This window comes from Hyphomicrobium sp. MC8b (genome assembly GCF_905067615.1).
In the GTDB taxonomy this organism is placed as follows: domain Bacteria; phylum Pseudomonadota; class Alphaproteobacteria; order Rhizobiales; family Hyphomicrobiaceae; genus Hyphomicrobium_B.
This window is the reverse complement of sequence record NZ_LR898465.1, coordinates 625,632-737,806: the sequence shown is the minus strand read 5'-3', so window position 1 is coordinate 737,806 and position 112,175 is coordinate 625,632. Positions and strand designations below refer to the sequence as shown.

Below are 112,175 nucleotides of genomic sequence, written 5' to 3'. Positions count from 1 at the left end.
TAAGCGCGATGGCGCTAATGTTCCACAGCGCCGGCAATAACCATCCGCGGTCCGCTAGGACATTTGATCTTCTTGATCTCGACATTGCTGGCAAGATCGAGAACTGAAATGGTGTTTGAAAACCAGTTCGCCACATAGGCTTTTCTCCCATTGTGCAGCACGGCCACGCCTTCCGGATAGCGCCCGACCTTGATCTCGGCGCGCGATGCATACGTTTGCGCATTGAAGATCGAGACGGTTCCGCCGTGTTGGTTGGAAACGAGGATTTCTGAATTGTCGTCGGTGATGGTCACGCCATAAGGCATAGCGCTTGTCGCGGGCGTCGAGACGATCTTCAGAGTTTTCGTATCGATGATCGACAGCGTCGCGGCTTGGACGTTGGCGACCGCCAGTTGTTTTTCGTCCGGACTTATTGCCAATGCGAACGGCGCACGGCCGACGGGAATTTCCGCCAGAATTTTGAAATTCTTTGTGTCGATAACTGCGACATTGTTCGATTCACGATCGGCAACGAAAAGCCGTCTGCCATCTCCCGTTGCAACAAGATGAGCCGGCGAGCGCCCCACGGTAAACATCGCTTCGGCCGCGCCGGTCGTCTCATCGACGATAGAAATGCGATTGGCGCTCCAGTCGCCTACAAAAAGGCGGCCCGCATTGTCGGACGCAATGCCGAATGGCTGGCCGCCGACCTTTAGGGTCGCCAAGACAACGCGCCGGTCAAGATCGATGACGGCAATCTCGCCGCTGTCGGGAAGCGTTGCGAAGGCTTTGCGTGATTTCGCATCGATCGTGAAGGCTGCCGGCTTCCCGGTAATGGCGACCTTCGCCGCAATTTCGTCGGAGGACGTGTCGATGACAGAAAGAATGCCGTCGTCTTGACTGAGAACGTAGACGCTTTGCGGTGAGGCCATCGCCACTGCGCCTTTCAGCGCAATGGCGATGGTGCTCAAAAGGGCAGCGACGGGAAGACGTGCCCTCATTTACCTTCAACTTTCGCCTTGAGGCCTGCGAGGCCGGCTTTAATGTATTCGGTCGATCCCTTGACTGCCGCTTCGTCATTCTGATCGTCCGCCGGCTCGTTGCCGGTATCGAAGCGATAGAGACGCGAGATCCACTCGACCTCGCTACCTCCGTCGGCAGCGGGCTGCACGATAATCGCATCGGAATACGAACTGACCGGGAGAGCCTTGAGGTCTTCGTTTTGCAGGCGGTAGTCGATCTCCATCGCCTTGTCGTCGATAGCATCAAGGCTGTCGATGAGCGTTCCGCCAGACTTTAGCGTCAGCGTTCTGGTCGTGTCGTCGCCGCTCCCTTCGACCTTGATATTCGTGACCCACGGATGCCACGTCCCGATGGACGCAAAGTCTTTCACGACTTTCCAGACGTCAGCGGGTGGGGCGGAAATCGTAATTTTCTCGTCCACTTTTTGTGGCGTCGGGCCATGCGCCCACGCAGCACTCGAGAACGAAAGAACAGCAGCGATAACGAGAAGTGGACGTAACTTAATTGCCATAAACCAAGGCTCCTTTGGGATGGGACGTAAAGCCGAACTTCAAGAGGTGGCGGAGATTGGGGAAACGCACCGTCTCGAACAGTGAAAATGCGTAGAGTGCGAGCAGCAGCAGAAGCGCCGCGAGCGCGGGGACGTGGGACATATTCGTATCCACCGGCACGAGCCGAGGTTCCGTTGCTGAGAGAAGACGCGGCGCCAGCGAATTGACGTGCTGAAGCTCGGCGTATTGCAGGCCCGTACGCCGCGCGAGGTCTTCCAGATGCCCCGTTTTTACCGACGACAATTGTTCGTCGCCGGTCGCGGACATGGCACCAAACGGAGCGTTGCGCGGATTGTATCCTTCGCGCGTCTCGGCATCTGGCGGCGGCGCCCCGATTCGATTGTCCTGCGGAACGTCAGTTTCGCTGTAGACGCCGGCTTGCCGTCCCTCGTCATCGAATTTTGGGATCGGCGTTTTTTCCGTTCCTCCGACGCCGACGATCAAGCCCTTTACAGCACCCGGCTTGCCATCGAAATCCGGAACGCCCGTGAAGGGCAGAGGCGGCGCTTCATGTCCGTCAGTCAGAAATAGAAGATCCGATTTCAAGCTCTGAGCGATGTCGATACCCGAATAGAGGCCCAGGGCGATATAGCTGTCGCCCGCCCACGCCATGCGCCAATCGAGATCCGAGATTGCCCCTTCGAGTGCATCGTAGTTGGCGCAGATCTCGGCCGGATCGAAGAGGAGATACGAAATGCGCTCCGTAAAGACGCCGAGACCGAGACGTGAGTCGCAGGGAAGATCCTGCATCAGATTGACGAGCGCAGTCTTGGCGGATTCCAGACGATCCTGCGATCCGCGCGGGTTTCCCATGTCGCGCGTGTTCATGCTACCGGTGATATCTATGATTGCCAAAACGTCGGCGATGCGCTGGTTGCGCACGAGATGGAAGCCGATCATCGCGGCAATAGTCAGTGCCAGCGCGCCGGTGAGCAAAGCTGTTCGGCGATCGAATTCAATCCCGAAGAAAGTCATGGCAACCCCTTCGGAATGCCGGGCAGATCCGTCCATAATTTTTTTGGTGCGTCAGGCGATTCTTTATCGGGATTATCCGCTTGCGGCAGGTCACGCACGATCCGCATGGCAACGTCGATGTTATAGCGCGCATCCCAGTTTGCCGGATCGAGTTTGAGGGCGAGGCGATATTCGGATTTCGCCAAATTGACGAGCGCAGCCGCTCCATCGAGATCCCCCTTGCGAACGGCCTCGGCCGCGAGCAGCGTTCTGGAATTGGCGATATTGTAAAGCGCAGCCGCATGAATGGCCCGGGGAACCCTTTCGACCGACGAACTCAAGGTTGCTTGCGCATCATCGATTTGATCGCGTCGCAAAGATTCATTTATGCGCGCCAGAATCTCCTGCGCCGTCGCGGTTCGAACGTTGATCGCAGCATCACTCCGTGCCAGGAGTTGGCGGATCGTGCTGTTAGCGCGTTCGGCTCGGAAGAAGTCATCGGCGGCGTATCCAAACCAAACCGCGCACAACAGCGTGAGAAACCAAAGAATTTTTCTGCGCTGATCCGATAAAAGCGTGATGAAGCGGTCAACGAGCATGCGCGCCTCCGGGCATGGCGTGGAGCGAGCGGGCGCAGAGCTTCGCAGCAAGAAGAAGAGCTAAAGCCAGCGCCGCATACCCGTATGCCCATCGCGACAGGTCGTATTGCGGGATGCGCTCGGTGTAGACGATTGGCGTCTGCTCAAGCTTGCCGATATCTTTGATGGCGGCTTTGACCGCATCAGCGTTCTCCGCTTCATAAGCACGGTAGGGAATGCGCAAACTCTGAAAGAACTTGTTGAGGTGACGTTCGGGGAGCGCCTGCGGCGTATCCTCTGCATCGGACGGAGGAGTGGCGAACATGCTGTTCGAACCTTCGGTGCGCAGATAGAGGAAATAGAGATGGACGGGGCGCCGGGCGAAATCCGTTCGCAACGCCTCCTGCACGCGCCGCCCCACGACCGCGACGCCGTCCGAGACCAGAACGATAGCGCGCGAACCAGGCAGAACATCTTCGTCGATCATGCTGAGCGCCATGCCGAGGCCGCGGCCGACATCCGTGAACGCGAGACCCGGCCGGTCGATCGCATCGATTGCATTGAGAACGACGCCTTTGTGATCGGTAATCGGCACTACATGTAGCGGCGCAGTTGAAAATTCGGCGATACCGAACCGGTCATGTTTGCGTTCCACGACGAAATCCTTGAGCAGCCGCTTGGCCGCCGCCGATTTCGATTCTTCTGCTCCGCTGGGCTGACGACCTGCGAAGGTATCATTCATGCTGGCGGAACGGTCTATCAACAGCACGATGTGCGCGCCCTGTCCAAAGCGCTCGATCTTGCGTTCACGCAGCGCAATTCCCGACAGTCCGAGAACGATGCCACCAATGGCGAGCACTCCCGCAAATCGCAGTGCCCAAGTCAGAACTTGCGAAAGCCGGTCAATCGGGAGGTCCGCAAGCGAAGGGTAGCCCTCCTGCTTCTGTGTCCCGAGAAAGAGCGGGATAAGCATCAGCGGCAGCAAATATAAGCCGAGCGGGTTCGTAAAAATCATGCCGCCGCTCTTTCTTCGCGTGCAAGATCGCCGGCCAGCCTCTTCACGCTTTCTAATGGGAAGCGATCCTCGGCGGTGCGTCGATCGTCGCCGAAGAAATAAAGGCGCGAACTTTCGAAAAAAGCTTTGAGCCGCGGTGCCAGCCCTTCAAAGCGCGGATGTTCTCGCGTGAACGCTGAAGCGTCTTCGGCAAATAATCGATGACCGGCCGCTTCGTCGAAAGCGCGATGCAGAATGAGAAGTGCCTCACGATAGGAAGCGTCGCCCACCCCATAGGGCAGGAGGTCCCGGATCTGGCGGTCGGCTTGCGTAAACGGACGGCCGGCGCGTTTCTTGAACGGCCAGATGGCATAATGCCAAAGCAGCAGTAGCCCACAGCCGAGAAGCGCGAGACCCGAAAACGCAAGCATTTTTTCTTTGGAGGCGACTGGAATCTCGTGTGCCTGCACGTTAGGACGCAGGACGTCCGAAAGTTCTTTCGTCTTTTCGGGCATGAGATCGTTCAAAACGAGATTGCGAAGCGGCGAGAGGGTCAGGCGCAGAGCAGGAACCGACGCGGAATATTTCTTCGCAGCTTCTTCCGAGTCATTCGGGGCAGTTTCATCCGGCGCAACACTCGTCGGATTTTTGAACTTCAGCGGGAAGGCCGGGATGTCGAGTTCAGTTGCCTCGATCGCGGAATAGAAAATCTGATACTTCAGCTTGATATCGTAGATCCGCCGCCCGTCAGCTTCGCGCTCTGTGTGGTCGATGGAAACCAAGTCGAGCCAGTACGTCAGGGAACCGGGCCGTGGAAGTGCCGCCGTAAAGAGTTCGGTGTTACCGCTGGTGACGACTTGAACGTCGCGTTCGAGCATATCTCCGATAAAATAACCGAACGTTCGCGGCTCATAGATGTTGACGGCGTCTATGGCCGCCACCGCCGGGCGAATGCCGATCAGAATGAATACGATCATCCAAAAGATGCGCATCAGGCGACCCCGTAGAGAAGATAGGCGGTAAGGCGCATCCAATCGATCAAATCGCGAATGGTGAACATCTCGCGAGCGTTCGCGTCGAGGACGCGCGTGATGCGATCGCGCCGCTCGTTTCGCAGCGTCAACCATTTCGCTTTCAATGATGGACGCATGGCGACAAGACGATGCCGTCCGGTTTCAAGGTCGCGAAGATTGAGCAGACCCCAACGCGGCAAGTCCTCAATCTCAAGACTGTCGCGCAACTCGATTGGCACGACGTCGTGGAAGGCGAGCGCCTCGGCTGCAGCCCGCGCCCCCTCTTCAGGCCACAAAAAATCGGAAACAATGAAGACAAGCTTGCGCGATCCGGCAATTGCCGCACCGGCTTCGGCGATCCCTTCAATTCCTTGGTGCTCGGCTTTTGCGTGGCGAAGCCGGTCAATGGCGTCCAGGTGCGCCGCGCGTGACAGCGTCTTCCAGAGCAAGAGGTCTTGGCGCAACACGCTGTCAAACGGCAGCAATGCAAAGGTATCGCCGGTACGTTCGGTGCAAATCGCAAGCGCTTCGGCAATATCTGCCGCAAGGGACATCTTGTTGCAGTGGCCTTCGAAGGCCATCGAAGCTGAAACATCGACGAGAACGACGACATCAATCGCGCTCGGCTGTTCGGCGCGACGGACAAGAAGACGTTCGAAAGGGTCGCTCAACGAGGCGCGAACGGCGATGCGCCTCGGATCAGGAAACGCGGTCAGCGGAACGACATCGCGGAACAGGCCGCTGCTTCCCGACAGATAGCTCTTGTTCGCGCCGACGCGGACGCCGCTCGTACGCCAGGGTATGGCATAAGCGAGATCGCGCGCGGCGTCGTTCATGGCGTCGGTACCTTGGCGAACACGCCTCTGATAAGCGACCGAATGATGTCATCGCGTCGAAGTTCATAGACCGGCGCAAGGAAGATGCGGTGCGCCATGCACTCAGAGAAAATCTCGCGAATATCCTCCGGCACGACCATGTCTCTGCCGGAGAGCCACGCCTGCACGCGCGCCGCTCGGATTAGATAACTCATGCCGCGCGGGCTGGCTCCGCCCGCCACGAGACGCGTGATGTCGACGTTTGTAATATCAATGCCGGCCTTCGCGGGTTCGCGCACGGCGGTCCAGAGATCGAGAACGTAGCTCTCCAGCGCCGGGCTTACGATGATGCTGTTCTGAATGACCTTGGAAAGCGCATTCAGACGCCGGTAGCCGATCACGCCTTCCCTGAGTGATGAAATAAGCGCGTCGACATCATGGAACTTCGTCTCAAAGAGCAAGTCTCGGCGCGCCGTATTGTCTGTCGGGGTAGCAATGCCAACTTCCATCAGAAAGCGATCGCGTGCCGCGGCAGGCAGCTCAAAGGTTTCCTCACGCTCGATGCGATTGCGATCAGCAAAGACGAGCAGATTGGGAAAATAGTGTTCCTTGTTGAAGGCCGTGATACTGCGCTCGGCCATCAATCGCAGCAGCAGCGAATGCACCTGAGGGCGCGCCCGGTTGATTTCGTTGAAAAAGAAAACCGAGAGATCGCTGCCATGGCGAAGAACGGGACCCGGATCGACGCGTGGCTTACCCTCTTCGTTAAGAAACGTATGATAGATCATGTCAGAAGGCATTAGATCGATCGTGCCTTCGATACGCTCGTAAGCACCACCGAGCGCTCGAGCCACTGCGCGCAGGAGCGTTGTCTTGCCGACGCCGACGTCGCCCTCCAGAAGAACATGCCCGCGCGCGAATACGGCAATTGTCAGGAGACGGATTGCCCGTTCTTGGCCGACGACAGCTTTCGCGATTTCCTGCTCGAAGTCGCGAGCATCGCAGCGCCAGCTTTCGAGGTTAATTGGTTCGGACATATCGGCAGTAGGCTGCCGATCAAGCGTTGGGCGATTCATTATTCTTGTTCCCAAGCGTGGCGTGCTCAGCCGGCCGAACGACTGGACGTCAGATTTAAGTTCGGACGAAAAGGGGGGTGCTGTTTTGGGCAGCACCCCAGATACCTCGGAGAGGAAATTTTTTCGTCCTGCAAGCGTCGCAAGATCCGAGGATTATTTATCCGCCTCGACTATTGGATTTTCGAGACGTCGTAGACCCACTTGCCGGTCTTCTTGAAGTTCTCAGCGCGCTTCGCATTCCGCTCTTCCATGGCAGCCATGGATTCGCTCTGCTTCGCGAGCTGCTTCGGGTCGTGCTTCGGATCGAACTTCGTACCCTTGATCTTTTCGGGGAAGCCGGGCTTCGGCTCCCAGCAGTTGCCCGGAGCGCGGCAGTGCGTGCCATCGTAGGCCATGGCCGCGGGTGCCATCGCGCCAGCGAGGCCGGCAAATGCAATTCCGGCAACGAGCGTGAGTGAAAGGTTCTTCATAGGCATTCCTCCATTTTTCTACTCGTCTTCGGACGGTCTGATCCGTCCTTGTTGTTCCGTACCAGCCAAGCCCTGTGAGGCAGCCCTAATCAGGACATGAGCTAGTTGCCGGAAATCTTGCATTGCTGCTTCGCAGCGGCAGCGCGTCCCGTTTTTTCCCATTCGTCGATATTGAAGACTTTGAAGTTCTTCTTCTGCTCGTCCGTCAGCCACTGGGCGTCTTTGACGTCGTCCTTCTGGATGTGGCGGATCCAAGCGATGAGCTTCAACATGTCGTCGAGCTCGATGTCTTGGCCGTGCGGACCCATCATGCCGTTGGCACCGCCGAAGATGGTCTCAAACAGACCCTTGTCAGTCTCGTTCTTCGGATAGGTCCAGTAGGAATCGTTGAGACCCGGACCGACCTTGCCTTCGCCGATATGCCCGTGGCAGCCCGAGCAGGACTCGAGAAAAACCTCTTCGCCTTTGGGTAGGCAGCCTGGAACTTCGACGTAGGCATCCACACCGGTTTCCAGGAACTTCTTGACCGCAGGGGTATCACGGCCTTCCTTCGGTGCCGTGCCATCGACGTCCAGGGTTTCACCAGTAATGGTATTCTGAAAAACCTGTTGGGCATTGGCCATCTGCGCACCCGCGATCAACGACCATACGACAGCGCCGGCTGCCAGAATTCCAAATCTCATCTGCAATTTCTCTTCCACTCTTCTTCGATTGCCGATCTGCGGGACATCTGTCTTCAGGTCGGCGGTTGAGGCGCTTCGAAGGGAATTCCTTCGTCTTTCAGAACCGCATCGATTTTCTTCTGTATGCCCGGAAGGGCGGTGTTTATCGCGGCCATCAGATCTTTCTCGTCTTTGCGGACGGCGAATGACTGGTCGAAATGAAACGGAACGCGCTGGCCATCGTCGCGAACATTATTATCGGGAATGACAGTCAACTTGAGCGCGTCATTCGCCTTGACGTAACGCGCGACTTCCGGCGCGAAACCGATGGCGAGCTCGGATTTTCCCGAAGCCACTTCGCCGACCATCCGATCTGGCGGAACGCGCGTGTAGGAGTTGCGCTTATCCTTGAAGTTGGTCAGCGACGACACGTAGTTGATATTGTCGTTATAAAGATCGAGCTTGGTAATCATCGTTTCGGCGGGCGTGCCTTGCACGAAGCCAATCGGATTTGCCTTGACGATATCGGGACTATCAAAGCTGTCGATCTTCAGCGGCGAGTCCTTGCGCTGAATGAAAACATAGGCCGCTCGATAATAGGGCTTCGACGTCAGAACGCGGGGATCGTTGGTATCCGTTCCGATAATGACATCGCAAAGATTTTTATCGAGCTGATCGCGCACCGCGTAGATGGCGTCTTTTTGAGACCAGACAAATTCAGCTTTTCGCCCCAAGCTATCCGCAAGAATTTTGGCGATCTTATTTTCGAAGCCGGACTCGTCATCCGCCGAATACGGCAGTTCTTTCGCGGCCGCGCAGACACGCAGGACATTTTTGTCCTCCGCCGAAGCAGGCTTTGCATCATCCGACATCGACGGATTGAAAGCTGCGAGTGCGAATAGCGAAACACTGATGGCAGCCGCGACTTGCCAAAGATGCGAAACAAATGTCCGCGAATGAGCGGTCTCTAATTCGGGAGCCATGATTTGAACAAGGCCTTTCAAATCGGTCTGGCGGTTGCTCGCGCCTCGCGCGGGATCAAGCGCTGTTGCCGGAAATTCGAATGCATTGCTCGCGAGGCAGATAGCCGTCGTTGTGAAGCGAATAATCGACTATCGCCGCGCGGCTCGGGTCCTTTTCGGACACGAGAGATATCCAGTGGGCTATGGCGTCGGTGAAGATCGCCGATGCCATAGCCCAAGGCTGATTATCAGCCCTTCTCGTATTCGCCGACGTTGACGTCGTCGTAGGGGTTCTTGCCGTCAAGCGAGAACACTTCGACGCTGCCGCCCATCTGCGTGTAGTTCTGGAGTTGCTTGAAGGCGCCAACCGCACCGAGACCAGCGGTCGGATCCTGGAGGTCGAACACCAGACCGACGCCCGGCCAACCACCAACGCCCGACATGATAGCAATGTACTGGATGCCATTGTGCTCGTACGTCATCGGGTAACCGATCACGCCCGACGGCAACTTGTGCTTCCAGAGCAGCTCACCGGTGTCCGAGTTGCGTGCTTTGATGAAGCCATCAAGCGTACCGTAAAACACCAGGTTGCCAGCGGTTGCGAGCGTGCCGCCCCAAACCGAGAAGCGCTCCATGTGCTCCCACTTGTACTTGCCGGTGATTGCGTTGTAGGCCTTGATTTGACCGAGGCCCAGGAAGTTCTGGCGATCACCCTTCGGACCTGGGTACATCCACAACGTTGCACCAACGAAGAACTGACCTGCGCGGTAGGGAAGCATGAAGGGCTCCCAGTCCATGCAGATGTGGTTGATACCCATGAAGAACAGCTGCTTCTTGGGATCATAAGAGTCGTGACCCTGGTTGTGGTAACCCATGGCCGAGGGGCAGATGTCCGTGCCCTTGTGGTTCATGTAGGTACCGTATTCAGGATCGCGAACCGGAAGGCCGGTCTTCAGGTCGACCGTCTTGAAGACGTTGACCGTATCGTCGAGCTTGTTCGCCGAGATGAGGTCGCCGTTTGAACGATCAAGCGTGTAGACGATGCCGTTACGATCGGGATGCGTCAGAAGCTTGCGCTCCTTGCCGTCTTTGTCTTTCTGCTCAGAGAGCATCATGACGTTGACGCCAGCGAAGTCCCACTCGTCGTGAGGCGTCTTCTGGTAGCCGAACTTCAACTCACCGGTGTCGGCATCGCGGGCCATGATCGTCATGGTCCACTTGTTATCGCCCGGACGCATCGTTTCGTTCCACGGAGCGGGGTTGCCCGAGCCGTAGTAAATCAGGTTGAGCGATGGATCGTAGGCATACCAACCCCAGTTGGTGCCGCCGCCGATTTTCCAAGCGTCACCTTCCCAAGTCGCAAGGCCAAGGCCCTTTTGACCGTAGTGCGGGTTCGCCTTATTGAAGTCATCGCCGATACCGATATCGGCGTCCGGACCGGTCGCGTACTTGCGCCAGACTTGTTCGCCGGTTTTGACGTTATAGGCGGTTGTGTAGCCGCGAACGCCGAGTTCGGCGCCCGAAGAACCGACGATTGCCAGATCCTTCACGACGTACGGAGCCTGGGTTTCGGTCTGGCCGACTTTGATATCGGCGTTTTCGACTTTCCAGTATTCTTCGCCCGTCTTGGCGTTAAGCGCGACGAGGTGACCGTCGAGCTGGGTCTTTATGATCAACGCCGGTACCTTCCCGTCGCCCGGCCAATAAGCCAGACCGCGGTTCACGAGATCGCAGCACGCCACGGAACGAGCGGCTGGGTTCTGCTTCGGGCTATGCTGCCAAAGGATGTGGCCCGGATCGTTGAGATCAAGAGCAAAAGTCTTGTTGGGGAATGAGGTATGAACGTACATCACACCATCGACGACGAGCGGAGCGCCTTCATGGCCGTGCAGCTCACCGGTCGAGAACGACCAAGCATGCTTCAACTGCTTGACGTTGCCGACGTTGATTTGGTCGTCTTCGCTGTAGTTATTCGAGTCGTAATTCCGACCCGGCATCACCCAGTTGTCTTTGCTCTTCGACAGTTCAACTAGCTTGTCATTCGCGTAAGCGCTGGTTGCGACGCCGAGCTGCATAGCGGCGGCTATCGCCATGCAGGACGCCGACATCAGCATTGAGGTGCCAACGACTTTTTTCATGCCCATTTAACCTCGCGTTTCCTAAACCCAGCTTTTTCTTATTCGGCCGAGGCGACTTCCCTTGTGAAACGAAGGGGTACTTTTGCCGTCCCGACCCTCTGAGGCACGAGCGGAATACGGGCAAAAGTCTCACCCGAGGCCACTCTTAGATGCGTGCTGCGCGTTCGGATCGCTGGTCGTCCGATGGTTGCGCGATCAGCACGGGCCGGACCGTAACGATGTAGCCTTGCGAGGTCTTCAGATTGATCGGCAAATTGGGCCGGGAAGTTTTGGCAAAGAAGACTGCAGACGTTGTCCTGGTAGTCTCTGCGCGCGTCTGTCATAGCTGGCGATGAGAGAATGAAAACCACCTGTAAAAGCGCAAATAATCGTGATGACCCATCGCCTTTCCATCTTTGCACTGGCCCTCGTGATTGCCGCCGGCTTAAACGGATGCAGTGACGAACAACCGACACAGCACCAAGCAGAACACCGTTCCGGGCTGACGAAGGTCGGCACGAAGAGCTGGTTGACGGAACAGGACGACGTGAGGCCGGAGATCTGGTTGATTGAGCATGAGTCGAAGAGTGACGGGAAAGTTGCCGCCTCAAAATCGGGAGAAGTTCGCCGTGCTCTGATCGAGGCGTCCGAAAAGTTTAACGACTCGCCACGCATGGTCGCGAACCGCGCTGTCCAGCTCGAAGATATGCTGAAAGGTGCGGGCGGCGATGAAACCGCCATCAGCTTGATTACTATGTTGAACAACGCAATCGCCGCCAATCGGATCGAGAGTTTCGGCGCGGCGGGACAGCAGTATTACAATTTGCGCAAAGCCGGATTCACCGGCGAGCAGGCGCTCGATGCGCTTTCGAAACGTTATGGTTCCCGCAGTTGACGTAATGCAAACGACATCGCGTTTATCCGGTTTCGCTGCCCGCTTGCGAAAGGCGGCATGGTTTAGTCGCTCCATCCGGCAGCAAGTTCTGCTCGCGATTTCCGCGATGCTTTTTCTTGCGACCGTACTGATGGGAGCAACCGCCGTCCTCAATGGCCGCCAATCCGTGAACGTCGAAATCGAAGCGTCGATGGATACGGCGGAAGGCTATCTGCGCGAGCTTGTTCGGCGGATCAACGCCGAAAATCATCTCTCCGACCTCGATAATCTCGTTGCCCACGAAATTCAGCATCTGCGTCATGCCCGCGTTTACGTTGAAGATCCGGGCAAGCCGATGCGCGTCCTGCGATCACCGGAAACGGTGTCCGATATCGATGACGCCAATGATCGCACGCCCGACTGGTTCGAGGCACTGATGATGCCTAAAGGCGGCAACGATCACACACGCGTCATCAGCATAGAGCCGAATGGTCGATCGCTCATTTTGAAGGGTGATCCAGATGACGAGATCGCGGAGAAATGGGAGCAGCTCTCAGCCTTCGCCACCGTTGCGCTTATTGCAATCGTCTTCGCTGTGTTGGCTTTCTACGTCGTTCTCGGCCGTATTCTTAATCCGCTGACGGACCTTGCCAAGGGACTGGTAGCGCTTGAAGCGGGTGAGCGATCGCGCCGCCTTGATATTCCGAAAGTGAGTGAGGTCGCCGACATTGCCGTAAAGTTTAATTCGCTAGCCGCCTCTCTTGATCAGGCGCGCGAAGAAAACGGCGAGCTTTACCGCCAGATACAATCTGTTCAGGAAGACGAACGCCGTGAAATCGCGCGCGAACTCCACGATGAGGCCGGCCCCTGTCTCTTCGGAATTACCGCGAACGCCGAATCGATCAGCCGTCTCACCGAGGCACTTGGCGAAAACAGTGCCGAGCCCATTCGAAAAAGAACGGATGAGATCCTGTCGATTTCCTCGCGTCTCAAGGCGATGAATCGCGCGCTTTTGAAGCGCCTTCATCCTGTCTCCGTCGGCAAAGTGCCTCTCTCTGCGCTCATTCAAGATCTCGTCTATGATTTCGAACGGCGCCATCCCAACGTTCGCATCGGCCTTTCGGTCACCCCGCTCATCAGGCCCTACGGTGAGCGCATCGACCTCACCGTCTATCGCTCAACACAAGAGGCGCTGACGAATGCCATTCGGCATGGTCAGGCGACGCACATTGTCGTCCAACTTCGCGAAGAGGCCAGCCAAGGCGCCGGCAGCGATCATGATGCAATCGCCCTGCGCATCAGCGACGATGGCGTTGGCCTGAAGCCCGACGTGCAAGCAGGCTTCGGATTATCCGCGATGAGAGAGCGCGTTCTGGCAGCGGGGGGCAGCCTTGTCATCGCCGGTCACGAACCCCACGGCACCACGATTTCAATCAAAATCCCGTTGCGGCCCCGAGATCTTCACGGTGGTTCCGTCAACGCATTTTCCCAGGCGACCGCATGACCAAAATTCTCGTGATCGACGACCATCCCATCGTGCTGCAGGGCTGCCGCCGCGTTCTTGAAGATGCCGGCATCGATGACATCATGCTCGCGTCAAATCTCATTGAGGGATTTCGCGCCTATCGCCACGATAAACCCGATCTCATCATCATCGACCTTGCAATCAAGAAAGGTGTGCTCGGAGGGCTATCGTTTATCCGCCGCCTTCGCATCCACGACAAGCACACGCCGATACTCGTGCTGACGATGCACGAAGACCCCATGATCGCCAGCCAATCGCTGCGACTCGGTGCTAATGGCTACATCCTAAAAGATACATCGTCCGTAGATATCGTGAAGGCACTGCAGGCCGTGCGCCAGGGCAAGGCGTTTCTGAGTCATGCCATTGCCTCCGCGATTGCTGTGATGGAAACAAAAGGTCGGACCAACCCCCTCAACGGCATGACGTTGCGCGAATTGCAAACGTTGGAGTTGATTGCCCAAGGCAAGCAATATGCTGCTATCGCCGACGAATTGCACGTCAGCTACAAAACAATTGCAAATACATGCTCCCAAATCAAAACGAAGCTTGGCGTAAAATCGCTCCCCGAGCTGATGCGCATTGCCATCGATCACCTGCCTGAAATGTCGGGGCAGAGAATAAACGATCGTTCTGCGCCGCCAATGCGCCTCGGGAAGGTTTGGTAGCTCGAATTGCAGTGACTTGGCATGTGTTCCTGGGCCATCCGTTCGACTGTAAAAATACAAGAACTTCGGAAACGGCTCGGGTAGGATTCTCATGAGATTTTTTGTTATCGGATTATTGGCCTTCATCGCCGGTCCGGCTTTCGCCGATCAGTCGTGCAAGGACCAAGTCGATGCGGCGTTCGCAAAGCTACGAGAGGCAAAAGCATTCCGTCTTGAAACCACGATTACGAATGCTGACGGTTCGTTGAAGATGAAAGCCGATTACATTCTTCCCGATCGGATGCACCAAATCGTCGAGGTCTCGAACCAGCCGATGCCTATGGAGATGATCGTGATCGGCAAGCGCGCCTGGTCCAATCAGCAAGGCGTCTGGGCGGAGTTGCCTCAATCGTTCGCGGATACCGTCGCCAATCAGATCAAGGAAACGGTCGCGCAACCTCCGAAAGTCGGCACCGACTATAAGTGCGCCGGCAACAAGGATTTCGAAGGCAAAACCTACGCAGTCTACCAAGGCACTCTTGCGATGCCGCTCACAGCCGACGCGAAGGACAAGGGACCGCGCGTCTCTGCCGTGTCGGTGCCGAACCAGCAAAGCGTTTACATCGATAAGACCACAGGCTTGCCGGCACGCAACATCGTTACGCCGGTCACCGATCCAACCAAGCGGCTATTCGACGGAACGTTCACAGTCATGCCCAATCTGACGATCGAGCCGCCGGCAGTAACCGCCAACTGAAGCGTGGCAGACCCCGGTCACCGAGTGGCGGTTGATGCCATCGCCTATAACAGGTGGCCGACGACAAGATCGCGATGCGCGAGGCGCGCCAGACCTTCTACCGTCAGATCATAGACCGACCGTGGATGTGTCGTTCGCGCAATCAGAATGACGCTCAACTGCAATCGGTTCTCACGCAGCGACAGCCGGAAACCCGGCTACGCAAATCGGAAGCGACAGAAATGGGTTTTTCTCGTCTTCGAATTTCAGTTTTTTTCTCGTGCCTAATGGCTGCCAGTTCCGCAGCGGTAGCCACTCAGCTGCCTGTTCGAAAAGCCGGGCACTGGCAGCTGACGACGGTTGCGGCGACGGTTGGTATGAAAACATTCGACGCGTGCATCACAAGAAATGATCCGATTGTGACCGGGATAGGTAAAAAGAATTGCACGGCGTCCGGCGTTAGAGTTCTTGGCGATGAGCGATACGTTGACGTGGTTTGTACGACCGGCGCGGGCAAAGAAACGACCAGCACAGTACTTACTGGCAATTTTTCAACGTGGTACCGCGCCATGTCCAAGATCACGTTCGATCCGCCGCAAGACGGCGTTGCTCACATGGGTGTGACGATCGACGGGAAATATCTTGGACCGGATTGTCCGTCGAATATGTCCACTGGGAACGTGAGATAGACTCAATTACTTGGCTTGCCGCAATGTCCGCGGTCTACTTCGAACAGATCTTTGCAAGAAACCTCAGCAAACAACTATGCTCCCGCAGACGTGGCGAATTTGTCCGCTGAGGTGTATCTCCATTTTCATTCCATCAAATTCTGCCGTCAGATCGCGCGCATAAGACCGGTCTGCGGATGGCAGTTGATATACTCGTAGTATTGGTTCGCACCATCGAATACCGACACTTCGTGATAGAGCGTCAAATTTTTGAATTTCTTTGCCAGCCGGTTGAACGTGACGAAGATCTGAAGGTGCGTTTGGTGCGTTGCGCCCCATGTTTCAAGTGCCGAAACCGATCGCCAGAGGCTGTATCCAAATCCTCTCTCGGTTTTGTTCCCATTCTCATCCATATGATGGAGATAGCGGTTGCAATAGCAGCCGACCTCGAGTCCGTCGTCACGCAGATAGTTCATGCCTGCGTGAAGGACCGGTTCGATTTCCTCGTACCACGTGCGACGTTCTTCGCCCTCGGTCGTGCTCCAGTCTTCGCCGGAACGAATGAGCGTAAGATTATCATGCCCATTGATAATCACTCGTCCACCCAACGCCGGAGATCCAGAGTTAAGCGAGAGTTCGCCCTCCGGGTCCATCGTACTGGTCTGCGACAACGGCAGCCGATCGCGCATCGAGCCCCAATAACCGTGCTCGATGATCGGTTCGCTCATCTTGCCGAAAAGCACGCTAACGCCCTCGAACGGACCGTGCTCATGCGTGAAGATGGTTTCAAATTGCTCCATGCGTGGACGCAGGATTTCACGGAAGTAGCCAACGCCTTCAGTGAGGCGCTTATCTGACGCCCACCAATTTGCGATAGCGGGACTTTCATTCCATTTATGAAACGTATCAGAATCGAGCCAGTAGCCGACGGCAATGGCGTTGAAATACCCTTGGGCGTCGATGAAACGGACCAAGTCGTATCGTGCCGGCCCGTTCTGCTCTTTAAACGAGGCGACGATGTTCTGAAGCGCTGCGAGCGCCTGCTCTTTCTTCTCCTCCCCCTCGACCTGCACGCCGAAATACGACATCACGATACTTTCTATCGAGGGATCCGGGCGCGAGGAAAACGCCGGCACCGGCGGAACCCATTTATCGCTCACTTGGCGCGTGCGGGTTCGCGGACAGCGCAGATGGCTGGGTATCGATGAATCCAAAGTCATAGCAGCTTCCTCCCGACTTTCACTAGGCTGCAGAGCAGCATCAATCGTTGCACCTCCTAAGAGGGCTTTTGCGATCGACGGGAAAAGAGGTAGCTCGAAGTTTTCGGGCGAACTAGAGCACGGTGCCCTCAGGCTTCCGGGCAATATACCCGCTTAGTGCGTGATCACGCTGTCCGCAGGAATAAGCCCCGCGGCGAGTGCTAGCCACACGAGATGCGCATCGTTCTCCGCGCCAATCTTGGATTTCACGGCGTAGTGAATGTTGCGCACCGTCTTCAAACTAAGATTGAGCAGCGATGAAATCGACTCACTGCTGAGGCCGGTTGCAACGAGGCGCAGCACCTCTGTTTCGCGCGGAGAAAGGGCATCGATTGCCCTGTCGCCGCTCAGGCGATCGGCAGCAATCGCGCGCGAAATGTCTTCGCTCATGGCGCGGCCGCCTTCAGCAATGACTTCGACTGCTTTGATGAGTTCAGCAGGCGCGCTGCTTTTGGTAATATAGCCGCGAGCACCCGCCTCAAACGCTTTGAGCGCAAAAGCACTTCCTGCGTGCATGCTGAAAATTAGGATTTTGGCGTCCTTGTCCAACTCTCGGATCCGGCGCAATGCCTCCACACCGCTGACCCCTACCAGCGACAGATCCATGATGACGACAGAAGGCCTATGAGCTTTGTAGGCAACATAGGCCTGGTTGGCATCTTCGGCCTCCGCACACACGATAAACCGAGGTCGCAACTCGAGAAGACGGCGGTATCCTTCCCTCACGATCGGATGGTCATCGACGAGCAGTATCGAAATCGGTTTCATGTAGCCGCGCCTTCACTGTCCAATGGCACGCGCGCCGATATCAAGATGCCTTTTGGCGCATCGGCGATCTGAAGAGAACCGCCGAGTCCTGCCAATCTCTCACGTATGCCAAGGATCCCGTGACCGGCAGTCGTCGATAGATGCCGGCTGTCACCGCCGCCGTCATCCTCGACACTCAACGTGACATGCGGCTCGCCAAAGCCGTGATGATCGAGACGAACCCTTACTTCCGTTGGTCGGCCGTGTTTGCTGGCATTTGTCAGGCATTCCTGAACAATGCGATAGAGATCTACAGCGACACGTTTCTGAAGGCCGGCCAACCGCCCCGTCATCTGCAGCCGAAAAATCGTGCCCGTCTTCGATTGTGCGTTGAAGTCGGTAATCAGCTGGCGAAGACTTGCTTCCAAACCCAGTTCCTCAATGCTTTGCGAACGCAATCGGATGAGTGTCGTGCGAAGCGTTCCCATCAGGCGTTCTTGCGTGGCTGCAATGGCCCTTGCGTCACGTGCGATATTTGGCCTATCAGGCGCACTGGCCTCGATGACAGTTGCGAGTGCCCTCGTGGCAGCCAGCGCTTGGCCAAATTCGTCATGGAGATCGCGCGCGAGCGACCTCCGTTCCTCTTCTTGAACTTGGAACAACCGCGCTGTGAGCGCCATGCGCTCTTGGTTTGTTTGCTTCAGTGTTGCAGCGAGACGGTTGACGGCATTCGCAATATGATTGAATTCGGTGCTTTTGAATTTTCCGAGACGTTGCCCGAGATGCCCTTCTTCGATCTCTTGCAACGCCCCGATGATCGACCGCGCGGGAAGCAGGGCATGACCGATCATAGCTGCTGCGAGGATCGCGATGCCACCAGCCAGCATGATGGCGATGTCGACGACCGTTGAAATTTCTTTCCACGCACGGCGAAGCGCAGCTTCCTGATCGGCGGCGGTCACGATAGGCCCCGCACTTTCATTGTGGATTGAAAGCGGTCGTACAACGGGCGGATACACGCCCAGGGTCGCAAGGTAGAGGCGTGCGAACCACGCTGGAGCGGGCGGCCCTAAGGCTTCAACCTGACTACATAGTTTGCGGGCGTCGCCACCGGGCAAAGCAAACGTTACGCATACGCCCGGCGAGATTATGCTCTGGGTCTCGACTGTGTCCCAATCCGGAAGAGGAACGAGAGATCCTCGCGAAATGCCGTTATGCCAGACCATATGCTGCCAATAGAGGGCCTGCAGACGTTGATCGACACGCGTTGCCGTTGCGGTCACGTCCCCTTCGATCGAACGATGCGCGTCCCACACGAGGCACGCAATCGCGACCGAAAGACAAAGCAGCACAGCCGCCATGAGCCGGATGATGAGGAGCGTAAGAAGACGCATGGTTTCTTCCCGTTTTTTGGCAACGTGCACCATCTGCATGTAAAAATGAAGAGAGCAGCCGCTCGGCGGGCATATTGCCCGGTTTGACGCAAGAGAAAGCCAGTAAGGACCGGGAAGGCCAGCGCCCTTTAAACTTATGGGCGGATATAGGCAGGAACGGCGATCCTGTTTGTGGTGCTCGTCTAATGGCGCGCGGATAGTCTTGCTGCAGCCAATTTCTTTTTAGCCGTTCCAAACGTCATTTGCCGCATCGGTCATTATTCTGCCCGAGCACATCCTCAGCTCCTCCTGTTTGGTCAAATTCCTAAGCCCCTCCTGAAGCTTAGGTTTCCGCCGGAGGAAATGCGCCGAGTCGAGCGAGCAACTCGGGCACTCAGATGATTGAATTGGCTTCTGGTGTGACTATCGACGACGTGCTCAATAAAAACCGATGGTTCGGATACTTCTGTAAGTCGCGATTTTTGTAATGCGACGACATTACGGATGCGGACAAGCGCTGCCCGCACACGCAGCGCATCCGCCGGATGAAAACTATCGTGACGACCTTGCCGCCCTCACGATAGCTTTTCGCCCATCGGCAATTTTCTGAGCCGTTTGCCAGTTGCGGCAAAGATGGCGTTGGCGAGCGCCGGTGCGAATGGCGGCACGCCCGGTTCCCCGACGCCACCCGCATGCGTGGTTTCTGGTGTTTCGATAATGTGGACGGAGACTTTCTCCGGATAATTACTCATCCTGGTCACGTTATAATCGAAATAGTTCGACTGCTCGACAGCGCCCTTTTTGAAGGTAATGCCGCTGTAGAGCGCATTCGACATGCCCATGACGGCCGCCCCCTCCATCTGAGAGCGGATGCGCTCGGGATTGACATGGAAGCCGCAATCGATGGCCGAGGTGACCTGCGGTACGTGAATGGTCCCGTCGTCATCGATCTTCACGTGCACGACGCTTGCGACGTAACTTGCGAAAGCGCGATGCGCAGCGATACCAAGCCCTTCCCGCGGCGGCAGCGATTGCCCCCACCCGGCTTTCTCGGCAGCGACGCGAATGACGTTCTTCAGACGGGCCGTGTTGATCGGAAATTCCTCGTACGGCTCGCCGTAGTTCCAGAAGTCAGCCGGGAAGCCGGACGTCTTCGGATCTATGGTCCTGTCGGGGCCGATCAGCTCGAGCAGGAAATCCTTCGGATCACGGCCGAGCTTGTGCGCGACCTCGCACGCGGCCGACTGCACTGCGAACGCCCGCTGAATGTTGGAGACCGAGCGATACCAGCCGATGCGGGCATGTGCCATCGCCTGACCGTTCTCGCACCGGATGTTCGGGACGTCGAACGGCACATCAACAAAGCCCATGCCGTACTCGATGGGGAATTGGTAGCCATCGTCGGCCTTGAACGTGGAGACGATCGATGGCGCAACGGTGCGGTGGCGCCAGCCTATAACTTTACCCTTATCATCGACCGCGGCTTCGATGCGCTCGACAGACGTCGTGTGATAAAATGAATGCTGTATGTCGTCCTCGCGCGTCCACTGCAGCAGCACGGGTGCGCCGCCCAGCTTCTGCGAGACGAGAGCCGCCTCGAGCATGAAGTCCCACTTCGATTTGCGGCCGAAGCCTCCGCCGAGCAACGAGACATGTACGGTCACATTCTCGATCGGCATCTTCAGCGCCTCGGCGATATCCTTGCGGGCGCCGTAAGGACTTTGGACAGGCGCCCAGATCTCGGCCTTGCCATCGACGATGCGTGCGATCGCGACGAGCGGCTCCATCGGAGCCTGTACCATGTGCTGGCCGTGATATTCTGCGGTGATGACATCCTTCGCGTTTGCAAAGGCGGTATCCGGATCGCCCTGATTGCGCAGAACCTTGCCGGGCTTTGCAGCCGTTGCCGACATTTCGGCGGTATAAGCGGCCGTATCGTAGGAGACGTTCGGTCCGTTCTCCCACTCAATCGTCAGCGCTTCACGCCCCTGGATCGCCGCATAGGTCGTATCAGCGACGACGGCAATACCGCCGAGCTGACCGAACTTTCTCGGAACGGTAAAGACACCTTCGATCTCATGCACGGAATGGACGCCGGGCACCTTCAGCGCTGCGGACGCGTCGTAGGATTTCACCTTGCCGCCGACCACCGCGGGCCTGGCGACGACCGCGAACTTCATGCCGGGCAGACGCGTATCGGCGCCATAACCGGCCTTGCCCGTCGTGATATCGTGAAGATCAACGATTTGGACTTCACCCTTACCCATCAGGGTGAATTCGTCGGGCGACTTGTAGAGGATCGTCTCCGGCGCGGGCACCGGGAGTGCCAGCGCTGCTTCAGCGAGTTCGCCGAACGTCAGGACCTTGCCTGTCTCCTTGCCGTCTTTGTCGAGCAGAGCGACCTCATGATTGCGCGCACGACAAAGAGAGACGTCAGCACCCCATTTTGCGGCTGCGGCGGCTTCCAGCATCTGACGCATCGCCGCACCGCATTGGCGCATCGGCTGGATGAAGTGGCGCATGCTGCGCGATCCATCCGTATCCTGGTTGCCGTATCTTGGCTCGTCGCCGGGCGCCTGCACGAGATGCACGCGAGACCAGTCCGCACACATTTCATCGGCGACAACCATCGGCAAGCTCGTCCTGATGCCGGTTCCCATCTCGCTTCTGTGTGTGACGATCGTCACGTCGCCGGTCGCGGCGATGGCGATGAAGACATGCGGATCCGAAACGACGCCGCTCGGCATGTTGAGCCCGCCAGTCGGATAGGGCTTCAAGGCCTCGCGCGCCTCTGCCGGCGCAAAGCGCACGGCCATGACGAAAGTCGAAGCGCCAAGAATTCCGCCGAGCACACCGCGGCGACTGACGTTCGAAATCTCGGCATCGGATTTCTTCTCGATAGCAGTATCCGCTTCAGTTTTGAGATAATGCAGCATGATCAAACGCCTCCCGCGGCCAGACGAACGGCTTCATGAATGCGCTGATAGCAGCCGCACCGGCAGATGTTTCCGGACATCGCTTCGACGATTTCGGCGTCGGATGGCGCGCGATTCTTGGCGAGCAGCGAAACTGCCTGCATGATCTGGCCCGCTTGGCAGAAACCGCATTGGGGAACGTTGACCTTCCTCCAAGCCTTCTGCACTTCGTGATTGCCGTCGGGGCTCAGCCCCTCGATCGTGGTGATCGACTTGCCAGCGGCGTCACCAAGGGTTGTCTGGCACGAACGGGCAGCAACACCATCGATGTGAACCGTACACGCGCCGCAGACGCCCGCGCCGCACCCGAATTTCGTTCCGGTGAGATTCAGGATATCGCGCACGTACCAGAGCAATGGCATGTTGGGATCGCCGCTGAATTCATGGAGCTCGCCATTTACTGTAACGGATGACATATCAAGCTCTCCTTTATGTCGTCGGTTCGAAATTCATGACGCGAACTTTGCTCTGCTGCGCCGGCTGGCATTCCTAGAGCGCAAGAAGCTTGAAAGGCCAAAGGTAAGTCCCGGCCATAACGAGCAGGCCGACGAGCATCGCCAGCGCCAGCGAATGGAAAAACACAAAGCGCAGGATCGATCCTTCATGGCCGTACCATTTGGTTGCGGTCGAGGCGACGACGATCGACTGCGCATCGATCATCTTGCCCATGACGCCGCCAGCGCTATTGGCGGACGCCATCAGGATTGGATTGATGCCCAGCTGCTGGGCCGTAATTTTCTGCAGGCCACCGAACAGCACATTCGATGACGTGTCCGATCCCGTGAGCGCAACGCCAAGCCAACCGATCAGCGTGCCAAAGAACGGATACGCCCATCCTGTTTGCGCGAGTGCCAGACCGAGAGTGGCGTCGCTGCCGGAATACCGCGTGACAAATCCGATGGCCATCATGCACGAGATCGTCATCAGCGAATAACGAACCACGTAAATGGTCTTCGCGTACATTCGCATGAGATCAAGAACGCCGTAGCCCAAAAAAAGGCCGGAAACGATTGCGGACAGCAGGATACCCGTCCCGGTCGCCGACAGAAGGTTGACGTTAAAAACAGCGGCTTCGACCTTCGGCGTGGGAACAACGGGCGGCATCTTCTGCACGAGATCGTGCAGCCCCGCGACGGGAATTTTCTCGATCCAAATCCCATCAAGACCGGCCCGGACCTGCGGCGTTCCCCAGAGGAACACGAAGACCGCGAGGATGATCCAAGGCGTCCAAGCGCGCCATAATGCGTCTGAGGAATGCTGCGTCGAGTGTGCCGCCGGCGATGGTTCCGAAGAGCCAGAGTCCGACACCTCGGTCATCACCACCTTGGGGCGCCAAACTTTCAGAAACAAGGTCAGACCCGCCATGGATGCGAGCGACGCAACGATGTTGACCAGCCAAGGTCCGTGAAAATTCGAGACGAGATACTGCGGAACTGCAAAGCAAACGCCCGCGACCAGTATAGGCGGCCAAACTTCGATCATTTTGCGGAAGCCGACGAAAGCCCAGACCACCCAGAACGGCACAATGATCGCGAATGGCGCGAGCAGCCTCCCGACTGTGGCACTCAGACTATAAAGGTCGAGGCCGGTGACGGCCGACAACGCCACGAGAGGCGTTCCGAGCGCACCGAATGCAACCGGTGCCGTGTTGGCGATCAGCGATAGCCCTGAAGCGGGCAGCGGCGGAAAGCCTAGACCGATCAGCATCGCAGACGTCACGGCGACCGGTGTTCCGAAGCCCGCCGCGCCTTCAAAAAAAGCGCCGAATGAAAAGGCAACGAAGAGAAGCTGCAATCGCTTGTCGTTGCTGATGGCGCCGATGGATTTCTGCAGGACATCAAACTCGCCTTTCTCGCTCGCAAGCCGGTAGAGAAAGATTACATTGAGAATGATCCAGCCAATCGGCAGAAATCCGAACGCAGCGCCATAAAGTGCTGCCGTTCCAGCCATCTGCGTCGGCATGCCGTAAGCAAATATCGCGACGAGCAAGGCAGCCGTCAGGCCGAGGATCGCCGCGATATGTGCTCGAACCTCGAAAATCCCGATGCTCGCAAGGAGCACAAACACCGGGATTACAGCTACAGCCGCCGAAAACAGCAGACTGCCAAACGGGTCATAAACTTGTGACCACATGCGACCCGTTCCCCCGGTAACGGCTGCTTTGACATCGCCGCCTTTTTGGTAAAATTTTTATACCACAACTTGGAAGCGGTCAAATCTGATTGCCATATAGCTGCACGGAAACGACCTATGGCATTGCTCATTGCGCAGTCTTAAAAGAGTGACACAATAATTCTCCGGGGCGGCCATTTCATGCTTACTGTGCGCACACCGAAAATTGCCGACGCCATTGCGTCTCAGATCGAGAAACTCATTCTCGAGGGGGCATTGCGTCCAGGCGAGAAGCTCATCGCCGAGCGAGAACTCGCACAGAAACTCGACGTATCGCGGCCTTCACTGAGAGAGGGCATCGACAAGCTCGTACACCGTGGACTGCTGAAATCTTCCAAGAATGGAACTTACGTGGCGCAATTTCTGTCGCCCATCATGGCGCCACTGGCGAACCTATACCGCGACAACGCGCACGCCTTTGCCGACTATTTCGAATTTCGTCAGTGCGTCGAGGCCCGGGCTGCGCGCGACGCAGCGCTTAGAGCAACCGACGTGGAGCGAGTGGCAATCCGTTCGTGTCTCAGCAATATGCGAAAAGCGCACAAACTCCAGGATCCTGAGCAAGAGGCAGAGGCCGACGTCACATTGCACATGCTCGTCTATGAAGCCGGGCATAACTTCGTAATGCTCCACGTGATGCGCGCGTTGAGCGAGCTTCTTCGCAACAACATCTTTTTCAACCGCAAGAACCTCTATCTGAAGGCTGGCGTGCGAGAAAAATTGCTCGCACAGCACATCGAAATCGGCAAAGCCGTGATCGCAGGCGATCCGGAACGGGCTGAAACCGCCGCGACTGATCACATTCGCTTCGTATTTGATACCGTCGCTGAGATTCAGCGTGCCAATGCCCGGCTTAATACCTCGCTGCTGCGGGCCAAACGCAGCGACCTTCTCGCAAACTGACGTGCGCGCACAGTATCGCTGCGCCGCCTACCGTTCCGCTGCGGCCTGACGCCAGCGCATGACGAACTCATCGAGCTCGTTCATGGCGAGGTCCGACACAACGATGTAATCGAAGTCCTGTCCACGCCAGCGGATGACCGAATAGCCGTCTTTCGTTGTGACGAGCGACGGTTCGGATGTTGCTTTTTGTCCAACCTTCGGAATCGCGACGACACTGATAATATGTGCGCGGCGATGATAGACCAGAACCGGCACAGGCTTACCGTCGATGACCTCGACACGACCGCCTGCCAGCGGAAAGCCGTCGCTCGACAGGTCGATGACCTGAGGCGACAGCGCAAGCTTGCTGTCAAACCAAGGTTTCACGGTGTGCCGATCGCTTGATGCAACATCGAACGGCGTCGCAGCAAGAAGCGAACGTTGATGATCGGCGACGATCGCGGCTATCTCGCTCGCCTCTGGATTAGGCCGCAAAATGCCGTACATGCCCATGCCGGTAACGGCGGCAGCGAACACAGCCGCCGCTGCCATGTGTCGCCAGTCATTCGATCGTCGGGCAGGCGCTGACAACGGCACGACAGTTTCTTTAGGAAATTGAGTTTCAGGACCTTCGGCAAGCATAACAATACGCTTCCGAAAAGCATCTGAGGCGACTTCGCTTTTCAAATGAGAGGAAAGCACGGCCCGTAACTGGGTGAGCCGGTCATACTCAGCACGAAGGGCGGGATCATTCGCAAGCTGACGCTCAACATTCAAAACGGAAGCCGCATCCAGCTCATTATCTAGATAAGCGTTGAGCAGAAGCAGCGACTCTTCGCGCGATGACCATGAATAAGGCTTGCTCACGCTGCACCCGCCTTTCCCTTGCCGACCATCGCCATACGCTGAATGAGGAGATTGCGCGCGCGCGCAAGCCGAGACATCACGGTTCCAATCGGGATCGACAAGACTTGCGATATTTCTTGATAGCTGAGGCCTTCAATTTCCCTCAGCACCAGCACCTCGCGATAGGACAGGGGGAGCGCCGCTATCGCGAGGTGCAAATATTCCGCATCCATTTTCCCAATGAGAATAGCTTCAGGAGACGCATGCGGTTCAATCATCTCGAGCACCGCCTGTTCGAATAATCCGTCATCGTCAGTTGCAACCACGGTCTTTGATCGATTCTTCGAGATCCAAGTGAATGCAGTATTGCGAACGATGGCGAGAAGCCAGGCGCGCCCATCTGTAGTCCTCACTGTCGCGATCGCCCTGAAAGCCCGGATGCAAGCGTCCTGGACGACATCTTCCGCATCGGCCGCATTGCCCGTGAGCCAGCGCGCCAACGACAAAGCATCGTCGATATACGGAAGAACCGCCTCGTTAAACCGCTGCCGGTCGTCCATTGATCTTCGCTCCAAGCGCGCGTAGCGGGACTTTACGCCCGATGAAATTATTTCGCTCGCTCTTTCAAATATTCTATGACGTCCGCTCGATCTTGGGCGGCATCGAGGTGAAAATACATCTTCGCTCCGGGAACGAGCTTCTGCGGGTCCGCGAGCCATTTGTCGAGGGTATCTTCGGTCCAAACTATACCGGAAGTCTTGAGCGCAACCGAATAACTATAATCGGGAACTGCTCCCGCCTTTCTCCCGAATACACCGCGATGCTTGGGGCCGACATCGTTGGTGTCGAGCGAATGACAATCCTGGCAGCTTTGGTAGATCTCTTCACCGTGTACCGCACTCGGCGCGGCCCTGGCGCTTGGAACAATGATGAATATCCCGACCGCGACAGCGGGAAGCAATTTTGCGGTGCGAAGCATTTTGAAATCCGCCTCAATCCGCCAACGACGTATCTATGATGGCAAGTGGCGACTTGTTCTTTTTGAACGAGACACTCGTCAGCCCGAGCATGCCAAGCAGCTTGCCGGCTGGAACGACCATCGGCCCGGGTGACGGTGCTTCTCCGGGAGCAGGTTGTGGAAACGCTGTCGAGCGCGCCGTGTGAAACGTCACGTTGCCTTCGACTTTCTGCATCAGCTGATGAATGTGCCCGTTGAGAATGGTGACCGAGCCAAAACGCTTTAAGTAACCAAGCGCAACAGCAGCATCGTCCGTGCCCCATCCCCAATTCGGATAGACCGACCACAGCGGAATGTGCGCGAAAACAACGATCGGCGTTGAAGACGACAGTGCTCGAAGATCGTCCTCCAGCCATTTGAGCTGTTCATCGCCAAGAAATCCCAAGCCAAACTTCTTGAGATTGACCACGTTGTTCAGACCGATGAAGTGCACGCCGTGTTGGTCGAAGCTATACCAACCGCCGCCCTTTACACCTTTACCGTACCGTTCGAGATAGGCCTTCTCAGTCGCTTGGTCCGTGATGTCATGCTCGCCGGGGACATAATGAACATTCAGGCGCGTCGAGCCTATAATCTCATTCGCATCGTCAAACTCTACGGGCTTCGCGCTGTGAGTAATGTCCCCGGTGTGAAGCAAAAAGGCCGGCTTCTCGGGGAGCGCGTCGATCCGACCGATCGCCTCTTTCAGTGTTTCAATCGCATGCGGATTGGCAGGCTTGTTGAAGCCGACATGGCTGTCGGAGATTTGCAAGAAAGTGAAACCGCTTTTTGCCGCTTCGGCAGCTTCAACGTCATCGAGCAGCGAAAGTGATTTCGGCACTCCGCCCGCTACCGTCCAAAGGACGCCGGTTCCCGCCCAAATCATGCATTCCAGCGCATGCCGCCGGTTGATAGCTTTCCCGTAATTTTGAGCCATTTTCTGCATTCCCTTCCAAAAGCCCGCGAATTGGCGTTTTGAAAGGGAAGACTCGTGCTCCTGGCGCTTTATTCCATCTCGCTAAGAAAAATTTGATGTCGCCTCGATATGGAATCGGCCACAGCATGATGCAGATCTTGGCAAGCTTAGGCATTTGGTGTGTAGGCGCCGCCCCCCAGCTGCAACTGGCTGCGCTCAGCCAGTCGCGATCATTAGGAACGAGATGCTCGTCCCGACCTCAGTCTTGACATTGAATTAGATCGCATACAGCAGAAATATCGAAATGTGCGAGCGATTAAGCGGAACTCGGATCGTCAATCGTGGGGAGTAGATATTGGACTCCGTTGTCGGCAGCAATGTACTTCCGCAGGCGTTCTTTGACCGTCCGGCCGCAAAGGTTGCGCGCGATCTCCTCGGAAAAAACCTCGTGCGTCGGATCGGGAAAATGCGAACCGCGTTGGCCGTAACCGAAACCGAGGCCTACGAAGGAGTTCACGACCTTGCCTCGCATTCTTCCAAAGGAAGAACGGCGAGAACTGAAGTCATGTTCGGGCCGCCGGGACGCTTTTATATTTACCGCATCTACGGCATCCATTGGATGCTCAATATCGTGACGGGCAAGGTGGGTGACGCATCGGCTGTGCTCATCCGAGGCATCGAAGGAGTAAGCGGTCCCGGCCGCGTCACCGCGTCGATGGGCATCGATGCCAGCTTCCACGGCCGAGAAGCTACACCCAAAACCGGACTTTGGTTTGCGGATACGAGCGAGAGCGCAGCGAAACTCCGCATTCACTCAACGCCGCGCATCGGCGTCGATTACGCAGGCCCAATATGGGCCGCCAAAAAACTACGCTTCGTCAGAATTTGAGGACAGCTAAGCCGCCGCGCCAGACCGGTCGGACGAAAAGTCCAAAATTTGCGCGTTTCGCAAATAATTCAGCCGACCCCCGTTTTCTCAAGAACTGAGTCTCTCGACGCTAGGTTGAGAAATAGCGCTTTTTCCGTGTATCTCATCGCAATCTGTGACTGGCATCAAAGTTGCTTTCCTCTCGTTGGCTTTCACCGCAGCGGGATGACTGGATGTACCGCGAATTTTCTGTCGAGGCGATGCCCCCACCGCAACGCATCCGCACATGGCAGGATGCGGTCTCCGAAACGATCTTTCCGGTCGAAGCATCATATCGGCAGCCTGAATCATTCAACGCTGTCCTGCGAAATTGGGACCTCGGCACCGCCACGCTGACTTGGATGCGGTCCGACGAGATCCGCTATATTCGCGGCACCCAGCACGTTCAAAGCGATAACGAAGACAACATCATCGTTTCATTCTCATCGGCTTCCGACATCTTTTTCGCACAGGACGGCATCGAGCTGACGTGCCCGAAAAAACAATTCTTCATCGAAAAAGGACGCACGCCTTCTGATTTTCTCCAAGCGACCCCGAACGAAGTCTGGTGCCTGAAGATACCGCTGGCATCCGTGAAACGGTATATCCGCTCCCTTGAGCCGTTCTTCGGCCGCCTTTTCGACGGCGATTGCGGAGTTGGCGGCCTTTTGTTTGATATGGTTCGCCACGTTCCATTGCGGTTCGGCTCATCCGAGCAAGCCTCCGCCGAAGGCGTCGGCAACACATTTATCGAGCTCTTCGTGCTCGCCCTTCAATCCGACGATCACGCGGCAAATAGCGCTCAGACATCGGTTCAGCGCGCACATCTCGGTCGTGTCGAGCGCTTTGTGAAGCAAAACATCGGCAATCCATCGCTCTCCCTCGATATGATTGCACGGGCATGCAACATCTCCGTGCGCTATCTTCACACGCTCTTTCAGGGCAGCGGCATCTCCGTAGCGCAATGGATCCGGGACACGCGTTTGGAAGCATGCCGCGCGCAACTTGCCGAAACCCATAGAAAAGAGAGCATTAGCGAAATCGCTTATCGCTGGGGCTTCAGCGATCAAGCTCAATTCAGCCGGCACTTCAAGGCACGCTATGGAATGACGCCCCGCGAAGTGCGCGCCGCTGCGTCGCGTGCAAAAGAACGCGCACAAATGCCCTCCTGACGCGCAAGCTGAAACGATTTTTCGAAAGGTAATGGGGCTACGGGGACCGAGCCTCGCCGCGGCAACCCGTCTGCCTGCATCGTACGCGCGACTTTTTCAAATCGAAAATGACACGTTGCGCGATTGCGCAATCGATTGTGCGCTCACCTGCAAGTGTGGGCCAGATCAGACTGTTATCATGCCAAGCAAATGCACGAAGCCCCCAACTGAATTGGCAAGCTCCGGCAACACACCATCAGAACTTCCACTCTCCGAAGCCAATAAGGCTGCTCGGCATTGCCGGCGGCATCCGCACGAACTTGCGAAGTTCGACCACGGCAAACCCAGGGAATTAATTTGATGCGAAAACGCCTGCTCACGACACTCATCGCACTCGCGACATGCAGTCTGGCCTTCATGACGCCCGCGATGGCGGAAAAGAAAGATCACTTCCGGGTTGCCTGGTCAATCTACGCAGGCTGGATGCCGTGGGGTTACCTCGCCGACCACGGCATTCTCAAGAAGTGGGCCGACAAATATCACATCACCATCGATATCGTTCAGCTCAATGACTACATCGAATCCATCAACCAATATACCGCCGGTAAGTTCGACGGTTGCGGCATGGCTACAATGGATACACTGACAATCCCGGCCGTCGGCGGCGTCGACACGACTGTCCTCATCATGGGCGACTACTCCAACGGCAACGACGGCATCGTCATGAAGAAGGGCAAATCGGTTTCCGACCTCAAAGGCCAGCAGGTCAACCTCGTCGAATTCTCAGTTTCCCACTACTTGCTCGCGCGCGCCTTGAACAGCGTCGGGCTGTCAGAGCGCGATGTGAAGACGGTCAACACGACGGAGAGCGACGGCGTCGCAGCTTTCACCAGCTCTAACGATATTCAGAACATCGTGAGTTGGAACCCGATGCTGAGCGACATCAAAAAGGTTCCAGGCTCAACGCTCGTCTTCGATAGCTCCAAGATCCCCGGCGAGATCATGGACGTCATGGCCGTGAACACCCAAACGCTGAAAGACAATCCCGACTTCGGCAAAGCTCTGACGGGAGCCTGGTATGAAATGCTGGCCCTGATGAACTCAGGAACGCCGGAAGCCGACAAGGCGATCGCGTCGATGGCTGCAGCATCAGGCACCGATGTTCCAGGCTTCAAGGCTCAGCTCGCCACCACGTACCTATTCAATACTCCGGCAGAGACGCTGAAATTCGAAAGCCCTGCCGAGATGAAGAGGATCATGGATCTCGTCCGCACGTTCTCATTCGAGCACGGCCTGCTTGGCCAAAACGCGGCGTCAAAAGATGTCGTCGGCATCGAATTCCCCGACGGGTCCACGATCGGCGACCCAAAGAACATCAAATTCCGCTTCAACACCAAGTTTACGGAGATGGCCGCCGAGGGAAAGCTCTGAGGTGCCGCGCATCATCAATATAAAGCCCAACCCGAGGATTGCACGTTTCCTCGGGTTGGTGCCCTTTATCGCCCTCATCATCCTCTATCTCATCTGCTCCGAGATAAGGTTGCATGCCAATCCCAACGACAAGCTCCTGCCGCCCTTCAGCGCGATGGGATCGGCAATTTCCCATCTTGCCTTTTCCGAGGATGCACGCACCGGTCAGTATCTGTTTTGGGCCGATACGTTTTCGAGCCTCCGACGTCTTGCCATTGGCTTGGGCACGTCCTTCGTGATCGCCATCGTCGTTGGTACTCTTCTCGGACTTATTCCCTACGCTGCCGCGCTCGCCAATCCGTTCGTGGCCGTGCTGGCGTTGGTCCCGCCGCTTGCCCTTCTGCCGATTCTATTTATCGCCTTCGGTCTCGACGAACTTTCTAAGATCGTCCTGATCATTCTAGGCGTAACGCCCTATCTTATTCGCGATCTGGCGCTGCGTATCGAGCAGATGCCATACGAACTCCTCGTGAAAGCGCAAACAATGGGCGCCTCGACTTGGCAGATCATGACGCGGATCGTCCTACCACAAATGCTGCCGCGCGTGCTGGATGGATTGCGCTTCTCAATCGGACCCGCATGGCTGTTTCTCATCGCTGCGGAAGCGATCGCCTCGACCGACGGCCTGGGCTATCGCATCTTCCTCGTCCGCCGCTACCTCGCGATGGATATCATCATACCCTACGTCATCTGGATCACAGCTCTTGCATTTCTAATGGACTACGGTCTGCGCATCCTGAGTGCGAGGCTCTTTCCGTGGGCAAAGGCGGCCGCCCCATGAGTGAAATTACGATCAAGAATGTGTGGAAGGAGTACGGCAGTGCGACCGTACTCGAGCGACTGAATTTCACGGTCCAAAAGGGCGAATTTTGCGCCCTTGTCGGGCCCTCGGGATGCGGAAAGACGACGTTCCTCCGTCTTCTGTTATCGATGGAGCCCGCGACCCGCGGTGAAATTCTGGTCGGTGAGGAACAGATATCAACTGAGCCCGCGCGCGATCGCGGTATCGTCTTTCAGAGGTACTCCGTTTTTCCCCATCTCACCGTTCTTGGCAACGCAATGCTCGGGACAGAACTCGCGCAATCAAAAATGGGCGGACATCTCTTCGGCAATAAACGCACACAAGCGAAAAGTTCCTCAACCGATATGCTTGGGCGTGTTGGCCTCGGTCACGTCCTAAACCACTATCCGGCACAACTCTCGGGCGGCATGCAGCAGCGACTTGCGATCGCCCAAGCGCTTCTCTGTCGACCGAAAGTCTTGCTTCTTGACGAAGCCTTCGGCGCCCTCGATCCGCCGACTAAATCGAACATCCACACGCTGATGCACCAGCTTTGGCAAGATCGCCAGATGACGGTCTTCATGGTCACGCACGATCTGACCGAAGCATTCACGTTGGCAACGCGCGTCCTCGAATTCGGTAAAGTCCGGCGCGATCCCCAAGCTCCTGATGCCTACGGCGCAACTTTGGTTCGCGATGTCGACCTTGCCGGCCAGACGCCGATTGAGCGTGGTGAAACTCTTGCCTCCTGGCAGGCGAATTCCGAAAGCCCGCATGTGATCGACCTCTTTTCCAATTCCCACCGCTAGCAACCATCCCTCCTATCAGGAATGAATTTTTGTCGTTTCGCGCAAAGGCGGCAGAATCTCATTGGGACGCAAAAGGCGTGATCTTATCGTTGGGCAGACGCACCAAATAACGGCAGCGTCGCAATGGAGATAATGAATGACCGCTAAACGCTTCCATCTCGGCTGGTTCACGAACTTCACCGCCGACGAATGGTTAGGCCCCTTCTCGAACGGCGGCGCCCCCTGGGACGGCAAGTTTTACGTTGAAATGGCCCAGTCACTCGAACGTGCCTGCTTCGATTACATCATGCTCGAAGACAAACTCGCCATTTCCGAATCCTACGGCGGCACCGCTGAAATCACCTTGAAGCACGCTCTCGGATTTGCACCGAAGCATGATCCCGTACCGTTGGCGACGATGATCAGCGCTGCAACAAGCAAACTCGGCGTCGTCGCCACCATGTCGACGCTGGCCTATCCGCCGTTTCTGCTCGCACGGCTTGCTTCGACCGTTGACAGCATCGCAGGCGGCCGCTTCGGCTGGAACATCGTGACCTCGGCAGAAAACGCTGCTGCACAAAACTTCGGCCTCGATGCACTACCTCCTCGCGAGCTGCGGTACGAGATGGCCGATGAATACATGGACCTGTGCTACAAACTCTGGAACTCCTGGGAGCCGGATGCCGTCATTCGCGACCGCGCGACATCGACGTATGCCGACTTCAGAAAAGTTCACACGGTCAACTTTGAAGGCAAATTCTTCAAGTGCCGGGGCCCGCTCAATACCGTCCGCTCACCGCAAGGCGTGCCCGCTCTGGTGCAGGCCGGCGGATCCCCCAAAGGCCGCGACTTCGCGGCCAGGCACGCCAACTCGATCGTCGCCGTGGCGCCGGGCATCGAAAAGATGAAAGCATTCCGCGACGACGTACGAGAACGCGCCAAGGCCCACGGCCGCAATCCGAACGACATCAAGATACTCTTCCTCGTCGCGCCCGTTCTCGCGGAAACGGAAGAAGAGGCCAAGGCAAAGAACGCGCGCAAGACGTCCGATCCGATGTTTCTAGAACAATGCCTCGCGCTCATCTCCGCCATCACAGATATCAATTTCAAGAAGTACGACATCAACAAGCCGTTGCCTGAGAAGCTTACCACGAACGGCGAACAGGGCTCGCTCGACATGTTCCAGCAATGGGGTTCGAATAAGACGCTTCGTCAGCTCGTCGTCGAAGCATCCGGCGGCATCGTTGGTTCGGTCGAACTCGTGGGAACGCCAGAACAAGTAGCGGATAAAATGGCTGACACGATGGCCGCCGTTGGCGGTGACGGCTTTCTCATCACGACACCCGTGCAATCGACGAACCGCCGGACGGTCATCGAGGTGTGCGACGGCCTCGTACCTGTTCTTCAAAGAAAAGGTCTGGTTCGCACCGAATACACCGGCAAGACGCTGAAAGAAAATCTTGTCGCGTTCTAATGCGACGAGAGGCGGAAGATGAGTTCTCGTCCTCCGCCTCGTCTCGTGACAAAATACTGACAACAAAAAAAGGAACAGAGCGTACCTTTATTACGCAACGCTGTTCGCAGCAAACTTCACGGCTTCATCGAATTGACCGACCACCTGATCTAGCATCTCGCTATAGCGCACGTCTGTGATCAGTCCATTTGACGTCGGATCGAGAACGCTCTCGATAACGAAATGTCCCTGAACGGAATGACGTGCGCCAAGCGCATGGAGTACTGGCCGCAACGCATAATCAAGCATGAGCGCATGGGCCAACGTTCCGCCAGTCGCCAGAGGAAGGATTGCTTTACCCGCGAGCGCATATTGCGGCAGAAGATCGAGAAAAACCTTGAGCAGCCCGGAATAGGATGCCTTGTAGGTGGGCGTAACCAAGACGACGCCATGGGCGTCCTTAAGAAGAGCTGCCGCCTCTGCGATCTGAGTATTTTTGGTATCCGCGCGCACCAACGCCTCGGGCGGCAAATCCCTCAGCCGCAAGTGCCGGGCTTCCATCTCCATCGAAGTCAGACGATCGGCAACATGCTGCGCCAATGCCGCCGTCTTCGATTTCTCGGAAGGGCTGGCAGAGACGACAAGGATAGACGGCATCGAGGTCACTTAGCTCCTGTGGGCTTCGATATACATAAAGTGCACGATAACTCCTATGCCGCAGAGGTCTTGCACTTTGATGCATAAGCCTTTGCACATCCGCGCATGGGGTCAAACTTCAGACTTGAAAGCCGGCACACTTGCAAAGAGACTTGCGATCACATCCGCCAAAACAGGCGCCACTCAACGAGTAATCCAGGATACGGGGCTGAAATAAAATGCGACTGGCTGTCTGTCAGGTAAGCGCGGCGCTTGGGGACAAAGCGAAGAACATCGCCACGATCGGTAGAGCCGTCCACACTGCGGCATGCTGGGGGACCGACCTTGTCGTTCTGCCCGAACTATTCTTGACGGGATACAACATCGGCTCCAGAGCAGCCGAGTTGGCAGAAGCAGTGGATGGTCCCTCGCTCACCGACGTCGCTAAAATCGCAGCGCGCGAAAGCTGCGCGATATGTGTTGGGTTTGCCGAACGTGACGGAAAAAGCGTTTTCAATAGTTCCGCCCTTTTCGACAGGCAGGGCAATCTCGTTGCGCTTTATCGGAAGATTCACCTGTTCGGCCCGAAAGAACAAGAATTGTTCACCGCCGGTGACGAATTGGTCGTCGCCCGCCTCGGCGACTGCACGATCGGAATGGCAATCTGCTACGATATCGAATTTCCAGAATTCGCCCGCGCATTGAAGCGACGCGGCGCGGATCTTATCGTCGCGCCAACCGCGAATATGCTTCCCTTTGTCGAGGTTCCGACCACATTCGTCCGCGCCCGCGCACTTGAGAATGGACTATTTCTCGCCTACGCAAATCATTGCGGTACCGAAGCGGAACTTGAGTATACGGGCATGAGCGGCATCAGCGGTCCCGACGGCCTGGACCTAGCGAGAGCGGGCAGTCGTGGCGAAGCACTTTTGCTTGCGGAACTCCCGACCACGTATCCTATAGGTTCGCTCTCAACACAGAGCGATGATCTGCGACTATCAGCAGAGAAATAAGAGACATCGTTCGCATACGGCGCGAGGGCCGACGTACCGAAGAGTTCTATTCTTATACTCGCCGATTGCCGCAAAGCGCCGACAAATCAATCAGACAGGTGCGAAATCCTTCCAAGGAAGTCAGTTCGGTGCCCGCCTGAACATCCACTTGATGAACGCGAAATCCGCTCTCATGTACGGCGCTCACCATCATCAGATTGTCCGGCATGTCGAAACGCTCGACCGACGTGCCCGCGCTGTACATCTCAAGCAAATCTGCTCGACCATGCTCGTAATATCCGCTCGATCTCTGATGGAACGGCGACGTCACATGCGTGTAGCCGAGAACCGGCTTGCCCGTGGCAGCCATGAACCCCATTTCGAATGCCGTTCCTGGATCCATACTCACGCCCCGGAAGGGCGTCATATTTGCAATCACGGCATCGCATCTCTTCATGTGATCGAGATTACCGCGATAAATAGCGATGCCCTGGCTGAACGCCGAGAGTCTTCCGAGATCCAGCTCGCCGTCCATCGGTGATACGCCCTCGAAATCAAATTCAGCACAGAGCGCTTTTTTTGCGTCGAAGACTGGCTTTCCAAATTCGGGCAAAAATACTTCAGGCCCTGCCAGATAAATCTTGTAGTTCGACACAATGCCTCCCGCTTTTGCCCCTGCGCCCGACAGGACAAGACGACGCCTATCACCCGGACTGTGGGCGCGTGGAAATTCCCACCAGGAGAATATCGACCAAACGTTTGGCCCCATCAGTTCCCGATGGTCCCGCCGCAATCGTCGCGACGCCGGCTAACGCGCGCAAAAGATCGAGAGGCTCGACCGACAGCCGAATATCGCCACTCGCCGTCGCGTTTTCGACCAACGTCGAGATCGCCTGGGTGACCTTGGCGCCGGATGACGCGTAAAGATCTGACGGTCCGCACACGAGTGAACTCAACGCTTCCGACATCCCGTGCTTGATTGCCATGTAGTCGACAAAAATAAGTAGCCACGCACGCAACGCATCGACTGGCGGCCGCTCTTTCGCGAGCCGTATAGCCGCCGCCATCAATTGCTCGGTCTCGTTGCGATAGACAGCTTCGATGAGTGCATCGCGCGTCGGAAAATGCCGATACAGCGTTCCGATGCCGACGCCGGCATCGCGTGCAATCTCCTCCAGGCTCGCGGCTGATCCTTTGTCCGCAAAGACCACTTTCGCTGTTTCCAGCAGGCGAAGCCGATTGCGCTCCGCATCGACGCGGACCTTCCGGGCCGCAGTAGGCTTACGTTTATCGCTCACACACGAAATGCCTCTTGATAAACGGAGAACGCCTCCGTATATAAATGGAGGCACCCTCCTTTTATGCCAAATCGGGTCGGCAGACAATGCTCCGCCGCCAATGGAGGCGTGCGTCTACTGATAAAAGGAGAGTGTCATGGCCGCGGCTTTCGGAGCAACCTCAACAACGGAAGATGTCCTTCAAGACGTCAACTTGCATGGCAAACGCATACTTGTAACGGGCGTTTCAGCGGGCTTAGGCGTCGAGACCGCGCGTGCGCTAGCAGCCCATGGCGCTGAAGTCGTCGGTGCCGTACGCGACCTTGCGAAGGCAGAGCGTGCGACGGCAGAAGCCCGCGCCGAAGTCCAGAACCGCGGCAGCATCACATTTATAGATCTCGATCTCGCCTCCCTCAAAAGCGTACGCGCGTGCGCCGACGCTCTGCTGGCTGACGGACGTCCTTTCGACGCTGTAATCGCCAATGCCGGCGTCATGCGCACGCCCTTCTGGCACACGGAAGATGGCTTCGAGATGCAGTTCGGAACCAATCACCTCGGACACTTCGTCCTCGTCAACCGCATCGCCTCATTGATCGCACCCGGTGGACGGCTGGTGAACGTCTCCTCGGCAGGCCACCGTTATTCCGACGTCGATCTCGACGATCCGAATTTCGCGAATACGCCTTACGATCCCATGGTCGCATACGGTCGGTCGAAGACAGCGAATATTCTGTTTGCTGTCGAATTCGACCGTCGCCACAAAGAAAAGGGCGTTCGCGCCACCGCGATACATCCGGGTGGCATCGCCACCGAGCTTGCGCGCCATATGCAGCCCGGCGAGATCGATGAACTATTGAAGCAGATCAATGCTCAAGCCGCAGCGGCCGGAAGACCGCCATTCCAGTGGAAGACCGTTCCGCAGGGCGCTGCAACAACCGTGTGGGCGGGTTTCGTAGCGCCAGCCGATGAAATCGGCGCAAAGTACTGCGAAGATTGCCACGTCGCGTCCGTAACCGATGGCAAGATGGACATCGTGAGCGGCGGAGTGCGCGCTTATGCACTGGACCCTGAAAGGGCGAAGGCGCTGTGGGCCAAAAGCGAAGAAATGGTCGGCGAACGCTTCTAATCGCTAAGCGCGAGGAACCGCGGCCCACTGCCAAAGTAGGATGCGGTTCCTCGCGGGCGATGTCTCGTCACTCGCAGAACGACCGTCTACGCCGAGTGCGCAATAGATTCTAAAAAAAAGCATCCAGATACGCCGCAGCTTCATCTGAAATTCCGACGATCTTATTCGTGGCCTGTCGATAGAATTTGAAGTTGAGTTCTGTTTCAGGCCGGCCATCGTCCCAATCCGAAAAAAGTTTAAGGTTGTTGCGACCAAGAGCTTGCTTTGCCACGCCTGTCCGTTTGATGACCACGCTTACGCGAGGTGTCTGCCTCACGACGCCGAGTTTTCTCGCGACCGGTTCGGCAGCGACAATAACACCCCTCGCGATAAGACCAACACCACCCTCATTTTCGCTGGCGAACACAAAGATCGTATCGCCCTTAGCAACTTTTTTGCCGCCATACATGGTCTTCTGCGAGGAGAAGGCAAATGTCTTCGCCTTCACATCCAGCACTTCAACTTTGATGGCGTACTTCATGGCGGCTCGTCGGCAAATGCGCACATAGACTCAATCCGGAATATCCGGTTCGACGAGTTTCGCAAGCTGCTCCAGCGACTGTTGCCACCCGAGATAACAGGCTTCGACCGGAATGACGGCGGGCAAGCCAGATTGCTCAATGCTGACGTCCGTCCCGACTGAAACGGCCTTCAGCACAACGGTGACATGAATGGTGCCGGGAAGATTGGGATCGTCGAATTTATCCGTGTAGCGGATGAGCTCGTTCGGAACGAGTTCCAGATATTCCCCGCCAAACGAATGCACTTTTCCGCTCGTGAAGTTCTTAAATGACATTTTGAACTTGCCGCCCACCTTTGCGTCCATCTGCGCGACGTGACAGATAAAGCCGTAAGGCGGCAGCCAACGCGCCATAGCATCGCCATCCAGAAATGCCCGATAGACCTTCTCTGGCTTGGTGGCAAAGACACGATGCAATCGAACGGTATTTGTGGCTGCTGCAGTCGCTTTCTGCTTGTCCGACACAACGCTTCTCCCTTTTTCGCGGTCGCGGCAAAGCCGTTATCGGCTCCGCTCTGTCTTCAAGACGTTTGCTGCGCCGCCCATCCGACAACAGGAATGGGTGATTTTTTTGGAATGTTCATTCGCAATCCGGAGCGACAGCCCTATACCCGATGCCGTACCGCTTTTTTCTATTGAATATGTCGGACTGATAGGTGTTGAGACGTCCTGGAAGCGAACACAGAGGAGACGCCATGCTCTACACACTGCTTTGCTATAATAAAGAAGACGTCGTCTGGTCCTGGAGCAAGGAGGAAGACGACGCCGTGATGGGGCGGCTGAATGTAGTTCACGAGAAGCTCGTCAAAGAAGGCAAGCTCGGCCCCGCGCTACGACTCTTGCCGACCACCACCGCGACCACACTGCGCGGTCCCGACATGGTTATTGACGGCCCGTTCGCCGAAACCAAAGAGCAGCTCCTAGGCTTCTACGTCATAGACGTTCCCGACCTCGACGCAGCGTTGACGGTTGCGCGTGAACTCTCTGCAGCCAATCCGACGAGCGTCTATGAAATCCGTCCTGTAGCCCTCTACGTGCCTGAAGCGCGAGAGAACGCACCCAAGGATCGCATCAAAGCCTATTGATATGAGCCAGGTCATTCAAGATCCGACATGGATAGACAGCACACTGACCGCTTGTCGCCCGCAGGCGATCAGTGCACTTCTTCGTTACTTTCGCGATATGGACACGGCCGAAGAAGCCTATCAGGAAGCCTGCCTTCGCGCGCTCCGCAATTGGCCTCGAAACGGCCAGCCACGCGATCCGGTCGCTTGGCTGATCTTGGTTGGCCGCAATGCGGCTCTCGACGGCACCCGTCGCAAAAGCCGTGACATAGCGTTACCGCCTGATGAGATGATCTCCGATCTTGGCGATGCGGAAGCTCCGCTGATTGAACGGCTGGATGACTCGCATTACCGAGACGATGTCTTACGCCTTCTCTTTATCTGCTGCCATCCGGATCTTCCCGCGACACAACAAGTTGCGCTGGCGCTTCGTATCGTTTCGGGCCTCTCCGTCGCACAGATCGCACGCGCATTCCTTGTCAGCGATGCTGCAATGGAGCAACGCATCACGCGCGCCAAGGCTCGAATAGCGAAAGCCGACGTACCGTTCGAAACGCCAGGGCCGGTTGAACGATCCGAACGTCTCGCGACCGTCGCAACGATGATCTATCTGCTCTTCAACGAAGGCTATACGGCGGGCAACGACCCTGCCCGCGCGTCTCTATGCGATGAAGCCATTCGCCTGGCACGATTAATTTTGCGACTCTATCCGACAGAACCGGAAATCATGGGGCTGACGGCGTTGATGATGCTGCAGCAATCACGTTTGCGCGCCCGGTTCGATGACAAGGGCGAAGCAGTCCTGCTGGAAGATCAGGATCGAAATCTCTGGAACACAAAATTGATCAACGAAGGCGTGGCTCTCTTGGACAAAGCCATGCGCCATGACCGTCCAGGCCCCTACCAGGTCCAAGCTGCCATCGCAGCAACACACGCCCGCGCCGGCAGCTTCCAGGAAACCGACTGGCTGGCGATCGACGGTCTTTACGCCGCCCTCGAACGCATGCAGCCTTCGCCCGTCGTCACGTTGAACCGCTCCGTGGTAGCCGCAAAACTTCGCGGACCCGAAGCAGCTCTTGCCATGATCGAGCCGCTCGAGAAACCGTTGTCCGGGTATTTTCATTACTTCGGCGCCCGCGCCGCTTTTTTATTGCAACTCGGTCGAACGGCGGAAGCACGCGCTGATTTCGATCGCGCTATATCTCTGGCCACGACGCCAGCTCAGGCGGCTCATATTCGCCAGCACCTGGACCGGATCATCCGTGACGTCGAATGATTTTTTTATCCACCCTGTCGGATGACGACCGGAAGCACCGTCCTTGAGGTGCGATCAAGACGGAGGAAATCATGACCGAAAGTGTCAAGGCGCCGGTAAAAGGCGGCGCCATCGTCTATTTATCCATAGATGGCGCAGTGAAAGCAGCGGAATTCTATCAACGCGCGTTTGCAGGCACCCTGGCCGCGCTCGTCCCGCCCGACGAGCAGGGAAGGACAATGCATGCCCATCTCTACATCAACGGTTCGTCCGTGATGCTCAGCGATTTTTTCCCCGAGCACGGCTATGCGCCGGTCCCGCCCGCAGCCTTCAACATTACGCTCGCCGTCGATAACACTGACACATGGTACGAGCGGGCAATCGCGGCGGGCTGCACTTCGAAAGTTCCCATCTCGGACATGTTTTGGGGCGACCGGTATGGCCAAGTCCAAGACCCATTCGGCATCGTGTGGGCCATCAACGGACCCGTAAAAAAGTAATGTCATCAGGAGAGCTGCAATGAAAAACTACCTTGCCGTCTTCTTCGGAAAATCGGACGCGATGGAAGCCTGGAAGGCGCTGCCGGAATCGGAGCGCAAAGACCGCGAGCAAGCCGGCATGGCGGCGTGGCACAAATGGGTGGCCGATCATAACGGCGTCATATCCGAAATGGGCTCGCCACTAGGAAAAACGAAGCGTACGGACAAGAACGGCATGTCGGACACACGTAACGAACTATGTGCCTGGACGGTGGTTAAAGCCAATTCACAGGAAGAAGCAACGCGCCTGTTCCTCAACCACCCTCACTTTACGATTTTCCCCGGCGACCACATCGAGGTGATGGAGTGCCTGCCGGTTCCGGGGATGGCGTAATAGCTCCGCTTCGGCCTATCCATCGAAAAATCTTCGAGGGCGCGAGATATTTCGCGCCCCCGTCAATCTCCTACCACCGCTATTATGGATATAACCCCCGCGCCTCTCGAGCAGCCAGGATTCGCTCACAAGCCACGATATAAGCGGCCGTTCGTAGCGAAACCTTATTGAAATCCGCGCATGCCCATATCTTGCGGAAAGCTTCAACCATAAGCGTATCGAGTCGCGAATTGATTTCGTTCTCGCTCCAGAAAAAGCTCGAAAAATCCTGCACCCATTCAAAGTAGCTCACCGTCACGCCGCCGGCGTTACAGATGACATCCGGCACCACAAGAATATTGCGGTCGGCAAGAACATCGTCGGCATCAGGCAGGGTCGGTCCGTTGGCGCCCTCAAGCACAAGCTTTGCCGTCGTCCGGCGCGCGCGCTCGGCCGTCAATTGCGATTCCAGGGCCGCTAAAATCAGAATATCGCAAGGCGTGTTCCAGAATGCATCGTTAAGGTCCGGCGATCCGCCAATCCCTTTTCTCGACGGCGCGCTCATCATCAGCGCGGGAACGTCGATCCCCGCTTCATCGATAACGGTGCCCCACTGATCCTGTAGCGCGACCACCTTTGCACCATTGAGAACGAAAAGCTCCGCCGCGGACGAACCGACGTTGCCGAAACCCTGCACGCAGACCCGCGCACCTTCGAGGCTCAAGCCCATACGCGATGCCGCTTCGCGTCCAGTAACGAAGACACCGCGTCCCGTTGCCTTGACGCGCCCCAGCGAACCGCCAAGATGCAATGGCTTTCCTGTTACGACACCTGACGCTGTAAACCCGACCTGCATCGAGTAGGTGTCCATGATCCATGCCATAACCTGGGCATTGGTATTGACATCTGGCGCCGGAATATCTTTTTGCGGGCCGATAATGATGCTGATTTCGCTGGTATAGCGCCGCGTAATCTTTTCCAGCTCGTTGTCCGACAGCGCAAACGGATCGACGCGAATACCGCCCTTTGCCCCTCCAAATGGCAGATCCATCGCGGCCGTCTTGATCGTCATCCAGGCAGCGAGTGCCATTGTCTCTTCCAGCGTAACCTGAGGATGAAACCGAAGGCCGCCTTTGCCAGGTCCGCGCGAAAGATTGTGCTGCACGCGAAAACCTTCGAAATGACGGACGATGCCATCGTCCATTTCGATAGGCACGTCGACAATCATCGTCCGCTTGGGATGTTTGAGCGTTTCCACCCAACGAGCCAAACTCTTGAGATAGGGCGTTACGCGATCGACCTGGGCAAGATACGTTGCCCAGGGGTTTGGAAATGAAGACTTTGCATATGACAACGGCGGCGACGTCTTTTCTGTGATGTTGGTCATGCGCTTCTTATCGCTGTTATTTGAAAGATGAATGTCCCTTATTCGATGGGCGCAAAACATGACGTGGCTGCGCCGGAAATGCGCCGCGGCCACTCACCGCAAAAACGCGCGATAGCTGTCCGAGCTAGCGGCCCGCAAGCGCGATATCGCGAAGAACCGCTGCCTCGAACTGCACTTCGTCAACGCGGTGTTTCAGAACGTCGCCGATACTGATGATGCCGACGAGATGATTATTCTCGACCACTGGAAGATGTCGGACACGCCGTTCCGTCATCAGATGCGTCACGTGCGCGATCGTATCGCCGGGAGAACACGTAACGATTTCGTGCGTCATGAGAGCTGATATAGGTAAAGCCAGAAGCCTGTTTTCGTTGGTCGCCAAGGCGCGCACCACATCGCGCTCAGAAATGATCCCGTCCAACGCTTGGCCATCTCTGCTGACGACCATTGCGCCAACCCCCTCGGCCCGCAGCATCTGTACGAGCTTAAGGATCGTGTCGTCCGGCCGAACGGTCAGAACATGCGCATTCTTTTTTGCTTTGAGGATACTTTGAACAATCATAGCCATAATCCTAAAAATTGCGGTTTGGCCACTCACACCCCCGAATCTATCACTGACGACGTGCCTGTGCAGGGCTAATTTAGTTGGATGCCATGTCTTAAAGGCGGGGAAGGAATGCCGGAAAAATCGACAACGGTCGCCGACTACCTGATCGAGCGACTCAAACAGGCTGGCCTTGAGCATGCCTTTGGCGTTCCCGGCGATTATGTCTTGACGTTCATGGATCGCTTGATCGCATCTGGCGTCGACCTGATCGGAACCTGTAATGAACTTAATGCGGGCTATGCCGCCGATGCTTATGCTCGCATCCGCGGCATCGGTTGTATCGTCGTGACATGGGGCGTCGGCGGCTTCAGCGCCATGAATGCCGTCGCGGGCGCTTATGCGGAACAGGTTCCGCTCGTGGTCTTGGTCGGCGGACCGCGCACAAATCAGCGCCGCTCCTCAATGCTGCTTCATCACGGCGTGGGCGAATTTTCGACAATGCAGCATGCCTATGCACACATCACAGTTGCGTCCGTTCTGCTCGACGATGCTGGAGACGCGCCCCAACTCATCGACCGTGCGCTTGCCCGCTGTCTCTCTGAGAAGCGCCCGATCATGATCGAAATTCCCGTCGATATCGTTGATCAGCCCTGCGAGCCCTCGAAACGGCAGACGCCGTCCGGACCACCCGTGTCAGATCCAGACTCATTGAACGAAGCCCTGGACGAGGTCATGGCCCTGCTCGCGTCGGCGAAGCGGCCGGTCATTCTCGGTGGCGTTGAGCTGCATCGCTACGGTCTGATGCAACAATTCATGCGTCTCGTCGAAAGGAGCAAGCTGCCGGTTGCAACGACCCTCCTCGGCAAGACCGTCATCTCGGAACTTCACCCGCAGGCAATTGGAGTTTACGAAGGCGCCATGTCGCGAAAGGGTGTTCGGGCAATCGTCGAAGCCAGTGACGTCCTGCTCTGCATCGGCGCGTGGATCAGCGACATCAATTTCGGCGTGTTTACCGGCAAGCTCGAAGGCCGCCAATTGATCCTCGCAAATTCCGGTCGCCTGAAGATCAGCCAACACGTCTACGAGCAAGTATGGATCGGCGACGTGGTGACCGGCCTCGCGGATCGCATGCCGGCCCAGGGGTTGCCCCATCCCCCATTCGAAAGCGTAGCCAAACGTGAGGCCAAGCCATCGATTGCGCGCCGCGGAGCCAAACTCACGGTCGACAAGGTCATGAGCCGCGTCAACGATTATATCTGCGACGACACCATCGTCGTTGCCGAGACCGGGGACAGCCTATTCGCCGCTGCCGACCTCGTCATGCATCATGATGTTGGCTTTATAGGGCAGGCGTTCTACCTGTCGATCGGCTACGCCCTTCCTGCCGTCCTCGGTGCATCGATCGCTGCCCCGAACCGCCGCGTTCTCGCTCTCATCGGCGACGGCGCGCTGCAAATGACGGTGCAGGAATTATCGTCGCTCTGCCGACGCAACATTCCAGCCGTGCTGCTGATCATGAACAATGACGGCTACACCACCGAGCGCGTCATTCACGAAGGCCCATATAACGATATTCAGCAGTGGGACTATCACAAGCTGCCGGATGTCTTCGGTGGCGGCTGGGGGCGTCGCGTCGAAACCGAGGAAGAACTTGAGGCGGCATTGAGCCAGGCGAGAAGCAGCAACGATGGCCCCGCCGTCATCGAAATCATGCTCGACAAACTGGATATGTCGGACGCCCTGAAACGCCTCGGCGCTGAACTTTCACCTGATAAAAAGCACAGCCGATAATAGGCGTCTCGCCTCGAAACCTTGCCTTTGGCCCGAGCGCAGAGCCTGAAGAGACACGAAGCGTTCCGACTGCCTAACCCGGCAAGCAAAGACTTGTCAGAGCTTCTGACGGAATGACGGCGCTCGCCAAGCCGAGTATCGCAACAATCGTCCCCGCTGCCGTTCTGAGACGCGGCCAAGAGAGCATAGTCGCACCACCTACGGCCCGCGCCGATCCATACGCAGCGAGGCTGACCGCCGGCATCGTCGCAATTGCGAAACCGCCCATGAACAACGCGCCATCGGTCCCTGATCCACTGACCATTGCCATCATCAAAGCCTTGTAGACCATGCCGCACGGTGCAAATCCCCAGACCATGCCGGACACCACCGGCAAACCTTTCGTCATCCGTGCAGGTAGCCGCCGACGAATGCGCTCATGGACAGCGGAGACCGCCTTAAAAAGACCGTATCGCGGCAGAATGCCGGCAATCGACAGCCCTACTGCAACGAGGAGCGCGGCGGACATGATACGCGCAGCTGCCTGTAATCCGGCAAGATGCATCAAACTCGCAAATGATGAACCGACCGAGGCGACCACCGCTCCGCCGAGCACATACGTCAGCGCGCGCCCGGCTTGAATGCTGGCAAGTGCGCGCAACTGCAATCTCTGCGCGGAAGAGCTGGGCGCCGTCGCCAACAGCAGTGACGACGCAATGCCACCGCAAACGCACGAGCAGTGAAGACTTCCCGCGAGCCCCACGACGAACCCGCCGGCCAACAAAGCTGTGCCTTCCATCTGTCAACCTCCTCGTCCCAAAACGGACTGGACCTCCAACGCAGCTATTTTCCGGTGTCGGCGTAGCAACTCGCAGCGTTAACGACGGGTGGCAAATTGATCGCCGGATTTCCGTCAAAGAATCCTGACGGCATCAATTTGAATCCAGCCGAAATGCACGGCTGTACGGGAAAGTCTTCTGGCCGAACCGAATGGTGCAACCCGAACGTGTGCCAGAGCACGATATCCGTGTTCTCGATCGGGCGGTTCTTCGCAACGAAAGACTTGATATCTCCTGATCCGTCCGAATGATTCATGAATTCGCCAGCAGGGAAACGCTCGGTCGGATCGTATGCCGAAACCCAGACGTGGTTTTGCGTGAAGGACGCGCGCTTGCCCGAAAACGAATTCGGCGCAACGAACGACGTCAGGCAATCCGGGGCATCGAGCTTGTATCCGACCGGCGTTCCAGCACGATTGAATTTGTTTGGATTGATAACCTTCCAATAGCGCTGCGTACCGAGATTTGCGGTCCGTGCGGCCTCGCCCTCCGTCTTGATGAGGGTCTCCTCTTCGTAGAAGGCGTTGCCGTAGGGGTTCTCTCCGTCTTCCTGCTCGGCATAGGTATTGCACTCGACAAAGCTGTTCTTGTCGCCATCGACGCACATCTCAAGCCGCGCGCAGAGGATGTGCTGATGGATCTGCCCGACGACGCCAGGCGCAACTTCGCGCCCGTATTTTCCCGGCTGGCCGGGAATGCAGGCCGTCGTGTTGATAATGCCGGTCGCCTTGAGTTCGAATTCGATCTTGCCGTCGAGGAAGAAATACCAGTACAGCGCATACTCATAGTTGCCGACCGTGCAGATCGACGAAATGACGAGCTTAGCGCCGCGGCGAATTTCAAACCGTTCCGTGCGGAAATCGGTATGCTTCCAGAGCAAGCCTGAATCTTCTTCGTGAATGCAGATCGCCTTTTTAATCGTCCACGGCTCGCCATCGCGCGTATTGAGATGCGCGTCGAGATACTTGATGACGCCCAGGCAATCGCAACCGAGTTCCAGAGAGTTCGCAAGCTTACCAATTCCGTATTCACCGATATCGAATACGTGCTTACGGAAGTGCCCGGCGTCCGGCGAACCATAGGGCACAGTCATCTCGACGATAGATGCGCGCCGAAGGATAGGTCGCCCGTTGAAGCTGATATCGTGCAGCGTCAGCGACTCGCGCGTATTGAACCCGATATTGAGCGCCCAATTACGCCACGTCAGACGACTTCCCTCGATTTTGAAATTCACGCCTTCCGGCTGGACGACATTGATCGGCTTTGCAGGCGGCTGGAACTCGTCGAAGAACTGGTGCTCATAGTTGTATTCTGCCATCGGGATCGGCGTAACGCCGTAATCGTCGATCCGAATGACCTCACCGCTGTTGATGTCCACCACAGCGTTGAGGCCTTCTATAGGATGCGCGTAGAAGTTCTCGAACTCCCGGAGCCGAAGCCAGCAAAAAACATGGCAGAGATGGCGCCCTTCTTCCCCCGGAATATCGAAGCTCCCCGCCGACCACGGATCAACACACACTTTGCTCATGTCGGTGATGCCGCGCCTGGCACACGCAGCAATGAATTCCGCATTGCCGCGAACAATGTCCTCGATAGCCAAGAACTGTTCGAGTTGTATCATTGGCCGTTTGTCGGCGCAGTCTTCGCGGAACAACACCTTTCCTGTATCGAGAGAAACGACAAACTTTGTAACGCCGATCGTCTCGGAGCTCGAGGCGTTGACTGCCGCACGCCGCTCGACTGGCTTACCTTCGGCATAAGCCTTGAGTTCATCCTTTGTCGGCTCGTCCAATCCGATCGACTCGAAGCACGTCTTCGATCCGTATGGTGCCACGGCCTTGACGATCCCACCGGCATTCCGGATCTCATCGGGCGACAACGGATCCAGTGGATGCCGAACCAAAGATGACTTTTCCAGCACGGCCGTCGAGCAACAGCTTTCTGACATGATTAGGCTCCCGAGTGTTGCAATGCGCTCTGGTTGGTCACGCACTTTGGCCGAACGACGCTGCTTCAACAGCAGCCGAGGCGACGCCCTATCAGGGCAATCGTCCTTTCTCGAAAGACCCTAGCCAGCGCCATACGGACTGTAATTGATAGTTGGCGCCAAAAAGCGAATCTGTCCGCTCAGAAACCGTTTGCTGCGCTCATCTGGAAACCACCTCCGCACAGAGATTTCACGTTCAAAGGTGATCTGACGTCGCCGCAAACGAAGTGGTACGCTTCTTGCGATGCTGTCCCACTCAACGGCGACACTATGGGATAGAGTTGCATGCCTTCATCGGGCGTCATCGCGGCATCGATCATCAACGGAGTTCTCTCTACGATCGATCGCCGGAGAATGGACCCGGAGACGATTTCCGCGCGCGTTGGCATAGCAAACGATGGGTTGTTTGGACGCTCGCCTTTTCTTCCGCTCTCAGCCTTCACAACAATGCTGGAGATGGCGGCAACTCAAACGAACGATCACGCACTTGGCATGAAGTGGGGAAAACTCTTCAATATTCACGACTTAGGAGCAGCCGCCCAGTTATATCTCACCGCCCGCACCGTCGGCGAAGGGCTCACCAAGCTTTGTGAGTATTTTCCCACCTTCCAGGGCGGAACGCACTGCGCGCTGAACGTCAGCGGCGACACTGCACGCCTGACCTATTCTATTTTCGACAGAACCGTCTCGCATCGCGTCCAGGATGCGAATTTCTCAGAGGCTGTCTTGTGCTCGGTATTGCGCGCGACTTTGGGCAAGGACTGGGAGCCGCTATGCCTAGAGTTCGAGCATTCTCCTGGTGCAAATCTCGCCAGTTATCAGGCGCATTTTCATTGCCCACTACGTTTTGGCGCTCGTTATAACGCTATATTGTTTCCCCTCTCGGAGCTGAGCCACCCAATACACTCATATGATCGCATGCTGCACCACCGCTTGGAGAGTGAGCTGTCCGACTGCCTAAGATCGCAAGAACTTGAACTCGATCTCAGCAACAGCGTCAAGGCATGGATCAACGCCAGACTATGCTGCGTTAAGAGCATCGACATCCAGGACGCGGCCAGCGACTTCGGCATGAGCGTCAGAAGCTTTCAACGAAAGCTCGCCGATGCTGGCCTGAATTATGCAGATCTTCGCAACGCCGTGCGAACGGAAATCGCGAAGGCGATGCTGGCGTTCACCGATCGCACCATTCCGGAGATCGCGTTCGATCTTGGCTATAGTGAAACGAGCGCATTCTCACGAAGCTTCAAAAGCTTCACCGGCTCGACACCAGCCAAATACCGGGACGGCGCCGTTCGCGCGCGAACGTCCTCGGGAGAAAGAGCTTCTTTCATGGCGCCGACGAGCGCCACAAGTCACTGATTGGATGAGACAGCGCTAAGCCTTAGACGCTGACGCAAGTCCTTTGCCGCGCGAAGCCACGACACCGATCACGATGAGAACAATTGAAAATGCAATCACTAATGTCGCGACGGCGTTGATCTCGGGCGTTGCCTCGCGGCGCAGGATAGACCAAAGCGCCATCGGCAAAGTATTTTCGCGGCCGGTCAGTAGGTATGTAACCGCAATCTCGTCGAACGAGATCGAAAATACGATCAGCATCGTACCGAAGATGGCGGACTTCAGGTTCGGCAACGTCACTTTAAAGAACGTCTCGATCTGCGAAGCGCCAAGATTGAAGGCAGCCTCCTCCTGGCTCCGACCGAGCTGCTGCAGACGCGCAAAAACTTCCGTGACATAGATGCAAGTCAGAGCCGTACCTTGGCCGAGCATGATCGTATTGAGTGATAGCCGAAACCCGATCGTGATGTAGAAACTCAAAAGCGCAACACCGGTAATGACACCGGGAAGCACAATCGGCAGCATCACGATCCGCCGGAAAGCGGCTTTCCCCGGAAACTCGTAGCGGTCCAGCGCAATCGCCGCTGGCAGGCCGATGAGCATACTCAGAATGACCGTTCCGATGCCGACATAAACGGACGCGCCGATCGACCGCATCAGCGTTTCGTTCTCGAGAACCTTCTCATACCAGGAGAGCGTGAAGCCTTTGAACGGAAGCCCGGTAAACTGGCTAGCATTGAATGAAAAGAATGCCATTACGAGCAGCGGCGCATAGAGAAACAGCAGCACTGCTCCGGCCAGACCTGCGACAAGGGGTTTGTTTCCAAATGCGCGCATTCAATTTGCTCTCGTCCGTTCTAGAAGCGCACCTGAAATTGGTGCTCAAGGCGATGAGCTAAGGCAATCAGCCCAAGCCCCAGGGCGATAATGACCAGACCGATCGCCGCCGCCATCGGCCAGTCGTAGGCCGCACCCAGCAGATTGATAACGATATTGGATATCATGATGGAATCCGCGCCGCCGACGAGCGCGGGCGCCACGAAATCTCCAAACCCCAACGAGAACGTGATGACGCCGCCTGCGATGATGCCCGGAATGCTGATCGGCAGAACGATCTTGCGGAAGATCTCCATACGCGTCGCACCCTGGTCGAGCGCTACTTCGATAAGGGACGTCGGGATGCGTTCGAGTTGAGCGTAAATCGAAAGCACTGCAAATGGCGTGAAGATATAGGCGAGCGTCAACGTCACGCTGAACTCGTTATAGAGAAACAACGTCAGCGGATGATCGATTATACCGAGCCCGAGCAGTGAGGCGTTGATGAGACCGCCTGTTCCGAGAATGGTTTTCCAGGCGTAGGCCTTGACGAGATAAGACGCCCACCACGGCACGATTACCAGAAGATAGACGTAGCGTTTGGTCGCTTCCGAAGCATGAAACGCCAAATAGAACGCCAACGGATACGCAACAATCGACGACAACACCGCTGTATAGATGCCGATCTTCGCTGATTTGAGCATCACGCTGAGATATGGCTCGGTTGTAAAAACCCTGACGAAATTCGCCAGTGAAAAGCCCGGCTTGAAGACGACGTAATCGACCGATCCCAGACTGTAATAGAACAGCATGCAGTAGGGCAGGATCATAAAGACGAAGAACCAAGCCGCCGGAGGCAAAAGCCAGAACAGCATGCGCGCGCGTTCGATCTTTTTCGCCTTCAGCGCGCCTGGGCTGATCTCGGCGGCCGTCTCCAAGATGGCGCTTGAAGTCGTCATGACGGAAGCTGCAGTGTCATTCATGGATCAAGCTGCCAACACGCGAATATCATCCGGTAGAACGGAAAGCGGCACGACATCGCCGATGCTGGCCTGCGCGCCGGTCGTTCGATCATGCACGCTTATCCGACCGGCACCGTCCGCAAGCTCGATCACATACTCATTCTTCGCACCGAGGAAGAGACGCTCAGCCACAGTGCCGCGAAGAATATTTCTTTGGTTAGATCCGTCCTCACCGATGGCAACGCGGTCGACGCGGATCATCACGCCGACTGTCTTGCCTGAGATGGTCGCGGCGTTGGCCGGTGCCGAAAGCGTTGCGCCGCCTGCCAAACGGATCTTAGCCGTCGGGCCATCGACGGCATCGACCACGCCTGTAAGAACGTTAGCCCGATCGATGAAGTTCGCCACAAACTTGGAATTCGGCTGGGCATAAACTTCTTGCGGACTTCCGCTTTGGACGATGCGCCCCTTATTCATGACGACGATGCGATCGCTCATCGCCATCGCTTCTTCCTGATCGTGCGTGACGTAAATGAAAGTCTTGTTGAACTGCCGGTGCAGCCGCTTGATCTCGACCTGCATCGCCTTGCGCAGATTGGCGTCAAGAGATGCAAGCGGTTCGTCGAAGAGAACGACCGCCGGATCGGTGATGAGCGCGCGCGCCAGAGCCGTGCGCTGCTTCTGCCCGCCGGAGAGTTGATGCGGCATTTTCTTGCCGTGATCGGCCAACTGCACGAGGCTCAAGTATTCATCAACCCGCGCACGGATTTGCGCCTCGGTGTAACGGCCTCGCATTTTTTTGAGGCGGAGACCAAAGGCAACGTTTTCTGAAATCGTAAGATTGGGAAAGAGAGCGAAATCCTGAAACACCATCCGCATGTCGCGTTCCGACGGCTGCGAATATGTTATGTCTTCGCCATCGATGCGAATCGTGCCCGTGTCCGGCATTTCGAAACCCGCAATGCAGCGCAGCGTCGTTGTCTTGCCGCATCCGGATGAGCCCAGAAGGGTGATAAACTCACCCTTCTGGATCGACAGGTCCACACCATCGACTGCTGCAACGTTCGAAGTTCCATACGTCTTGCGAATACCGATGAGATCTATGTAAGCGGCCATTCGCGCACCCTCTTGATCGCAGCTTGGACAGAGTAAAATGGGTCGTGGTTATTGCGCGGCTTTGACCTGGTTCCAGATTTCCAGATACTTCCCGCGCTGTTTCACCGGCTGCCACCAGCTGACGGTCTTCAGCGTCTCCGGATTCGTCATGCCGAGTTCTTCAAAGGACTTCTTCTGATCGCCCGGAAGGAAATCGACCATCTTGCCGTTCGAATATCCAAATCCCGTAACGGCGTGTCCGAGAGCTTGCGCCTTCGCACTCGACACGTAATTCAGCCATTTGTAGACGCAGGCGTTGGATGAAGCGCCCTTCGCAATCATCCAGCTATCGCTCCAGCCGCCCCGTCCTTCCTTCGGAACGACGTCGATGAGCTTGCGGTCGCCGCCGCGCAGCTTAACGAGCGTTTCTTCCCATGCGTTGCCGCCGATGACTTCCTTGCCTTGGAGCAAGGTTGTCATCTCACCCGCTGTCGTCCAATATTTGCGAATGTTCGGCTTGAGCTTCAGAAGCGCTTCTTTGACCTTCGCTAGCTCCTCGTCATTCATGTCGTAGACGTTCTTGATCCCGAGATAGCGCGCAGCCTCATAGAGCGTCTCGATATCATCCCACATCGCGAACTTGCCGGCATACTTGGGGTCCCAAAGAAATGCGAGGCTCGTCGGCGGCTCCGATACGGCAGTGGCATCAACGACGATGCGAATGATACCCCAGGCGTAGGGAACGCCGTACGTCTTGCCATCTTTCGACAGCCACGGCGGCGATTTCAGCATCGGGAAGAAATCGGCCTCCGCTGAGATCTTGCCGGGATCGATCGGATCGACCAATCCAGCATCAATCAGCTTCATCGTCGTGTCGTTGGAGGGCGTCACGAGATCATAAGTGCCGCTGCCGGCCATCAGCTTGGCGAAAATTTCGTCGTTCGTTCCGACATAGACAGCCGAGACGTCGCAGCCGCTTTCCTTTTTGAAAGGCTCGACGAAACTCGCGTCGGCGTAGCCCTCCCAAACCAGCATGTTTAGGCTATCGGCAGACGCGACAGAGGCGCCAAAAAGTGACAGCGCCGTGACTGCTCCGAGCGTTCGCGACAGACGTCGGACCAAGCCGCCACGATTTTCCGAGAAATTTTTACGTTGCGATACGCGACGACCTTCCGGCATGCGTTCAAACTCCATCGTTTGCGAAACCGAGCACAGCTCACGCTGAATGGGACTGACGAATAGTGCCCTGGCTCAAGCCAACGCCGCGCGCGCTCCTAGCCGACAGCCTGGAAAAACCTATCCAGGTCAGACTGGGAAGTAATTGACAGTTCATGCCAAAGTTTTCAGCGGCTTATTTTGCAGCCGCCAGGCTCGCGTGCGAATAGCGAGGCCGCTATCTCAGGAAGCGCCTGAAGCTCCACATGGAGAGCGCAAACAGCACACAGCCGATACCAAGCAGCGCTGCGAACTGCGGCCAGACGACGTCAAATCCCGAGCCGCGAAACAGCACTGACTGAGCAAGAATGATAAAGTGCGTGTTCGGAGCGGCCAGCATGATATCCTGAATGATGGCCGGCATGCTCTCGCGAGGCGTCACGCCGCCTGACAGAACCTGCAAGGGGATAAGAACAAGAATAAGCAGCATACCGAATTGCGGCATCGTCCCCGCCATCGTCGCCAGAAAAACGCCCAAGGCCGTCATAGCGAAAATATCCAGGGCAGCGCCAACGAGGAACAACGGCACCGAGCCGTTGACCGGAACCTGCAACAACCCCTGCACGACGAAAATCAGCGACATGCTCGACGCCAGCAGCACGACGAAGCCCATCGACCAGATCTTACTGACCATGATCTCGAATGGTGTCACGGGCATCACGAGAAGATGCTCGACCGTACCGTGCTCCCGCTCTCGAATGAGAGCGGCGCCGGTCAAAATGATCGACAGCATCGTAATCGACATGATGACGTTCGTTATCGCACCGAACCAAGTCTTGTTAAGATTTGGGTTGTATCGAGCACGCAGCGTCAATCGAACGGGAAGATCACCGTTCGAGCGATAGCGATCGAGAAACTCGATGATCTCACCTGCGAGAATGGATTCGATATAACCGCCACCCGTAAAGGCCTGCGTCATGCGGGTTGCATCGATGTTGAGCTGTATCGTCGGCGAGCGGCCTGCAAGTAGATCGCGTTGGAACTCGGGCGGAATATCGAGCGCAAACGTATCGGCGCCGGCATCCATACGCTCGTCCATTTGCTCCTGAGTGATCAGCCGCGGCACACTGAAGTACGGCGGATAAAATGCAGTGATGATACGGGACGATACGGGCGACTGATCCTCATCGACGATTGCGATCGCCGCGTGATTGAGCGTATCCGGCAACGCCCGCGACGCCGAATAGATCGAAACCGAGAAAGCATAGACGATCAGGATCAGCATCGTCGAATCGCGCATCAATCCGCGCAATTCCTTGACCCCGAGCTGCCAGATGTTCGCGACGCGCATCTTACGTCGCCTGCTTTTTGAGGAAGGCCGCGCCTAGGCCGAACAGGATGGGAATGGCAATCAGCAACGCCAGATAGTCGTTGGCCAAATCGCCAAAGCCCAGCCCTTTCGAAAACGTCCCACGCGAGATCGTCACGAAGTAGGCCGCCGGGTAGATCTTGCCGATATAAGCACCGACTCCCTGCAGCGACGCCACCGGGTCAATCAAGCCTGAATACTGGACAGCCGGAATCAGCGTTATCAGCGTCGTGCCGAAAATGGCCGCGATCTGGCTGCTCATGAATGACGACACCACCAGCCCCATGGACGTCGCCACGATCACATAGAGCAGCGCTCCGAAGGTGTAAGACAGAAAGCTGCCCGTAAACGGCACGCGAAAGACGAACACCGCAAACGCCGCCAGCAAAACGAAGTTGAGCATTGCGAGCGCTACATACGGAATTTGCTTGCCGAGCAGAAACTCCAGGCGCGTCACCGGCGTAACGTAAAAATTAATGATCGACCCGAGCTCTTTCTCTCGCACCACGCTCAGAACTGTGAGCATCGCCGGGATCATCATGAGAAGCAGCGGAATAACCGCCGGCGCCATCGCGACGAGACTTTCTACATCCGGATTGTAGCGATAGCGCAGCGCGACCTGAAAAGCACCGAGCGCTGATGAATCGCCATAAAGTTCACGCGCCTTCTGCGCCAGCCACTCGGTATGAATCTGCTGGACGTAGCTTGCGATGGTATCGCCGCGCATCGGCATCGCGCCGTCGATCCAGGCGCCGATCTCGACGTTTCGCCCGCGTGCAACATCACGTCCGAACCCCGGAGGAAATTCGAGGACGAGACTCAACTCGCCATCTCCCATGCGGCGATCGAGGTCTTTATAATCGGTGACCGGCGATTTCTCATTGAAATAGCGAGATCCGGCAATCTGCATGGCGTAATCACGACTGATTGTCGTGTCGTCGCGATCGAGAACGGCGAAGCTCAGATTGTCGACGTCGAGATTGATGCCGTAACCGATGACGAACATCAAAAGCACGCTGCCGATCGTCGCGAGCGTGGCGCGAAGCGGGTCGCGCCGCAGTTCGAGCGTCTCGCGTCTCATATAGGCTAGCATCCGCCGGATGCTCTGGCTCAATGGGCTCTCCGGTCGAGCGGAGGCCGCATGATGCTCAGCAGCAAGTGACGTGGCGATCTGGTCGGCTTCAACGTCGCTACCTGCCTTGCTCCCGATCGCATCTTGCAGATAGTCGATAAAGGCATCTTCGAGCGACGATGCCTTGCGCTGCTCAACGATCGCGGCCGGCGTATCGCTGACGAGAACGCGGCCGGCATGCATCAACGAAATGCGGTCGCAACGCTCCGCTTCATTCATGAAGTGGGTCGAAACGAAGATCGTCACGTTATCCTTGCGCGAGAGATCGGCTAGGATCTGCCAGAACTGATCGCGCGCAACCGGATCGACGCCCGACGTCGGCTCATCGAGAATGAGCAATTCCGGGGAATGTATCATCGCCACGGCGAGCGACAGGCGCTGGCGGATACCGAGCGGAAGCGCATCAGGCAATGCGTCCATGACGTCGGAAAGATCGAAGCGGCGCACGACTTCAGCAATGCGCGGCGCGATATGATCGGGCTCCAGATGAAAGAGCCGCGCATGCAGATCGAGGTTCTGTGCGACGGTCAGTTCCGAATAAAGCGAAAAGGCCTGAGACATGTATCCAACGCGACGTCGGACGGCCATGTCATTGGGATCGACCTCTCGCCCGAACAATTTCACGGTGCCTTCGCTGGCCGGCAGAAGACCGGTCAGCATTTTCATTGTCGTCGTCTTGCCGCAACCGTTTGAGCCGAGAAAGCCGAAAATCTCTCCTTTGGTAATTCGGAAGCTGACATCATCGACAGCGGTGAAATCACCGAACCGCATCGTTAAATGATCGGCCTCGATCGCGACCTCATCGTCATTGTTTTCTGTGCGCGGCGGAATGACGACATCGACGTGTCCGCGGCGTTGATCTTCCGGCAATAGGGCAATGAAGGCTGCATCGAGATTGGGCGCACCGGTCTTCTTCAGAAGATCGCTCGGCGCGCCCGTTGCGAGCACGTTTCCTGCGTTCATCGCAATCAGCCAGTCGAACCGCGCAGCCTCTTCCATGTAGGCGGTCGCGACGAGAACACTCATGCCCGTCCGGCCGAGACGAATGCCGTCGATCAACTCCCAGAACTGCCGGCGGGAGAGCGGATCGACGCCAGTGGTCGGCTCATCGAGAATGAGCAATTCCGGATCGTGGATCAGCGCGCAGCAAAGCCCGAGCTTTTGCTTCATGCCGCCGGAAAGCTTGCCGGCCGGTCGGTCGGCAAAGGAGGCAAGACCTGTGCTCTTTAGCAGCTCGGCAATCCGGTCCTGTCGCTCATGCTGGTCGAGCCCAAAAAGTCGACCGAAAAAATCGACGTTCTCGAAGACCGACAGCGTCGGATAAAGGTTTCTGCCGAGCCCCTGGGGCATATATGCGATCTGCGGACAGGTTCGTCGGCGATGGGCCGCGTCCCGCATGTCTCCGCCGAGGACGGTGACGCGCCCCTTCTGTAGCTTGCGCGCACCGGAAAGGAGCGACAGCAGGCTCGACTTGCCGACGCCGTCCGGGCCGATCAGCCCAGCCATAACCCCCGCAGGGACATCGAGCGTAATAGCGTCGAGCGCCAGCGTCTTTCCGTAGCTTAGACTGACATTTTCAAGACGGGCGACGACTGGAACAGGTTCGGCCGGGCCGCTCGTCATTGCACCAGCTTTCCTGCGAGCACCGGCCATTGCGCGTTGGGATCAAGCTTGACGTACGCCACGCCGGGCAGCCCAGTCTTGACTTGCCGGATGTACTTCTGAAGCAGCGCCTTGGGTATCTGCGCCTTTATCCGGAACATCAGCTTCAGCCGCTCTTCTTCCGTTTCGACGCTTTTCGGCGTGAACTGCGCCACGTCGGCAACGAACGTTGCCTTTGCCGGGATGATGTATTGAGGTGCAGCATCGAGCACCAGCCGGACCTCCGCGCCCAGCGCCACTTGTCCGGCTTCCGCCGTGGGCAGGAAGAACGTCATGTAGACGTCGCTGAGGTCGACCATGTTGAGCACCCGTCCCCCCGCCGACAGCACTTCGCCAAGCTGCGCGACGCGATACTGCACCCGCCCGTCTCTCGGCGCCCGCAACGTGCTGTCGTCGATGTCAGCGGTGATGCTGTCGATAGCGGCCTTGGCGGCGTCGACGGCCGCACGCGCGTCAACAACCTGCGCCTCGGCCGAGCTGATTGCCGCCTCGGAGGCCGCAAGCTGAGCCTTTGCCGCCCCGACTGCTGCAACCGCGCCTTCCTTCGAAGCGCGATCGTCGTCGAGCGTCTGCTGTGACACGACGTTCGTCTTGACGAGTTCTGCTGAGCGCTTGAACTTACTCTCGGCGGCATCGAGTTCGGCCTCCCGCTGCGCGACGACTGCAACCTCCGCCGTTTTCTCCGCATTGCGTTGGGTGACGAGACTCTTCGCCGTATCGACCCCGATCTGCGCACGGTGGAACTGCGCTTGGGCCTGTCGCCGTTGCGCTTCGAGTTGAGCGGTGTCCATCCGCGCAACGACCTGCCCAGCCGTCACAAAGTCGCCCTCGTCGACGTATATCTCTTTGATTCGCCCAGCTATTTTGCTCGCGATATCGATTTCGACAGCCTCGATGCGGCCGTTGCCACTGGCGATGCCGGGGGGCAAAGCCGAGCTGAAAAATTCCTTCCAGGCGAGATAGCCACCGACCGCCGCGATCAAGGCGATGACGATTAGCGCATCGCGGCCGATCCTTGCTGCCAGTTTTTTGGCTTCCGGACCAAGCGGGTTTGTCCGCAACCAATGGCTCCGCGAATTCTGCTCGCCGGCCGCCGGGGGCTGCTCAGTTTGAGACTCACTCATGCGCCCCCCGCAGGAGAACGGCCGGAACGACGACACCGGCGGCCGGACCGATATCGGAGCGGAGCAGTTTCGAGGGATGCAAGAGAACAACCTTTGATAAATGTTGGCGCTGCGATTTAGCCCATGCTGGGATGAGCCACAGCGAAGACTCCGCCCACTAGCTGGCCTGCGCTAGGTCAAGATGCGTTGACCTGGAACAATACAATCGTTCGGGTTCCGTCCCGGAAGTAACCTTCTCTTCGCCGCGCTGAGAGCCAAGCGAATCCCCTTCCGGCTCATCCGCCAAGAGATATTCCCCGATCGGAACGTTTGCCCCCATTGGAGTCACAATTTTTTAGTCGAAGCGGAACAAGATGACGGCGTCCGAGTTCGCCTGTCATCTGCTCCGGAGACGCGACTATGCCCTACTCGTTTTATGCGGTGCTCAACGTTTTGCCGCAGATCGCGGCCACCGCATTCCTGCCGATCGTCGGCATCGCCCTCGTAAGCTACCTGATCAAATCGACCCGCCCACAAGGCCCACAGAAGCCGATCGGAATCGACTGAACCGGGACTGAACCGGTCATTGAGCGGCTGGGACTGTTAGGTCGCGGCAGGTGGCGGCCAATTCTCTACACGTTCGATCGCATCCCCCAGGCTTACTTCCCCACCAGTAATAATGCGTGCCGTGAGTCCGCCGCGGCCGCGAACGGCGTTATAGCCTCCCGGCCCCAAGTTCGCCTCCATCTGGCTGCACGGCGCACACTCGCCACTGACCTCCAAGACAACCTCACCCATCAGAATGCGCCGCTCCTTTAGGGCATTCAGATTGAGCCCGCTCGTGACGAGGTTTCGCCGCAACAGCTCCGGCGAAACGTCCCTACCCATAAATGACGCTATCGCGGCGAGATCCTCAGCGGCAATGAGCGTCACTTGTCGCGGACCGTTCCGCTGCGTCTTGTAGCGATCACCCTCGATCCCTTGACCCGCAACGAAAAGCGCCGATGCTGGAGTGAGCATCGGCGCTTTGCGGGAAGGTCGAAGACCGATCCAAATAAGCCGGCCCGGCCCCACGGGACCGGCCAGTAATTTCGCCAGAATCGATTGGGGAGGCAGCGACTGCACATGCCCCTCCTTTCACCTTAGTTCTTAGGCGGTTCGGCATCCTTCTGAGGCTCGGCCGATTTCGTCAGCTCATTCCACTTATCGCCGAGCTGCTTCTTGAGATCGTCGATCTTCTTCGACGCCTCTTCGGCTTTGGCGTTATATTCGGCCCGGGCTGCGGAATAGTCGGCGTTCGAAAGCTCGAATTCTGTCATGAACGGGCAACCGCCGTGCGACAGGTTCGGCGCTGCATAGCGAACGAGCGTCGTTCCAGGCGTGGCGCCCGGACCGATTTTCATGATCACCGAATCCTTCTCCATGTGGCACTTCTCGCCCTTGGCGATCTTCTTGAGATCAACCGCCACGTACTTTCCGCCCGCGTTGAGCAGCGTCACGTCCATCGCGCTCGGCATGAATGCCAGCTCGACGCCGTTCTCGGCGCTCTCAGCGGCATAAGCAGCCGGAGCAAGGGCCAAGAACGACACGGCGACGAGCAGTGACTTCAGGGTCGTTTCCATATTTCATTTCCTTCCGCTGTCCGCAAACACGGCCAGAACCTTTGACGAACCAGGATGTATTCCCGATGAACAGTTGATGCCACACGTCTCAATGATGCCTCAACCCACGCAAATGGACGAGGTGGTCATGTTCGATGCGCGCACGTACGTTTTACTGGAGCCTCAAGCAGATTTTGCGGCAGCTTTAACAATCGACCCGCAGATTTGTTCCAGACTGTTCTGATAAACATCCAGTAATATTCGCTTGTTCGCCAAAGCCAACTCTTGAGTTGTCTAGTTCAGGCGGAGGCGCCGGTTTCTCAGTGCGCATAAGACGGTTAGCATCGCGCTCTGACTGGCCAAACGGAACCGACCGCACACCCAGCAATGGCATTCGTTCGGGCAACCCATGCGCACTTTTCCTCCTCGCCGGCTTGTATGCCTGACCGAAGAGACTGTCGAAACGCTCTATTTGCTCGGCGAGCAAGACCGCATCGTCGGCGTATCAGGATATGCCGTTCGCCCCCCGGAGGTCCGCCGCGAAAAACCCCGAGTTTCGGCATTTACCTCTGCCGATATCCCAAAGATACTCGCGCTCGAACCCGACCTCATCCTTGCGTTCTCAGACCTTCAAGCCCAGATCGCGGCCGATCTCGCGCGAGCAGGGCAAGAGGTGCACATTTTCAATCAGCGCGACCTCGCGGGGATCTTCGCGATGATCCGGACGCTTGGTACACTCATCGGTTGCGGAGACAAAGCCGAAGCCCTCGCCACCTCGCTCGCACAACGGGTAGAAGCCGTCAGCGCCGAAACAGCAGGACAGAAGCATCGTCCGCGCGTCTATTTCGAGGAATGGGACGACCCGCAGATCGCCGGTCTGGGCTGGGTATCCGAACTTATCGAAATCGCAGGTGGCGACGACATCTTTTCCAACCTGCGCCGCAAAGCGGCCGCCAAGGACCGCATCGTATCCGCCGAAACGGTGATTGCCCAAGCGCCCGAGGTCATTCTCGCATCATGGTGCGGTAAGAAGGTACGCCCGGAGACGATCCGCCGCCGGCCGGGCTGGGAAACCATTCCTGCCGTCGTCAACAATCTGGTCTTTGAAATCAAATCGTCACTAATTTTGCAGCCCGGACCGGCCGCACTCACCGACGGTCTCGATGCCATTCGCGCGGCGATGCGACAGGCATTAGTCACATTCAAAGATAACTGAGCAAATTCCGCTAAGATGATTTTTATCAGCCCACGGGAACGGCCGGGAAATCCGGGCGTAGTCTGTTAGGTTGGTGTGGGGGCACCCGAAGTCGAGCTTCAGACTGGTGCCATGTCTAATCGCGTCTACACCTCGCTATTTTATATAGCTCTGATCGTCGGAAGCTCTTGGATAGCAGTAACCGTCGGCGAAGCGTTGGCCCGCGAAGCGATGACCAAATTGGCCCTGCTTCCGTCGCGCGATCCGCGCCCCTCGCGCGTCGAAACCTATCTTGCCGAGCAAAAGCAGGCGCCAGAGCCCAAAGCCGACAAAACGCTGCTGATCCCAACCGCCCCCGTGATGACGGTCGGCGCACTGGCCAAGGCAATGGATGAGTCCGAGCAGATCAACTCAGTCGATGTGAGCACCAATGGTCCTGTAACCGATCCGTCGCCGAATACTGCGGCGCCAAAACCGCGCGTAGCAGGCTGGATGAGACAGGCGCCGAGGCGCTCTCCATCGCTCGCCGAGCACGATGAAACATCGAACCAACTTATCATGCGCACGCTGCGCGCAGGTATGTGATTTCCCCGTGCGCCATACAGGCAAGGTGGTGGGCACCCGGCGGGGGGAATGAGGGGGATGGCCGGATGCCCACGCTTCAAGCCTCATTCCGGGGGGAGGACATGAGGTATACTGAATATATCAGATAATCGAGAGTAAGGAGTTAACAACTGCCGTTTTATCGAAGAACGATGTTTAAATTGAGCCAGTTATTCGATTTTTCCGCGAACTATATTGCACGAAAGTATGAGCTGATCTGCGCAAGCTGCAATCAAGCATACGCAATTGCAAAACATCCATTCCGAAAGAATTAACCAAGAGCAAAGGGCACGGGCCGATAGGCGCCGTGAATAGGCGAATTCCCACTTCGCTGGCGCGTCAATCACCGCGCGGACGCTGAGCGGCGTCAAAAGCCTCTGGGTCGATTGATGTCGCGGCGATGGGCAGGCGCCCGTTTCGCATCCGGACGGGTCGAAAGCGCCTGCTCCCACGCACGTGCCAAAACATAGAGAAGCACGATCCCAAACGCATAAAGGCTGGCGACAAAAAAGATGACGGACGCTGCATCTTCATCTGGCATTGGGACGGCCTCCAATATCGCGTCCACAGCAACATGGATATTCGGAAAGCTACGAACAAGACGGCGATCACATTGCCGCGGACTTTCAAAATGCCCGCCAGACATCGCGATCAGTCGCCGACCATCACGACAAAAGGAAGTCCCCTTTACGCATTCCCGTTAGCGAACCAGCCGCTGTGGAGACCAATTTGGTCGCCCTTTCTGAGGCAATCCAAATCACGTAGCCTGCGAAGAAGGGAGGGTCTTGCCTATGGATGCAAAGCTTGTCTCGCTCTTCCAGCGCGAAGCCACAGCTCGCTTGAACGCAGCGGAGCATGAGCTCGTCGCGTATACCCGCACATGCCGCGGTAAGGTCATCGAGCTACCTGAAATGACCCGGATCAGGCATCTGCGCTGGACCCGCTATCGTCTGCTCGCGGAATCCGGCGTCAACTGACGATCTGCATTCACATTAGGCAGATCGCCCCGCATTTTGTCTAAATACTGATCAGGAAATTTGAACGCCTCTGATGTAGATTACCGACGTGTGCTCACCGATTCGCGTTCCCAAGGGACGACAGGCGTGACACTGGTCTTCATCGTTTTTATTGGCGCTATTTGCGATTATTATTTCGGTGCCATCGGCGCCATCCTCGGCGCTTTGGTCATCATCGCATCGCTTTCCAAAGCCAAGGCGAGCGTTATCTTTCCCTCTCTGTTGCTGATCGCCATATCTTGGGCGGCCGGCACTTTGTTGGCCGACAGCACCGGCGCCATCCTCGGCGTCATCGCCGCGACGGCCTTAGCCCTCTGGCTCGAAGCGGGCGGCAAGCTTGCTATTCCCGGCAACCGGCGTCCGCAAATATCTTCTCGAGATAGTGCCGGGTCATGACACGAAGCTCAACAAGCGCGCTCGGCCGAACGCCGTTGCCAATCTCCTTCGTCAGCGCACCTATGGACTTCATGTTCTGTAACAGAACTGCTGCCGCGTCCTCGGCCTGACCCTTGCGAAGCTTCGGACAGCGATGGATGAGCGTCCGCGCAATGCGCTTGCGAAGCTCACGGCGAAACTCAAGCCGGCGGGCTGACAATTCTGCTCTGCCCTCCAGAAGCGCGACGATGGTTTGCGTCTCCGATCGCAGATCTCCAAGCAGGTCGAGCAACGCGTCGGTCAACTCGGCAACGGAAAGCTCGCCGGCCCGTTGATCGATCGCATCGAAGAGCGAACCGGCCCTGTCATGAAACCGTTCGATCAGCGCGCTCGCAAGAACGTCCTTGTTGGGAAAAAACCGATAAAGCGATCCGATCTGCGCGCCCGCCCGCGCCGCGACCTCCGCCATCGTCGTGGCGTCATAGCCTTTTTCCGCGATGACAACTGCCGCCGCCTCAAGCAGCGCCGCCACCCGCTCCTGCCCTGGCCGACGCTGCGGGCTCAAGGCGGTGCGCTCTTGCGTCCCTGTTGACTTACTTGAGGCCATCCTCAACTATCCAGAATAATTTGAGCGATGCCTCAAATATCACGAAACCGTAATCAGGCCAACGGACACCAATGGCCAAGAGCGAAAGGCAGATGCCGATGCTTCAGCTTGACCCCCAAACGACGGCCCTCATCCTCATCGATCTCCAGAACGGAATTGTAGCGCGCAACGTCGCGCCACACACGGGAGCGGATGTCGTCAAGCGTGCGTCGGAATTGGCAACGCGCTTTCGTTCCGCAGGCGCCCCCGTCGTCCTCGTCAATGTCGCCTTCGCCAAAGATTTCGCCGACGCTGTCCGCGTCCCTGTCGACAGCCCCATAGCGATCCCTCCGGGCGGATTTCCCGATGACTTCTCAGAACTCGTCGATGGCTTAGCAATGCCGACTGATATTCGTGTTACCAAACACAACTGGGGCGCGTTCTACGGCACGGATCTCGACGTGCAGCTCCGTCGCCGCGGCATCAACACGATCGTCCTCGGCGGCATCGCAACGAACATCGGCGTTGAATCCACTGCGCGCCAAGCCTGGGAACGCAACTATGCCATCGTTCTCGCCGAGGATATTACCGCAAGCTTCTCAGCGGAAATGCACAACTTTGCCGTCGAAATGATTTTCCCTCGGATCAGTCGCGTCACCGAAGCAGACGATATCGAATTAGGTGGCCGATAACGGTGTCGCCCAATCCGACCCTAACCCCAGACGCACTCCTGGCCAACCTTGCGAAGCCGATTCAGTGGTTGATCCTCGTCGCCCTATCGTTTGTGGTGACGGCGCTGATCGGTCTGACTGGACTTCCGGCCGCGATTCTTCTCGGCCCAATGATCGCAGCGATCGTCGTCGAAACCAACGGCGGCTCGATCCGGTTACCGCCCTTCGTCAGGCTGGTGGCTCAAGCCATAGTCGGTTGCACGCTGGCGAGCGCCGTATCACCGCAAATCGTCGCGAGGTTTGTAACCGAATGGCCCCTGCTGCTTTCGGTGGTTCTGACAGTGATTTCGGCCACCAGCCTGATCGGTTGGGTGTTGGGCAAATACCAGATCATGCCGGGCACAACTGCTGTGTGGGGGTTTTCTCCCGGAGCTGCGACAGCCGCAATCCTTATGGCCGGCGCTTATGGCGACGATGTGCGCCTGGTGGCGTTCATGCAGTATTTGCGTGTCGTCATGGTTGTCGGGGCGGCCGCGATCGTCGCTCATATCTGGATCCAGGTCACGCCTACAGCCGATACGACCACGTGGTTTCCGCCTATCGATTGGACCGCATTCGCCGAAACGATTGCGATCGCGACCATCGGCGGAGTGGCTGGTCATCTTTTACGATTTCCGGCGGGTGTCATGTTGATCCCAATGGTATTCGGCGCCGTTTTGCAGTCTTCGGGTATCGTGAAAATCGAGTTGCCCTATTGGTTGCTCGCAATGTCCTACGCCTTTATCGGCTGGATGATCGGCCAAACGTTTTCTCGCGACATTCTTATGCACGCGTTGAAAAAGCTGCCTCACATTGTTTTGGCCGTTCTGGTTCTTATCATTTTTTGCGGGGGCCTTGCCGCGATCCTGACCGAACTCCTCGGCGTCGACCCGCTGACGGCCTATCTCGCAACGAGCCCCGGCGGCTTGAACTCGATTGCCGTGATCGCCGCCTCATCGAAAGTCGACATGTCATTCATCATGGCGTTGCAAACGCTGCGCCTCGTGATCGTCATCGCGGTCGGCCCCTCGATCTCACGCTTCGTTGCGCGACGGTTAGAGCAGACGCTCAATATTGGCACTTTGAAATAGAGCTTCAAACCGATAGACGGCTGCACGTCAGCCGTCCCCAAAAAGACGGCTTCTACCGACGGAGGAATCCCGATGGATTACGTCAAACTTGGCCATACCGGTCTCGATGTGTCGCGCATCTGCCTTGGCTGCATGAGCTATGGCCAATCCAACGATGGCGTCATGAAATGGGCGTGGACGCTCTCCGAAGAGGAGAGCCGACCCTACATCAAAACTGCCCTCGAAAACGGAATCAATTTCTTCGACACCGCCAATGTTTATACGCACGGCGAAAGCGAACGCGTGTTGGGCCGCGCCATCCGCGATTTTGCTAGGCGTGATGAAGTCGTCATCGCGACGAAAGTGTGCTCGCCGATGCGCGAAGGCCCGAACGGCCGCGGTCTCTCGCGTAAGGCGATCTTCGCCGAAATCGACGACAGCCTGACGCGGCTGGGCACAGACTATGTCGATCTCTATATCATCCATCGCTACGACTACGGCACGCCACTTGAGGAAACGCTTGAAGCCCTCGATGAAGTCGTGCGCTCCGGCAAAGCGCTCTATCTCGGCGCGTCGTCGATGTTTACTTGGCAATTCATGAAGGCGCTCGGCTTGCAACGCGCACACGGGTGGGAGCCGTTCGTTTCGATGCAGAACTACTATAATCTTCTCTATCGCGAAGACGAACGGGAGATGCTTCGGCTCTGCCAGTCAGAGGGCGTCGCCGTGACCCCATGGTCGCCGCTCGCGCGCGGACGTCTTGCGCGTCCCTGGCAGGACGAGCCGGAAACGACGCGCGCACAGAACGATCCCTTTGCACAGCGGCTCTACGAGAAATCAAAAAAACTCGACAAGCCAGTCGTCGATCGTGTGGTCGAAGTTGCAAAAGCCCGCGGCGTTCCGCCAGCTCAAGTAGCGCTTGCGTGGATGCTGCATAAACCGGTCGTGACCTCGCCCGTCATCGGTGCGACCAAGCCCTACCAGCTTGATGACGCAATAAAAGCCGTATCTCTGAAGCTCTCGGACGAAGAGATTTCCAAGCTCGAAGAATTGTATGAGCCGCACGCACAAACCGAAGCTTTTGTCTGACATTTACGTTTTGGGCTGAAACGTACCCCTAGCTCCTGCGTTCTCATTGCAGACGCAGTGAGCTTAACGGGGGATGTGATGCAGAAGACGGCCTCGGACGCGGAAACGCAAACGGGCGACATTATCGAGACGAGCATCCCGCAACGCCTCGATCGCCTGCCGTTCGGACGCTTTCATATCCTCGTCATCGCGGCGCTCGGCATCACATGGATCCTTGACGGCCTTGAGGTGACGATTGTCGGCGCTATCGCCGGAGCACTTAAAGAAAGTCCCGCGCTCAAATTCTCCAATACCGATATCGGCCTCGCCAGCAGCGCTTATCTCGCAGGCGCCGTTTTAGGCGCAATTTTTTTCGGCTGGCTGACGGACCGGCTGGGCCGCAAGAAATTGTTCTTCATCACTCTTGCGACATACATGCTGGCGACGTTCGCAACAGCATTTTCATGGAATTTGGCGAGCTTCGCAGCTTTCCGTTTTTTCACCGGCGCGGGCATCGGCGGCGAATATACCGCCGTCAACTCAACGATCCAGGAATTGATTCCCGCCCGCCTCCGCGGCTGGACCGACCTCGCGATCAATGGCAGCTTCTGGCTCGGCGCCGCAATCGGCGCGTTCGGTTCGATTGTGCTTCTCGACACGTCCCTGATTCCAACCGATCTCGGCTGGCGCCTCGCATTCGCCATTGGCGGCGGCATGAGCATTGTCATCTTCGCGATGCGCTTCTGGATACCGGAAAGTCCGCGCTGGCTCATCACGCATGGCCGCGCCACCGAAGCCGAAAAAATCGTCAACGGCATCGAAGCGGATTTTGCGCGCGAGGGTCACGCCTGGGATCGCACCGGCCTCTCGACAACGCAATTCAAAGCCCGCACCCACACGCCGCTGGCTGAAATCACAACGGCGATCTTCAAGACCAATCGCGATCGCGCCATCGTCGGCTTTGCCCTGATGGCTGCCCAAGCCTATTTCTACAACGCGATCTTCTTTACCTATGCTCTGGTGCTGTCGTCATTCTACGGCGTCCCGACCGATGAGATCGGCCTCTATATCTTGCCGTTCGCCGCTGGAAATTTCCTCGGACCTTTGTTGATCGGCCGCCTGTTTGATACCTGGGGCCGCCGGCCGATGCTCGTGCTGACCTATAGTCTTTCGGGCATTCTGCTTGCCGGTACGGGTTGGCTCTTTGCGGCCGACCTCGTTTCGACGTGGCAACTGACAGCCTGCTGGGTCGTCGTGTTCTTTTTCGGCTCCGCTGCCGCAAGCTCCGCGTATCTGACAGTCAGCGAGTCTTTCCCGCTCGAAGTTCGCGCACTTGCGATTGCCATTTTCTATGCTGTCGGAACGGGCGTAGGCGGCATTGTCGGGCCTTATTTCCTTGGCCATCTAATCGACACCGGATCGCGCGATAGCGTGCTCATTGGCTACCTCATCGGCGCCGCCCTGATGATGACTGCAGCCGGTGTCGCAGCATTCAAAGCCGTCGCCGCGGAACGCAAACCTCTTGAAGAGGTCGCGCGCCCATTGTCGGCGACGGATTGATCAGTGTGCCGCCGCACCTGCGGCGGGTTTGGCTTTGCGCGCAAAGAGCAATGCAATCGCCGCGATCGACAGCATCACGCCGATGACCGCGAACGTGTCGCTGAATCCCATGATCAGCGATTGCCGCTTGACGACATTGCCCAACGCGACGATCGCCTGGTGCTTCGCTATCGCGACGTCGGACACGCCATGCGCCATGAAATAATTGGTCATCTCATCGATGCGCTGGCGCACGTTCTCCCGATTGATGTTTACAGACTGCCCGATGATGTTCGAGTGAAACTGCTCGCGCTTCGTGATGATCGTCTCCAGCGACGCGGTCCCGACCGCGCCGGCGAGGTTGCGCAGCATATTGAACAGCCCTGACGCGTTTGCTGCATCCTTCGGCCCGATCTGTGCCGTCGCGATGGCCGTCAGCGGCGTGAGGATCAAGGCTTGCCCGACCGCACGCACGATATTCGGGACGAACAACTGATCACCGGAATAGTTGAGCGACATCTCGATATTCATGAAGCAGCTCGCAGCAAACAAGGCGATGCCGACGATTGTGATATAGCGAATGTCGAAACTCTTCATCAGGCGAGGAACGAATGGGATGATCAGAAGCTGCGGCAGGCCCGTCCAGGCCAGAACGTTGCCGATCTGCTCCGAGTTATATCCCTGCACCTGACCGAGATATTGCGGCAGCACATAAACCGTGCCGAACAGCGCAAAGCCGACGAGCATGTTCGCGACCGTTCCTATCGCGAAGTTCCGGTTTTTCAGCAGCTTCAGATCGACGAGCGGCTTCTTCACCACCAGCTCGATCCAGACGAACGCCGTCAGAAACACGACGGCTGTGACCGCGAGATTGACGATGAACTGCGACCCGAACCAATCGTCCTTGTTGCCTTCCTCCAGCATAGTCTGCAGCGACGAAAGTCCGATCGCCATCGTCACGATGCCCGCCCAATCGCCTTCCTTGAGCAGCCCAAGCTGCATCTTTTCCTTTTCGAGCGTCGCCAGCAGCGCAACGATCATGATTGCGCTCGGAATGGTGTTGATGAAGAAAATCTTCTGCCAGCCGTAGTTCTCGGTCAGATAGCCGCCGATGGTCGGGCCGATGGCCGGCGCAAACGTCACCGCAATCGCAAACAACGCAAGCCCGATCGGTTGCTGCGGCTTCGGCAGTCGGGTCACCACCATCGTGAAAGCCATAGGGATCAGTACGCCGCCCGCGAAGCCCTGAAGGCCACGCATCGCAATCATCTCACCGAGATTATGAGCGAACGCGCATGCCATCGAGAACACGGCAAAGAAGAACGTGCTCGCGACGATATATGTACGGAACGAAAAAACGCGACTGAGATAGCCGGTCAGCGGAATGACGACGATCTCGCCAATGAGATACGACGTCGAAATCCACGCCCCGTTATCGGCGCCAGTTCCGATGCCGCCTTCGATGTCGAGCAACGACGCATTCGTGATCTGGATGTTCAAGATCGACATAAACGCGCCGATCATGCCCGCGATAACGGCGATCCACGTCGTCAGACTGGCTTTGTCTTCTGAAATCGAAGTCGTCTGACGGGGCAGAGTCGCGCCCGGCCCTGTCGTCTCAGCGATGCTTGCCATGACGTTTACTCCACAGTGCAGCCGCGCGTCATCACGCGCAGCCGCTGGGCTCACTTGGCTGCAACGGACGCAGCCATCCCATCTGTCTTCTTCTTCGTTTCAATGGTCGGATAGACCGACATCCCCGGACGCAGCTCACCCGCCAGCGGGCTATCCGGATCGAGCACAATCTTTACCGGGATACGCTGCACGATCTTCGTGAAGTTGCCCGTCGCATTGTCCGGCGGCAGCAACGCAAACTGCTGGCCACTTGCTGGCGCGAGACTATCAACGTGCGCCGGGATCTCGACGCCAGGGAACATGTCGACTTCAACATTCACCGGCTGCCCGGGACGCACATCTTCGAGCTGCGTCTCTTTGTAGTTCGCGACGATGTACGCAGCGTTCAACGGCACGACCGCCATCAGCTGCGTACCCGCCTGCACGTACTGACCGACACGCAATGTGCGATTGCCAACGACGCCGTCTATCGGAGAAACGACCGTCGTGTATGAAAGATTGAGTTCGGCCTGATCTTGCACGGCCTCATCATGCGAGAGTGTAGCTTTCGCTTGCGCAACTTCCGCCTTCAGAATGTCGATTTGCTTCTGCGCATTCGTCAGCGTCGCCGTATCGCGGGCGATAGAAGCACGGGCAGCCGTAATCCGAGCCTCCGCCTGCTGCGCATTCTGGACGCTACCATAGCCTGTCGATGCAAGATGGCTGTAACGCTCGCTGTCTTGTTCCGCGAACGTCTCGTTGGCTTTGTCGACGTCGATCGTTGCCTTGGCGGCGTTGATGACCGACTGCTGGGCATCGAGCGCGGCAACCTTGTTGGCAACAGCAGCCTTCGCCGCCTGAACGTCGGCCTTCGCCTGCTCCAGTGCGACTTTGAAATCACGATCATCGATGCGCGCCAGAACCTGACCAACCTTCACGCGCTCGTTGTCGTTGACAAGAACCTGCGTGAGGTAGCCTGAGACGCGCGGAGCTATGGTTGTATTATCCGCCTGGACATAGGCGTCGTCGGTCGAGACTTCGAAACGCCAGACGTTCCAATACTCCCAGCCAAGATAACCGGCTGCGGCTAAGGCGAGGAGGCTCGCACCAGCAATGAGCACGCGTTTCAGCCCTTTGCGGGGAACCGGCTCAGCGGCCGTATCCGCCCCCAGAGACTGCGAGGGAGCGACATCTGGCTCGCCGGTAGCGCGACCATGCGGCGCGGTCTCGGCCGGTGCCGGAAGGCGCTGGAGCGTTATTGGACGATCCACGTAAGGTACTGTTTCGTCTTCAGAAATTGACCTATCTGGCGTCAGAGCATTCGGATGAAGACTCATGGCCGGCTCCTGTAAAAATGTCGGACTTAGCGCCCGAAGAATTTTTTTAGAAACTTGCTGTTTTCCAAAATAGGGACCATTATCTCTGTGTCAAGTGAATTTGGAAAATGATCATGGGACAAAATAGTGCGGTTCAGAAACGGTGCCGCGGGCGGCCCCAGGTCCGGCCGGACTCGGAGACGCTTCATCTTCTGGTCGAAGCCGCCACCGCTGAATTTCAAGCCAACGGCTTCGCGGCGACCACAATGGGTAACGTCGCGCAGAGAGCTGGCATATCGACCAAGACGATGTACCGTCTGGTCCCGTGCAAAGCTGATCTATTCGAGAAGGTGATTTCCGAGCGGATCGGCAACTTCATGCTGGCCGTCGATCCTGTCAGCCTCGACAAATTGGACCTGACGGAAGCGCTCGAACGTATTCTCATTTCATTCGGCACGCTGACGCTGAGCAGGGAGACCATAGGCCTTCTTCGCCTCGTTATCGGCGAAAGCGACCGCTTTCCCGAACTCGCGGCTGCCTTTCACGAGATCGCCGTGACCCAAACCACAAACGCCATCGCCGGATGGCTAGAACGCCAGCGTCAACGCGGTTTACTGAAAATTGACGATCCCTTCAGATCTGCCTCCGCAATCCGCGGCATGATGACGATGGACCTTCAGCGTTCGGCTATGCTCGGCGTCGGCCACGTGCCTGAACCTGACGAAATCGAGGCCCGCGCGAAGTTCTGCGCGCGTCTATTCCTCGACGGCTGTCGAGCCTGAGCAAAACCACGATAGTCGCTGATACCTCTGCCATCTGCATCGTGCGTTTCGGCAATTTTAGGACTTCCCTTCGGCGTCCAGATGGGGCAACGAGCCATGTATAGTGCCGTTGCGAATACTCTTTCTCTACGGCCATGATGTTCTGCCGGCACTGCTTCGAGGAGAGTCATGACCGACAGCCCAGCCGGCACGCAACAGCCCGACCCTGCAACGACCCCACGCCGCGCGACACCCGCCTGGGTCTTTACGACCTTGCGCGTGCTGGCGGTTGCCATTGCGATTTACATCGCGTGGTACGTCGCCGGGCATTGGGATCGCTGGACCGGAGCCGCGCGCTTCGAAACGACCGATGACGCATTCATTTCAGGCGACGTCACGCCGCTTGCGGCGAAGGTGTCCGGCTATATCAAATCGGTCGCCGTCAACGATTTCCAGTTGGTGAAAAAAGGCCAGCTCATCGTCGAGATTGATCCCGCCGACTACAATGCCGCCCTAGTGCAGGCACAGGCCAACGTCAGCGCCGCCCAGGCAAACCTCGCCAATCTCGCCAACCAGAAAGATGTGCAGCGTGCGTTGGTCCGCCAGGCCGAAGCGACGATCGACGCCACCAACGCCGACCTCGATCGCTACAATCTGGAATCCGAACGTCAGCGCAACCTGCTGAAATCCGGCGTCGCCGGCACGCCGCAAGGCGTCGAACAGGCCGACGACAATGCCAAGCGGACGGCTGCTCAGCTTGAACTCAACAAGGCGCAGCTCACCCAGCAAAAGGCCATTCTCGCAAGCCTCGACGTCGAGCAGGTCCAGCTCGAAGCGCAAGTCCGCGCCGCCAAGGCTCAGGCCGCCCTCGCCCAGAACAACGTCGGCTATACCCGCATCGTGTCGCCCGTGAACGGTTTGGTCGGCCAGCGTCTTGTGCGACCTGGCCAGTTCGTCAACATCGGCACCCAAGTCATTGCAGTCGTCACACTTCCGGAAATCTGGGTCATCGCGAACTACAAAGAAACGCAGATGACCAATATCCGTCTCGGTCAGCCTGCGACCGTGCACGTCGACGCCTTTCCCGATTTGAAATTGACGGGTCACGTTGACAGCTGGTCGCCCGGTACGGGCAGCACATTCGCGCTCCTTCCGCCCGATAACGCAACCGGCAACTTCACCAAGGTCGTGCAGCGCGTTCCGGTCAAGATCGTGCTTGACCATCATCCGGCTCTTGGCACGCTGGTGCGCCCTGGAATGTCAGTCGAAGCCACGATTGATACCGGCGCCGCACCACCGGAGTCCGCAGCAAGCCCAACGGCCGGCACACCGAACATTCCGTCGGGCTCCGGCAAATGAGCGCCGATGCCGCGGCAGCTCCCGTCCCATCCCCCGTAGCCGCGAGCGGCGCGGAGCAAACCGCGCAGCAGACACACAAGATTTCGTCGCGTCCCTATATCGGGCTGGTCGGCGTCCTGCTTGGCGCAACGATGAGCACGCTTGGCAGCCGCACGACGACGTTTGGCCTCGCTGATCTGCGCGGCGGCTTGCACGTCGGCTTCGATGAAGGGGCCTGGATCACCACCAGCTTCGGCGTCGGACAAATGTTGATCGGCGTCGCCTCGCCCTACCTCGGCGCCATCTTCGGTGTTCGCCGCATCCTGCTGATGGGCATCATCGTCTTCTTCATGACGAGCCTGCTCGGACCGCTATCGCCGAACCTCACCGCCTTTCTCATCATGCAGTTTCTCGGCGGCATCGGTTCGGGAACGTTCATTCCACTGACGGTCAGCTACATTCTTCGGAACATTCCGAAAGGCCTCGTCATATACGGCATCTCGATCTACGCCATGAATTCGGAGTTGTCGCAGAACGTCGCCGCCTCGCTTGAAGGTTGGTACACCGACAATCTGTCTTGGCATTGGATCGACTGGCAGTACTGCATCGCACTGCCCATCATGTATTTATGCATCTGGTACGGCATGCCGGTCGAAGGCGGCCTAAGCCGCCGACTGCGCGATCTCGACTGGCCTGGGATTTTCTATGCCGGCGCTGGCTTCGGCCTTCTCTATGCCGCGCTGGACCAGGGCAATCGCCTCGACTGGCTGAACAGTGGCCTGATCGTCGGACTGCTCGTCGGCGGCGGCCTGCTGACGATGCTGTTCATCGCCCGCGAACTGATATCGCCCAGCCCGTTCGTCAATATCAGGGTCATCGCCCACGAAAACCTGATCCCGCTGCTGCTCCTGCTCGCCGGCTTCCGGTTCATCATTCTGTCGACCGCCTACATCATCCCGAGCTACCTGCAGACGGTGCAGAACTTCCGCGAATTGCAGGTTGGGTCGGTGCTCCTTTGGATCGCGTTACCGCAGTTCGCGATCGTCCTGCCGCTCGGCTACGTCCTGAACCGCGTCGATGGCCGCTACGTGCTCGCGCTTGGCAACTTGATGATTGGCATCGCGTGTCTGATGGGAACCAACCTGACGAGCGAGTGGGCGACCAATGATTTCCTGCCGTCGCAAATTCTGCAGGCGCTTGGACAGTCGTTCGCGTTGACGAGCCTGATCGTTCTCGTCATCAAATCGATCTCGCCCGCAGACGCGCTGACAATCGGCAGCCTCTTGCAGATGAGCCGATTGTTCGGCGGTGAAATCGGCACGTCTTTCATGCAAACGTTCGTGCGCGTCAGAGAACAGGTTCATTCGAACCTAATCGGACTTCATGTCGACGCTTCGTCCGTCATGACAGTCGACCGGCTAACGACGTACCAGAACGCTCTGGGCGCGCACTCCGCCGATCACGCCGTCACAGCCGGACGAGCGACAAAACTGCTTGGCTCGGCCGTCGCTCAGCAGGCCGCTGTTTATTCTTATATTGACGGCTTCCTTGCCGCGGCAGTCGGCTCGGCGATCTGTCTGCTTCTCGTGGCAACCGTCCAGAAGCCGAAAAACCCGGCGTTCTGATCCAAGCGGTCATCTGCGCTTTTGATCGCTTCGACTACTGCAGCCGTTCGCCGTCGTACTCTCTGAACCGAGAGACCGCGTGAACTTTCAGTCGATCCGGATCGAGCTGGCCAGCCTTTGCCAAGGTAATGACGGCTTTCGCAACCCGAGCCCGCCCCTCTTCGTCCGAGGGTGTAATACCGAGCTCTCGGCAAGCGATATCGAACGTCATCTGAAGAATATCGACTTGCGCGCTATCGAAGCCTCCGAAGGTACCTTTCATGTGCGCTCCATCACTAAAAAAACAGGCGGGAGCACACGTACCTCTCTCAGCCATCGGCGCCCGGGCGATAGGCCGATGATGGTGAGAGCATACTCGAGGTTTGCTTTGCGACCTAACGCCTTTTCGACATTCAATACAGCCCCCGGTTGATATTACCGTGAACACACCTAGGACCCTGCTTGCTATCGTCGATATGCGAATGCTACAGACGAACTGCTTTGAGTCCTCGAGCGCATAACAACATCAATCTCTTAGCGTCCCGAGTGCTCGCAAATGCTGTGCGTTACTTCCAGGCTTCTCCAGGTTTTCGAGCGCCGCGATGAAACTCTCGTCGCCAGAGCCGCGATAGACCGTTGAAAGACAACATGACCAAATCCAACATCAAAATTCATCACGGCGATCTTCCTGCCGGATTGTCGTTTCCCAACGGCGTCGCCATCGACACGGAAACGCTCGGACTTAATCCGCATCGCGACAGGCTGTGCCTCGTGCAGCTATCAAGCGGCGACGGGACGGCGCATCTCGTCAAGTTCGACGGCAAGAACTACGATGCGCCGCATTTGAAGGCGCTGCTGACGGATCCGGCGATCGTGAAAATCTTTCATTTCGCCCGCTTCGACATCGCGGTGATGAAGCAGTATCTCGGCGTCGAAACGGCCCCGCTCTACTGCACCAAGATCGCCTCCAAATTGGCGCGCACCTACACCGACCGCCACGGGCTGAAAGACCTTGTCGGCGAGCTACTCGGAATTGAAATCTCCAAACAGCAGCAAAGCAGCGACTGGGGCGCACCCGAACTATCGGAAAGCCAGATGGCCTACGCCGCCAATGACGTGCTGCACCTTCACGCGCTCAAGTCGAAGCTCGACACGATGCTTGTGCGCGAAGGCCGCGCCGAGTTTGCGCAATCAGCCTTCGGCTTCCTGCCGACACGCGCCCGGCTCGATCTTGCCGGCTTCGAGGACGACGACATATTCGCTCACTAAAGTCGGGAAAAATCGCCTCAGGCGACAAGGTCCCAAAGTCTCCCCAATTTAAGGCGAGATTACCGGACCTAAGGGGGGCAATGGCATGGCCAGCATGGCTGCCGCTGAAACTTCAAGCGTCGCGCACGGACGGTCACGCGCATCGGGCAGCCGAATCGTCATTGCCGGCGATCGCACCCAAAGCCGCACGGCTGCACACCGCCATTCCCGCCGTGTGCGATTTCTGAAAATCGGACTACCGCTCACTGCCATCGCAACGGTGGCGCTCGCGACATTGAACATCCTTGAAAACATGGGGGTCGGGCCGACGCTGCCACCCATCGAGGTTCCGAAAATCATTGCCGACAACCTGAAGATGCACAACCCGCATTATCAGGGCTTCAATTCGGACGGCGGCCACTATTGGGTGAAAGCCGAAACGGCGCAGCAAGATCTCAAAACGATGACGGCCGTTCATCTCGACCGCATAACGGGCGAGCTGACCGACGCCAAAAAACAGAAGACCTATCTCACCGCTGCACGCGGCATCTTCGACAACAAGTCGAACATCCTCGAACTGTTCGACGCGATCAACGTGACCGGCGATGGCGGCCTCAATGCCAAACTCACGCGCGCGACGATTCAGACCAAAGAAAACATCATCACGTCGAACGAACCCTCGACGATCGTCATGGGCGCCGGTCAGATCACGTCCAATCAGCTGAAGATCCGCCAGAAGATGAAGGAATATACCTTCCTCGACAATGTCCGGACCCACATGCAGCCCAAGAAGACGGCCGCCTCCGCTGACAATCAGCAGGACCAGAATGCGCTGCCGTTCGGCAAGCCCGGACAACCCGTCGATGTCGCATCGAACCGCCTCGATATCGACGACATCAAGAAAACTGCGACCTACACCGGCGGCGTCGTCGCGAGCCAGGCAGGCGCGACGATGACAGCGCCCGAAATGGTCGTCAGCTACCAGGGCTCGGTCGCACCGGCCGGCAAAGGCGACGACAAGACCAAGGCGCAGACGGCGAACGCATCGGACCCGTCTGGAACCCAGGTCAAGCTGATCGTCGCGAAAGATTCGGTCGTTCTGAAGCAGCCGAACGGCCAGACCGCAACCAGCGACCAGGCGACGTTTGACACGCTGGCCCATACCGCCGTTCTGGAAGGCAACGTCGTCCTCACCCAAGGCAACGACCGGCGTGCCGTCGGCGACCGTGTCGATTACGATGAGACCGCCCAGACGATGACGCTGACCGGCCCCGTTGTGGTGACCCAGGGCGCGAACGTGCTCAAAGGCCGGCGCCTCATCTACAATCGCGGCACGCAAAAGATGCAGCTTTCGTCTCCCGCGAACCTTATGGGAAGTTCGTCGGCGGGACGGATCACGGCGCATTTCGTCAAAGACCCGGCGAAGGCGTCGGCGGCGAAATCTGATAACGACAATGAAAACAGCGACGGCATCGCGTTTGGTGCCGCCTTCAAAGCCGACCCGAACTCACCTTATGATGTCGTGGCCGACCGTCTCGACGTCGACGACAACGCCAAGAAGGCAATTTTCGTAGGGAATGTCTCAGCCGTTCAAGGCACCATGACGATGCGCTCACAGGAGCTTACGGCATTTTATACCGGCAGCGCCGGGATGGGCGACAGCAACGACGGCAAGGCATCCAGCACCGCCGCTTCTCTCACCCACCTGACCGCGCGCAAGAAGGTCGTCGTCACCGCCAAGGATGGCCAGACGGCGACCGGCGACTGGGCCGAAGTGGATGTGAAGAAAAATTTGACGACGATGGGCGGTGCTGTCGTGCTAACGCAAGGCAAGAACATTGTTCACGGGACCAAGCTCGTGATCGACATGACAACCGGCGAAGCCACGATCAAAACAGAGCCGACGGCGACAAGCAGCGGAGCGATGGTCAGCAGCAGCGATGGCCAAGGCGGTGGTCCGGTGTTCAAAGCCGACCGGCCGAGTGCGGTCTTTTATCCCGGCCAGCTCCGAAAATCGAAAATTCAAGCTGACGGTTGGCAGGTCCGTACGTCGCCTTGACCGCGCCGCAGAGTTGGCCTGAGTTCGGGCGTCAAGGGAGCTTGCCGGACAGCGGCAAGGTATTTGGTGTTTAAGGCTCTACCCATCCGCCTGAAAAAGAACCGTGAGGCGCCGAATGGATCGGCCGCTTACAGCAACGGCGTGGCCCACGCCGCGCCGGCCGCGGAAGATCCCCACGCTATCGGTGCCGACGGCTGGCTGACGGCTTACGACGTTAAGAAATCCTACCGCAAGCGGATGGTCGTCAAAGGCGTCAACCTCGCGGTCGGACGCGGCGAATCCGTCGGCCTGCTGGGTCCCAACGGCGCCGGCAAAACGACAGTTTTCTATATGATTACGGGTCTCGTCGCGGCCGACGAAGGACGCATCACGCTCGATGGCGAAGACGTGACGAGTCTCCCAATGTATCAGCGCGCGCGCCTCGGTGTCGGCTACCTGCCGCAGGAAGCTTCGATCTTTCGAGGGCTGACCGTCGAGCAGAACATCATGTCCGTGCTCGAACTGATCGAGCCCGACCGCAAGGCGCGCAAAGAACAGCTCGACAGCTTGCTAGAAGAATTTTCAATCACACGGCTCAGAAAATCGGCAGCGATGGCGCTCTCGGGCGGCGAACGCCGGCGGTGTGAAATCGCCCGCGCACTCGCATCGCGCCCGTCATTCATGTTGCTGGACGAACCATTTGCCGGCATCGACCCAATCGCCGTCGGCGACATTCAGCAGCTGGTTCGCCACTTGACCGAACGCGGTATTGGTGTGTTGATCACAGACCATAACGTTCGTGAAACATTAAGTCTTATCGATCGCGCATATATCATCTACGACGGTCAGGTTCTGACGCAGGGCAAACCTTCGGAAATCATATCGAATGAAGATGTGCGGCGAGTTTATCTTGGCGATATGTTCGTTAATACCGGTTGAGTATAGGTCGCTCCGGAATTCTAAGTACGGAGTAGCTAAATAGCGTGGCACTTTCAGCAAAATTGGAGCTGAGACAAGGCCAGCAGCTGGTCATGACGCCACAGCTGCAGCAGGCCATACGCCTGCTCCAGCTCTCGAACCTCGAATTGACAGAGTTTGTCGATGGCGAGCTTGAGCGCAATCCTCTACTCGAACGCGACGAGACCGGCGGCTCCAAGCCCGTCGAAGAACCTTTGAACGAACGCCAGGACGAGCGTGCCAGCAGCACAGACGAAAGCTGGCTCGACCTGCGAGAGCCGGTCCGCGATCACACCGGCGGCCTCGACGTCGATTTTGGAAACGTTTTCCAGGAGCCGGGTACGGGCGAGCCGGGCTCCGCAGCGGGCGCAGCATCCGGGCTGAGCTGGGCCAACGTCTCGCAGCGAATGCACAATGGCGGCGACGGCGAAAGTGACCTCGAGGAATTTGTCGCCAACCAGGTTTCGCTGCGAGAACATCTGGCCGCGCAACTACCGCTGACCGTGACCGACCCCGCTGAACGGCTAATCGGCCAGTACCTCGTCGATCTGGTCGATGAAGCGGGTTACATCCCGGCCAATCTGGATGCGATCTCTGAGCGGCTCGGTGCCCCGCTGGAATTCATCGAAAGCGTCCTCACCAAGCTACAATCGTTTGATCCACCGGGAATTTTTGCCCGTTCATTGGCGGAATGTCTAGCGCTCCAGCTCAAGGACCAAAATCGCTACGATCCGCTGATGGCGGGCCTGCTGGCCCACCTCGACCTTCTTGCCAGCCGCAACATACCGGCCCTGAAAAAGGCGCTCGGCATCGACATGGATGAGCTGGCCGACATGATCCGCGAGATCAAGCGCCTCAATCCCAAGCCCGGTCTGAAATTCGGCTCGGTGCAGGTCCAGCCCATCGTCCCGGACGTCATCGTCAGAGCGGCGTCGGACGGCGGCTGGCACGTCGAGCTGAATAGTGACACTCTGCCGCGGGTCCTGATCAACCGCACTTATTACGCGCGGGTTGCTCGTACGGCGACCTCCGAAAAGGACAAGACCTACCTGTTCGACTGCCTGCAAACGGCCAACTGGCTGGTGAAGAGCCTCGATCAGCGCGCCCGGACCATTCTGAAGGTCGCCGAGCAGATCGTCCGCCAGCAGGACGCCTTTTTCATGTACGGCGTGCAGCACCTGCGCCCACTCAATCTCAAGGTGATCGCCGACGCCATTTCGATGCACGAGTCGACGGTCTCCCGGGTGACCTCAAACAAGTATATTTCAACGCCACGGGGCATTTTCGAGCTTAAGTATTTCTTTACCTCGGCTATTGCGTCCGCCGCTGACGGCGAAGCCCATTCATCTGAAGCGGTCCGCCACCGCATCAAGCAGCTCATCGATGCCGAAAGCGCAGAAGACGTCCTATCCGACGATCAGCTCGTAGACCGCCTGAAAGGCGAGGGCATCGACATCGCTCGCCGCACGGTCGCCAAATACCGGGAAGCCATGCGCATTCCCTCGTCCGTTCAACGCCGCCGCGATAAGAGATTGGTGGAACGTTTGGGTGGCATGGCTTGAACTCCATGACCTTAACTTAATGAACAACCTATATTTTCTCGTTTCACTTAATTGCCCAAGCGTGATTTGACAGGGGAACTTGCCGAGCCTATCGCTATTAACAGGTACGTCCCGTCAGAAGTGGCGGTCACACTTTCCTCACGGACGTCCCGATAGGTGGCTCGCAACCTCTGAGCAGACATTGCTCGGTCCCGAGGCACGCACTTTGGCAGTGCAGAACAGGCATCTACATGACCATCCAAATCACCGGTAAGAACGTTGAAGTTGGCGACGCCTTCAAAAGCTATGCGGCCGATAAAATCCGCGCCGTCCTGCAGAAATACCTTGCGCGCGAAGTCGATGGACACATCCGGCTGGAACGCGAGCGCGAGGTCTTCAAAACCACTTGCTCCGTGCGCCTGACGAACGGCCTCCTTCTCGAAGCCCATGGTGAAGGCGCCGATGCCTATAGCAGCGCCGATTCCGCTGCCCACCGGCTCGAAACGCGCGTGCGCCGCTACAAGGGCCGCATCAAAAACCATTCATCCGCCACTGCCCGGCGCAAAGTCGATATCGAGGCCCGCGACTACGTCGTGAGCCTGAACGATCACGACGAGCCCGAGCAGGACGAGGCGAATCCGCTTATTATCGCCGAAGGACAGCGCAATATTAGCCATATGACGGTCAGCGAAGCCGTCCTGCAGCTCGATTTGTCGGAAGCGTCGTTCATGATTTTCAAGAACGCCGCCCACGGCGGGCTCAATGTCGTCTACCGGCGCAATGATGGGCACATCGGGTGGATCGACGCCGATCTTCCCATGGGGGCAAAACCGAACGGCGCATCGGCGTCGAAGCACGTGGAATAAGCGTAGGCTTAACTTTGCATGACTGTGGACACCGCCCGTCATCCGGCGCGGCAAGCCACAATGGCGGCCATTTCATCGTGGATGGGACTGGGATGAACATCGAAGATATGCTTGCCGACGACGCGATAATTCCGCGTCTGGAAGCTGATGACAAAAAGCAGGCCCTGCAGGCACTCGCCGCCAAGGCTTCGGCCGCAACGGGAGCCGGTGCGCCGGACATCTATGCCGCGCTGCTCCAGCGGGAACGGCTGAGCTCGACCAGCCTCGGCCGCGGCATTGCGATCCCGCACGTCAAGCTTCCGACGGTAGAGGCGATCACATGCATTTTCGCGCGGCTCGAACACCCTATCCCATTCGAGAGCCACGACGGTGAACCCGTCGATCTTCTGTTTTTCCTGCTCGCCCCCGAGGGCGCGGGCGCTGACCACTTGAAGGCCCTTGCCCGCATTTCCCGCCTCGTGCGCGATCCAGCAACGCTCGAAGGACTGCGTAACGCTGAGGACGTCGACGCGTTGCGCAACGTTCTGATGAACCCCGTCACCTCGCACGCCGCCTGAGCCGGCCACTCACTTGGACTGTGGGAGACTGTGGCTGACTAGTGCAGCACCATAAGCGCACCGAGCCCCAAGCCGCCCACGAGAATACGCCACCAGCCGAAGAACGACAGACCGCGCCGCGAGATAAAGTCGAGCATGTAGCGCACGACGATCGCGCCGGTGATGAACGCCGCGATGAAGCCCAGCACGATGTGGCTGACATCGTCCGGCGTCAAAATCGACCAATTCTTGTAGAGATCGTAGGCAAACGCGCCGGTCATCGTCGGCATCGCGAGAAAAAAGGAAAACTCGGCCGCCGTCCGCTTATCAGCTCCGAGCAGCATGCCGCCGACGATCGTCGATCCTGAGCGCGAGACGCCGGGGATCATCGCCAGACACTGCACGAATCCGATGATCAGCGCTTTAAGCGGCGGGATATCCATCACATCGACATATTGCGGCTGATAACGCATCCTGTCGACGACGAGCAAAATGATGCCGCCGATAACGAGTGAAATGCAGATGATCATCGGCGATTCGAAAAGGAAATCCTTAATAAACTTATGGGCCGCGACGCCGATGAAAACAGCGGGCAGAAACGCCAGCAGCACAGCGAACACGAAGCGCCGCGTCCGCGGATCACTCGGGAAATCCACAGCTAAGCGCCAGAGCTTTGCGGAGTAGACCGTCAGCAGCGCCAAGATTGCGCCAAGTTGAATCAAAACTTCGAACGTCCGTCCCGTAGACGACACACCAAGAAGACGCTCCGTTAGCAAGAGATGCGCCGTCGAAGAAACCGGCAGATACTCCGTCAATCCCTCGATCAAGCCGAGCAATATGACTTGCCACGTTTCCATCGCTGCTTCCCCCTCGGGCTCATACAAAACGAGGGAGCGTTAGCAGAATTTCCAACAACTCCAAAGCGGTCGTTTGGCCGAGTTGCCATCGAATTGACGACACCACGTGTATAGTGCCGCCACCACTACGATCAGGAACGCTATGCCACTGCGCCTTACGCAATACCGTCTTTGTCCGCGATCCCGGTCTATCCGCCTGGCGCTTGCCGAATACCGCGTCGACGTCGAACTGTTCGAAGAAAAGCCCTGGGAATGGCGGCAAAGCTTTCTCGCCAAAAACCCTGCCGGAGAATTGCCTGTCCTCGAACTAGAGAACGGCCTGACGCTCTGCGGCGCTTATTCGATCTCTGAGTTTATTGCCGAAGACATGCCGTTCAGCGCCGACGGCGCTACCGCCGCGCCGCCAGCCCTCATCCCAGGCAACCGTGAAGACCGCGCAGAAGTCCGCAGGCTGATCGATTGGTACCAAGGCAAGTTCGATCGCGAGGTTACCCGCGAGCTGCTGATCGAGAAGGTTTACAATTCGATGCGCCCGAGCGGCCCGATTGCACCCGATCCAGGCGTGCTGAGGGCCGTCCGCGCCAACCTCAAATATCACCTCTCCTACACCGGCTACCTCGCCGACTCGCGCCGGTGGTTATCGGGCGACGAGTTGAGCTTTGCAGACTTCGCCGCTGCCGCCCATATTTCGACGTGCGACTACCTGGGCGAAATCTCGTGGCACGACTATCCAGCCGTTAAGAATTGGTACCAGCGCATGAAATCGCGGCCGTCGTTCCGCGCCCTGCTGGGCGACCGCGTCCCTGGGACCGCGCCGCCCCTTGCCTATTCGGATCTCGATTTTTAAATGGCAGTATGCCTGACGCCAGAAACGCGAGTTCCGATCACACTGAGATGCTCCGCGCCGAAGCGCAGAAGCTCGGTCTCGATGCAGTCGGCATTGCGCGGCTCACATCCGACGCGCATCTGCCCGGCAGGCTCGCCCACTTCCTGAACGAAAAACGCCACGGCGACATGGACTGGATGGAAACCCACGCCGATCGGCGCGGCGATCCGCTCCGGCTCTGGCCTGAAGCGAAAAGCGCAGTCGTCTTCGGTCAATCTTATGCCCCGCCAACCAATCCGCTCGAAGCGCTCGATCACCGTTCGAACGCCGCTATCTCCGTTTACGCCAAAGGCCGCGACTACCACGACGTCCTAAAGAAGCGCATCAAATCTCTGGCACGCACGTTTGCCGAACGATCCGGCGCGGACGTCAAAGTCTTTGTCGATACCGCTCCGTTGATGGAAAAACCTCTGGCCGCGAAAGCCGGTCTCGGCTGGCAAGGCAAACACACCATCCTCGTATCACGCGAGCATGGCGACTGGCTCTTTCTCGGTGTCATGCTGACGACGGCTGAATTGGAACCCGATGCCGAGATGACGGACCATTGCGGCTCATGCAGCCGATGCCTCGACATCTGCCCGACGAACGCTTTCCCAGCGCCCTATCAGCTCGATGCCCGCCGCTGCATTGCCTACCTCACCATCGAACACAAAGGCCATATCGCCCCCGAGTTTCGCACCGCTATCGGCAATCGTGTTTTCGGATGCGACGACTGCGCCGCGGTTTGCCCGTGGAACAAATTTGCCGGCGCTGCGACCGAAATTAAATACGCAGCGCGTCCGGAAACCGATAATCCGCCGCTCGCCGAACTCCTCGCGCTTGACGACGCGGCCTTTCGCCTGCGCTTCGCCGGCACGCCGATCAAACGCACCGGACGCGATCGCATCGTGCGAAACACGCTCATTGCGTCCGGAAACTCCGGCGACCGTTCGCTCCTCCGTCATATCGAACCGCTTCTTGCCGACGAGTCCCCTCTCGTTCGCGCCATGGCGGTCTGGGCAGCGCGGCGTCTCGCCGATACCAATGAACTGCACGCCCTGCAGCGCCGTTATCGAGATAGCGAACACGATCCTGAAGTCGCCGCCGAATGGATCATTCCAATGGAGGAACAAGCGGCATGAGCCGTCTTTTCTGTTTCGGACTTGGATACTGTGCCGCCGAGCTTTCCCGCCGCCTGTTGGCGCAAGGCTGGTCGATCGCAGGAACGACGTCGCACCCTGACAAGCTCCGAGGGCTGAAAGCGCAAGGCTTTACGCCCTTTCTTTTCGACGGAACATCGGCACCTGCCGATATCGCCGAAGCGCTCAAGTCGACAACACATGTACTGCTCTCTATTCCGCCCGACGCCGAAAGCGATCCAGCTCTGCGCTATTTCGGCGACGCCATCGCAGCCAGCTCCTCCATCACGTGGATCGGCTATTTTTCGACTGTCGGCGTCTACGGCGATGCCCACGGCAACTGGGTCGATGAAACGACCGAGCCCAACCCCGGAACAACGCGCGGTCAACGCCGCCTGCAGGCCGAAACCGGTTGGATCAACCTCGCCAGGAAAAGCGGCAAGTCGCTCGTCATCTATCGCTTGCCCGGCATCTACGGACCAGGCCGCAGCGCCATCGACCAATTGAAGGCTGGAACTGCACGGCGCATCTTCAAGCCGGGACAATTCACCAACCGCATCCACGTCGCCGATATCGCGACGGCTGTCGAAGCCAGCATGAATCTCGCGCCGGGAACGCATATCTTCAACGTTACCGATGATATGCCCGCGCCGCCGCAAGACGTGATCGAATACGGGGCCGAGTTGCTCGGCGTACCGTGCCCGCCGGCCACCGATCCGACGGACGAAGCGCTGTCGCCCGCGGCGCGCAGCTTCTACATCGAGAACAAGAAGGTCTCGAACGCACGCATGAAGACCGAGCTTGGCGTCAGACTGGCCTATCCGACCTATATCGAAGGCCTGAAGGCGATCGCCGGTCTTGCGCCGTGAAGTTTCTTGCAAATGGTCACATCATCTCCGCCATTCCGCCAGAATGGAGAATAATGGTCTCATCGTAGCCGTCGCACATTGCGCGACGCGCACTTCGGCGAGATTGCCATGAAGCATATAGTCTTTCTTGCCGCGTTGGCCGCAGTAACGGTATCCGCCGCTACGGCCCACGCTGAAACAGTCGATCCCGCGCAAGCCATCGCGCAGAAATTCTCAGACACGGACGCCGAGCCGCAGCAGCGGAGTTTCGCACGCCCCGGCGCAGACTACGAAGCCGACATGCTGGCGCGCGCCCACGCCGAAGAATTGGCGCGCAAACAACAAGAAGCAGAGCAAATGGCGGCAAAACCGGCCATATCGGAATCGGCACCGCAGTTTGTTCCATCATCCACAGTGTCTGCGCCACCTGTCGCGAAGCTCGCTGCACTGCCGCCGAAACCGGCCGCCGATTTGCTGCGCACACGCTCTGAACCCGCGCCGATGCCGACGCCACCCACGCGCTCCGCGGCAACCGTTCTTCTCGTTCTTGATCCCGATAACACCGGTCTCGGCTTCAAACCCGACCCGATCCTCTGCATCGACAATACCTGCTGGCTCTCGAACGGTTTTCGCGCCCCCGCGCGATCGCTGCCGCGCAATCAAGCCATGGCCTTGAGTGGTACGAACGACATGACGGCGGAATCCTGCAGCGGCAAATCGGGTTGCGTTTTTCGCAACGTCATCATTGATCCGATGCATCGCATCGACGTCATCGAGGTTGGCGAAGGCGGTGGTGCTTCATCGGGTGCGTACACCATCACCGCCGACAAAACCTGCCGCGTCGACGGCACCAGCTTGGCCTGCAGCAACGGCCTCGCAACTCAGAATTTTCGCATCTGGGTCGTGCCGGAAGCGCAAGCCGAAGCCGCAGGCGCCGTACGGCTCGAAAACACCCTTGCCGAAGGCCTTCCAGAAATCGACGTGACGTCGGCCAACGACAAATAGCTAGACCAGTTTATCGAGTTCCGAAAACAGCAGATCGAGATCCTGCGGCCGAGACAGTCGATGCTCGCCGTCCGCAATCTCGATCAGCTTGACCTTGTCGCCCGTCAAAAACGTCTTAAGTTCCCTCGTATGGGGAGCTGGCACATCAGGGTCTTGAAGTCCTTGCAAGATGACGATTGGGCGGCCCGGATCGAAAGATTCGCGCGCAAGAAGATGTTTGCGTCCATCCTCGATCAGTCTGCGCGTAATCAGATAAGGCGACGCATAGGCGGACGGCTGCCGGTAAGAGCCTGTGGCCATAATGTCGCGGCGCGTCTCTTCCGGAAAGCGCTTCCACATCAGTTCTTCTGTCATGTCCCAGGCCGGCGCGATCAGCAGCATCGCTTTGATGCGCGCAGCCTCTTGAGGCCGGTCGCGCAAGAGCCTCCGCAAAAGCAGAAGCGCAATATATCCGCCCATGCTCGAACCGATGATAACCTGCGGTCCGCTTGTTATGGTCGAGAAAATTGCGTCGGCCTCGTCGAGCCAGCGCCCGATGGTGCCGTCTTCCATGGTGCCGGACGAGCGCCCATGCGCCGAATAATCGAAACGTGTCGATGACAGTCCGCGCCCATCCGCCCATGCGGCGACGGCCGTCGCCTTCGTAGAGCCCATATCCGACATAAAACCGGAGAGCCAAAGTACTCCCGGTTCGCCTTTGGTGTGGTGGATAAACGCGATTTCCCGCACCTCCGTACCGACACCGACAGGAAGCATTTGCGGTTCAGAGCCCGGAATTTTATAGGAACTGTCCATCGTTGATCCCAACGAATCCCAATTGATGAGCTGAGATGACCAAGCCGTTGACCGTCCTGCAAGTAATACCTCGCATGCGAGCGGGCGGCGCCGAATTAGGATGTTTGCAGATCGCCGCTGCATTGGTCAAAAACGGACATCGGGCGCTGGTCGCTTCAGAGGGTGGTCCGCTCGCCGATCAAGTGGTCGCCGCTGGCGCAGAACATATCGTTCTGCCGCTCGCAACGAAGAACCCGATCGTTCTGACGCAGAATGCTTCTAAACTTGCCAGCATCATCCGTCGCGAAAACGTCTCGATCATTCATGCCCGCAGCCGTGCTCCGGCTTGGAGCGCGCTCCTTGCCGCACGACGCACCGGCATTCCCTTCGTCACCACTTACCATTCCGAGTATTCCGAGAAGGGTCGCATCAAGAACTTCTACAACAGCGTGATGGCGCGCAGCGACATGGTCATCGCCGTCTCGGATTACATGGCGCACCTCATTCGCACGCGTTATCACACGCCAGAGGATCGCATTGCCGTCATCCATCGCGCGTTCGATTCAGAGGTCTTCGATCCATCGAAACTTGCGCCCGAGCGACTGGCGGCGGTGCGCATGCTGCTCGATGCCGACGGCACGAAACCGGTGCTGATGCTTGCCGGCCGGATTACACCACGCAAGGCGCAGCACCATCTCGTTTCCGCCCTCGGTCTGTTGAAGCAGCGCGGCGTGCCGGATCTCGTTTGCGTGCTCGCCGGTGAAATCGAAAAGCCCACGTTCAAGGCCGAGCTCGAAGCGCAGGCCGAACGCCTCGGCGTTGCGCATCAACTCCGCTTTCCCGGCCATGTCCGCGACGTCGCGGCCGCCTACGCGATCAGCGACATCGCCTTGAACATCTCCGAGCAGGAAGGTTTGCCGCGTGTTGCCATCGAAGGCCAGGCAATGGGCGTGCCGCTGATCGTTTCTGATACCGGCCCCGGACGCGAGGTCGCGCTGACCGAGCCCGATGTTCCGGCGAATGAAGCTACCGGACTGCGCGTCCCTTATGCAGATCCCGAAGCCGTCGCCAACGCCGTCGCCAAAATGCTGAGCTGGTCACCCGACGAACGCAAGGCCATGGGCGCACGCGGTTCGGCTCAGGTCAGGCGCCGCTTCACCCTCGACCAGCTCAAGTCGAAGACGCTCGCCGTCTACGAGCGCGTCATCGCGAGACGAACGTCGTCGAAGCAACGCGACAAAGAACCGACCGCAAGCTCGAAGTCGCGCTTGCCTGTTTCCTGCTTCATCATTGCGTTGAACGAGGCAGACCGAATCGGAGCCACCATCGCCTCCGTTCGCGACTGGGTCGACGAGATCGTCGTCATCGATTCCGGCAGCACCGACGGGACCCAGGCGATTGCCGAAGCTGCCGGCGCCAAGGTGATCTTCAATGCTTGGCCCGGCTTCGGCCAGCAAAAGCGCTTCGGCGAAGAGCAGTGCCGCAACGACTGGCTATTGAACCTCGATGCAGACGAAGTCGTAACCCCTGATCTGCGCCGGTCGATCGAAGCCATCTTCGAAAAAGGCCCGCCAGCCCAAAGCGTCTATGGCATGGCCGTCAAAATCGTCTATCCCGGCTGGACCAGACCGCGCCCAATAGCCAATGATCACTACTGCCTCCGGCTCTATGACCGTCGGCGGGTGCGCTTTGCAAACTCGACCTTGTTTGATTCGGTTGAGCCAAAAAACGAAAAGGTCGGCCACCTCCGCGGCACCCTCTATCACCATTCGATCCGGTCGCTGGAAGATCTGGCGCGCAAGTGCGACGAGCGCGCGACTTACAACGCCTTGAATTCAAAGCAAAAATCTCCAATCGAACTCAGCATCCGGACGGTGACTGAATTCCCCGCGCACTTTCTGAAATATTACATCGCCCGTGGTCACTTCACCGGCGGCTGGACCGGCCTCGGTTTTGCAGGAATTACGGCCTATTACCGCTGGCAGCGGATCCTGCGAATGCGGGAAAACCGCAAGTCAGCTGGCCTCATATTCTGACGGCTAGCCCCTGTGCCGACCTCTGTCGCGGCCCAACATGATTTCACCACCTGACGGTCATCTCCGCTTGACTTTTAGCGCCGAGTTACGAACTCTGCGCAATCGCGAAACTCTGGCCCTAGGCCGGAGCAATTGCATTTACGACGGTGGATAACGGAAACAGCAAGAGGAGCTTTTACCATCCGTAGACCTATGCGCCCCGAGCCTCAGAGCCGGGAAAACTCAGGGCCCCGCATCAACGACCAAATCCGGGCCCGAGAAGTCCGTCTCATTGATGAGAACGGCCAGAACGTCGGCGTAATTTCAAAATTCGATGCCCTTGCCCGCGCCGAGGACGCCGGACTGGATCTCGTTGAGATCTCGCCCGACGCTGAGCCTCCCGTTTGCAAAATTCTCGATTTCGGCAAGTTCAAATTCCAGGAACAGAAGAAAGCCGCCGAAGCCCGCAAGAACCAGAAGATTGTCGAGCTGAAAGAGATCAAGATGCGTCCGGGCATCGACGATCATGACTACGACGTCAAAATGCGCGCAATCAAACGGTTCTTCGAAGACGGCGACAAGGTCAAGATCACGCTGCGCTTCCGCGGTCGCGAGATGGCGCACTCGCAGCTTGGCATGGCGGTCTTGCAGCGCGTGAAAGCCGATACCGAAGCGATCTCGAAGGTCGAAAGCGAGCCGCGTTTCGAAGGCCGCCAGATGGTGATGGTCCTGGCTCCCAAGTAACCGAGCCCCAAGTGATCGGAAGGCGGCGGGGTCTCTCTTTTACCCCGCCCTTCGCGTCTCGGTCGGCCGGCCTATGACTTGCAGACGCACACGGACGGCTCTAGCTTGATCGGACATCTCGCGCCAGACGCCGGAGGCGCCGCATGATTGACGAGCAGCCGTTCGACTTTTCTCTTCTTGACCGCATCGGCGCACCATTCCGCCGCTTCGATGCGGGCGAAAAAATCTTTCTCGAAGAAGATGCCGGCAATGCCATGTACATGGTGCGCTCAGGCCGCGTCGACGTCATTACCTACGGGATCGTCCTCGAAAACGTCCGCGCCGGCGGTATTTTCGGCGAGATGGCCTTGATCGACGACGGACCGCGAAGTGCTGCCGCAATGGCCGCCGAGCCGACGGAGGTCGTCGCCATCGACAAGCCGACATTCCTTGCCGTCATTCGCGACGATCCGCAATTCGCCCTGAGGGTAATGGGCTTGCTCGCCACCCGTCTGCGACGGACGAATAAACAAATCTGAGAAAAATTCCCTGAAATGAAATCGCCGACGACCAAGTCCGGTCGCCGGCGTTTTTGTTTGAACGGCGAATACTCAGCAGCCGTGGCGCCACATGCAGCGGCGGAACCGCGGACCGCCCCAACCCCAGCGATCTGCGCAGATATGGCGCCACCGCCAGCAGTACCGGCGCCACGCAACAGGCGCCGCAAGCGATTGATTGGCTTCAATTCCTTTAAGAGGTGCGGGCGCGAACGTCGCCGCCTGCGGTGCGGAAGCCGCAGCAGTAACACCGATCGCAACAACGGACGCTGCCAAGAATGGTGCGAGACGCATGTTCAACTCCGTTTTTGTTTCTAATCGTGCCATAAGCGCTTACGTTTGTGCGCGTGCAGAATGTCCAATTTATTGGCTGAATGGTGACTGAACATCAGAAATACGGCGGATTATTCGAAAACTTCGAAATGCATCGTTGCTCGGCGGCTAGCGTCGCAATGACAAATTGGATCAATCTCAATCGAGATCGACAATTCCTAATGCGGCTAGCGAAATGAAGGTCGCAATCATGACGATGCCGACGACGACGACAAGCGCCGGATAGAACGCCGCGAACACAATACCCGCGCGCCAACCGGTGGTTGACCGCAAGCTGATGGCGGCCGTCGGAAGTGCTGCAACAAGAAGAATGGCAACAACGAACGGATCGAGTTTCATGGCCGAACTCGCAACGGGGGGGACACAAAAGCTTCCCCAGAATGCCATATCCCGACGTCTTCACCACTCAAGCAGGGGGAAATAGGCGCAATTGGAGGAAAACTGAACTTGCCGCTGAATGCCACCACACACGACTGAAACACCCGTCTCCGCTTGACCCGAGGCAAGCGGTCGGCTTGAAGCCGCGCTGCAAAATATCCATCCTCCGCCGACAACGACGAAAGCCTCGATCATGAACCCTAAGGTCCGCGAAGCGCTTCTCTATACGGGCGTAAATCTAAGCGCGACCATTATTGATTATATCATTTTCTTGACGCTGACCCACGCCTTCGGCTGGCCCATTTTGCAGAGCGTTATATCGTATTCCATCGCCACGATCGTGAATTACGGACTGACACGAACCTTCGTTTTCCGGCATGGCCTGTCGCCGAAGTCGGAGCATCGCCGCTTTCTCGAATTCCTTGCAACGAACGCCGTCGGGCTTCTCATCACGGCCGTCGTCATCTGGTTGACGGTTCACGAATGGGGCCTGAAGCCCTTCTTGGGCAAAACCATCTCCGTGCTAATCTGCTTCGTGACGCTCTATTACGTGCGCACGCAGATCGTATTCGGAAAGGATCCCGACGGGCAGAGCGCAAGCTCACCGGAAGAAGGCACCGGCCGCGGCTTTAGAAATTCACGTGCTGGATGACATAGCTTCCCGCCGCCGCGATGATGCCAGCCAGCAGCACGAACGGCAGCACCGATACCAGCACCAGCAAAAGCTCGACGAACGCTTTGAAAATCTGCTCGGCCGCCCGCCAGAGCTGGAAGAAGCCGCGGTAGAGCACATAGATGATCGCGATTACGACGATCGCCAGTACGACGATCTTCCAGATCGGCAGCGCCTGCCAGTTAGACTGAAAGATCGCGAACATCTGGCCGAACGACCACTGCCAGACCAGATCTACGAACTTGAAGATCGCCGTGATGCCCTGCTGGAGCAAATTGACGATCTGATCAACGATTTGCCTCACGCCCCGTCTCCCCTCGCGATTTCCCGCCCCACCAACGCATTAACCATGTACTTGGTTCGGTGGTATCCATACGGATTTTCGCGATAGGGCTATGAAAACCGTCAGCCGGGATGCTTTTTTTCCGGCGCGCGTCGAAAAAGTTGCACTTTTCCCAACTCTTCCCTATAAACCGCCTCCAGAGCCGCCCGGCGAGGCATGCCGTGGCGGTTCTTATGCTTTTGAAAAACCAGCGGAAACCGCAAAAAGCATCCCTTCGCAGGAGAGTGCGGACATCTATCTGTCTGCACTTCGGACCGCAAGGTCCGTGGGCGCGACCGCGCCCCGTCGCTAGCGGCGCCCCGCGGAGGGCCAGGATACGAAGCGCGTCAGCGCAAGTGTCCGGCGCGGACCGTGACCGATAATTAGGATAAGCAAAATGCCTAAGTTGAAGACCAAGAGCGGCGCGAAAAAGCGCTTCAAGATGACGGGCACGGGCAAGGTCGTTGCGGCCCAGGCCGGTAAGCGTCACGGCATGATCAAGCGCACGGCGAAGTTCATTCAGAAGGCGCGCGGTACGGGCGTTCTGAACGATTCTGACGCCAAGATCGTCAAGAAGTACATGCCCTACAGCCGCTGAATTCTCCGGCGCTTGCGGCCGGCTCCGCGAAGCGGAGTCGCAAGCACCCAATAGAGAATCTCAGCCCACCCAATAAATCTTGAAGTTCTAGGAGCTATCCCATGGCCCGCGTCAAACGTGGCGTTACCGCCCACGCCAAGCACAAGAAAGTCATCAAGGCCGCGAAGGGCTTTTACGGCCGTCGCAAGAACACCATCCGCGTCGCCAAGCAGGCGGTTGAGAAGTCGCAGCAGTACGCTTATCGCGATCGCAAGCGTCGCAAGCGCAACTTCCGCGCCCTCTGGATCCAGCGCATCAACGCTGCCGTCCGCGAGCATGGCCTGACCTACGGTCGCTTTATCAATGGCCTTTCGAACCTCGGCATCGAAGTCGACCGCAAGGTTCTGTCCGACATCGCCATCAACGATCCGGCGGCCTTCAAGGCACTCGTCGACAAGGCGGCCGCTGCTGCCTCGTCGCCCGTCGCCAAGGCCGCCTAATTTCGGTTCGCCGAACCTCCATTATTGTCGCCCTCGGGCTTGTCCCGAGGGCCCATTCTGCTGCAAATCACCACGCGCGCCCGCGTGCTCCTTTTTCTACCGCGACATCAGCGGGGCCTGCGCATGGATCCTCGGGACGAGCCCGAGGATGACAATCTGCGAGGGCACGTCCCGCCTATGACCGACACACAAACGGATCTGACGAAACTCGAAAGCGAGCTTCTCGCCGAAATCTCTGGCGCAGCCGACCTTGCAACGCTCGATGCCGTCCGCGTCTCGAGCCTCGGCAAGAAAGGCCGCGTCTCCGAGCTGATGAGCAAGCTCGGATCGCTTCCTCCGGACGAGCGTAAAAGCTTCGGTCAGACGGTCAACGCTCTGAAGACGAAAGTTGCAGAGGCGCTCGATGCCCGCAAATCCGATCTCGAAGCCGCTGCCCTCGACGAGCGCCTGAAGACCGAACGCGCCGACATAACGCTGCCGGTCCGCGTCGGCCCCGTTGCCTCCGGCCGCATCCATCCCGTCTCACAGGTGCTCGACGAAGTCGTCGAAATCTTCGCCGACATGGGCTTCTCGGTCGCCGAGGGCCCAGACGTCGAAACCGACGAGATGAATTTCGACAAGCTCAACATCCCGGCCGAGCACCCTGCGCGCCAGGATCACGACACGTTCTATTTCTCACCGAAGGCAGACGGTTCGCGCCTGCTGCTGCGCACGCACACGAGCCCGGTGCAGATCCGCACGATGGTCTCGCAGAAGCCGCCGATCCGCATCATCGCGCCGGGCCGCGTCTATCGTATGGACAGCGACCAGACCCACACGCCGATGTTCCATCAGGTCGAAGGCCTCGTCATCGACGAGACGACCCACATGGGCCATCTGAAGTGGGTGCTGCAGGAGTTCTGCAAAGCCTTCTTCGAAGTTGATGAAGTGAAGATGCGCTTCCGCGCGTCGCACTTCCCCTTCACGGAGCCGTCGATGGAAGTCGACATCGGCGCCGAGGCCATCGGCAAGCCGGGCCAATGGCTCGAAATTCTCGGTTGCGGCATGGTTCATCCGAACGTGCTGCGCAACTGCGGTCTCGATCCGGAAAAGTATCAGGGCTTCGCATTCGGCGTTGGCCTGGACCGCCTGACGATGCTGAAATACGGCATCCCCGACTTGCGCTCGTTCTTCTCCGGCGACCTCAAGTGGCTCAGCCACTACGGATTCTCGATGCTCGACGTCCCGACCCTCGGCGGCGGGTTGTCGTCGTGAGCTGGGTATTTGATGAGGTATCTCGCAGTTGGACAGTACTCTCGCTAGTGCGCTAATCGGCGGCATCGTCTCAATAGTAAGCGTTCTAGTGGGGTGGTTCTTAGGTAGGCGCGAATATCGATCGAACCGAAAGGAGGAAATAAATGCTCTGGCCGGAGCGCTCCTGATCGAAATTCATGCGGCTGCTTGGCACATACTGAATATTCAAGAAGCGCTATTTAGAGCCGTTGAGGAGAAGATCGTGCCTACCGCGTCGGGAGTTGAAATTTATCTACCTACTCCTTCGCCAATTTATATGTCTGCAGGCCATGAGATCTCGCGCCTAGGCCCTGTCGCCGCTCAATGGCTGGTAGAGTATTATACCCATCTCGAACGCACTATGGCGAGAACGAGGAGAATCGCCGCTCTTGACGGTCGCAGAATAAAAAAGGAAGTGCGATTGAAAGCTTTTAGCGAGTGTGGCGCCGATTGGGGATACGTAGCCTGGACTGGCAGCGAATGCATGAAAGCTCTTTTGCCTTTAGCTATTCATTCGCTGACGACTGACCAGCGAGAAAGCATCATTCACTATGCAACTTACCTTGAGCGCGCCCGATCGGGAGAAAACAGATGGGCACTACCCGAAGATTCAATTGCCCTGAAGCTTATTCCCGATGATGACGAAGTAGATCTGAAATGAAATTCACGCTCTCCTGGCTCAAAGATCACCTTGAGACGAACAAGTCCGTCGATGAACTCGCGACGACTTTGTCCGCAATCGGCCTCGAGGTCGAAGGCGTCGAAGATCCGGGCAAGACGCTTGGAGCCTTCAAGGTCGCGCGCATCCTCGAAGCCAAAAAACATCCCAACGCCGACAAGCTGCAGATCGTGCAAGTCGAGATCGCCAAGGGTCAGCCGCTGATGGAAGTCGTCTGCGGCGCCCCGAATGCGCGCGCGGGCATGGTCGCGGTCTTTGCACCGCTCGGCACTTACATTCCCGGCTCAAAGATCACGCTCGAAAAGAAGCCGGTTCGCGGCGTCGTCTCGAACGGCATGATGTGCTCGGCCGCCGAGCTTGAGTTGTCCGAAGAAAGCGACGGCATTCTCGATCTCCCCGCCGAGTGGGCAGATAAGGTCGGCCAAGCCTATATCGACGTCGCCGGTCTCAACGATCCGATCATCGAAGTGAAGCTGACGCCGAACCGCCCCGATTGCACCGGCGTGCGCGGCATCGCCCGCGATCTCGCTGCGGCCGGCATGGGCACGCTGAAGCCCGAGCCGAAACTTGCGCCGCTCGACGAAGCTTTCGACTGCAAAATCCCGATCAAGCTCGAGTTCACACCCGAGACGGCGAACGCCTGCCCGGTGTTTGCCGCGCGAACGATCCGCAACGTCACGAACGACGCATCTCCCGACTGGATGCAGAACCGGTTGAAGGCCGCTGGCCTGCGCCCCATCAACGCTCTCGTCGACGTTACGAATTACATCTCACTCGATCGCGGCCGCCCGCTGCACGTCTACGACGCGCACAAGATCAAAGGCGCGCTGCACGCTCGTCTCGGCAAGAACGGCGAAAAGTTCCTCGCGCTCGACGGCAAGGAATACACGGTCGACGACACCATGTGCGTCATCGCCGACGACACCGGACCGCTGGGCCTCGGTGGCGTGATGGGCGGCGAAAGCACCGGCTGCACGCCGGAGACCAAAGCCGTCCTGATCGAAAGCGCGTACTTCGATCCCCTGCGCACCGCTGCCACCGGCCGCAAGACCGGACTGGTGACGGACGCACGCTATCGCTTCGAGCGCGGCGTCGATCCGGCGTCAGAACGCCCCGGTCTCGATCTCGCGACCGACATGATCCTGAAATTCTGCGGCGGCGAAGCCTCGAAAGCGAAAGTCGCCGGCAAGGAACCCATCGAGGAGCGGGTCATTGCGTTCGACTACGCACGCGTCGAGAAACTGTCCGGCGTGACGCTTTCCGAAGCCGAAATTACGAAAATCCTGAAAGCACTCGGCTTCACCATCACCGGCAGGCCTAACGCAGCGAAGGTGACCGTTCCGACGTGGCGGCCGGACGTCCACGGCCCCGCTGACCTCGTCGAAGAAGTCGTGCGCATCGCCGGGCTCGACCGCATCCCGGCGACGCCGCTTCCGCGCGCGGACGGCATCGCCCGCGCCGTTCTGACGGATAAGCAAAAGCGCGCCCGCCGCGCCCGCCGTCTTCTTGCGGCCCGCGGCTTCGTCGAGGCCGTGACCTGGAGCTTCATTCCGAAGGGCGAAGCTACGCACTTCGGCGGCGGCGCGGCCGAACTCGACCTCGCCAATCCGATTTCCGTTGAAATGTCCTCGATGCGTCCAGGGCTTTTGCCGGGGCTTCTCGCGTCCGTCACGCGCAATCGCAATCGTGGCGTCGCGGATGTTGCGTTGTTCGAGCTCGGTCAGGCCTATCGCGGTGAGAAGCCCGAAGACCAATACCTGAGTGCCGCTGGCGTCCGCGCCGGAACGGCGCATCTCTCCGGCTCAGGACGCAACTGGGACGGCAACGCCGCACCCGTCGGCGTATTCGACGTCAAAGCCGACGTCTTCGCCGCACTTGCAGCACTTGCAGCACTTGGAGTCGACCCGACCAAGGCCCAAATAACTCGTGATGCACCGCACTGGTATCACCCCGGCCGTTCCGGCGCACTCAAGCTCGGTCCCAAAACCGTTCTGGCATATTTCGGCGAGGTCCACCCGGCGACGCTGAAAGCCCTCGATGTCGAAGCGCCGGTCTCTGCATTCGAGATCTTTCTCGACGCTCTGCCGCCCGAGAAGAAGAAGTCGCGCGCCAAACCGCCGCTTACGACTTCCGACCTCTTGCCGGTCACGCGTGACCTCGCCTTCATCGTGCCCAAGGATGTACCGGCAGGCGACGTCATAAAGGCGGCCGCGAATTCCGATAAAGCCTTGATCAGGGCGGTGAATGTGTTCGACGTATTCGAAGGCGGCAGTCTCGCTGCCGAGGGCAAGAAGTCGGTTGCGATAGAGGTAACGATCCAACCTGCGACGGAAACCCTCACGGATCAGGCTATTGAAACGATCACGAAAAAAATAGTTACCGATGTTAAAAAGGCGACTGGCGGAGACTTACGCTCCTAAAGCCGCCGCCATGACATGCGCATGAGGCCAAGATGAATTCGCTCCCCGCCGCGACCACCGCTCAAGCCGAAAGCGTGACCGACGAAAAGCACCCTTACCGCATCGTCATCGTTGGAGGCGGCGCCGGCGGTCTTGAACTCGCAACGCAGCTCGGAAACAAGCTCGGAAAATCCGGTAAAGCGGAAGTCACCCTGGTCGACCGTGCTCGCACCCACATCTGGAAGCCGCTTCTCCACGAAATCGCGGCGGGCAGCATGGACACGGGCCGCCACGAGCTGCCTTACCAGGCGCAAGGTCACTGGCACGGTTTTCGTTACCGCTACGGCGAGATGATCGGTCTCGACCGCGCGGGCAAGCGCGTGCACCTAGGCGCGACGTACGACGAGGATGGTCGCGAGATCACGCCGGATCGCTGGTTCCCCTACGACACTCTAGTGATCGCTGTGGGCAGCATCTCGAACGACTTCCGTACGCCGGGCGTCAAAGAAAATGCGATCATGCTCGACACGCCTGAGCAGGCCGAGCGTTTCAACCGCCGCATCCTGAATGCGTGCGTGCGCGCCTATGCGCAGCCTGGCCCCATCAGAGACGGCCAATTGCACGTTGCCATCATCGGCGCAGGCGCGACCGGCACGGAACTGTCGGCGGAGTTGCATCACGCCGCGCGCGGCCTCGTGGAATTCGGTCTCGACAAAATCGATCCCGAGAAAGACTTCAAGATCACGTTGATCGAAGCCGCGCCACGCATTCTGCCCGCGCTGCCTGAGCGTCTCTCCAAAGCGACAACGAACATCTTGCACAGCATTGGCGTCGAAGTTCGCACCGGCAGCGCCGTGACGAACGTCAGCAAGGAAGGCGTGACGCTGGCGAATGGCGATTTCATCCCATCCGAGCTGGTCGTTTGGGCCGCGGGCGTCAAAGGCCCCGAAGTTCTATCGAACCTCGACGGCCTCGAAGTCAGCCGCATGAACACGCTCGTCGTGAGGCCGACGTTGCAGACGACCGTTGACGACAACATTTTCGTCATCGGCGACGCAGCCTATCTGGTGCCCGAAGGCGAGACGGCGCCTATTCCGCCGCGCGCTCAGGCGGCACACCAGGAATCGAGCCACCTCGTCACGCAGATTCAGCGCCGCATGAAAGGTGAGACGAAGCTTGCACCCTTCAAGTATCGCGATTTCGGTTCGCTTGTGTCGCTCGGCAAGTATTCTACCGTCGGCAACCTGATGGGCTTCATCGACGGCAAGTCGCTGCGCATCGAAGGCTGGTTCGCGAAGATCATGTACCGGTCGCTATACAAAATGCATGAGATCGCCTTGCACGGATACGTGAAGGTCTTCCTCGACACCCTGTCACGACTCCTGACGCGTCGCACGGAACCGCAGGTCAAGCTGCACTGATTGTTGGCGCCGCCGACACGCGTTTCGCGAGGCGGTCGGCGGCGCTACCGGCATAATCCACGGTTGTCAGCTTGGAGTCCGCGCGTGCGGCGGCCCCCGCCAAGCGGAGTCGCACGCGCCATCATAAAGCCTTAACTCCGCTCTCTCAGCGCCGTCAGCAGGTCCGCCGTCGGATAGCTGTCCGCCGGCAGCCCGAACTTCATCTGCATCGTTTTCACGGCTGCGCGCGTGTTGGCGCCGAGCTTGCCGTCAACCTCGCCGACGTCCAGGCCACGGCGCTTCAACAGGCTCTGAACCTCTTTGATCTGCTCGTAGCTGAGCGACGCGACGTTGCCGTCGGCCCGCGTCAGGTTCGGAGCACCAGCCATGCGAGCGGCAAGATGCGCCGCCGTCAGGGCATACGTCAGCGACTGGTTCCACTGCGTGTAAACGTCGAAATTCGGGTACGCCAGGAACGCGGGTCCGTGCCGTCCCATCGGCAAGACGAGCGACGCCGGGAGATTGTCGGCAGGCAGCGGCTTGCCGACGCCCTCGACGCCCCATGCCACCCATTGCGAGCGCGGCAGCTTGATCGCCAGATCCGCTTTGTCCCAAGGCAGATCCTTGGTGACGCGAACCTGTTCCAGCCACGGCTCACCACGCTTCCATCCCATCGACTTGAGGAAGTTTGCGGTCGAGCCGATTACGTCGGCGTTGTCGCGAATGAGATCGACGCGGCCATCGCCATCGAAATCGACGCCGTAGTTCAGATAGTGCTGCGGCAGAAATTGCGTCTGACCAAGCTCACCTGCCCACGATCCGATCATCTGATCCGGAGTGAGGTCGCCGCGCTCAACAATTTTCATCGCGGCAATCAACTCGCCCCGAAAGAAATCGCCGCGGCGGCAATCCCAGGCTAGCGTCATCAGCGAACGCAGAATGGACAGCTTGCCCATGCCGCCGCCGAAGTCGCTTTCGAGCGCCCAAAAGCCCGTGATGACCGGACCCGGAACGCCGTACTGCTGCTCCGCGCGATCAAAGATCGCCTTGTAGCGCTTGAGATACGTTTTACCCGTCTGCTCGCGGTTCTTGGTCGCAAGCTTGAAATAGAAGTCGATGAACGTCTGCGAAAAAAAGCCCTGCTTCCGGTCGCGAGCGATCGTACCCTGGTCCGGCGTCAGGCCCCCGATCGTTTCTTCGATCGTCTCCGGCCGAATGCCTTGAGCGATGGCGTCACGCTTGAAATCGGCGAGCCACTGGTTGAACGGCACGGTGTTCTGGCAATTGCGCTTGTTTGCCGGTGGCGGCGGCGTGTTCTCCGCATGGGCACTGGCGGAAAGCCCCGCAAGCATGAAAGAGGCGATCGCTGAAACGATAAAACCTGCGCGCATAGAGGAATGCCTTCGGCCGTTGACGTAGGGCCGGCACATTGCCGACAGTCTGGAGAGCGTCAAGAGACTATGGCCTCAGTGAGGCCTTTAGCGCATTCGTCTACGCACTACCGATCAGAATGCCAACAGCAAAGACGATCAGACCGCCGACAACCACCTCCAGCGCCGCTCGCCAGAACTTCGTTTCCATGTACCGCGAGCGGATTCCCGCGATAATCCAGAGTTCAATGAACACCACACCGATTGCGATCGTGGTAGCCGTCCGAAAATCGGAAATGAGATAGGGCATCGTATGCCCGAGGCCGCCGACCGTCGTCATCGCGCCCGTTACCGAACCGCGGAGCCAAGGGTTGCCGCGGCCCGAAATCTCGCCGTCGTCGGACAAAGCTTCGGCAAACGCCATCGAAATGCCGGCGCCGATCGACGCCGCGATGCCGACGAGAAACGTCTGCCAGGTGTTATGGGTCGCAAATGCCGCCGCAAAGATTGGCGCCAGCGTCGAGATGGAGCCGTCAATCAGGCCGTTCAATCCCGGTTGCACGTACTGGAGAACGAAGGACCGTCGCGCGGTCTCGTCTTCGCTCAAACGCGCCTCATTCGTCAGCTCAACATCGGCGAGATGCTGCGCGATGCTTATATGCTGGCTTTCCGTCTCCAGGAGATCGCCGAGCAACTTGCGGATGTCGGCGTCCGTCGCCCGCTTCAACGCCGAGGCATAGAATTCGCGCGTTTCCTCCTCGATCTCCTGTGCCTGCCGGCGAACTTTCCCGATGCCGAGTGGCCGCACCATCCAGATCGGATCATGCCGCACGAGGCCCGAAACGTCGTGGCGGCGGATGAGTGGAATGTGATTGCCGAACTTGCGCTTGAAAATTTCGATCAGGCTGCGCCGGTGGGCGTTTTCCTCTTCGCCAAGCTCCGTGAAAATCTTTGCGCTGGCCGGATACTCGGCGCTGAGACCGGCGGCATAATCGGAATAGATCCGGCTGTGCTCCTCTTCCAGGGAGATCGCGAGGGCAAGAATCTCGCGCTGATCGAGATCGGTGAAACGACGCATGGCGGCCTGATTAAAATTTAGAATTATTCTAATTTAACATCCTGCCAGCCGGTCGTACAAGATCCCTCATGTCGCGGCGATGATGGCACAAGGGAAGTCGTGGCCGGATCAAACGAAAACGCCGGCCCAACGGACCGGCGCTGCCGAAGAAGAAAAGCTCGGAGATATAAATGCCTTAGCGCGAATTCGGCTTATTCATGCCTTTGACGGCGTTCTGCTGCGCTTCCATCCAACTCGACATGGCCTGCTGCCAGCCCTTCTGCCACATTTCGGCAGCCTGCATCCAAAACTGGATGGGGTTCGTGGCGCCAGCCGCGAAATCGGGCATGCCAGGGAAGCTTGCCCCAGCGCCGGGGAACTGCGGCATGCCGGCGCCGAAGCCTGAAACATTCGAGAAGTTCGGGAACTGGCCCGGAGCCCCCAGCGCCTTGACCTGCTTTTCCCAGACATCCATGACCTGATCGACCGCCTGCAATTGCAGCTTGGAAGCGCTCAGCATCTGTTTCCGGCTCAACTCGACGAAATCGGTGGGCCAGCCGAGCGACTTTGCCGCTTCGGCCATCTTGTCGAACACAGCGTTGCTGTTCTTTTCGCCCAGTTCGGCGAGTTCGGCCCGCCAATTCGACATGGCGTCGAAAGCCTGTATGACCGCCTTCTTTGTATCCTCGCCGAGTTTCGTGAAAGCCGGGTTGGCTTCGAAGGGTGAGTTCGCCATATCGCTTCTCCAGGGGCTCATGATCGGCACAGAGGGACGGTGAGCAATTTTCGCACACCCCACCCCCGGTTGCCACACCTCTTATAGGCCATGCGGCGATCAAAACGGCTCGGAAGTCGCCCTAAAGCCTTAACGCCCCTTTTGCCGCCCAGTTCCGGGTGCTATGAGCCCGGCCCATGACAGCCATTTCACACATTCGAAATTTTTCGATCATCGCCCACATCGACCACGGCAAATCGACCTTGTCCGACAGGCTGATTCAGCTCTGCGGCAACGTCTCGAACCGTGAGATGAAGGAGCAGATCCTCGACTCAATGGACATCGAGCGCGAGCGTGGCATCACCATCAAGGCGCAGACCGTCCGTCTCGACTACAAGGCCAAAAACGGCGAAATCTACCAGCTCAACCTGATGGATACGCCCGGCCACGTCGACTTCGCCTACGAAGTCTCGCGCTCGCTGGCGGCCTGCGAAGGCGCAATCCTCGTCGTCGACGCGAGCCAAGGCGTCGAGGCCCAGACACTGGCCAACGTCTACCAAGCGCTCGACAACAACCTCGAAATCCTCCCCGTACTGAACAAGATTGATCTGCCTGCGGCCGATGAGGACCGCGTCAAAAAGCAGATCGAAGACGTCATCGGCATCGACGCCTCCGACGCGATCGGCGTCTCGGCCAAGACGGGCCTCAACGTCGAAGCTGTTCTCGAAGCCATCGTCGAGCGCCTGCCTGCTCCGGAAGGCGACGCCAAGAAGCCGCTGAAGGCCATGCTCGTCGACAGCTGGTACGACGCCTACCTTGGCGTCGTCGTGCTCGCCCGCATCATTGATGGCACCCTAAAAAAGGGCCAGCGCGTCAAACTGCTTTCGACCGGTGCCACCTATCAGCTTGAGCGGGTCGGCATCTTCCGTCCCAAGCAGCAGATGTTGGATCAGCTCGGCCCCGGCGAGATCGGTTTTTTCACGGCCGCGATCAAAGAGGTCGCCGACACCCGCGTCGGCGATACGATCGTAGATGAAAAGAACCCGGCGCCGGAAGCACTTCCGGGCTTCAAACCGGCGCAACCCGTCGTATTCTGCGGGCTCTTTCCGGTTGATGCCGCTGACTTCGAAGACCTGCGCGATGCGATGGCGAAGCTGCGCCTCAACGACGCGAGCTTCTCATTCGAAACGGAAAGCTCCGCCGCCCTCGGGTTCGGCTTCCGCTGCGGCTTCCTCGGTCTTCTCCATCTTGAGATCATCACCGAGCGTCTCGAGCGCGAGTTCAATCTCGATCTGATCACGACGGCCCCGAGCGTCATCTATCACTTGCACATGAACGACGGCACGATGATCGAGATGCACAATCCGGCCGACATGCCGGATGTCGTCAAGATTGATCACATCGAAGAACCATGGATCGAAGCCACGATTTTGGTGCCGGATGAGTATCTCGGCGCGGTGTTGAAGCTCTGTCAGGATCGCCGCGGCCGCCAGAAGCAGCTCACTTACGCGGGCTCCCGCGCTATGGTCGTCTACGAGCTGCCGCTGAACGAAGTCGTCTTCGACTTCTACGATCGCCTGAAGAGCGTCTCGCGTGGCTATGCCTCATTCGACTATCACATCAAGGACTATGAAGAAGGCGACCTCGTCAAGCTGTCGATCCTCGTCAACAGCGAGCCAGTCGATGCGCTGTCGATCGTCGTCCATCGCTCACGCGCTGAAAGCCGTGGCCGCTCGATGTGCGAAAAGCTGAAAGAACTGATCCCGGCGCACCTCTTCCAGATTCCGATCCAGGCCGCCATCGGCGCCAAGGTCATCGCCCGCGAAACGATCAAAGCACTCCGGAAAGACGTTCTGTCAAAGTGCTACGGCGGCGACATCACGCGTAAGCGCAAGCTGCTCGACAAGCAGAAGGCCGGCAAGAAGAAGATGCGTGAATTCGGCAAGGTCGAAATCCCGCAAGAGGCGTTCATCAACGCCCTCAAGATGGACGACAACTGAGATCAAGCGGCGCGCTGGCAGCGCGAGCTTTCGGTCGGCTGGCGGCCCGGTCCAGTTCTCAGGGATAACCGCCGAACGACTTCATCATTTCGTCGGCCGACGTGCGCCGCTTGACGGGTTTTGGTGGCAACGTCGTCCGTGTGACCGTCGGCTTCACGGCCGGAACCGGTTTCGGAACGGGCAGTCCGGTCGCCGGATCAATCGCAGCCGGTTGTCCGACGGCAGTTTGTCCGCCACTCGCCGCGTTGCGGGCCTGACCATTCAAATTCTGCGGCTGGGGCTCCAATGTGGATCGATTGTACGGCTGTTGCCCCGCCCTGGAGGTAGGCGGCGTCGATCCGAAGAAATCATCCGGATCGTTCTCACTGGTGCCCTGAGACGGCGCCGCAGTCCCCGCCGACTCTGGAATGACCGGCGGCAATTGCTGCTGCTGGATCCTTTGCTGAGCCGCAGCGCGATCCGCTGCTTCTTTCCGCTTAACGTCCATTTCCTTCTGCAGCCGCGCGCGTTCTTCGTCCGCGCGCCGCGCCTGCTCGAGCTGCTCCACGTTGCGCTCCATCTGGCGCACCGCGAGTTCACGCTGCAGATCGCTGACATCGGCGCTCACCGATAGCGAGGCAAGCCGGCCGAGTTCCCCGCTGTAGAGCACGATTGCAGCCGGCAGTTCAGATTTCGTCGTGGCCGCGGCCTTGCGTTTTGCCGTCTGCGCCGCGGGTGCGAGCGCCGGCGGCACTACAGATGTCAGTTGGAACGAAGCGCTCATGCCAAGCGTTGCAAGATCAGCCGAGACAGCTCCCTCGGCCGTGCCGACCACGCTGCGCAGATCGATATTGCTGAGCTTCAGCGTTCCATCGGAAACGGAAATCGCAAGCTTGCGGTCTCCCAGCGCCAACTCGGACGATCCAACCTCGCTGACCAGCGCATTCGCAATAGATGACGGGTCATTCTGAACGGTGCCCGAGATCACATCGTCGACGACGTTCGTAACGGCGGTCGGCGACGGCCCTGTCAATCCGGCTCCGGATAGGGTTGCTGTACCCGATCCCGTCATCACGGCGATCAGCCCTGCCGGGCTTTGCGCCCGCGCTTCTGTATGCAGCTCGAAGGCGCCCGAGCCTTTGCCGCCCGAATTGAGCGTCGCCAGCTTCACATCATCAAGCTTCAACTCCGATGCGAATGCGACGCCGTTCGAAACCTTCTCCAGGCTGGCATATCCGGCGAACTGGCCACCGGCCGCCGCCGCTTTAATATCGGTGATCGACAGCTTTCCGGGCGCGAGCGCAACCATCATCGTGCCGTCGCCCGTCGCCAATCCCTCGCTCAACCCCAGCGATTTGAAACCAACCTTCAGCGCTACCATTGTGTTGCCGAGCGCTGCAAAATCAAAAAGCCCTTCCGGCCAGACTTGCGCTACAGCGGCGCCATTGACGGCGTTCGGATTAGGAGCACTTGGCGCTGCTGAGACGGGAACAGTCGAGGGCGCATCCGTCACGGCCGACAACAGGGCCGGAACCATAACGCGATTGGCGAATATATTGCCGTCGATCTTCGTCGCTCCGCTCGCGGTCGCAGCCGTCACCCGCCCCGACAGCAAGGATTCTCCCAGCGACACGTTCTGCGCCGTGACGATCCACGCGCCCTTGTCGCGATGGAGATCCAACGTACCCTGCAACGGAACAGCCGTCAGACCGCCGGGCAACGATAGTCCGGCAACGGCGAAAGCTTGCGCGCTTTGTGCGGCTTTGACGTTGAGCAGCCCGTTCAAGGCAAGGTCCGATGTGTCCGGCCATTGGGCGCGCCCGCGGAACCGCATATCGAAATCTTGCGACGAAATCTCGATTTGCGACACGGCACCGGAGCCCAGCGTGCCACTGGTCAGCAGCGACGCCAACGCCGGCTTCTGCGATTCGGCTGCGATACCACTACTGTCTCGCCCGAGAGTCGCAAGAAGCCCGGACAGCGTCGGCGCATCGAGCGTCGCCTGCAGCCGGCTCGGCTGGGTGCGCCAATTCGCAATGCCCCCGTCGAACTCGGCCCTACCGTCAAACTTCGAACCGTCGAGCAGGCCATCGAACGTCAAGTCGGCGGTCTTCGGCCCTCGAAGACCCAGACGAACGAGGCCCGCGATCTTGCCGTCTTTCAATCCGCCGAAGCGATCCTCTCCGACCACATCGAGCAGACCGGCCTTGCGAATGAGATCCCGCATCGCATCTGCGGAAGGCCCGACAAGATCATAAGCCAAGGTCCCGACCGGACCGCTGTCCTGCGTTTCGATCCGACCCTCAAGCCCGATTTCGAGGCCGCTGTCTGTCGTCAGTTTCGCGACCGGCAGACTGACCTTCCGTCCCTGGATCGCGAACGACACGTCGACATCCCGGTAGCTATCTTGGCCATCCGTCAGCCGCCCCGCGATTACGCGCAGACGAACATCGCTCGGCAGGTCTTCATCCGCTTTGCGATCATCCTTTCGAGACGCCAATCCAAGCGATTTGCGAAACTCGGAACGCAGCGCTTGGGAGATCTTCGGAAAGACCACCTGCGTATCGAGATCGGCGGCCTGAAGCATCAGCTCCGTGCGCTCTCGATCTCCGTGCGTCACCTTGAGTTCGCCCGCGAGCGGCTTACCTGAAATGTCGCCCGACGCGTCTGTCAGGAAAAATCTCTTATCGTCAATTTCGAGCTTACCGGCCGCCGAGTATGCGCCATCGGCGTTAACGTCGATCGGGATGCCGGACTTATCCGCCCACGCCTTGAAACGCCCGAAGCTAGCCCCGCCGATGAACCCTCGGCCTAGGAAGCTCAGTTTGCCGTCCTTGCTCCTCAAATCGCCCGCGAGATCGAGACGCGATCCGCCCGGCAGGCTCACCTTGAAGGTCTTGAGATGCGTGACGCTTCCCTGCCGTTCGGCATCGATTGAAAGGCCGCCGGCATTCTCGCCGCCGATCTTGACCTGTTCGAGATTGATCTTCGCCGATGCCTGGCTGTCTCCCGCGACCGACTGCATCAGCCCAAGCGCGAGTTGCCTCAGCTTCGAAAACCCAGCGCCGCCCTTGCCTGCGCCCGCCAGCCAGTCGATGTCGAGCCATTTCGAATTGAGCGTCACATCAAGTCGCGGCGACGGCGACCAGCTTGCAACGGCCGCCCCCGTAATGGTCTGCGGTTCGGCAGCGTTATCGAGCGTCAACGTCAGGTTTTCGAGCTTGGCCGCCAGTGCATCCGCCGTCACATCGGAGCGAAGATCGATAAGCGGCGGCGGCGCTTTTCCGTTCGGTTCGACCGTTGGGCTTCCCGGCACTTGGACTTTCCCGGTCCATCGCCCCTTGAACGTTGTCTTTTCACTGGCGTTATAGACCCGCCCATCGAGCGTCAGAACGTTTGGCGAATGGTCCGTACGCGCCGAAAGCTTGAGTGCGAACGCGCCGTCACTTGCCGGAACGTCCGTTGCAAATTTGACGTCATGCTCGGTTCCGGCCCATGACGCCGAACCGTTGAACCGGAACGGCCCTCTGATCCCATCTGCCGAAAACACCCCGTCGATACCGTCAACGGCAGCGATCTGCTCTGACGCAGCGTTGTAGATCGACACTGCGCCGTCCGTGATCTGCACCGACCGCAGCGCGACGTCGCGCGGAACGAACGGCAAATCGCCTGCCCGCAATTCGATCTTCGACCAGTTACCGACGCCCTTGTCGTCGACGGACAAGCTGAGAACGGGCTTTTCGAGTTCGATCTGGCTGGCTTCTAGTACGCCGCGAAGCATCGCCGCCACCGAAAGCCACATCGTGAAGCTGTCGGCGCGAATGAACGGCTGTCCGGTCTGGCCAGAAACGCTCGCGATACGGACTTTCTCGAATCGGACGTAGGGAACCGGCAGGATCTTTAAGTTGACGTTGCCACCGACGCGCACGTCACGGCTCAGCACCTTCGAGGCTTCTTCCTCGAAAACACCGCGATAGCTGTTCCAGTCGATGAAATTCGGCACGGCGAACAACGCTGCGAAAATAGCAACGAGGAGCCCGCCGAGGAATAATAGCCCGTTGTTCATGAGCGTCTCTTGCAGTCGTGCTCGACACGCAATGCACACCGGCAGACGTGATCGAAGCTACGCCCTTGCCGCGCCCACCTGTATGGCACGTGAGCACAATACTCTGAACTTGAAATTTGGCTCATTTCCAGGCGTTTGACGTTTTTTGGGCCGTATTTTGGTCTGCTGTTGCCGGAACCTCGATCCACCGCGGCGCCGCGCCGCGCCAGTTGTACGATCAGCTTCGGTGGGTTACCTGAGTTCCATGACCTCGATTCAAAAGCCGGACGCTGCCGTCGGCGCAGATTTGCCGCACGATGACGACGATCCGCCGTTCGATTTGCCCGACGCTCCCGCCGCGAAACCGCACGAGAGCGGCAAGAGTGGTATGTCGATTTCGGCGCGCGCCGTTGCGGCGTCTCGCGGCCAGCCTACGTATCTGGACGGCCTCAATCCGGAGCAGCGTGAAGCCGTCGAAACGACCGAAGGCCCGCTCCTCGTTCTGGCCGGCGCCGGAACCGGCAAAACTCGCGTTCTGACGACCCGCATCGCCCATATTCTGGCAACTGGCCGCGCCTATCCCTCTCAGCTTCTCGCCGTAACGTTCACGAACAAGGCCGCCCGCGAAATGCGCGAGCGTATCGGCTCGCTGATCGGCGGCACGCTGGAAGGCATGCAGTGGCTCGGCACGTTCCATTCGATCGGCGTCAAGATTCTGCGCCGTCACGTCGAACTCGTCGATCTGAAACCCGGTTTCACGATCCTTGACGACGACGATCAGGTTCGCCTGCTGAAACAAGTGATTGAGGCAGCAGGTATCGACAAGGATCGCTGGCCTGCACGCCAGCTCGCAAGTCTGATCGACAGCTGGAAAAACCGCGGCCTGACGCCCGACAAAGTTCCAGGCGGCGAAGCCTTCTCCTTCGCGGACGGCAAGGGCGCGCAACTCTACACCGCCTATCAGGCGCGCCTCAAAGACCTGAACGCCTGCGACTTCGGCGATCTATTGCTCGAATGCATCCGTCTGTTCCGCCAGCACCCCGACGTGCTCGCCGATTACCATCGCCGCTTCCGCTACATCCTCGTTGACGAGTATCAGGACACCAACGTCGCGCAGTACCTGTGGCTCAGGCTTCTCGCGCAAGGGTCGCCGAACATCTGCTGCGTCGGCGACGACGATCAGTCGATTTACGGATGGCGCGGCGCTGAAGTCGACAACATCCTGCGCTTCGAGAAAGATTTCCCTGGCGCGAAAGTCATCCGCCTGGAGCGCAATTACCGCTCGACCGCCAACATTCTCGCCGCCGCTTCCGGCCTGATCGCTAAGAACAAAGACCGCCTCGGCAAGACGCTCTTCACCGACGGCGCTTCAGGCGCGAAGATCAAAGTCGCAAACTTCTGGGACGACGAGGCCGAAGCCCGCGCCATCGGCGACGACATCGAGAACCTGCAGCGCGCCCACGAACCATTGAACGATATGGCCGTGCTCGTCCGCGCCTCGTCTCAGATGCGCGCCATCGAAGACCGCTTCATCACGCTGGGCCTCCCCTATCGCGTCATCGGCGGCCCGCGCTTCTATGAACGCCAGGAAATCAAGGACGCAATCGCCTATCTCGACGTTGTCGCCAATCCAGCGAACGACTTGAAATTCGAGCGCATTGTCAACGTGCCGAAACGCGGCCTCGGCGATACGACGATCAAGCGCATTCACGAGCTGGCTCGCGCCCGCTCCATTCCTCTATATCAAGCCGCGCGCGAGATCATCGAAACCGACGAGCTGACGCCGAAAGCCCGAAAATCTCTATTCGATGTTACGCAATCGTTCGAACGCTGGCGCGCCAATCTGGAACACATGCGCCACACCGACCTCGCCGAACTCATCCTCGATGAATCGGGCTATACGGCCATGTGGCAGGCGGACAAGAGCCCGCAATCACAGACGCGGCTTGAAAACTTGAAAGAACTCGTGCGCTTCATGCACGACTTCGACACGCTGCAGGGCTTCCTCGAACATGTGTCGCTCGTCATGGACGCCGACCAGGGCAACGATGGCGACCGCGTCTCCTTGATGACGCTGCATGCCGCCAAAGGCTTGGAGTTCGGCATCGTTTTCCTGCCGGGGTGGGAGGAAGGGCTTTTTCCCCATCAGCGCTCGCTCGACGAAAGCGGGAAAGCCGGCCTCGAAGAGGAACGCAGGTTGGCCTATGTCGGGCTGACGCGCGCCAAGCGCCGCGCCAAGATTTCCTTTGCGCAGAACCGCCGCACGCACGGTCTCTATCAGTCGGCACTCCCGTCGCGCTTCGTTGATGAGCTGCCCGAAGCGACCGTCGAGATTGTCGAAAGCGAGATGCCCTACGGCGGCCGGCAGAACCCGTTCGGCTTCGGCGGCTCGTTCGGCACCAGCCGGTTTGACCGCGCGGGCGGCGCCGAACCGTTCAAATCGAGCTACAATACGCCCGGCTGGCAACGCGCCCAGCAGTCCTGGAGCCGGAGTGATCAGAAACAAAAGAAGCGGTCACGCGGCCCGCTGACGCTCGAAGGCGAACTCGTCGCAGCGTCAACCGCCGCCGCCCCCTCGTTCAAGACTGGCACGCGGGTGCGTCACGAAAAATTCGGGCTCGGGACCGTCACCCACGTCGACGGCAACAAACTGACGATCGAGTTCGATGACGGCTCGACCAAACGGGTCGTCGCCAGTTTCGTTGACGTCGCATGACCAACCCGCTATAGTTAATACTCAGGTGGCGCCCAAGTCTCGCCGCCAGTTTCTTCATATTGCCGCAATTCTGAGGCATACGCTCCACTGCTCGTTGAGCTGTGGGGGTTC

Annotated in this window: 107 protein-coding genes; 54 read left to right on the top strand and 53 right to left on the bottom strand. The window is 58.1% G+C overall.

Annotation, left to right across the window (positions count from 1 at the left end; all coding sequences use genetic code 11):
* Positions 1 to 14 precede the first annotated feature (14 nt).
* From ACLB1Z_RS03520 to ACLB1Z_RS03465, 12 genes are all read right to left on the bottom strand, one after another.
* The gene (locus ACLB1Z_RS03520; RefSeq protein WP_409562067.1) at positions 15 to 980 is read right to left on the bottom strand and encodes a YncE family protein; all 966 of its coding nucleotides are present in this window, start codon (positions 978 to 980) and stop codon (positions 15 to 17) included.
* A complete protein-coding gene (locus tag ACLB1Z_RS03515) occupies positions 977 to 1,513 on the bottom strand; it encodes an SRPBCC family protein (RefSeq protein ID WP_409562066.1) in 537 nt (178 codons plus the stop codon). The genes ACLB1Z_RS03520 and ACLB1Z_RS03515 overlap by 4 nt, the downstream gene beginning before the upstream one ends.
* Positions 1,503 to 2,528 (bottom strand): vWA domain-containing protein, encoded by a 1,026-nt coding sequence (locus ACLB1Z_RS03510; RefSeq protein WP_409562065.1) that lies wholly within the window; start codon positions 2,526 to 2,528, stop codon positions 1,503 to 1,505. Before ACLB1Z_RS03510 ends, ACLB1Z_RS03515 begins: the two co-directional genes overlap by 11 nt.
* On the bottom strand, positions 2,525 to 3,106 hold the full coding sequence (locus ACLB1Z_RS03505) for a hypothetical protein (RefSeq protein WP_409562064.1): 582 nt from the start codon (positions 3,104 to 3,106) through the stop codon (positions 2,525 to 2,527). Before ACLB1Z_RS03505 ends, ACLB1Z_RS03510 begins: the two co-directional genes overlap by 4 nt.
* Complete coding sequence (locus ACLB1Z_RS03500) at positions 3,096 to 4,100, bottom strand: vWA domain-containing protein (RefSeq protein WP_409562063.1); 1,005 nt, start codon at positions 4,098 to 4,100, stop codon at positions 3,096 to 3,098. The genes ACLB1Z_RS03505 and ACLB1Z_RS03500 overlap by 11 nt, the downstream gene beginning before the upstream one ends.
* Positions 4,097 to 5,071 (bottom strand): nonribosomal peptide synthetase MxaA, encoded by a 975-nt coding sequence (locus ACLB1Z_RS03495; protein WP_409562062.1) that lies wholly within the window; start codon positions 5,069 to 5,071, stop codon positions 4,097 to 4,099. The genes ACLB1Z_RS03500 and ACLB1Z_RS03495 overlap by 4 nt, the downstream gene beginning before the upstream one ends.
* Positions 5,071 to 5,928 carry a VWA domain-containing protein gene (locus ACLB1Z_RS03490; RefSeq protein WP_409562061.1) on the bottom strand — a complete coding sequence of 286 codons (858 nt, stop codon included), beginning with the start codon at positions 5,926 to 5,928 and terminating at the stop codon, positions 5,071 to 5,073. Before ACLB1Z_RS03490 ends, ACLB1Z_RS03495 begins: the two co-directional genes overlap by 1 nt.
* A complete protein-coding gene (locus ACLB1Z_RS03485) occupies positions 5,925 to 6,983 on the bottom strand; it encodes an AAA family ATPase (RefSeq protein WP_409562060.1) in 1,059 nt (352 codons plus the stop codon). The genes ACLB1Z_RS03490 and ACLB1Z_RS03485 overlap by 4 nt, the downstream gene beginning before the upstream one ends.
* A gap of 170 nt (positions 6,984 to 7,153) precedes the next feature.
* Positions 7,154 to 7,453 carry a methanol dehydrogenase [cytochrome c] subunit gene (locus ACLB1Z_RS03480; RefSeq protein ID WP_013946132.1) on the bottom strand — a complete coding sequence of 100 codons (300 nt, stop codon included), beginning with the start codon at positions 7,451 to 7,453 and terminating at the stop codon, positions 7,154 to 7,156.
* A 101-nt stretch (positions 7,454 to 7,554) separates the two neighbouring features.
* Positions 7,555 to 8,136, bottom strand: a complete 582-nt coding sequence (moxG, locus tag ACLB1Z_RS03475; protein ID WP_409562059.1) for a cytochrome c(L), periplasmic — start codon at positions 8,134 to 8,136, stop codon at positions 7,555 to 7,557.
* A gap of 53 nt (positions 8,137 to 8,189) precedes the next feature.
* A complete protein-coding gene (moxJ, locus tag ACLB1Z_RS03470) occupies positions 8,190 to 9,098 on the bottom strand; it encodes a methanol oxidation system protein MoxJ (protein ID WP_409562058.1) in 909 nt (302 codons plus the stop codon).
* A 227-nt stretch (positions 9,099 to 9,325) separates the two neighbouring features.
* Positions 9,326 to 11,185, bottom strand: coding sequence for a methanol/ethanol family PQQ-dependent dehydrogenase (locus tag ACLB1Z_RS03465; protein ID WP_409563222.1), 1,860 nt, complete (start codon positions 11,183 to 11,185; stop codon positions 9,326 to 9,328).
* A gap of 403 nt (positions 11,186 to 11,588) precedes the next feature.
* Here ACLB1Z_RS03465 and ACLB1Z_RS03460 point away from each other — a divergent pair, with 403 nt between their 5' ends.
* The 5 genes from ACLB1Z_RS03460 (at position 11,589) to ACLB1Z_RS03440 (ending at position 15,662) form a co-directional block, all read left to right on the top strand.
* On the top strand, positions 11,589 to 12,089 hold the full coding sequence (locus tag ACLB1Z_RS03460; RefSeq protein ID WP_409562057.1) for a hypothetical protein: 501 nt from the start codon (positions 11,589 to 11,591) through the stop codon (positions 12,087 to 12,089).
* 106 nt (positions 12,090 to 12,195) lie between these two features.
* Positions 12,196 to 13,572 (top strand): ATP-binding protein, encoded by a 1,377-nt coding sequence (locus tag ACLB1Z_RS03455; RefSeq protein WP_409562056.1) that lies wholly within the window; start codon positions 12,196 to 12,198, stop codon positions 13,570 to 13,572.
* Positions 13,569 to 14,258 (top strand): response regulator transcription factor, encoded by a 690-nt coding sequence (locus tag ACLB1Z_RS03450; protein WP_409562055.1) that lies wholly within the window; start codon positions 13,569 to 13,571, stop codon positions 14,256 to 14,258. Before ACLB1Z_RS03455 ends, ACLB1Z_RS03450 begins: the two co-directional genes overlap by 4 nt.
* A 91-nt stretch (positions 14,259 to 14,349) precedes the next feature.
* Positions 14,350 to 14,994 carry a hypothetical protein gene (locus ACLB1Z_RS03445; protein ID WP_409562054.1) on the top strand — a complete coding sequence of 215 codons (645 nt, stop codon included), beginning with the start codon at positions 14,350 to 14,352 and terminating at the stop codon, positions 14,992 to 14,994.
* Between the two features lie 53 nt (positions 14,995 to 15,047).
* The gene (locus ACLB1Z_RS03440; protein ID WP_409562053.1) at positions 15,048 to 15,662 is read left to right on the top strand and encodes a DUF3617 domain-containing protein; all 615 of its coding nucleotides are present in this window, start codon (positions 15,048 to 15,050) and stop codon (positions 15,660 to 15,662) included.
* A gap of 146 nt (positions 15,663 to 15,808) precedes the next feature.
* On the opposite strand, the gene ACLB1Z_RS03435 is transcribed toward ACLB1Z_RS03440, so the two are convergent.
* The 6 genes from ACLB1Z_RS03435 to ACLB1Z_RS03410 form a co-directional block, all read right to left on the bottom strand.
* Positions 15,809 to 16,861 carry a phenylacetaldoxime dehydratase family protein gene (locus ACLB1Z_RS03435; protein ID WP_409562052.1) on the bottom strand — a complete coding sequence of 351 codons (1,053 nt, stop codon included), beginning with the start codon at positions 16,859 to 16,861 and terminating at the stop codon, positions 15,809 to 15,811.
* A 153-nt stretch (positions 16,862 to 17,014) separates the two neighbouring features.
* The gene (locus ACLB1Z_RS03430) at positions 17,015 to 17,668 is read right to left on the bottom strand and encodes a response regulator (RefSeq protein WP_409562051.1); all 654 of its coding nucleotides are present in this window, start codon (positions 17,666 to 17,668) and stop codon (positions 17,015 to 17,017) included.
* Positions 17,665 to 19,041 carry a sensor histidine kinase gene (locus ACLB1Z_RS03425; protein WP_409562050.1) on the bottom strand — a complete coding sequence of 459 codons (1,377 nt, stop codon included), beginning with the start codon at positions 19,039 to 19,041 and terminating at the stop codon, positions 17,665 to 17,667. The genes ACLB1Z_RS03430 and ACLB1Z_RS03425 overlap by 4 nt, the downstream gene beginning before the upstream one ends.
* A 554-nt stretch (positions 19,042 to 19,595) precedes the next feature.
* Complete coding sequence (locus ACLB1Z_RS03420) at positions 19,596 to 21,956, bottom strand: molybdopterin cofactor-binding domain-containing protein (RefSeq protein WP_409562049.1); 2,361 nt, start codon at positions 21,954 to 21,956, stop codon at positions 19,596 to 19,598.
* Positions 21,957 to 21,958: 2 nt separating this feature from the next.
* A complete protein-coding gene (locus tag ACLB1Z_RS03415) occupies positions 21,959 to 22,411 on the bottom strand; it encodes a (2Fe-2S)-binding protein (protein WP_013946111.1) in 453 nt (150 codons plus the stop codon).
* A gap of 73 nt (positions 22,412 to 22,484) precedes the next feature.
* Positions 22,485 to 24,128 (bottom strand): L-lactate permease, encoded by a 1,644-nt coding sequence (locus ACLB1Z_RS03410; RefSeq protein WP_409562048.1) that lies wholly within the window; start codon positions 24,126 to 24,128, stop codon positions 22,485 to 22,487.
* 180 nt (positions 24,129 to 24,308) lie between these two features.
* Between ACLB1Z_RS03410 and ACLB1Z_RS03405 the strand changes: the two genes are divergently transcribed.
* Entirely contained in the window at positions 24,309 to 25,070 is a 762-nt protein-coding gene (locus tag ACLB1Z_RS03405) for an FCD domain-containing protein (RefSeq protein WP_409562047.1), read from the top strand.
* 27 nt (positions 25,071 to 25,097) lie between these two features.
* Here ACLB1Z_RS03405 and ACLB1Z_RS03400 read toward each other — a convergent pair whose 3' ends face one another.
* From ACLB1Z_RS03400 to ACLB1Z_RS03385, 4 genes are all read right to left on the bottom strand, one after another.
* The gene (locus ACLB1Z_RS03400; protein ID WP_409562046.1) at positions 25,098 to 25,601 is read right to left on the bottom strand and encodes an anti-sigma factor family protein; all 504 of its coding nucleotides are present in this window, start codon (positions 25,599 to 25,601) and stop codon (positions 25,098 to 25,100) included.
* 311 nt (positions 25,602 to 25,912) lie between these two features.
* Entirely contained in the window at positions 25,913 to 26,455 is a 543-nt protein-coding gene (locus ACLB1Z_RS03395) for a sigma-70 family RNA polymerase sigma factor (protein ID WP_409562045.1), read from the bottom strand.
* Between the two features lie 47 nt (positions 26,456 to 26,502).
* A complete protein-coding gene (locus ACLB1Z_RS03390; RefSeq protein ID WP_409562044.1) occupies positions 26,503 to 26,874 on the bottom strand; it encodes a c-type cytochrome in 372 nt (123 codons plus the stop codon).
* A 13-nt stretch (positions 26,875 to 26,887) separates the two neighbouring features.
* Positions 26,888 to 27,829, bottom strand: a complete 942-nt coding sequence (locus tag ACLB1Z_RS03385) for a metallophosphoesterase family protein (protein ID WP_409562043.1) — start codon at positions 27,827 to 27,829, stop codon at positions 26,888 to 26,890.
* A gap of 334 nt (positions 27,830 to 28,163) precedes the next feature.
* Between ACLB1Z_RS03385 and ACLB1Z_RS03380 the strand changes: the two genes are divergently transcribed.
* The 6 genes from ACLB1Z_RS03380 (at position 28,164) to ACLB1Z_RS03355 (ending at position 34,379) form a co-directional block, all read left to right on the top strand.
* A complete protein-coding gene (locus tag ACLB1Z_RS03380) occupies positions 28,164 to 28,697 on the top strand; it encodes a DNA-3-methyladenine glycosylase (protein ID WP_409562042.1) in 534 nt (177 codons plus the stop codon).
* A gap of 212 nt (positions 28,698 to 28,909) precedes the next feature.
* Positions 28,910 to 29,887, top strand: coding sequence for a helix-turn-helix domain-containing protein (locus ACLB1Z_RS03375; RefSeq protein WP_409562041.1), 978 nt, complete (start codon positions 28,910 to 28,912; stop codon positions 29,885 to 29,887).
* A gap of 339 nt (positions 29,888 to 30,226) precedes the next feature.
* Positions 30,227 to 31,297, top strand: a complete 1,071-nt coding sequence (locus ACLB1Z_RS03370) for a putative urea ABC transporter substrate-binding protein (protein WP_409562040.1) — start codon at positions 30,227 to 30,229, stop codon at positions 31,295 to 31,297.
* Between the two features lies 1 nt (position 31,298).
* Positions 31,299 to 32,117, top strand: coding sequence for an ABC transporter permease (locus tag ACLB1Z_RS03365; protein ID WP_409562039.1), 819 nt, complete (start codon positions 31,299 to 31,301; stop codon positions 32,115 to 32,117).
* Positions 32,114 to 32,926 carry an ABC transporter ATP-binding protein gene (locus tag ACLB1Z_RS03360; protein WP_409562038.1) on the top strand — a complete coding sequence of 271 codons (813 nt, stop codon included), beginning with the start codon at positions 32,114 to 32,116 and terminating at the stop codon, positions 32,924 to 32,926. Before ACLB1Z_RS03365 ends, ACLB1Z_RS03360 begins: the two co-directional genes overlap by 4 nt.
* A 136-nt stretch (positions 32,927 to 33,062) precedes the next feature.
* Positions 33,063 to 34,379, top strand: coding sequence for an NtaA/DmoA family FMN-dependent monooxygenase (locus ACLB1Z_RS03355; protein ID WP_409562037.1), 1,317 nt, complete (start codon positions 33,063 to 33,065; stop codon positions 34,377 to 34,379).
* 90 nt (positions 34,380 to 34,469) lie between these two features.
* On the opposite strand, the gene ssuE is transcribed toward ACLB1Z_RS03355, so the two are convergent.
* Complete coding sequence (gene ssuE / locus ACLB1Z_RS03350; protein ID WP_409562036.1) at positions 34,470 to 35,015, bottom strand: NADPH-dependent FMN reductase; 546 nt, start codon at positions 35,013 to 35,015, stop codon at positions 34,470 to 34,472.
* A gap of 218 nt (positions 35,016 to 35,233) precedes the next feature.
* Here ssuE and ACLB1Z_RS03345 point away from each other — a divergent pair, with 218 nt between their 5' ends.
* Positions 35,234 to 36,007, top strand: a complete 774-nt coding sequence (locus ACLB1Z_RS03345; protein ID WP_409562035.1) for a carbon-nitrogen hydrolase family protein — start codon at positions 35,234 to 35,236, stop codon at positions 36,005 to 36,007.
* A 52-nt stretch (positions 36,008 to 36,059) separates the two neighbouring features.
* Here the strand turns inward: ACLB1Z_RS03345 and ACLB1Z_RS03340 are convergent, their stop codons facing one another.
* Entirely contained in the window at positions 36,060 to 36,641 is a 582-nt protein-coding gene (locus ACLB1Z_RS03340) for a nucleoside 2-deoxyribosyltransferase (RefSeq protein WP_409562034.1), read from the bottom strand.
* 49 nt (positions 36,642 to 36,690) lie between these two features.
* Positions 36,691 to 37,284, bottom strand: coding sequence for a TetR/AcrR family transcriptional regulator (locus tag ACLB1Z_RS03335; protein WP_409562033.1), 594 nt, complete (start codon positions 37,282 to 37,284; stop codon positions 36,691 to 36,693).
* A 136-nt stretch (positions 37,285 to 37,420) separates the two neighbouring features.
* Here ACLB1Z_RS03335 and ACLB1Z_RS03330 point away from each other — a divergent pair, with 136 nt between their 5' ends.
* Complete coding sequence (locus tag ACLB1Z_RS03330) at positions 37,421 to 38,389, top strand: SDR family NAD(P)-dependent oxidoreductase (RefSeq protein ID WP_409562032.1); 969 nt, start codon at positions 37,421 to 37,423, stop codon at positions 38,387 to 38,389.
* Positions 38,390 to 38,498: 109 nt separating this feature from the next.
* Here the strand turns inward: ACLB1Z_RS03330 and ACLB1Z_RS03325 are convergent, their stop codons facing one another.
* Both ACLB1Z_RS03325 and ACLB1Z_RS03320 read right to left on the bottom strand, forming a co-directional pair.
* Complete coding sequence (locus ACLB1Z_RS03325) at positions 38,499 to 38,909, bottom strand: hypothetical protein (protein WP_409562031.1); 411 nt, start codon at positions 38,907 to 38,909, stop codon at positions 38,499 to 38,501.
* A 30-nt stretch (positions 38,910 to 38,939) separates the two neighbouring features.
* Positions 38,940 to 39,413, bottom strand: a complete 474-nt coding sequence (locus ACLB1Z_RS03320) for an SRPBCC family protein (RefSeq protein WP_409562030.1) — start codon at positions 39,411 to 39,413, stop codon at positions 38,940 to 38,942.
* 230 nt (positions 39,414 to 39,643) lie between these two features.
* Between ACLB1Z_RS03320 and ACLB1Z_RS03315 the strand changes: the two genes are divergently transcribed.
* The 4 genes from ACLB1Z_RS03315 to ACLB1Z_RS03300 all read left to right on the top strand — a co-directional run bounded on the left by ACLB1Z_RS03315 (position 39,644) and on the right by ACLB1Z_RS03300 (position 42,140).
* Entirely contained in the window at positions 39,644 to 40,033 is a 390-nt protein-coding gene (locus ACLB1Z_RS03315) for a YciI family protein (RefSeq protein WP_409562029.1), read from the top strand.
* Position 40,034: 1 nt separating this feature from the next.
* Positions 40,035 to 41,288, top strand: a complete 1,254-nt coding sequence (locus ACLB1Z_RS03310; RefSeq protein ID WP_409562028.1) for an RNA polymerase sigma factor — start codon at positions 40,035 to 40,037, stop codon at positions 41,286 to 41,288.
* 71 nt (positions 41,289 to 41,359) lie between these two features.
* Positions 41,360 to 41,767: a VOC family protein gene (locus ACLB1Z_RS03305; protein WP_409562027.1), complete on the top strand. Its 408-nt coding sequence runs from the start codon at positions 41,360 to 41,362 to the stop codon at positions 41,765 to 41,767.
* 19 nt (positions 41,768 to 41,786) lie between these two features.
* Positions 41,787 to 42,140 (top strand): hypothetical protein, encoded by a 354-nt coding sequence (locus ACLB1Z_RS03300; protein ID WP_409562026.1) that lies wholly within the window; start codon positions 41,787 to 41,789, stop codon positions 42,138 to 42,140.
* An 82-nt stretch (positions 42,141 to 42,222) separates the two neighbouring features.
* Here the strand turns inward: ACLB1Z_RS03300 and ACLB1Z_RS03295 are convergent, their stop codons facing one another.
* Both ACLB1Z_RS03295 and ACLB1Z_RS03290 read right to left on the bottom strand, forming a co-directional pair.
* Positions 42,223 to 43,506, bottom strand: a complete 1,284-nt coding sequence (locus ACLB1Z_RS03295) for a Glu/Leu/Phe/Val family dehydrogenase (RefSeq protein WP_409562025.1) — start codon at positions 43,504 to 43,506, stop codon at positions 42,223 to 42,225.
* Positions 43,507 to 43,630: 124 nt separating this feature from the next.
* Positions 43,631 to 44,068 carry a CBS domain-containing protein gene (locus ACLB1Z_RS03290; protein WP_409562024.1) on the bottom strand — a complete coding sequence of 146 codons (438 nt, stop codon included), beginning with the start codon at positions 44,066 to 44,068 and terminating at the stop codon, positions 43,631 to 43,633.
* A gap of 114 nt (positions 44,069 to 44,182) precedes the next feature.
* On the opposite strand from ACLB1Z_RS03290, the gene ACLB1Z_RS03285 reads away from it, so the two are divergent.
* A complete protein-coding gene (locus ACLB1Z_RS03285; protein ID WP_409562023.1) occupies positions 44,183 to 45,844 on the top strand; it encodes an alpha-keto acid decarboxylase family protein in 1,662 nt (553 codons plus the stop codon).
* A 73-nt stretch (positions 45,845 to 45,917) separates the two neighbouring features.
* Here the strand turns inward: ACLB1Z_RS03285 and ACLB1Z_RS03280 are convergent, their stop codons facing one another.
* Complete coding sequence (locus ACLB1Z_RS03280; RefSeq protein ID WP_409562022.1) at positions 45,918 to 46,622, bottom strand: sulfite exporter TauE/SafE family protein; 705 nt, start codon at positions 46,620 to 46,622, stop codon at positions 45,918 to 45,920.
* Between the two features lie 44 nt (positions 46,623 to 46,666).
* Entirely contained in the window at positions 46,667 to 48,610 is a 1,944-nt protein-coding gene (locus ACLB1Z_RS03275) for a primary-amine oxidase (RefSeq protein WP_409562021.1), read from the bottom strand.
* A gap of 324 nt (positions 48,611 to 48,934) precedes the next feature.
* Between ACLB1Z_RS03275 and ACLB1Z_RS03270 the strand changes: the two genes are divergently transcribed.
* Positions 48,935 to 50,011, top strand: a complete 1,077-nt coding sequence (locus ACLB1Z_RS03270) for an AraC family transcriptional regulator ligand-binding domain-containing protein (RefSeq protein WP_409562020.1) — start codon at positions 48,935 to 48,937, stop codon at positions 50,009 to 50,011.
* Between the two features lie 15 nt (positions 50,012 to 50,026).
* Here ACLB1Z_RS03270 and ACLB1Z_RS03265 read toward each other — a convergent pair whose 3' ends face one another.
* From ACLB1Z_RS03265 to ACLB1Z_RS03235, 7 genes are all read right to left on the bottom strand, one after another.
* Entirely contained in the window at positions 50,027 to 50,827 is an 801-nt protein-coding gene (locus ACLB1Z_RS03265) for an ABC transporter permease (protein ID WP_409562019.1), read from the bottom strand.
* A 20-nt stretch (positions 50,828 to 50,847) separates the two neighbouring features.
* A complete protein-coding gene (locus ACLB1Z_RS03260) occupies positions 50,848 to 51,789 on the bottom strand; it encodes an ABC transporter permease (protein ID WP_409562018.1) in 942 nt (313 codons plus the stop codon).
* Positions 51,790 to 51,792: 3 nt separating this feature from the next.
* A complete protein-coding gene (locus ACLB1Z_RS03255; protein WP_409562017.1) occupies positions 51,793 to 52,884 on the bottom strand; it encodes an ABC transporter ATP-binding protein in 1,092 nt (363 codons plus the stop codon).
* Between the two features lie 48 nt (positions 52,885 to 52,932).
* Entirely contained in the window at positions 52,933 to 54,042 is a 1,110-nt protein-coding gene (locus ACLB1Z_RS03250; protein ID WP_409562016.1) for an ABC transporter substrate-binding protein, read from the bottom strand.
* A 214-nt stretch (positions 54,043 to 54,256) separates the two neighbouring features.
* Positions 54,257 to 55,369 carry an ABC transporter permease gene (locus tag ACLB1Z_RS03245; protein WP_409562015.1) on the bottom strand — a complete coding sequence of 371 codons (1,113 nt, stop codon included), beginning with the start codon at positions 55,367 to 55,369 and terminating at the stop codon, positions 54,257 to 54,259.
* Between the two features lies 1 nt (position 55,370).
* Positions 55,371 to 58,142, bottom strand: a complete 2,772-nt coding sequence (rbbA, locus tag ACLB1Z_RS03240; protein WP_409562014.1) for a ribosome-associated ATPase/putative transporter RbbA — start codon at positions 58,140 to 58,142, stop codon at positions 55,371 to 55,373.
* Positions 58,139 to 59,305, bottom strand: a complete 1,167-nt coding sequence (locus ACLB1Z_RS03235; protein ID WP_409562013.1) for an HlyD family secretion protein — start codon at positions 59,303 to 59,305, stop codon at positions 58,139 to 58,141. The genes rbbA and ACLB1Z_RS03235 overlap by 4 nt, the downstream gene beginning before the upstream one ends.
* A gap of 399 nt (positions 59,306 to 59,704) precedes the next feature.
* Here ACLB1Z_RS03235 and ACLB1Z_RS03230 point away from each other — a divergent pair, with 399 nt between their 5' ends.
* A complete protein-coding gene (locus ACLB1Z_RS03230; protein WP_013946049.1) occupies positions 59,705 to 59,851 on the top strand; it encodes a hypothetical protein in 147 nt (48 codons plus the stop codon).
* A gap of 36 nt (positions 59,852 to 59,887) precedes the next feature.
* Here the strand turns inward: ACLB1Z_RS03230 and ACLB1Z_RS03225 are convergent, their stop codons facing one another.
* Positions 59,888 to 60,304, bottom strand: a complete 417-nt coding sequence (locus ACLB1Z_RS03225; protein ID WP_409562012.1) for an MOSC domain-containing protein — start codon at positions 60,302 to 60,304, stop codon at positions 59,888 to 59,890.
* A gap of 122 nt (positions 60,305 to 60,426) precedes the next feature.
* Positions 60,427 to 60,906: a hypothetical protein gene (locus ACLB1Z_RS03220; RefSeq protein ID WP_409562011.1), complete on the bottom strand. Its 480-nt coding sequence runs from the start codon at positions 60,904 to 60,906 to the stop codon at positions 60,427 to 60,429.
* 388 nt (positions 60,907 to 61,294) lie between these two features.
* On the opposite strand from ACLB1Z_RS03220, the gene ACLB1Z_RS03215 reads away from it, so the two are divergent.
* Together ACLB1Z_RS03215 and ACLB1Z_RS03210 are read left to right on the top strand one after the other, a co-directional pair.
* Positions 61,295 to 62,101: a cobalamin-binding protein gene (locus ACLB1Z_RS03215; RefSeq protein WP_409562010.1), complete on the top strand. Its 807-nt coding sequence runs from the start codon at positions 61,295 to 61,297 to the stop codon at positions 62,099 to 62,101.
* Positions 62,102 to 62,212: 111 nt separating this feature from the next.
* Positions 62,213 to 62,665, top strand: coding sequence for a hypothetical protein (locus ACLB1Z_RS03210; protein ID WP_409562009.1), 453 nt, complete (start codon positions 62,213 to 62,215; stop codon positions 62,663 to 62,665).
* Positions 62,666 to 63,050: 385 nt separating this feature from the next.
* On the opposite strand, the gene ACLB1Z_RS03205 is transcribed toward ACLB1Z_RS03210, so the two are convergent.
* Complete coding sequence (locus ACLB1Z_RS03205) at positions 63,051 to 63,224, bottom strand: hypothetical protein (RefSeq protein ID WP_409562008.1); 174 nt, start codon at positions 63,222 to 63,224, stop codon at positions 63,051 to 63,053.
* A 250-nt stretch (positions 63,225 to 63,474) separates the two neighbouring features.
* On the opposite strand from ACLB1Z_RS03205, the gene ACLB1Z_RS03200 reads away from it, so the two are divergent.
* Entirely contained in the window at positions 63,475 to 63,660 is a 186-nt protein-coding gene (locus ACLB1Z_RS03200; RefSeq protein WP_409562007.1) for a hypothetical protein, read from the top strand.
* Positions 63,661 to 63,786: 126 nt separating this feature from the next.
* On the top strand, positions 63,787 to 64,095 hold the full coding sequence (locus ACLB1Z_RS03195) for a hypothetical protein (protein ID WP_409562006.1): 309 nt from the start codon (positions 63,787 to 63,789) through the stop codon (positions 64,093 to 64,095).
* On the opposite strand, the gene ACLB1Z_RS03190 is transcribed toward ACLB1Z_RS03195, so the two are convergent.
* Positions 64,040 to 64,681, bottom strand: coding sequence for a TetR/AcrR family transcriptional regulator (locus ACLB1Z_RS03190; protein WP_409562005.1), 642 nt, complete (start codon positions 64,679 to 64,681; stop codon positions 64,040 to 64,042). The genes ACLB1Z_RS03195 and ACLB1Z_RS03190 overlap by 56 nt on opposite strands.
* Positions 64,682 to 64,779: 98 nt before the next feature.
* Here ACLB1Z_RS03190 and ACLB1Z_RS03185 point away from each other — a divergent pair, with 98 nt between their 5' ends.
* The 4 genes from ACLB1Z_RS03185 to ACLB1Z_RS03170 all read left to right on the top strand — a co-directional run bounded on the left by ACLB1Z_RS03185 (position 64,780) and on the right by ACLB1Z_RS03170 (position 69,068).
* Positions 64,780 to 65,352 carry a hydrolase gene (locus ACLB1Z_RS03185; RefSeq protein WP_409562004.1) on the top strand — a complete coding sequence of 191 codons (573 nt, stop codon included), beginning with the start codon at positions 64,780 to 64,782 and terminating at the stop codon, positions 65,350 to 65,352.
* Between the two features lie 2 nt (positions 65,353 to 65,354).
* The gene (locus ACLB1Z_RS03180; protein ID WP_409562003.1) at positions 65,355 to 66,461 is read left to right on the top strand and encodes an AbrB family transcriptional regulator; all 1,107 of its coding nucleotides are present in this window, start codon (positions 65,355 to 65,357) and stop codon (positions 66,459 to 66,461) included.
* Between the two features lie 72 nt (positions 66,462 to 66,533).
* A complete protein-coding gene (locus ACLB1Z_RS03175; RefSeq protein ID WP_409562002.1) occupies positions 66,534 to 67,529 on the top strand; it encodes an aldo/keto reductase in 996 nt (331 codons plus the stop codon).
* A 78-nt stretch (positions 67,530 to 67,607) separates the two neighbouring features.
* Positions 67,608 to 69,068 carry an MFS transporter gene (locus ACLB1Z_RS03170; RefSeq protein ID WP_409562001.1) on the top strand — a complete coding sequence of 487 codons (1,461 nt, stop codon included), beginning with the start codon at positions 67,608 to 67,610 and terminating at the stop codon, positions 69,066 to 69,068.
* Here ACLB1Z_RS03170 and ACLB1Z_RS03165 read toward each other — a convergent pair whose 3' ends face one another.
* Together ACLB1Z_RS03165 and ACLB1Z_RS03160 are read right to left on the bottom strand one after the other, a co-directional pair.
* On the bottom strand, positions 69,069 to 70,682 hold the full coding sequence (locus tag ACLB1Z_RS03165; protein ID WP_409562000.1) for a DHA2 family efflux MFS transporter permease subunit: 1,614 nt from the start codon (positions 70,680 to 70,682) through the stop codon (positions 69,069 to 69,071).
* A gap of 50 nt (positions 70,683 to 70,732) precedes the next feature.
* Positions 70,733 to 71,998 carry an HlyD family secretion protein gene (locus ACLB1Z_RS03160; RefSeq protein ID WP_409561999.1) on the bottom strand — a complete coding sequence of 422 codons (1,266 nt, stop codon included), beginning with the start codon at positions 71,996 to 71,998 and terminating at the stop codon, positions 70,733 to 70,735.
* Positions 71,999 to 72,111: 113 nt separating this feature from the next.
* Between ACLB1Z_RS03160 and ACLB1Z_RS03155 the strand changes: the two genes are divergently transcribed.
* The 3 genes from ACLB1Z_RS03155 (at position 72,112) to ACLB1Z_RS03145 (ending at position 75,701) form a co-directional block, all read left to right on the top strand.
* Complete coding sequence (locus ACLB1Z_RS03155; protein WP_409561998.1) at positions 72,112 to 72,759, top strand: TetR/AcrR family transcriptional regulator; 648 nt, start codon at positions 72,112 to 72,114, stop codon at positions 72,757 to 72,759.
* Positions 72,760 to 72,927: 168 nt separating this feature from the next.
* Positions 72,928 to 74,097: an HlyD family secretion protein gene (locus ACLB1Z_RS03150; protein ID WP_409561997.1), complete on the top strand. Its 1,170-nt coding sequence runs from the start codon at positions 72,928 to 72,930 to the stop codon at positions 74,095 to 74,097.
* Positions 74,094 to 75,701, top strand: a complete 1,608-nt coding sequence (locus ACLB1Z_RS03145; protein WP_409561996.1) for an MFS transporter — start codon at positions 74,094 to 74,096, stop codon at positions 75,699 to 75,701. Before ACLB1Z_RS03150 ends, ACLB1Z_RS03145 begins: the two co-directional genes overlap by 4 nt.
* 34 nt (positions 75,702 to 75,735) lie before the next feature.
* Here ACLB1Z_RS03145 and ACLB1Z_RS03140 read toward each other — a convergent pair whose 3' ends face one another.
* On the bottom strand, positions 75,736 to 75,963 hold the full coding sequence (locus tag ACLB1Z_RS03140) for a hypothetical protein (protein ID WP_409561995.1): 228 nt from the start codon (positions 75,961 to 75,963) through the stop codon (positions 75,736 to 75,738).
* Between the two features lie 365 nt (positions 75,964 to 76,328).
* Here ACLB1Z_RS03140 and ACLB1Z_RS03135 point away from each other — a divergent pair, with 365 nt between their 5' ends.
* The 6 genes from ACLB1Z_RS03135 to ACLB1Z_RS03110 all read left to right on the top strand — a co-directional run bounded on the left by ACLB1Z_RS03135 (position 76,329) and on the right by ACLB1Z_RS03110 (position 82,887).
* Positions 76,329 to 76,949, top strand: coding sequence for a ribonuclease D (locus ACLB1Z_RS03135; RefSeq protein WP_409561994.1), 621 nt, complete (start codon positions 76,329 to 76,331; stop codon positions 76,947 to 76,949).
* Positions 76,950 to 77,034: 85 nt separating this feature from the next.
* Positions 77,035 to 78,987 carry an LPS export ABC transporter periplasmic protein LptC gene (gene lptC, locus ACLB1Z_RS03130; protein ID WP_409561993.1) on the top strand — a complete coding sequence of 651 codons (1,953 nt, stop codon included), beginning with the start codon at positions 77,035 to 77,037 and terminating at the stop codon, positions 78,985 to 78,987.
* 90 nt (positions 78,988 to 79,077) lie between these two features.
* Positions 79,078 to 79,905 carry an LPS export ABC transporter ATP-binding protein gene (lptB, locus tag ACLB1Z_RS03125; RefSeq protein ID WP_371199588.1) on the top strand — a complete coding sequence of 276 codons (828 nt, stop codon included), beginning with the start codon at positions 79,078 to 79,080 and terminating at the stop codon, positions 79,903 to 79,905.
* 44 nt (positions 79,906 to 79,949) lie between these two features.
* Entirely contained in the window at positions 79,950 to 81,485 is a 1,536-nt protein-coding gene (gene rpoN / locus ACLB1Z_RS03120) for an RNA polymerase factor sigma-54 (RefSeq protein ID WP_409561992.1), read from the top strand.
* Between the two features lie 230 nt (positions 81,486 to 81,715).
* A complete protein-coding gene (gene hpf, locus ACLB1Z_RS03115; protein WP_409561991.1) occupies positions 81,716 to 82,330 on the top strand; it encodes a ribosome hibernation-promoting factor, HPF/YfiA family in 615 nt (204 codons plus the stop codon).
* 92 nt (positions 82,331 to 82,422) lie between these two features.
* Complete coding sequence (locus tag ACLB1Z_RS03110) at positions 82,423 to 82,887, top strand: PTS sugar transporter subunit IIA (protein WP_409561990.1); 465 nt, start codon at positions 82,423 to 82,425, stop codon at positions 82,885 to 82,887.
* Between the two features lie 38 nt (positions 82,888 to 82,925).
* On the opposite strand, the gene ACLB1Z_RS03105 is transcribed toward ACLB1Z_RS03110, so the two are convergent.
* Entirely contained in the window at positions 82,926 to 83,723 is a 798-nt protein-coding gene (locus ACLB1Z_RS03105) for an undecaprenyl-diphosphate phosphatase (RefSeq protein ID WP_409561989.1), read from the bottom strand.
* Positions 83,724 to 83,865: 142 nt separating this feature from the next.
* On the opposite strand from ACLB1Z_RS03105, the gene ACLB1Z_RS03100 reads away from it, so the two are divergent.
* The 4 genes from ACLB1Z_RS03100 (at position 83,866) to ACLB1Z_RS03085 (ending at position 87,580) form a co-directional block, all read left to right on the top strand.
* Complete coding sequence (locus tag ACLB1Z_RS03100; RefSeq protein ID WP_409561988.1) at positions 83,866 to 84,570, top strand: glutathione S-transferase family protein; 705 nt, start codon at positions 83,866 to 83,868, stop codon at positions 84,568 to 84,570.
* 8 nt (positions 84,571 to 84,578) lie between these two features.
* Complete coding sequence (gene queG, locus ACLB1Z_RS03095) at positions 84,579 to 85,730, top strand: tRNA epoxyqueuosine(34) reductase QueG (protein WP_409561987.1); 1,152 nt, start codon at positions 84,579 to 84,581, stop codon at positions 85,728 to 85,730.
* Positions 85,727 to 86,596: an SDR family oxidoreductase gene (locus tag ACLB1Z_RS03090; protein WP_409561986.1), complete on the top strand. Its 870-nt coding sequence runs from the start codon at positions 85,727 to 85,729 to the stop codon at positions 86,594 to 86,596. Before queG ends, ACLB1Z_RS03090 begins: the two co-directional genes overlap by 4 nt.
* Before the next feature lie 108 nt (positions 86,597 to 86,704).
* Positions 86,705 to 87,580 carry a hypothetical protein gene (locus ACLB1Z_RS03085; protein WP_409561985.1) on the top strand — a complete coding sequence of 292 codons (876 nt, stop codon included), beginning with the start codon at positions 86,705 to 86,707 and terminating at the stop codon, positions 87,578 to 87,580.
* Here the strand turns inward: ACLB1Z_RS03085 and ACLB1Z_RS03080 are convergent, their stop codons facing one another.
* Positions 87,581 to 88,375, bottom strand: a complete 795-nt coding sequence (locus ACLB1Z_RS03080) for an alpha/beta hydrolase (protein WP_409561984.1) — start codon at positions 88,373 to 88,375, stop codon at positions 87,581 to 87,583.
* 35 nt (positions 88,376 to 88,410) lie between these two features.
* Here ACLB1Z_RS03080 and ACLB1Z_RS03075 point away from each other — a divergent pair, with 35 nt between their 5' ends.
* The 3 genes from ACLB1Z_RS03075 (at position 88,411) to ACLB1Z_RS03065 (ending at position 91,631) form a co-directional block, all read left to right on the top strand.
* Positions 88,411 to 90,390: a glycosyltransferase gene (locus ACLB1Z_RS03075; protein WP_409561983.1), complete on the top strand. Its 1,980-nt coding sequence runs from the start codon at positions 88,411 to 88,413 to the stop codon at positions 90,388 to 90,390.
* A 192-nt stretch (positions 90,391 to 90,582) separates the two neighbouring features.
* Positions 90,583 to 91,113: a translation initiation factor IF-3 gene (gene infC, locus ACLB1Z_RS03070; protein ID WP_013946013.1), complete on the top strand. Its 531-nt coding sequence runs from the start codon at positions 90,583 to 90,585 to the stop codon at positions 91,111 to 91,113.
* Positions 91,114 to 91,256: 143 nt separating this feature from the next.
* On the top strand, positions 91,257 to 91,631 hold the full coding sequence (locus ACLB1Z_RS03065) for a cyclic nucleotide-binding domain-containing protein (protein ID WP_013946012.1): 375 nt from the start codon (positions 91,257 to 91,259) through the stop codon (positions 91,629 to 91,631).
* A 489-nt stretch (positions 91,632 to 92,120) separates the two neighbouring features.
* Here the strand turns inward: ACLB1Z_RS03065 and ACLB1Z_RS03060 are convergent, their stop codons facing one another.
* Positions 92,121 to 92,321, bottom strand: a complete 201-nt coding sequence (locus tag ACLB1Z_RS03060; protein ID WP_013946010.1) for a hypothetical protein — start codon at positions 92,319 to 92,321, stop codon at positions 92,121 to 92,123.
* Between the two features lie 232 nt (positions 92,322 to 92,553).
* Between ACLB1Z_RS03060 and ACLB1Z_RS03055 the strand changes: the two genes are divergently transcribed.
* Complete coding sequence (locus tag ACLB1Z_RS03055; RefSeq protein ID WP_409561982.1) at positions 92,554 to 93,012, top strand: GtrA family protein; 459 nt, start codon at positions 92,554 to 92,556, stop codon at positions 93,010 to 93,012.
* On the opposite strand, the gene ACLB1Z_RS03050 is transcribed toward ACLB1Z_RS03055, so the two are convergent.
* Positions 92,990 to 93,337 (bottom strand): hypothetical protein, encoded by a 348-nt coding sequence (locus ACLB1Z_RS03050; RefSeq protein WP_013946008.1) that lies wholly within the window; start codon positions 93,335 to 93,337, stop codon positions 92,990 to 92,992. The two genes, ACLB1Z_RS03055 and ACLB1Z_RS03050, sit on opposite strands and share 23 nt — an antisense overlap.
* 415 nt (positions 93,338 to 93,752) lie before the next feature.
* Here ACLB1Z_RS03050 and rpmI point away from each other — a divergent pair, with 415 nt between their 5' ends.
* The 6 genes from rpmI to ACLB1Z_RS03020 all read left to right on the top strand — a co-directional run bounded on the left by rpmI (position 93,753) and on the right by ACLB1Z_RS03020 (position 100,203).
* On the top strand, positions 93,753 to 93,953 hold the full coding sequence (gene rpmI / locus ACLB1Z_RS03045) for a 50S ribosomal protein L35 (RefSeq protein WP_013946006.1): 201 nt from the start codon (positions 93,753 to 93,755) through the stop codon (positions 93,951 to 93,953).
* A gap of 101 nt (positions 93,954 to 94,054) precedes the next feature.
* Positions 94,055 to 94,432: a 50S ribosomal protein L20 gene (gene rplT / locus ACLB1Z_RS03040; protein WP_409561981.1), complete on the top strand. Its 378-nt coding sequence runs from the start codon at positions 94,055 to 94,057 to the stop codon at positions 94,430 to 94,432.
* A 177-nt stretch (positions 94,433 to 94,609) separates the two neighbouring features.
* Complete coding sequence (pheS, locus tag ACLB1Z_RS03035) at positions 94,610 to 95,686, top strand: phenylalanine--tRNA ligase subunit alpha (RefSeq protein ID WP_409561980.1); 1,077 nt, start codon at positions 94,610 to 94,612, stop codon at positions 95,684 to 95,686.
* A gap of 28 nt (positions 95,687 to 95,714) precedes the next feature.
* Positions 95,715 to 96,365, top strand: coding sequence for a hypothetical protein (locus ACLB1Z_RS03030; RefSeq protein WP_409561979.1), 651 nt, complete (start codon positions 95,715 to 95,717; stop codon positions 96,363 to 96,365).
* Positions 96,362 to 98,803, top strand: a complete 2,442-nt coding sequence (gene pheT, locus ACLB1Z_RS03025; protein WP_409561978.1) for a phenylalanine--tRNA ligase subunit beta — start codon at positions 96,362 to 96,364, stop codon at positions 98,801 to 98,803. Before ACLB1Z_RS03030 ends, pheT begins: the two co-directional genes overlap by 4 nt.
* A 32-nt stretch (positions 98,804 to 98,835) precedes the next feature.
* Positions 98,836 to 100,203, top strand: coding sequence for an NAD(P)/FAD-dependent oxidoreductase (locus ACLB1Z_RS03020; protein WP_409561977.1), 1,368 nt, complete (start codon positions 98,836 to 98,838; stop codon positions 100,201 to 100,203).
* Between the two features lie 131 nt (positions 100,204 to 100,334).
* Here ACLB1Z_RS03020 and ACLB1Z_RS03015 read toward each other — a convergent pair whose 3' ends face one another.
* The 3 genes from ACLB1Z_RS03015 to ACLB1Z_RS03005 form a co-directional block, all read right to left on the bottom strand.
* Complete coding sequence (locus tag ACLB1Z_RS03015) at positions 100,335 to 101,573, bottom strand: lytic murein transglycosylase (RefSeq protein ID WP_409561976.1); 1,239 nt, start codon at positions 101,571 to 101,573, stop codon at positions 100,335 to 100,337.
* A gap of 100 nt (positions 101,574 to 101,673) precedes the next feature.
* Positions 101,674 to 102,630, bottom strand: a complete 957-nt coding sequence (gene mbfA / locus ACLB1Z_RS03010) for an iron exporter MbfA (RefSeq protein ID WP_013946000.1) — start codon at positions 102,628 to 102,630, stop codon at positions 101,674 to 101,676.
* A gap of 175 nt (positions 102,631 to 102,805) precedes the next feature.
* On the bottom strand, positions 102,806 to 103,345 hold the full coding sequence (locus ACLB1Z_RS03005) for a hypothetical protein (RefSeq protein WP_013945999.1): 540 nt from the start codon (positions 103,343 to 103,345) through the stop codon (positions 102,806 to 102,808).
* A gap of 176 nt (positions 103,346 to 103,521) precedes the next feature.
* Between ACLB1Z_RS03005 and lepA the strand changes: the two genes are divergently transcribed.
* Positions 103,522 to 105,324, top strand: coding sequence for a translation elongation factor 4 (lepA, locus tag ACLB1Z_RS03000; RefSeq protein ID WP_013945998.1), 1,803 nt, complete (start codon positions 103,522 to 103,524; stop codon positions 105,322 to 105,324).
* Between the two features lie 58 nt (positions 105,325 to 105,382).
* On the opposite strand, the gene ACLB1Z_RS02995 is transcribed toward lepA, so the two are convergent.
* Positions 105,383 to 109,369: an AsmA family protein gene (locus ACLB1Z_RS02995; protein ID WP_409561975.1), complete on the bottom strand. Its 3,987-nt coding sequence runs from the start codon at positions 109,367 to 109,369 to the stop codon at positions 105,383 to 105,385.
* Between the two features lie 244 nt (positions 109,370 to 109,613).
* Here ACLB1Z_RS02995 and ACLB1Z_RS02990 point away from each other — a divergent pair, with 244 nt between their 5' ends.
* Positions 109,614 to 112,064, top strand: coding sequence for an ATP-dependent helicase (locus tag ACLB1Z_RS02990; RefSeq protein ID WP_409561974.1), 2,451 nt, complete (start codon positions 109,614 to 109,616; stop codon positions 112,062 to 112,064).
* Positions 112,065 to 112,175: the final 111 nt, after the last annotated feature.

Excerpts from the sequence above, each read along its gene's own strand:
- ACLB1Z_RS03055 (WP_409561982.1), top strand. The coding sequence starts at position 92,554 with ATGAACCCTAAGGTCCGCGAAGCGCTTCTCTATACGGGCGTAAATCTA.
- ACLB1Z_RS03285 (WP_409562023.1), top strand. The coding sequence starts at position 44,183 with ATGCCGGAAAAATCGACAACGGTCGCCGACTACCTGATCGAGCGACTC.
- ACLB1Z_RS02995 (WP_409561975.1), bottom strand. The coding sequence starts at position 109,369 with ATGAACAACGGGCTATTATTCCTCGGCGGGCTCCTCGTTGCTATTTTC.
- ACLB1Z_RS03345 (WP_409562035.1), top strand. The coding sequence starts at position 35,234 with ATGCGACTGGCTGTCTGTCAGGTAAGCGCGGCGCTTGGGGACAAAGCG.
- ACLB1Z_RS03400 (WP_409562046.1), bottom strand. The coding sequence starts at position 25,601 with ATGGCAGCGGCGGCTGTGTTCGCTGCCGCCGTTACCGGCATGGGCATG.
- ACLB1Z_RS03290 (WP_409562024.1), bottom strand. The coding sequence starts at position 44,068 with ATGATTGTTCAAAGTATCCTCAAAGCAAAAAAGAATGCGCATGTTCTG.
- ACLB1Z_RS03135 (WP_409561994.1), top strand. The coding sequence starts at position 76,329 with ATGACCAAATCCAACATCAAAATTCATCACGGCGATCTTCCTGCCGGA.
- ACLB1Z_RS03510 (WP_409562065.1), bottom strand. The coding sequence starts at position 2,528 with ATGACTTTCTTCGGGATTGAATTCGATCGCCGAACAGCTTTGCTCACC.
- ACLB1Z_RS03300 (WP_409562026.1), top strand. The coding sequence starts at position 41,787 with ATGAAAAACTACCTTGCCGTCTTCTTCGGAAAATCGGACGCGATGGAA.
- ACLB1Z_RS03210 (WP_409562009.1), top strand. The coding sequence starts at position 62,213 with ATGTCTAATCGCGTCTACACCTCGCTATTTTATATAGCTCTGATCGTC.
- ACLB1Z_RS03205 (WP_409562008.1), bottom strand. The coding sequence starts at position 63,224 with ATGCCAGATGAAGATGCAGCGTCCGTCATCTTTTTTGTCGCCAGCCTT.
- ACLB1Z_RS03065 (WP_013946012.1), top strand. The coding sequence starts at position 91,257 with ATGATTGACGAGCAGCCGTTCGACTTTTCTCTTCTTGACCGCATCGGC.
- ACLB1Z_RS03430 (WP_409562051.1), bottom strand. The coding sequence starts at position 17,668 with ATGAAACCGATTTCGATACTGCTCGTCGATGACCATCCGATCGTGAGG.
- ACLB1Z_RS03405 (WP_409562047.1), top strand. The coding sequence starts at position 24,309 with ATGCTTACTGTGCGCACACCGAAAATTGCCGACGCCATTGCGTCTCAG.
- mbfA (WP_013946000.1), bottom strand. The coding sequence starts at position 102,630 with ATGCGTCGTTTCACCGATCTCGATCAGCGCGAGATTCTTGCCCTCGCG.
- ACLB1Z_RS03395 (WP_409562045.1), bottom strand. The coding sequence starts at position 26,455 with ATGGACGACCGGCAGCGGTTTAACGAGGCGGTTCTTCCGTATATCGAC.
- ACLB1Z_RS03015 (WP_409561976.1), bottom strand. The coding sequence starts at position 101,573 with ATGCGCGCAGGTTTTATCGTTTCAGCGATCGCCTCTTTCATGCTTGCG.
- moxG (WP_409562059.1), bottom strand. The coding sequence starts at position 8,136 with ATGAGATTTGGAATTCTGGCAGCCGGCGCTGTCGTATGGTCGTTGATC.
- moxJ (WP_409562058.1), bottom strand. The coding sequence starts at position 9,098 with ATGGCTCCCGAATTAGAGACCGCTCATTCGCGGACATTTGTTTCGCAT.
- ACLB1Z_RS03280 (WP_409562022.1), bottom strand. The coding sequence starts at position 46,622 with ATGGAAGGCACAGCTTTGTTGGCCGGCGGGTTCGTCGTGGGGCTCGCG.
- pheS (WP_409561980.1), top strand. The coding sequence starts at position 94,610 with ATGACCGACACACAAACGGATCTGACGAAACTCGAAAGCGAGCTTCTC.
- ACLB1Z_RS03105 (WP_409561989.1), bottom strand. The coding sequence starts at position 83,723 with ATGGAAACGTGGCAAGTCATATTGCTCGGCTTGATCGAGGGATTGACG.
- ACLB1Z_RS03005 (WP_013945999.1), bottom strand. The coding sequence starts at position 103,345 with ATGGCGAACTCACCCTTCGAAGCCAACCCGGCTTTCACGAAACTCGGC.
- ACLB1Z_RS03385 (WP_409562043.1), bottom strand. The coding sequence starts at position 27,829 with ATGGCTCAAAATTACGGGAAAGCTATCAACCGGCGGCATGCGCTGGAA.
- ACLB1Z_RS03220 (WP_409562011.1), bottom strand. The coding sequence starts at position 60,906 with ATGGAAACGACCCTGAAGTCACTGCTCGTCGCCGTGTCGTTCTTGGCC.
- ACLB1Z_RS03060 (WP_013946010.1), bottom strand. The coding sequence starts at position 92,321 with ATGAAACTCGATCCGTTCGTTGTTGCCATTCTTCTTGTTGCAGCACTT.
- ACLB1Z_RS03490 (WP_409562061.1), bottom strand. The coding sequence starts at position 5,928 with ATGAACGACGCCGCGCGCGATCTCGCTTATGCCATACCCTGGCGTACG.
- ACLB1Z_RS03445 (WP_409562054.1), top strand. The coding sequence starts at position 14,350 with ATGAGATTTTTTGTTATCGGATTATTGGCCTTCATCGCCGGTCCGGCT.
- ACLB1Z_RS03170 (WP_409562001.1), top strand. The coding sequence starts at position 67,608 with ATGCAGAAGACGGCCTCGGACGCGGAAACGCAAACGGGCGACATTATC.
- ACLB1Z_RS03435 (WP_409562052.1), bottom strand. The coding sequence starts at position 16,861 with ATGACTTTGGATTCATCGATACCCAGCCATCTGCGCTGTCCGCGAACC.
- ACLB1Z_RS03310 (WP_409562028.1), top strand. The coding sequence starts at position 40,035 with ATGAGCCAGGTCATTCAAGATCCGACATGGATAGACAGCACACTGACC.
- ACLB1Z_RS03230 (WP_013946049.1), top strand. The coding sequence starts at position 59,705 with ATGCCCTACTCGTTTTATGCGGTGCTCAACGTTTTGCCGCAGATCGCG.
- ACLB1Z_RS03450 (WP_409562055.1), top strand. The coding sequence starts at position 13,569 with ATGACCAAAATTCTCGTGATCGACGACCATCCCATCGTGCTGCAGGGC.
- queG (WP_409561987.1), top strand. The coding sequence starts at position 84,579 with ATGCCTGACGCCAGAAACGCGAGTTCCGATCACACTGAGATGCTCCGC.
- ACLB1Z_RS03190 (WP_409562005.1), bottom strand. The coding sequence starts at position 64,681 with ATGGCCTCAAGTAAGTCAACAGGGACGCAAGAGCGCACCGCCTTGAGC.
- ACLB1Z_RS03255 (WP_409562017.1), bottom strand. The coding sequence starts at position 52,884 with ATGGCCGCTTACATAGATCTCATCGGTATTCGCAAGACGTATGGAACT.
- ACLB1Z_RS03110 (WP_409561990.1), top strand. The coding sequence starts at position 82,423 with ATGAACATCGAAGATATGCTTGCCGACGACGCGATAATTCCGCGTCTG.
- lptC (WP_409561993.1), top strand. The coding sequence starts at position 77,035 with ATGGCCAGCATGGCTGCCGCTGAAACTTCAAGCGTCGCGCACGGACGG.
- ACLB1Z_RS03145 (WP_409561996.1), top strand. The coding sequence starts at position 74,094 with ATGAGCGCCGATGCCGCGGCAGCTCCCGTCCCATCCCCCGTAGCCGCG.
- ACLB1Z_RS03375 (WP_409562041.1), top strand. The coding sequence starts at position 28,910 with ATGTACCGCGAATTTTCTGTCGAGGCGATGCCCCCACCGCAACGCATC.
- ACLB1Z_RS03360 (WP_409562038.1), top strand. The coding sequence starts at position 32,114 with ATGAGTGAAATTACGATCAAGAATGTGTGGAAGGAGTACGGCAGTGCG.
- ACLB1Z_RS03020 (WP_409561977.1), top strand. The coding sequence starts at position 98,836 with ATGAATTCGCTCCCCGCCGCGACCACCGCTCAAGCCGAAAGCGTGACC.
- ACLB1Z_RS03370 (WP_409562040.1), top strand. The coding sequence starts at position 30,227 with ATGCGAAAACGCCTGCTCACGACACTCATCGCACTCGCGACATGCAGT.
- ACLB1Z_RS03495 (WP_409562062.1), bottom strand. The coding sequence starts at position 5,071 with ATGCGCATCTTTTGGATGATCGTATTCATTCTGATCGGCATTCGCCCG.
- infC (WP_013946013.1), top strand. The coding sequence starts at position 90,583 with ATGCGCCCCGAGCCTCAGAGCCGGGAAAACTCAGGGCCCCGCATCAAC.
- ACLB1Z_RS03455 (WP_409562056.1), top strand. The coding sequence starts at position 12,196 with ATGCTTTTTCTTGCGACCGTACTGATGGGAGCAACCGCCGTCCTCAAT.
- ACLB1Z_RS03315 (WP_409562029.1), top strand. The coding sequence starts at position 39,644 with ATGCTCTACACACTGCTTTGCTATAATAAAGAAGACGTCGTCTGGTCC.
- ACLB1Z_RS03355 (WP_409562037.1), top strand. The coding sequence starts at position 33,063 with ATGACCGCTAAACGCTTCCATCTCGGCTGGTTCACGAACTTCACCGCC.
- ACLB1Z_RS03390 (WP_409562044.1), bottom strand. The coding sequence starts at position 26,874 with ATGCTTCGCACCGCAAAATTGCTTCCCGCTGTCGCGGTCGGGATATTC.
- pheT (WP_409561978.1), top strand. The coding sequence starts at position 96,362 with ATGAAATTCACGCTCTCCTGGCTCAAAGATCACCTTGAGACGAACAAG.
- ACLB1Z_RS03295 (WP_409562025.1), bottom strand. The coding sequence starts at position 43,506 with ATGACCAACATCACAGAAAAGACGTCGCCGCCGTTGTCATATGCAAAG.
- rbbA (WP_409562014.1), bottom strand. The coding sequence starts at position 58,142 with ATGACGAGCGGCCCGGCCGAACCTGTTCCAGTCGTCGCCCGTCTTGAA.
- ACLB1Z_RS02990 (WP_409561974.1), top strand. The coding sequence starts at position 109,614 with ATGACCTCGATTCAAAAGCCGGACGCTGCCGTCGGCGCAGATTTGCCG.
- ACLB1Z_RS03165 (WP_409562000.1), bottom strand. The coding sequence starts at position 70,682 with ATGGCAAGCATCGCTGAGACGACAGGGCCGGGCGCGACTCTGCCCCGT.
- ACLB1Z_RS03480 (WP_013946132.1), bottom strand. The coding sequence starts at position 7,453 with ATGAAGAACCTTTCACTCACGCTCGTTGCCGGAATTGCATTTGCCGGC.
- ACLB1Z_RS03520 (WP_409562067.1), bottom strand. The coding sequence starts at position 980 with ATGAGGGCACGTCTTCCCGTCGCTGCCCTTTTGAGCACCATCGCCATT.
- ACLB1Z_RS03305 (WP_409562027.1), top strand. The coding sequence starts at position 41,360 with ATGACCGAAAGTGTCAAGGCGCCGGTAAAAGGCGGCGCCATCGTCTAT.
- hpf (WP_409561991.1), top strand. The coding sequence starts at position 81,716 with ATGACCATCCAAATCACCGGTAAGAACGTTGAAGTTGGCGACGCCTTC.
- ACLB1Z_RS03225 (WP_409562012.1), bottom strand. The coding sequence starts at position 60,304 with ATGCTCACTCCAGCATCGGCGCTTTTCGTTGCGGGTCAAGGGATCGAG.
- ACLB1Z_RS03100 (WP_409561988.1), top strand. The coding sequence starts at position 83,866 with ATGCCACTGCGCCTTACGCAATACCGTCTTTGTCCGCGATCCCGGTCT.
- lepA (WP_013945998.1), top strand. The coding sequence starts at position 103,522 with ATGACAGCCATTTCACACATTCGAAATTTTTCGATCATCGCCCACATC.
- ACLB1Z_RS03425 (WP_409562050.1), bottom strand. The coding sequence starts at position 19,041 with ATGCGTCTTCTTACGCTCCTCATCATCCGGCTCATGGCGGCTGTGCTG.
- ACLB1Z_RS03085 (WP_409561985.1), top strand. The coding sequence starts at position 86,705 with ATGAAGCATATAGTCTTTCTTGCCGCGTTGGCCGCAGTAACGGTATCC.
- ACLB1Z_RS03215 (WP_409562010.1), top strand. The coding sequence starts at position 61,295 with ATGCGCACTTTTCCTCCTCGCCGGCTTGTATGCCTGACCGAAGAGACT.
- ACLB1Z_RS03150 (WP_409561997.1), top strand. The coding sequence starts at position 72,928 with ATGACCGACAGCCCAGCCGGCACGCAACAGCCCGACCCTGCAACGACC.
- ACLB1Z_RS03155 (WP_409561998.1), top strand. The coding sequence starts at position 72,112 with ATGGGACAAAATAGTGCGGTTCAGAAACGGTGCCGCGGGCGGCCCCAG.
- ACLB1Z_RS03185 (WP_409562004.1), top strand. The coding sequence starts at position 64,780 with ATGCTTCAGCTTGACCCCCAAACGACGGCCCTCATCCTCATCGATCTC.
- ACLB1Z_RS03410 (WP_409562048.1), bottom strand. The coding sequence starts at position 24,128 with ATGTGGTCACAAGTTTATGACCCGTTTGGCAGTCTGCTGTTTTCGGCG.
- ACLB1Z_RS03505 (WP_409562064.1), bottom strand. The coding sequence starts at position 3,106 with ATGCTCGTTGACCGCTTCATCACGCTTTTATCGGATCAGCGCAGAAAA.
- ACLB1Z_RS03330 (WP_409562032.1), top strand. The coding sequence starts at position 37,421 with ATGGCCGCGGCTTTCGGAGCAACCTCAACAACGGAAGATGTCCTTCAA.
- ACLB1Z_RS03325 (WP_409562031.1), bottom strand. The coding sequence starts at position 38,909 with ATGAAGTACGCCATCAAAGTTGAAGTGCTGGATGTGAAGGCGAAGACA.
- ACLB1Z_RS03415 (WP_013946111.1), bottom strand. The coding sequence starts at position 22,411 with ATGTCATCCGTTACAGTAAATGGCGAGCTCCATGAATTCAGCGGCGAT.
- ACLB1Z_RS03275 (WP_409562021.1), bottom strand. The coding sequence starts at position 48,610 with ATGTCAGAAAGCTGTTGCTCGACGGCCGTGCTGGAAAAGTCATCTTTG.
- ACLB1Z_RS03265 (WP_409562019.1), bottom strand. The coding sequence starts at position 50,827 with ATGCGCGCATTTGGAAACAAACCCCTTGTCGCAGGTCTGGCCGGAGCA.
- ACLB1Z_RS03090 (WP_409561986.1), top strand. The coding sequence starts at position 85,727 with ATGAGCCGTCTTTTCTGTTTCGGACTTGGATACTGTGCCGCCGAGCTT.
- ACLB1Z_RS03140 (WP_409561995.1), bottom strand. The coding sequence starts at position 75,963 with ATGAAAGGTACCTTCGGAGGCTTCGATAGCGCGCAAGTCGATATTCTT.
- ACLB1Z_RS03200 (WP_409562007.1), top strand. The coding sequence starts at position 63,475 with ATGGATGCAAAGCTTGTCTCGCTCTTCCAGCGCGAAGCCACAGCTCGC.
- ACLB1Z_RS03260 (WP_409562018.1), bottom strand. The coding sequence starts at position 51,789 with ATGAATGACACTGCAGCTTCCGTCATGACGACTTCAAGCGCCATCTTG.
- ACLB1Z_RS03175 (WP_409562002.1), top strand. The coding sequence starts at position 66,534 with ATGGATTACGTCAAACTTGGCCATACCGGTCTCGATGTGTCGCGCATC.
- ACLB1Z_RS03270 (WP_409562020.1), top strand. The coding sequence starts at position 48,935 with ATGCCTTCATCGGGCGTCATCGCGGCATCGATCATCAACGGAGTTCTC.
- ACLB1Z_RS03250 (WP_409562016.1), bottom strand. The coding sequence starts at position 54,042 with ATGCCGGAAGGTCGTCGCGTATCGCAACGTAAAAATTTCTCGGAAAAT.
- ACLB1Z_RS03160 (WP_409561999.1), bottom strand. The coding sequence starts at position 71,998 with ATGAGTCTTCATCCGAATGCTCTGACGCCAGATAGGTCAATTTCTGAA.
- ACLB1Z_RS03245 (WP_409562015.1), bottom strand. The coding sequence starts at position 55,369 with ATGCGCGTCGCGAACATCTGGCAGCTCGGGGTCAAGGAATTGCGCGGA.
- rpmI (WP_013946006.1), top strand. The coding sequence starts at position 93,753 with ATGCCTAAGTTGAAGACCAAGAGCGGCGCGAAAAAGCGCTTCAAGATG.
- ACLB1Z_RS03080 (WP_409561984.1), bottom strand. The coding sequence starts at position 88,375 with ATGGACAGTTCCTATAAAATTCCGGGCTCTGAACCGCAAATGCTTCCT.
- ACLB1Z_RS03465 (WP_409563222.1), bottom strand. The coding sequence starts at position 11,185 with ATGTCGGCGTCCTGCATGGCGATAGCCGCCGCTATGCAGCTCGGCGTC.
- ACLB1Z_RS03460 (WP_409562057.1), top strand. The coding sequence starts at position 11,589 with ATGACCCATCGCCTTTCCATCTTTGCACTGGCCCTCGTGATTGCCGCC.
- ACLB1Z_RS03420 (WP_409562049.1), bottom strand. The coding sequence starts at position 21,956 with ATGCTGCATTATCTCAAAACTGAAGCGGATACTGCTATCGAGAAGAAA.
- ssuE (WP_409562036.1), bottom strand. The coding sequence starts at position 35,015 with ATGCCGTCTATCCTTGTCGTCTCTGCCAGCCCTTCCGAGAAATCGAAG.
- ACLB1Z_RS03500 (WP_409562063.1), bottom strand. The coding sequence starts at position 4,100 with ATGATTTTTACGAACCCGCTCGGCTTATATTTGCTGCCGCTGATGCTT.
- ACLB1Z_RS03075 (WP_409561983.1), top strand. The coding sequence starts at position 88,411 with ATGACCAAGCCGTTGACCGTCCTGCAAGTAATACCTCGCATGCGAGCG.
- rplT (WP_409561981.1), top strand. The coding sequence starts at position 94,055 with ATGGCCCGCGTCAAACGTGGCGTTACCGCCCACGCCAAGCACAAGAAA.
- ACLB1Z_RS03235 (WP_409562013.1), bottom strand. The coding sequence starts at position 59,305 with ATGAGTGAGTCTCAAACTGAGCAGCCCCCGGCGGCCGGCGAGCAGAAT.
- ACLB1Z_RS03485 (WP_409562060.1), bottom strand. The coding sequence starts at position 6,983 with ATGAATCGCCCAACGCTTGATCGGCAGCCTACTGCCGATATGTCCGAA.
- ACLB1Z_RS03515 (WP_409562066.1), bottom strand. The coding sequence starts at position 1,513 with ATGGCAATTAAGTTACGTCCACTTCTCGTTATCGCTGCTGTTCTTTCG.